The organism is Hydrogenophaga pseudoflava NBRC 102511, assembly GCF_001592285.1.
In the GTDB taxonomy this organism is placed as follows: Bacteria; Pseudomonadota; Gammaproteobacteria; order Burkholderiales; family Burkholderiaceae_C; genus Hydrogenophaga; species Hydrogenophaga pseudoflava.
The window spans coordinates 496,786-595,552 of the sequence record NZ_BCWQ01000001.1 but is presented as its reverse complement, the minus strand read 5'-3'; the positions used below and the strand labels follow the sequence as shown (position 1 = coordinate 595,552).

The window sequence follows — 98,767 nt, the reverse complement described above, 5'->3', positions numbered from 1 at the left end:
CCGTCACTTCCGGGCCTCGGCGATCTTGGACACCCAGATCGCAAACCTCTCGGCAACGCTCGACTCAGTCTTCAATTGCGAAATGTCAATCGGATGGTTTGTCTTCTCTTCCTCCGAGCTACGATCCCAAAGCTTCGTGCCGGCGTCTTCCGAAAGATGCGTCTCGCTGCCCCCTGATAAAAGCACGTAGTTCAGGTTCTCCTGCTTTAGTGCATCGCTGTAGGTCATACGCAGAAGCGTCACCGGCTGGAGTATTTCGGTATCGCTTCCTAGCGCGGGTTGTGCCCAGCGCAAGAAGTCGAAGAAGGCTTCGTTGTTTCGGAAGCCCTTCAGGGTGGTGAGTGGGCCCTTGGTGTGACCGGTTGGGTATTCGGCGAAGTAGTAGCCGACGAGCGGTTGACGGTATGCGATGGTTCTCCCAACTTTGAACTCGATCCAACTGCGGCGGGACAGATTGAAGTTGTAGATCGGACCTCCATCGGACGTAACTTCAACCCGGCTGTCCGTGTACTTGTCGCTGTCAATCTTCTCGAGTAACTCCCGAACCTCAATGTGGGGCATCAGAGCGATGACCGCAGCCTTTGCCTGAAGATCAGCGGCCCGGTACTGAGCGACGCTTGCAACGACGCTCGCCGCAGTCAGCACAACGCCGAGGATGGAGATCACGGTAGCGAGACGCTCTGGTTTCATTGTGACGGCTAACGTAATGTATCCCGCAGGCCCTGCGGGATATTCTGGACGGTGCGGGATATTCTGGTCACGTCATTCCTCCGAAAGTGCAATCAGATCAACCATTTGCGCGTGAACGCCTGACATTTATACAGGTATATGTAACCCGCGAAACCCGGCAGCGTCGGTCATAGGTGGTGTTTCGCGCTTTCAGTGTTCTGAAGGGCTGCTTCGGGTCGAAACGAGACCCTGCCCCCGCCATTCCGAGAAGACTCGACAAGCACGCGATCCCCGATGGGTGCACCAACGCGAATCCAGGTCTGAGATGGGGTGGAGGGCGAAGCGAAGTAAAGGAGGAGGATCGGGCAAAGCCCGGTCCGGGGGACATGAGCGCAGCCCTCCGCGCCAGCTCAGACCCGCCACAGAAGCAGCCAATGAAAAAAGCCCCGCCACGCCAAAGCGCAACGAGGCCATCCAGACAGTCAAAAAAGATTACTTGGCCGTCGGCATCACGAACTCGGCGCCCTTGCCAATCGATTCCGGCCAGCGCTGCATGATCGACTTCTGCTTGGTGTAGAAGCGCACGCCCTCTTCGCCATAGGCGTGCATGTCGCCAAACAGGCTCTTCTTCCAGCCGCCGAAACCTTGCCAGGCCATGGGCACCGGGATCGGCACGTTGATGCCGACCATGCCCACCTGGATGCGGCGGGCGAACTCGCGCGCCACGTTGCCGTCGCGGGTGAAGCAGCTGGTGCCGTTGCCGAACTCGTGGTCGTTGATCAGTTGCACCGCTTCGCCGAAGTCGGCCACGCGCACGCAGCTGAGCACCGGGCCAAAGATCTCTTCCTTGTAGATCTTCATGTCGGTCGTCACGTTGTCGAACAGCGTGCCGCCCATCCAGAAACCGCCCTCGCAGCCCTCACCGGCCTGCTTCGCATCGAAGCCGCGGCCATCGACCAGCAGCTGCGCGCCTTCGGCTTGGCCGGCCTCAATGTAGCCGCTGATGCGGGCGTGGGCGGCGGCGGTGACGATGGGGCCCATCTCGGCGGCCAGGTTGGTGCCGTTGAGCACCTTCAGCGTCTTCGTGCGCTCGATCAGCTTGGGCATGATCTTCTCGGCCACGTCGCCCACCAGCACCGCCACGCTGATGGCCATGCAGCGCTCGCCGGCCGAGCCGTAGGCCGCGCCGACCAGCGCGTCCACCGCCTGGTCCAGGTCGGCATCGGGCATCACCACCATGTGGTTCTTGGCGCCGCCCAGGGCCTGCACGCGCTTGCCGTGGTGGGCGCCGGTTTCGTAGATGTAGTTGGCGATGGGGGTGGAGCCGACGAAGCTGATGGCCTTCACGTCCGGGTGCACCAGCAGCGCGTCCACGGCCTCCTTGTCACCGTGCACGACGTTGAACACACCATCGGGCAGACCGGCCTGCTTGAGCAGGTCGGCGATCATCAGCGACGGGGTCGGATCGGTCGGGCTGGGCTTGAGCACGAAGGTGTTGCCAGCGGCAATCGCCACCGGGAACATCCACATGGGCACCATGACCGGGAAGTTGAACGGCGTGATGCCGGCCACCACGCCCAGGGGCTGGCGGATGGTCCAGTTGTCCATGCCGGTGGAGACCTGGTCGGTGAAGTCGCCCTTGAGCAGCTGCGGGATGCCACAGGCGAACTCGATGATGTCGATGCCGCGGGCCACTTCGCCCTGCGCGTCGGTGAAGACCTTGCCGTGTTCGGCGGTGATGGCGTGGGCCAGCTCGTCCTTGTGCTGGTTGACCAGCTCCAGGAACTTGAACATCACGCGGGCGCGGCGGATCGGCGGCGTGTCGGACCAGGCGGGGAACGCGGCCTGCGCGGCGGCCACCGCGGCGTCCACGTCCGCGGCGTTGGCCAGCGGCACCTGGCCGGTGACGGCGCCGGTGGCGGGGTTGGTCACGGTCTGGCTGCGCGTGGCGCTGCCGGCGAAGCGGGCGCCCGCGACGTAGTGCGGAATGTCGGTGACGGCGGGGTGGCGTGCGTTCATGAATGTGTCTCCGGTGGATGAATGCCCGCAGTCTAGGAACCGGACCTCGTCGATACAAGACCGAAACCTTGAATTGATTGTTCACATTGGTGAACAATCGGACCATGAACGAACAGAAGATCCATGAGCTGTGGGGCCACGTGCACTGGCTCACCGTGCTGGACCAGCAGGGCAGCTACACGGCCGCTGCCGCGCGGCTGGGTGTGAGCAAGGCGGCCATGAGCCAGCGCATCGCCGAGCTGGAGCGGTTGGCCGGCGTGGCCCTGGTGCAGCGCACCACGCGCAGCGTGCGCCTGACCGAGGCCGGCCAGCGGCTGGCCGACCAGGCCCGCCCGGCTTTCGACCAGATCGCGCAGAGCGTGGCCCAGGTGCGCGATCTGGCCGGTGCGCCGCGCGGCCTGATCCGGCTGACCGCGCCGGTGGCGCTGGCGCGGCAGCAGCTGGTGCCGCGGCTGGCCGAGTTCCTGCGCCAGCACCCGGAGGTGCGCATCGAGCTGAACCTGTCGGACCGGCTGTCCTCGCTGGCCACCGAGGGCTTCGACCTCGCGATCCGCCACACCGCCCACCCGCCGGACACGCACGTGGCCTGGACGCTGTGCGCCACGCGCTCGGTGCTGGTGGCCAGCCGCGCCTACCTGCGCCGCCACGGCACGCCCCGGCACCCCTCGGACCTGGTGGAACACAACTGCCTGCACTACCCGCGCTCGCAGGACAACCCGGCCTGGACGCTGGAGCCGCGCGATGCTCGCCTGGGCGAGCGCGTGACGGTCCAGGTGCGCGGCTCGCTGGCCGCCAACAACAGCGAGGCGCTGCGCGACGCGGCCCTGGACGGGCTGGGCATCGCGCTGCTGCCGGACTTCAGCGCGCAGGCGGCCCTGAAAGCCGGCAAGCTGGTGGAGGTGCTGCCCGGCTGGACGCCGGTGGGCTCGTTCGCCGACCGGCTCTACGCGATCCGCCCATATTCGGTCCACGTGCCGCTGGCGGTGTCGGCGCTGGTGAACTTCCTGCGCGAGGCGCTGGCGGACGGGTTCGGCGATCTGGAGAGCGCTCCCCAAAACACCGGACATACATCACGACACAAAACCTAGGGTTTACCCTATACTGCAGTGCAGCAAATCCGCTGTTGTCATCAGGAGCGTGTCATGAGCACTGCAACCTTTTCCCATTCCGCCCACTTTCTGAGCACCGTCCGCGAAATGTTCGCCGGCTGGTTCGACTCGCGCACGGCCAAGACGGCCCGCCCCCTGACCCGCTTCGAAGAAGCCGAGCAGCTGCGCGCCATGGCCGACGACGTGGCCCAGAGCGACCCGGCGTTCGCGCAAGACCTCTATGCCGCCGCCGACCGCCACGAGTTGGGGTAACCCCCCCTGCGCCGCTGATGCGGCTTCCCCCTACTTCAACATCCACTCATGTTGGGGGTCGTTCTTGAACACCCAGAAGCGGTTCGGCCCCGCCATCACGTTGAGGTAGTACAGGTCGTAGCCGTGGGGTGCCACCACCGGGTGGTAGCCGCGCGGCACCATCACCACGTCGTGGTCTTCCACCGCGCAGGCCTCGTCCAGGCTGCGGTCGTCGGTGTAGACGCGCTGGAAGGCAAAGCCCTGCGGCGGGTTGAGGCGGTGGTAATACGTCTCTTCCAGCTGGGTTTCGGTGGGTGGCGTTTCCTGGTCGTGCTTGTGCGGCGGGTAGCTGCTCGAATGGCTGGCCGGCGTCATCACCTCCACCACCAGCAGGTGCGCCGCGGTCGGGTCGTCGTGCGGCAGGATGTCGCAGACATAGCGCGTGTTCGTGCCCTTGCCGCGCACGCTGCGCTTCATGTTCTTGGGGTCGAGCACCTGCACCTTGCGGTTGCGCGCATCGGCCGGCGCGCTGCACAGCGCCACCTCGGCCGCGCGCACCGCGCGGGTGTGCACCACCTTGCCCGCCGGCACATAGACCGCGGCCGGCGACACCTCTTCGAAGACGCTGTTGCGCGTGCCCAGGTGGCTGTAGGTCTCGCCGTCGATGGTGACGTCCACCGTGCCGGTGAGCACCACCAGGCACAGCTCGCGCTCCCCGGTTTCCACCGCTTCCGACTCACCCGCCGCCAGGCGCAGCGCCCGGAACCCCACGTGGGTCCAGCCGGCGCGCTCGGGCGTGACGTTGACGATCTCGCGCCCGCTGGGCGCGGCCTTGGCAAGCAATGGGCTGACCATGGTGTGTCTCCTGCTGATCAGCTCAGGCTGTCCACGAGGCCGCGCAGGGTCTCGTACCCCTTCTGCGCGTACTGGTAGCTCGGCGCCACGGCCGGGTCCTGCTCGGCCTCGACGACCAGCCAGCCTTCGTAGCCGCTGTCCTTCAGGGTCTTGAGCACGCCGGCGTAGTCGATGCTGCCGTCGCCGGGCACGGTGAAGGTGCCGTTGATCACGCCGTGCAGGAAGCTCCAGCCGTCGTTGCGGGCCTGGGCGATGACGGGGGTGCGCACGTCCTTGCAGTGCACGTGCACCACGCGCTTGACGTGTTTCTTGAGCAGGTCGACCGGCGTGGCGGCGCCGCCGAAATAGGCGTGGCCGGTATCGAACAGCAGAAAGACCTTGGCCGGGTCGGTCAGCGCCATCAGCTTGTCCACATCGGCGGGCGACTCGACGTAGGCGCCCATGTGGTGGTGGTAGGCGAGCTTGATGCCGTAGGTCTTGAGCAGGTGCTCGCCGAAGGCGTTGAGGCGCTGGGCGTAGGCCTGCCACAGGGATTCGTTGGCGAACTGCGGTCGCCTGGACACTGGGGTGTCCATCTGGCCCTGCACCGTGCCGGCGCATTCGCCGTAGACCACCACCTTCACGCCGTTGTACTGCAGCTTGCTCATGTGGGCCTTGCAGCGCTCGATCTCGGCGGCGACGGCGGTTTCATTGGTCTGGCCCGGCGCCAGCTCGGCCAGGAACCCCGAGTACCAGCCCGACACGCAGGCCAGACCGAACTCGTCGAGCTTGGCCTTGAGGCCCGGGCCGTCCTTGGGGAACTTGTTGCCCAGCTCGAAGCCTTCGTAGCCGATTTCCTTGCCTTCCTTCAGCGCGGTTTCCAGCGGGGTCTCGCCGCCCAGGGACGGCAGGTCGTCGTTCATCCACGACAGGGGGTTGATGCCAATGCGGACGTTCCAGCTCATGGGTGTGCTCTTGAAAACGGGATGGAGGGAAAAAAGAATCAGAGCCGCTGCTGCGACTGGCCTTGCAGATAGGCGGCGTGGGCTGCGCGCACCTCGGCGCGCGCCGACACCTCGGGCACCGCCACCTCCCACCAGCAGCCGCCGTCGGTGGTGCGGGTGTGGGTGGTGTCGATCACGATCACCTGGGTGCGCTTGGCCTGGCGCGCCTTCACCATGGCGGCCTTGAGTTCGGCGATGTCCTTCACATGCACCGCGTCGGCACCCATGGCGCGCGCGTGCATGGCGAAGTCGATGCTGCTGCGCTCGCCGCCTTCGGGCACGCAGTCGTCCAGCAGGTTGTTGAACGCGGGGCTGCCCACCGCCGTCTGCAGGCGCTGAATGCAGCCAAAGCCCCGGTTGTCCAGGATCACGACGATGATCTTCTGGCCCAGCAAGACCGAGGTCGCCAGCTCGGAGTTGGCCATCATGTAGGAGCCGTCGCCCACCAGCACGATGCTTTCCTGCTCGGGTCGGGCCATCTTCACGCCCAGACCACCGGCCACTTCGTAGCCCATGCACGAGTAGCCGTACTCCATGTGGTAGTTGCCCGGCAGGCTGGCGCGCCAGAGCTTGTGCAGCTCGGCCGGCAGCGTCCCAGCGGCGCACAGGGCCACGTCTTGGGTGCCGCTGTCCAGGCCGAGTTCCAGCGCCGAGTCGCGCACCGCGCCGATGACCTCGGCGTCGTAGGGCAGCATGTCTTTCGGCACGTTGGTGGTCAGCTCAGTGATGCGCGCGTTCGCGGCTGCGGCCTGCTGCTTCGCATGCGCCGTCCAGTCCACGTCGGCGGCCCAGCCGGCCAGACCGGCTTCGAGCTGCTGCAGCCCCACCCTGGCGTCGGCCACCAGGGCCGCGCCGCTCCACTTGCCGGCGTCGTAGGGCTGCACGTTCAGGCTCAGCAGCTTGGCCTGCGGGAACAGGGCGTGCGAGCCGGTGGTGAAGTCCTGCAGGCGGGTGCCGACGGCGAACACCACATCGGCCTCGCGCGCCATCTCGTTGGCCCAGGACACGCCGTCCACACCGATGGCGCCGAGGTTGAGCGGGTGGTCCCAGGGCAGGCTGCTCTTGCCGCCGTGCGACTCGACCACGGGCACGCAGTGCGCGTCGACGAAGGCGCGCAGCGCGGCCCAGGCCTGGCTGTAGAGCACGCCGCCACCGGCCACGATGAGCGGGCGTTTGGCGCTGCGCAGCAGCGCGATGGCGTTGGCCAGCTCGCGGTCATCGGCCGGCGGGCGACGGAAGCGCAGCACGCCGGGGTTGAGGAAGTCCTCGGGGCAGTCGAAGGCCATGGCCTGCACGTCCTGCGGCAGCGAGAGGCAGGCCGGGCCGCAGTTGGCCGGGTCGGTCATCGTCTGGATGGCGCGCGGCAGCGCGGTCAGGATGTGCTCGGGCCGCGTCAGTCGGTCGAAGTAGCGCGTGACCGGGCGGAAGCAGTCGCTGGCGCTGACGTCGCCCTGGCCGAAGCTCTCGATCTGCTGCAGCACCGGGTCGGGGCGGCGGTTGGCGAACACGTCGCCGGGCAGCAGCAGCACCGGCAGGCGGTTGACGTGGGCCACCGCGGCGGCCGTGACCATGTTGGTCGCGCCCGGGCCGATGCTGGTGGACACGGCCATGATGCGCTGGCGGAACTGGGCCTTGCTGTAGGCGATGGCCGCGTGCGCCATGGTCTGCTCGTTGTGGGCACGCAAGGTGGGCAGGCGGTGGCGCTCGGCCGCCAGTGCCTCGCCCAGCCCGGCCACGTTGCCGTGGCCGAAAATGGTGAACACGCCTCCGCAGTAGGGGTCGATGGAGGTGCGGCCGTCAAGGTTCTCCACCTCCACGCGCAAGGCGGCCAGGTGCTTGACCAGCGCCTGCGCCATCGTGAGTCGTTGGGTTTTCATGTCGTTTTTCAGGGTGTTCAGGCCACAGCGCGAACGGCTGCGTGGCGGCTTCTCCACGCGTCCACCAGCACCGCGAAATTGCGGGCGACCTCATCGATCAGGGCCGCATCGTCGATCTCGCCCTTGAACCATTTCAGGGACGCATCGGCCCAGAGGGTACGCCCGACCATGAAGCCTTTGACAATGGGGTTGGTGGCGTTGGCGAAGCTGGCCGCCAGGAAGTCCAGCGGCTGGTTCAGGCCCAGGATCACGGCGCCGCGGCAGTGGCGGTCGCGCTCGCCGATCAGCGCCTCCAGATCGCGCCAGCCCTGCTCCTGCATGGGTGCCAGCTTCCACCACTCGGGCTTGACGCCCAGGTTGTAGAAGCGCTTGACCGCGCGCAGCACGGCGGCGTCGGCGGTGCCGTCGGGCGTCATGTTTTTGGGCGGAATGATCTCCAGCAGCAGCTCGTTGCCGCTCTCGCGCGTGGCTTCCCACAGCTCCAGCACCTTTTGCTCCTGCTCCAGGCGCAGCTCGAAATGATCGTCCGGGTGGTAGTGCACCAGGCACTTGACGACCTGCTCGGTCGGCCAGTGGATGAGCGCACTGCCAATCGAGCGCGTGCCGTCGAAGCGCAGCGGGCGCGAGCCCGGCAGCTCGACCGGGCGGCCGACCCACCAGCCACGGCCGGTGGCGCTGGCCAGCGCGTCGCGGCCGTAGTCGCCGCCGTCGATCAGCACGCCGGTGTGGCCCTGCAGCTGGCGGCTGCGCTCCACCTGTTCGGCCGCCTGCACCAGCAGCTTCTTGAGCGCGGGCACTTTCGCATCGCTGGCACCGGCGGCGCGAGCGATGTCGTAGAACTGGCTGCGGTGGTCGAAGGCCATCACGCACAGGTCGTCCCAGCTGGGGCGCGCGGCGGTGACGCGGTGCAGGTGGGCCAGCTGTTCGTCGGCATCCACCTTGGGGTTGCGGTTGCCGCCGAACCAGTGCGCCAGCTCGGCCGGTGTGGGCATGGCGGCGGAACAGGCGTGGCGCGAGACCACGATGGCGCCGCAGGCGTTGGCCACTTTCGTGGACTCGGCCCAGTCCTTGCCCTGCAGCAGGCTGGTCATCAGGCCGGAGAGGAAGGCGTCGCCCGCGCCCAGCACGTTGAGCACTTCCACGCGCTCGCCGCGGTAAGTCGGCGCGGCGTCGATGTCGTCGGGCACATCGCCCTCGATCACGCAGCAGCCCAGCGCGCCGCGCTTGACCACCAGCGTGGCCTTCGGGCACAGCGCACGCACCGCGCGCAGGCTGGCGATGAGGTTGTCGGCCACGCCACCGGCGATGAAGAACTCTTCTTCGGTGCCCACCAGCAGGTCGAACAGCGGCAGGCTCTGCTGCAGCTGGCGCGTGACGCCCGCGTCGTCGACGAAGCGGTTCTCGCCGGCGCCGCGGCCGGTCAGGCCCCACAGCACCGGGCGGTAGTCGATGTCGAGCACGGTGACGGTGCCGTGGCGGCGCGCGGCCTCCAGCGCCTTGTGAGCGGCGGCGCGGGTGCCGTCGGTCGACAGGTGGGTGCCAGTGATGGCCAGCGCGCGGCACTGGGCGATGAAGTCTTCGCTGATGGCGGCCGCGTCGATCGCCATGTCGGCGCAGTTCTCGCGCATGAACAGCAGTGGGAAGGTGTCGCGGTCCTTCAGGCCCAGCAGCACCTGGGCCGTGAGGCGGTCCTTGTCGATCTGCACCTGGCTGGTGTCGCAGCCCTCGGCCTGCAGGCGCTCCAGCAGGAAACGCCCCATTTGCTCGTCCCCCACGCGGGAGATCATGGCGCTGCGACACCCCAGGCGCGCCACGCCGAAGGCCAGGTTGGCCGAGCTGCCGCCCAGGTACATGGCCAGGCTGCGCGCGTCTTCCAGGCGGCTGCCGAACTGCTGGGCGTAGAGGTCGACGGCCAGCCGGCCCAGGCAGGCCAGGTCGTGGCGGCGACCGGAGGGGAACGGGAGCGTGGGCATCAGATGGTCACTCCTTCCAGGTCTTCCATCAGCGTCTTCATCTCGGCCCCGCCGGCCATCATGTCCAGCAGGGCTTCCTTGGAGATGTCGGCCTTGGCGTAGGTGCCCAGCGACTTGCCCCGGTTGAGCAAAGTGAAGCTGTCGCCCACCGGGTAGGCGTGGTTGGCGTTGTGGGTGATGAAGATGACCGAGATGCCGCGCTGGCGCGCCTTGAGGATGAGCTTGAGCACGTTGGCGCTCTGCTTGACCCCCAGCGCCGCCGTGGGCTCGTCCAGGATCAGCACCTGCGCGCCGAAATGGATGGCGCGCGCGATGGCCAGGCACTGCTTCTCGCCGCCGGACATGGTGCCGATCATCTGGCCCGCGTTGCGCACGCGGATGCCCATCTCGCCCAGCTTCTCGGTGGCGATGGCCTCGGCGGATGCGTGGTCCATCACCGGCAGCACGCCGAACAGCTTGCGCACCGGCTCGCGGCCCATGAAGAAGTTGCGCGCCACGCTCATCAGTGGCACCAGGGCCAGGTCCTGGTAGACGGTGGCGATGCCGGCGTCCAGCGCGTCGCGCGGGGAGCGGAAGCGCACCGGCGCGCCGTTGACCAGGTACTGACCCTTGTCGGCCAGGTGCACGCCGGCCAGGGTCTTGATCAGCGTGGACTTGCCGGCGCCGTTGTCGCCCAGCAGGCAGTGCACCTCGCCGCGCTTGAGCCGCAGCGTCACGCCATTGAGGGCGATGACCGGGCCGAAGAACTTGGAGATGTCTTCGAGTTGCAGGATGTAGTCGCTCATGGCCATCTCCCCGTTCACAGCCTGCCCATCGCGAAGCGGCGGCGGATGTAGTTGTTGAACAGCACGGCGGCCAGCAGCATCACGCCCAGGAACACCCGGTACCAGTTGTTGTCGATGCTGGTGTAGCCGATGCCGATCTGCACCATGCCGAAGATCAGGGCGCCAAAGGCCGCGCCGATCACCGAACCGTAGCCGCCGGTGAGCAGGCAGCCGCCGATGACCGCCGCGATGATGGCTTCGAACTCCTTCTGCAGGCCGCGGTCGGCGGCGGCGGAACCGGCGTCGGCCACCTGCAGCACGGCGAACAGCGTGGCGCAGAAGGCGGTGAACATGAACAGGCCGATCTTGACCCGCGCCACCGGAATGCCCACGTTCTTGGCCGCATTTGCGTCGCCCCCCACGGCGAGGATCCAGTTGCCGGCCCGGGTACGGGCGAGCACGAAGGCGCCGGCCGCCGTCAGCAGGAACCACCACACCACCACCTTGGGCACGCCGATGGCCAGGGCCGTGCCGTCGTCGCGCGCCGCCATCCAGCCGGCCGCGGCCAGGCTGTCGAACAGGCCGGTCAGCACATGGCCGTGGAACAGGGCCGACACCACCGGGTCGGCCAGCATGGCCTCCTGCAGCACGATGTCGCCGCTGCTCGACAGGATGGTCTTGCCCGTCAGCAGCACCGCCACCGCCAGCGACAGGCCGCGCAGGATGAAGAAGAACGCAAGCGTGACGATGAAACTGGGCAGACCGGTCTTGATCACCAACCAGCCGTTGAGCCAGCCCAGCGCCAGGGCGCAGGCGAATGCGAACACCACCGCGGCGCTGGGCGCCCAGCCCCATTCCAGGATGGGGATGGCCACCATCATCCCGGCGAAACCGATCATGGAGCCGACCGAGAGGTCGAACTCGCCGGCGATCATCAGCAGGGCCGCCCCCACGGCGATGATGCCCAGGAAGCCCGCCACGGTGCCCCAGTTGACCGTGCCTTCGGCGCTGAACAAGCCGGAATCGCCGGCCGCCAAAACGAAGATCGCCACCACGAGCAAGGTGCCCGCAATGGCACCGAACTCGGGGCGGGCAAGCAGCTTGCGCACCGAGCCCACGTTGCGCACGCGCTCGTCGCCCGACAGGTTCGCGGGCGCGCCGCTCAGGTTTGCACTGGCCATGTCATGTCCTCAAAAAGATGTCTCTGTCAGCGGGCCGGCACCCCAGAGCGGCGCCGGCCCTGCACTCACTCAGCGGTACTGGCCCGCGTACTTCTCCACCTTGGGCAGCGTGTCCTTGGTCACGAAGCCGGGGCCCGAACCGATGTGGCGTGCGCCGAAGGCCGGTGCCAGGCCGTACTCGGCAAAGCGGGCCTTGGTCTTGGCGTTGGCCTGGATGGCCTCGGACACCTTCTTGATGTCGGTGGTCTTCTGGGCCTTCATGGTGGCCATCACCGCCACCGGGATGTAGCCCTGCAGGTAGGGCTGCTGGTCGATGCCGAACTGGATGGTGCCGGCCTTGATGGCCTTGCCGATCTCGTCGGACAGGTCGAAGGTGGCGAACCAGAGCTTGCCGGCCTGGCCGCCCTTTTCCAGCGCCTTGAGCGTGGGGTGGGCGGAGGTCGGGCCCAGGGTCAGCACGGCGCCGGTGCCGGCGTTCTGGCGCAGGTAGGCGCTGACCTTGGACTCGATGGTGGTCGGGTCGTCACCCGAGTCGATGGTGCTCTTCTTGAAGTCGGCGCCGATGGCTTCGGCAAAGCCGCGGCAGCGCTCGAACGAGGCCGGGTTGGTGGCGTAGTGGTTCACGCACAGGAAGCTCTTGACGCCCGCGGCCTTGGCGCGCTCGCCAGCACCCTTGCCGGCCTCGTACTCGGGCTGGCCCACGTGCATGATCGCGCCCAGCTTTTCGCTCTGCTCGGTGGTGCCGGAGTTGATGGTGATCAACGGGATCTTCTTGTCGGTCACCTTCTTGAGCGCGCCCTGCAGCACGTTGAAGTCGGCGATGGTGGTGATCACGCCATCCACGTTCTGTGCCGCGGCCTGCTCGATCAGGCGGGCCATGTCGGCCAGGTCGCCGTTGGCCGGGTTGCGGTAGTCGACCGTCACGCCGTAGTCCTCGCCCGCCTGCTTGACCGAGTTCTTGATGGTGTTCCACCACGAGTCCGAATCGGGCGCGTGGCTGATGAGCACGTAGCGTCCCTCGGCATGGGCGGCACCGGTGGCCAGCAGGGCGGCCAGGGCCAGTGTCTTGAGCACAGGGCGCACGGAAGAAGTGTTCATGAATGTCTCCAGTCGTTGGTTGAAGCGGAATGCCTGCGTGCCGTCAGGAGCGGACAGACCGGCCCAGCGGTGGCACGGGACGGATGGTAGGACGTGGAGAGAATTTTTCTTCTAGATATTTTCCCTAATGAAAGATTTTTTCTATTTTTCCATTTCTCAGCTACAGTGCGCCCCATGACCTCTTCCAAGCCCGCCACCCCTGTGGACGCGTTCCTGCAGCGCCTGGTGCAGGAGCACGGACAGCTCAGCCGGCAGCTCAAGCTCATCGGCACCTACATCGAACAGCACCGCGACCACGTGGGCCTGGAGCGCATCCAGGACATCGCCGACCACTGCGGCGTGCAGCCCTCGGCCGTGGTGCGGTTTGCCAAACACTTCGGCTTCTCCGGCTTCTCGGAAATGCAGGCCCTGTTCCGCGCCGGCATCGCCACCCAGATCGCCCCCAGTCGCAGCTACCAGAACCGCATCCGCGAGGCCGTGGCGCGCAGCGACCACCCGCTGGACAGCACCAGCATCGCGCAGGAATTCGTGGGCGGCGCCGTCGCCGGTCTCGAAGAGCTGGGCCGCCATCTGCACGAGCTGCCCATCGACCGCGCGGTGGACCTGCTGGCCCACGCGCCGTCGCTGTGGGTGGCCGGCGCGCGCCGTGCCTTCCCGGTCGCGACCTACCTGGCCTACGCGCTGCAGCACACCGACAAGCCGGTGCAGCTGGTGGACTTTGCGGGCGCCATGCACACCGGCCAGGTGCGCGGGCTGCGGCGCGGCGACGTGATGGTCGCCATCAGCTTCGCGCCCTACGCCGAAGAGACCATGGACGTGGTGCGGCAGGCCACCCAGGCTGGCGCGACCGTGATCGCCATCACCGACAGCCGCGTCGGCGCCCTGGCCCAGCTGGCCGACGTGGCGCTGGTGGTGCAGGAGAGCGCGGTGTTCGGCTTCCGCGCGCTCTCCAGCACCATGGCCCTGGCGCAGTGCCTGTTCATTGCCCTCGCCTACCGGCTGGAACTCGAATACAAGCCCAGCGGCGCCGCGGCGCGCTGACCCGTTTCCCCTCCCAACCCAACCCTTCGAACCCATGAAACACGTTGCCGTTCTGGGTGCGGGCCGCATTGGCCGCATCCACGCCACCAACCTCGCCGCCCAGCCGGGCGTGAAGCTCAAATACGTCTGCGACGCCGTGCCGGCCGCCGCGGCCGACCTGGCCCAGGCCCTGGGCGCACAGGCCACCGATGTGGACACCGTGTTCGCCGACCAGAGCATCGACGCGGTCGCCATCTGCTCGCCCACCAGCACGCACAGCGACCTGATCGCGCGCGCCGCCGCCGCGGGCAAACACATCTTCTGCGAGAAGCCGGTCGACCTGTCGGTGCCGCGCGCCGAGGCCGTGGCCCAGGCCGTGGCCGCGGCCGGTGTGGGCTGCATGATCGGTTTCCAGCGCCGCTTCGACCCCACCTTCAACGAAGCCCGCCGCCGCATGGACGCGGGCGAGATCGGCACGCCCGAGATGCTGGTCATCACCAGCCGCGACCCCGGTGCGCCGCCGGTGGAGTACATCAAGCAGTCCGGCGGCATCTTCCGCGACATGCTGATCCACGACTTCGACGTGTTCCGCTGGATCCTCTGCGCCGATGGGGACGAGGCCGCCTGGCTCAGCGCCACCGGTTCGGTGCTGACCGACCCGGCCGTGGGCGCCGCGGGCGACTTCGACTGCACCGCCGTCACCATCCGCACGCACAAGGGCCGCCTCTGCCAGATCAACACCACGCGCCGCGCCGCCTACGGCTACGACCAGCGCTTCGAGGTGCTGGGCTCGGCCGGCTTGCTGCAGTGTGGCAACCACACGCCCACCGAAGTGAAGCACTGGGGCGCCAGCGGCATCCAGGCCGACAAGCCCGAGGCCTTCTTCCTGCAGCGCTACGCCGCCGCCTACCGCATCGAGATCGAGCACTTCTTCAGCTGCCTGCAGTCGGGCCAGCCGTTCAAGACCACGGTGCAGGACGGCGTGATGGCGCAGAAGCTGGCCGACGCGGCTACGCAGAGCGCCACGTCCGGCCAGCCCGTCACGTTCTGAGGCTGCCTGCATGAGCACCAAGATCCTCAACGTCGGCATCGCCGGCCTGGGCCGCCTGGGCAAGCGCCACGCGCAGCAGCTGGCCCGCAACACGCCGGGCGCGCGCCTGGTCGCGGCCTGCAGCCCGGTCGCGTCCGAACTCGACTGGGCCCGAGACGAGCTGGGCATCACCCGCTGCCACGAGACGCTGGAGGCGATGTTGGCCGACGCGGATATCGACGCCATCGTGCTGGTCACGCCGACCACGCTGCACGCCGACCAGACCAGCGCCTGCCTGCGCGCGGGCAAACACGTCTTTGTGGAGAAGCCTCTCTCGCTGGATGTGGCCACCTGCGAGGCGGTGGAAGCCGTGGCCAAGGACCATCCGAACCTGGTCGCCATGGTCGGCTTCGTGCGCCGCTTCGACCCCAGCTACGCCGAGGCCAAGGCCGCCATCGACCAGGGCGATCTCGGCAAGCCCTTCCTGGTGCGCTCGCAGACCTGCGACCAGAACGACGAGTCGGGCTTCTTCGTGCGCTTTGCCGAGTCGTCGGGCGGCATCTTCATGGACTGCAGCGTGCACGACATCGACCTCGCACGCTGGATGCTGGGCAACCCCAAGGCCACGCGCGTGTTCGCCAGCGGCACCGTGGCCATTCACGAAGGCCTCAAGCCCTTTGGCGACGTGGACAACGGCCTGGCGATTGTCGAGTTCGAGGGCGGCCAGCGCGCGGTGTTCTACGCCAGCCGCACCATGCCGCACGGCCACGAGACCACCACCGAGGTGATCGGCACCGCCGGCACGCTGCAGGTGGGCATGGGCGCGCACCTGAGCCGCGTGCAGTACCGCGACGCGGACGGCGTGGGCCACCGCGCCCTGCCCGACTTCTTTGCCCGCTTCGGCGACGCCTTCCGGCTGGAGATGGAGGCCTTCGTGGCGGCCTGCCGCGGCGAGCGCCCGGCACCGCTGACGCTCAACGACGCGACCGAGGCCACGCGCATCGGCCAGGCGATCACGCAGTCGCTGCGGACCGGTCTGCCGGTGAGCTGCTGAAGCGCCACGCCACCACCAGTGCCATGGACTGGCCTGGCGCCACCTCGGTCCAGCCGGGCTGGCCGGGCAAATGCGCGGCGTCGATGGGGTGGCTGATGGGCTCGAAGCAGAACACCGGCGGTTCGGCCGGCGCGTAGAGCAGGCAGTCCGGGCGCGCCTGCGAACCGTCGGGCAGCGTCAGCGTGCTGTGCATGCGCAGCGCCAGGTCGCGCTCGGGCCATTCGATCAGCGCCTCGCCGTCCCAGCCACCGAACCCGTTGTCGATCACGAGGCGGTCCACCCGCGCGCCCTGGCCCAGGTTCCAGCCTTCGGGGAAGTCGGTGGTGTAGCCGGTCGGGATCTTGTCGGGCCGGGCCAGCCACACGCCATCGACGCGGGCGCTCAGGCGGCACGCGGGCGTGCGCGTGAACCAGGGGTGCTGGGCCAGGCCGAAGGGCAGCGGATGTTCGCCCCGGTTGGTCACGCTCAGCGACTGCACCATGCCCCCGTCGACCAGGGTGAAGGACTGGCTGGCCTCGTAGTGGTACGGGCTGCCGCCGTAGCCCGCGCTGCGCAGCTGCATCTGCACACCGTCGTCTTCGCTGGAACGGGTCAGCTGCCAGGGCTGCAGCCAGCCGTCGCCGTGGATCGGGTACGGGTCGTCGGGCGTGTTGGGGGCCAGCGCATGGAAGCGCCCGGCGTGCTCGAAGCCGCCGCCGCTGATGCGGTTGGACCAGGGCAGCAGCGGGTAGCTGGCCAGCGCCTGCATGCGCGGGGTGCGGCCATCCCACGCCCGCCAGAGGTCGACCGGCTCGCCACCGCGCACCCACTGCCAGGCCACGACTCCGCCGCCGGCCCCGGGCATCACGGCCAGCCGCTGCGCGTGCTGTTCGATCCAGTGCACGCCGCCAAAACTCTGTTCGCCCATGGTCTGCTCCTGTGGTGGGTGCGATGAAGATCAGCCCGCGAAGGGCGATGCGGGAAGGCCCGCCACACCCGGTCGCACGGCGAACAGGCCGCCGGCCAGCGGCTCGCGGGCCAGCGCCGCCTCGTCCAGGCTGAAGCGCGCGGAGGTGATGAACAGGGTCGAGAGGTCCGGCCCGCCGAAGGTGCACGAGGTCACCTGGCTCACCGGCAGGCGCACCCGCGCCAGCTCCTGCGCGGTGTCGGGGTCGTGGCAGGAGACGCAGCCGCCGCCCCAGTGGCAGATCCACACCCGCCCCAGCGCATCGGTGGTCATGCCATCGGGCACGCCGTCCTCCGGCGCGAACTGCAGCCAGAGGCGGCGCCCGCCGATCTCGCCGGTGTCGGGATCGCTGTCGTAGGCCAGCACCTGGCCGTTGACGGTGTCGTTGAACAGCATGGTCCGGCCCTGGGCGATCCAGGTCGGGCCATTGGTGACGGCGAAGCCTTCGTCCATGCGCGCCCAGGCGCCGTCGGCCCCGACGCGGTAGAGCGAGCCGGTGGGCAGCGCGCAGCCGAAGTCCATGCTGCCCATCCACCAGCGCCCTGCGGCGTCGCAGCGGGCGTCGTTGAAGCGGTTGTCGCTGCGTTCGGGTTCGGGCTTGCACAGGTAGCGCGGCGGCTGGCCCGGCTGGTCGGGGTTCCAGAACGCCGGCCCCCGGCGCAGCGCGATCGCCAGGCCCTCGCCGGTGCGACGCTCGGCCAGCGCCGACACCTCCTCGTCAAAGGTCCAGCTCTGCCGCGCGCCGGTGGCGGGATCGAGCCGGTGGATGTGGCGCGAGAGGATGTCTACCCAGAACAGGCACCGCCGCGACACCGACCAGAGCCCGCCCTCGCCCAGCACCGCCGCCGCCGGCCAGAGGCAGCGCACCTCGTCGGTCACCTGGAAGGGCTCGCGGTGGGCGGGTACGGAAGGCAGGCGCGGCATGGTGTCTCCAAGGGCGGGGCTTGACGTTCGGCGCATTATGCGTTCAGATTGATATCTGTTTGATTGCAATTTTGATTTTTCAGATATCTATTTATATATGTCACTCCACAACAACCCCGACGTCCCCGCCGCCAGCGCGCAGGCCGCCCGCTACCCCAGCCTGCAGGGCCGCCGGGTGTTCGTCACCGGCGGCGCCACCGGCATCGGTGCGGCGGTCGTGGCGGCCCTGGCCCGCCAGGGCGCCCAGGTCGCCTTTGTCGATGTGGCGGCGTCCGCCGCCGAAGCACTCTCGCAGCAACTGGCCGACGAGGGTCATGCCCGCCCCTGGTGGCGCGCGGTCGACGTCAAGGACATCGCCGCGCTGCAGGCCGCCATCGCGGACGCGGCGGCCGCACTGGGCGACTTCGGCGTGCTGGTCAACAACGTGGCCAGCGACGACCGCCATCGCCTGGAAGACCTCACGCCCGCCTACTTCGACGAGCGCATGGCCGTGAACCAGCGCCCCGCCCTGTTCGCGGTGCAGTCGGTGGTGCCCGGCATGCGCCGCCTGGGTGGCGGCTCGGTGATCAACTTCGGCTCCATCGGCTGGCAGACCAAGAACCCGGACTACCCCTGCTATGCCATCGCCAAGTCGTCGGTCAACGGGCTCACCCGCGGGCTGGCCGCCTCGCTGGGCAAGGACCACATCCGCGTCAACACCATCACGCCGGGCTGGGTGATGACCGAGCGGCAGGTGCGGCTGTGGCTGGACGCCGCGGGCGAACAGGAGATCGCGCGCAACCAGTGCCTGCCCGACCAGCTGCGGCCGGACCACGTGGCCAGCATGGTGCTGTTCCTGGCGGCCGACGATTCGGCGATGTGCACCGCGCAGGAGTTTGTCGTGGACGGCGGCTGGACCTGAAGCGATGCCCCCTTCCAGGGGCACCGAGGAACCGGCTCCGCCGGGCCTCTGGTGCCGTCCCCCTCCCGCCGAAGGCGAGAGAGGGGGAAGACGCGAAGCGGCGCAGGGGGTGCATCAGGCGGACAGCCTGATGCCATACTGCGTCAGACAGGTCTGCTTGAGCGCCTTCATCATCACCTTGGCGCCGGGCGAGAGCAGGCGGTCGGTGCGGGTGATGAGGCCGAAGGCGTCCATGTGGCAGGGCATGTCCATCGGCAGCACGCTCAGCAGCCCGTGCGAGGCGTAGTAGTTCGCCACCTCGCTCGCCACCACGCCCACCATGTCGCTCTGCTGCAGCATGCGCGTCATGAACAGCAGGGCCGAGGTCTCGATGGTGTTGATCGGCGGGCTCAGCCCCTCCTGCTGGAACATCAGGTCGAAGCGGTGGCGCAGCACGCTGCCGGCCGGCGGCACGATCCAGCCCGCGCCGTGCACGTCGCGCAGGCTCAGGTTGCTCACCCCCATCAGCGGATGCCCCGGGCGCGTCACGGCAGACACCAGCTCCCCGGTCAGCGGCTCGTAGGCCAGGTTGCCCTTGTCGTGTTCGGCGAACAGGCGCCCCACCACGATGTCCAGCTTGCCCTGCTCCAGCCGGTCCAGCAGCACCGGGCTGGTCTCGATCTCCAGCGAGATGCGCAGGTTGGGGTGCTCCTGCTTGACCAGGGCCACCGCCGGCGGCAGCAGGCTCAGGCCGGGCGAGGTGATGGCGCCGATGCCGACCTGGCCGAAGTGGCCGGTCTTCAGCGCCACCAGCTCGTCGTGCGCCTGGTTCAGGCTGGCCAGCGCCATGCGCGCGTGGCGGATCATGGTCTCGCCGTACCAGGTCGGGCTCATGCCCCGGGGCAGGCGCTCGAACAGCGGCACGCCCAGCACCTCCTCCAGGTCCTTGAGCAGCTTGGACGCGGCCGGCTGGGTCATGCTCAGCACCTGGGCCGCGCGGTGGATGTTGCCCTCCTCGGCCAGGGCCACCAGCAGCAGCAGCTGGCGGGTCTTGAGCCGGGCACGGATGAACCAGTGGTTGTAGTTGCTCATCAGGGGTTTTCGAGAATGCCAAGAAAGATATCAATTTTGTCTGAAAAACGATTGGATTGATATTAAAAACGCTTCTAGACTGCCGGCCAACGTCACCACTGGGCATCAGCAAGCACATGAAACTCGGCGAGATCCGGCACCAGCCGCGGCACCTGATCAATGGCCGCTGGGTCAGCGGTGCCACCACCGGCATCAGCGTCAACCCCTCGGACACGCGGGAGGTGGTGGCCGAGTTCGCCCGCGCCGACCGCAACCAGACCGAACTGGCGATCGCCGCCGCGGCCGACGCCCTGCCGCAGTGGAGCCTGAGCACCCCGCAGCGCCGCGCCGACGCGCTGGACCTGGCCGGCAGCGAGCTGCTGGCGCGCAAGGAGGAACTGGGCGAGCTGCTGGCGCGCGAAGAAGGCAAGACCCTGCCCGAGGCCATCGCCGAGGTCGCGCGGGCCGGCAACATCTTCAAGTTCTTCGCCGGCGAGGCGCTGCGCATCGGCGGCGAGACCCTGGCCTCGGTGCGCCCCGGGGTGCAGGTCGACATCACCCGCGAGCCGGTCGGCGTGGTCGCGGTGATCGCGCCCTGGAACTTCCCCTTCGCCATTCCCGCCTGGAAGATCGCGCCCGCCCTGGCCTACGGCAACACCGTGGTGTTCAAGCCGGCCGAGCTGGTGCCCACCTGCGGCTGGGCGCTGGCCGAGATCCTCAGCCGCTGCGGCCTGCCCGCCGGCACCTTCAACCTCATCATGGGCAGCGGCCGCGAGGTCGGCCAGACCCTGGTGGAGCACCCGCGGGTCAACGCCATCAGCTTCACGGGCTCGGTGTCCACCGGGCGCCGCATCCTCACCGCCACCGCCGCGCGGCAGGCCAAGGTGCAGCTGGAGATGGGCGGCAAGAACCCGCTGGTGGTGCTGGCCGACGCTGACCTGGACCAGGCGGTGGACTGCGCGCTGCAGGGCTCGTACTTCTCCACCGGCCAGCGCTGCACCGCGTCCAGCCGCCTGATCGTGGAGGCGCCGGTGCATGACGCCTTCGTCGCCCGGCTGACCCAGCGCCTGGCCGCGCTGAAGGTGGGCCACGCCCTCACCCGCGGCACCGAGATGGGCCCGGTGGTCGACGGCGCCCAGCTGGAGCAGAACCTGTCCTACATGGCCATCGGCGCGGACGAAGGCGCCGAGCACGTCTTTGGCGGCGAGCGCCTGGAGCGCGAGACCCCCGGCCACTACATGAGCCCTGCGCTGTGGCTGGCCGAGCCCGGGCACCGCATCGCCCGCGAAGAGATCTTCGGTCCCATCGCCTGCGTGCTGCGGGCCGACGACTACGGGCACGCGCTCGAACTGGCGAACGACACGCCGTTCGGTCTGTGTGCCGGCCTCTGCACCACCTCGCTCAAGCACGCGACGCACTTCCGTCGCCACGCGCAGGTGGGCATGACCATGGTGAACCTGCCGACCGCCGGCGTGGATTTCCATGTTCCGTTCGGCGGACGCAAGGACTCCAGCCACGGATCCCGGGAACAAGGCCGCTACGCGGCGGAGTTCTATACCACCGTCAAGACCAGTTACATGCTGGCCTGACCTTTAGCTTCAACCAACCAGAGACAGGAGACAGACAACATGAAACAACTGCAACGCCGCACCCTGGTGACCGCGCTGGCCGCCGCCCCCGTGGCCCTGATGCTGCCGGGTGGTGCCTTCGCGCAGAAGCCCATCGTGCTGGGCTTCAGCCAGATCGGGGCCGAGTCGGAGTGGCGCACCGCCAACTCCGAGTCGATCAAGTCCTCGGCCAAGGAGGCCGGCATCGAGCTGAAGTTCGCCGACGCCCAGCAGAAGCAGGAGAACCAGATCAAGGCCATCCGCTCCTTCATCGCCCAGAAGGTCGACGTGATCGCCTTCTCGCCGGTGGTGGAAAGCGGCTGGGGCGCCGTGCTGCGCGAGGCCAAGGCCGCCAAGATCCCGGTGATCCTGACCGACCGCGCCGTCAACGAAAAGGACGAGTCGCTGTGGGTGAGCTTCATGGGCTCGGACTTCGTGGAAGAAGGCCGCAAGGCCGGCCGCTGGCTGGTCGAGAAGATGAAGGACCAGAAGGGCGAGGTCAACATCGTCGAGCTGCAGGGCACCGTGGGCTCGGCACCGGCCATCGACCGCAAGAAGGGCTTCGAGGAAATCATCAAGGCCGATCCGAAGTTCAAGATCATCCGCAGCCAGACCGGCGACTTCACCCGCGCCAAGGGCAAGGAAGTGATGGAAGCCTTCCTGAAGGCCGAGGGCAAGAAGATCAACGTGCTCTACGCGCACAACGACGACATGGCCATCGGCGCGATCCAGGCCATCGAAGAGGCCGGCATGAAGCCCGCCAAGGACATCGTGATCATCTCCATCGATGCCGTGAAGGGCGCCTTCGAAGCCATGATCGCCGGCAAGCTCAACGTCAGCGTCGAATGCAGCCCGCTGCTGGGCCCGCAGCTGATGCAGGCCGTCAAGGACCTCAAGGCCGGCAAGACGCTGCCGCGCCGCATCGTGACCGAAGAAGGCATCTTCCCGATGGAGACCGCCGCCGCCGAGTTCCCCAAGCGCAAGTACTGATCCCCCACAACAACCAGACTGCCGCGCGGACCACCGCGCGGCACCACCCCCGAGGAGACCCACTTGAACACCCCCAACCGCCGCCACGTGCTTTGCGCCGTCGCGCTGGCCGCCGCGGCCTTCACCACCGGCGCCTTCGCGCAGGACAAAGGCACCATCGGCATCTCCATGCCCACCAAGTCGTCCGCGCGCTGGATTGCCGACGGCGACAACATGGTCAAGGTCCTCAAGGACCGCGGCTACAAGACCGACCTGCAGTACGCCGAGGACGACATCCCGAACCAGCTGGCGCAGATCGAGAACATGATCACCAAGGGCGTGAAGGTGCTGGTGATCGCCTCCATCGACGGCACCACGCTGTCCAAGGCGCTGCAGAACGCGGCCGACAAGGGCGTCAAGGTCATCGCCTACGACCGCCTGATCAAGGGCAGCAAGAACGTCGACTACTACGCCACCTTCGACAACTTCCAGGTCGGCGTGCAGCAGGCCACCTCCATCGTCGACAAGCTCGGCCTCAAGCAGGGCAAGGGCCCGTTCAACATCGAGCTGTTCGGCGGCTCGCCCGACGACAACAACGCCTTCTTCTTCTACGACGGCGCCATGAGCGTGCTCAAACCCTACATCGACAGCGGCAAGCTGGTGGTGCGCAGCAAGCAAATGGGCATGGACAAGGTCGGCACGCTGCGCTGGGACGGCGCCGTGGCCCAGGCCCGCATGGACAACCTGCTCTCGGCCTTCTACGGCAAGGACAAGGTGCACGCGGTGCTGAGCCCGTACGACGGCCTGTCCATCGGCATCCTGTCCTCGCTCAAGGGCGTGGGCTACTGCACGGCGCAACAGCCCTGCCCCGTCGTCAGCGGCCAGGACGCCGAGATCCCCTCGGTCAAGTCCATCCTGAAGGGCGAGCAGTACTCGACCATCTTCAAGGACACGCGCGAGCTGGCCAAGGTCACGGCCAACATGGTGGACGCGACGCTCACGGGCAAGCAGCCCGAGATCAACGACACCAAGACCTACAACAACGGCGTGAAGGTGGTGCCCAGCTACCTGCTCAAGCCGGTGCCGGTCGACGCGAGCAACTGGAAGAAGGTGCTGGTGGACAGCGGCTACTACAAGGAATCGCAGCTCAAGTGAGTGGTCTGCTGCCGGGAGCCTGACCGACAGGGCTCCCGGCCCCCTGTGTACCGAGGAATCCGCCTTGCAAACCCTTCTGGAAATGCGGTCCATCCGCAAGACCTTCCCCGGCGTGGTCGCGCTCAACCAGGTCAACCTGCGCGTGCGCGCCGGCGAGATCCATGCCCTGGTGGGTGAAAACGGCGCCGGCAAGTCCACGCTCATGAAAGTGCTCTCGGGGGTCTACCCCTCGGGCAGCTACACCGGCCAGATCCTGTTCGACGGCCAGGAGCGCCACTTCGGCGGCATCCACGACAGCGAACAGCTGGGCATCATCATCATTCACCAGGAGCTGGCCCTGGTGCCGCTGCTGTCGATCACCGAGAACGTGTTCCTCGGCAACGAGATCGCGCACCGCGGCGTGATCGACTGGATGGCCGCGCACCGCCAGACACAGGAGCTGCTGCGCAAGGTGGGCCTGAAAGAGTCGCCCTCGACCCGCATCACCGATCTGGGCGTGGGCAAGCAGCAGCTGGTGGAGATCGCCAAGGCGCTGTCCAAGCAGGTCAGGCTGCTGATCCTGGACGAGCCCACCGCCAGCCTGAACGAAAACGACAGCCAGGCCCTGCTGGACCTGCTGCTCGAACTCAAGGCCCAGGGCATCACCTGCATCCTGATTTCACACAAGCTCAACGAGATCGCCCGCGTGGCCGACTCGGTGACCATCCTGCGCGACGGCAGCACGGTGGAGACCATCGACTGCCAGGGCGCGCCCGTCAGCGAAGACCGCGTGATCCGCGGCATGGTGGGCCGCGAGATGGCCGACCGCTACCCGCGCCGCACGCCCGACATCGGCGAGACCGTGTTCGAGGTGTGCGACTGGCGCGTGCACCACCCGCAGCACGCCGACCGCGAAGTCATCAAGGGCGTGAACCTGCAGGTGCGGCGCGGCGAGATCGTCGGCATCGCCGGCCTCATGGGCGCCGGCCGCACCGAGTTCGCCATGAGCGTGTTCGGCCGCGCCTGGGGCCAGCGCATCAGCGGCGAGGTGCGGCTGCACGGCAAACCCATCGACGTGAGCACCGTCGGCAAGGCGGTCGCGCACGGCCTGGCCTACGTGACCGAGGACCGCAAGGGCAACGGCCTGGTGCTGGCCGAGGACATCCAGTTCAACACCTCGCTCGCCCGCCTGGAGGCCGTCTCGCGCGCCGGCGTCATCGACGACGGCCGCGAATACAGCGTGGCCCAGGGCTACCGCGAGAAGCTGCGCATCCGCTGCTCGGGCGTGGGCCAGAAGACGGTCAACCTCTCCGGCGGCAACCAGCAGAAGGTGGTGCTGAGCAAATGGCTCTTCACCGAACCCGAGGTGCTCATCCTCGACGAGCCCACGCGCGGCATCGACGTGGGCGCCAAGTACGAGATCTACACCCTCATCGCCCAGCTGGCGGCCGAGGGCAAGTGCGTGATCGTGATCTCTTCCGAAATGCCCGAGCTGCTGGGCCTGTCCGACCGCATCTATGTGATGAACGAAGGCCGCTTCGTCGCCGAGATGCCGGTCGCCGAGGCCTCCCAGGAAAAGATCATGCGCGCCATCGTGACCAGCCACTGAACCCCATGGAACAACAACACTCCCCCGCGGCCCTTGCGGCGCCGTCCGACAGCCGCCCCGTGCTGGACTTCCTCAAGCACAACTTCCGCGAGTACGGCATGCTGATCTCGCTGGTCGCGATCATGGCCTTCTTCCAGGTCATGACCGACGGCACGCTGATGCAGCCGCTGAACCTGACCAACCTGGTGCTGCAGAACAGCTACATCGTCATCATGGCGCTGGGCATGCTGCTGGTCATCGTGGCCGGCCACATCGACCTCTCGGTGGGCTCGGTCTGCGGCTTCATCGGCGCGCTGGCCGCCGTGCTGATGGTCAGCTACGAGTGGCACTTCGTGCCCGCCTCGCTGGTGTGCCTGCTGGTCGGTGGCGTGATCGGCGGTGCGCAGGGCTGGTTCGTGGCCTTCTTCCGCATCCCCTCCTTCATCGTCACCCTGGCCGGCATGCTGGTGTTCAAGGGCCTGGCGCTGGCGCTGCTGCAGGGCCAGTCCATCGGACCCTTCCCCGAGGAGTTCCAGATGCTCAGCTCCGGCTTCATCCCGGACCTGTTCAGCGGCGAAAACCTGCGCCTGACCTCGCTGCTGATCGGCGTCGCCGCCGCCGCGCTGCTGGCCCTGTCCAGCCTGCGCGCGCGCAACAACCAACTGCGGCACGGCATCGAGACCGAACCCTTCGGCCTGTTCGCGCTCAAGCTGGCCGTGTTCGCGGGTCTGCTGGTGTTCTTCAGCTACATGCTGGCCTCGTACAAGGGCCTGCCCAATGTGCTGGTGGTGATGGCGCTGCTGATCGTGGCCTTCGACTTCCTCACGGCGCGCACCATCGTGGGCCGCCGCATCTACGCCCTGGGGGGCAACGAGAAGGCGGCCAAGCTCTCGGGCATCAAGACCGAGCGGCTGACGTTCGCCACCTTCGTCACCATGGGCGTGCTGGCCGCGCTGGCCGGCCTGGTGTTCGCCGCGCGCCTGAACACCGCCACACCCAAGGCCGGCCTGGGTTTCGAGCTGGACGTGATCGCGGCCTGCTTCATCGGCGGTGCCTCCGCCTCGGGCGGCGTGGGCAAGGTGATGGGCGCGGTGATCGGCGCCTTCATCATGGGCGTGATGAACAACGGCATGTCCATCATGGGCATCGGCATCGACTACCAGCAGGTCATCAAGGGCCTGGTGCTGCTGGCCGCCGTGTTTGTCGACGTCTACAACAAGAACAAGTCATGAGCGGCGCCACCACTTCTCCTGTGCTGCAGCTCTCGGGCGTGGGCATGCGCTTCGGGCGCGTCCACGTGCTGCAGGACGCCCAGCTGCGCCTGTTCCCCGGCGAGGTCCATGCGCTGATGGGCCAGAACGGCGCCGGCAAGTCGACCCTGATCAAGGTGCTGACCGGCGTGGTCACGCCCGTGGCCGGCCAGATGCGCCTGGGCGACGACACGGGCTGGCCCGCGTCGCCGCTGCACGCGCAGCAGCAGGGCATCAGCACGGTCTACCAGGAGGTCAACCTCTGCCCCAACCTCACGGTGGCCGAGAACATCTTCGCCGGCCGCTACCCGCGCCACCCGGCGTGGCAGGGCCGACGCATCGACTGGGCCGCCACGCGCGAAGGTGCCCGCCGCCTGCTGGCGCGTGTGGGCCTGGACATCGACGTCACCCGGCGGCTCTCGGACTACCCGGTGGCCATCCAGCAGCTGGTGGCGATTGCGCGCGCCCTGGGCATCGACGCCCGCGTGCTGATCCTGGACGAACCCACCTCCAGCCTGGACGACGACGAGGTCAAGGGCCTGTTCCAGGTGCTGCGGCGCCTGCGCGAGGAAGGCCTGGCCATCCTGTTCGTCACCCACTTCCTGGACCAGGTCTACGCCATCTCCGACCGCATCACCGTGCTGCGCAACGGCCGCTGGATCGGCGAATGGACAACCCGCGAACTGCCGGCTCAGGCCCTGATCGAGGCCATGGTGGGCCGCGAGATGGGCCCGGCCACGGCGCCCGCCGCCGCCAGCGAAGCATCGGCCAGCGACACCCCGGCCCTGCTGCAGACCGAGGGCCTGGCGCGCGCGGGCAGCATCCAGCCGACCGACCTGGTCATCCGACCCGGCGAGGTGCTGGGCATCGCCGGCCTGCTGGGCGCGGGCCGCACCGAGCTGGCGCGCCTGCTGTTCGGCCTGGACAGCCCCGACGCCGGGATGCTGCGCATCGACGGCGAGGTGGTGCGCTTTTCCAACCCGGTCGACGCCATCGCGCGCGGCCTGGCCATGTGCCCCGAAGAGCGCAAGACCGAAGGCATCTTTGCCGACCTCTCGGTGCGCGAGAACATCGCCATCGCGCTGCAGGCCATGCGCGGCCTGCGCCGCCCGCTGCCACTGTCCGAGCAGCGCGAGATGGCCGATCGCTACATCGCGCTGCTGGGCATCCGCACCCCGGGCGCCGAGACGCCGGTGGGCCAGCTCTCGGGCGGCAACCAGCAGAAGGTGGTGATCGCCCGCTGGCTGGCCACCGCGCCGCGCCTGCTGATCCTGGACGAGCCCACACGCGGCATCGACGTGGCGGCCAAGCAGGAAATCATGGACCAGATCCTGCGCCTGGCCGCGCAGGGCATGGCGGTGGTCTTCATCTCGTCCGAGATGAGCGAGGTGGTCCGGGTGTCGCAGCGCATCCTGGTCCTTCGCGACCGCCGCCCCATCGGCGAGCTGCCTGCGGGCAGCAGCGAAGACGCCGTGTACGAACTGATTGCCGACGAACATGTCTGAAACCCCCTCTCGTGTAAATGCCCTGCTGGGCCACCGCCTCACCTGGCCGCTGGTCACGCTGGCCCTGCTGCTGCTGGTCAACGTGGTCGCCAACGAGCGCTTCCTGCACATCGAGTGGCGCGACGGCCACCTCTACGGCAGCCTCATCGACATCCTCAACCGCGCGGCGCCGCTGATCCTGGTCTCGCTGGGCATGACCCTGGTGATCGCGATGCGCGGCATCGACATCTCGGTCGGCGCCGTGGTCGCGATCTCGGCCGCCGTGGCCGCCTGGATGATCGGCGGCTCGGTCGACGGCGCCACCACGCGGCTGCCGCTGGGCGTGGCCATCACCGGCGCGCTGGCCGTGGCCATGCTGTGCGGGCTGTGGAACGGCGCGCTGGTGGCCGGCATCGGCATGCAGCCCATCATCGCCACGCTGATCCTGATGGTGGCGGGCCGCGGCATCGCCCAGCTCATCACCGACGGCCAGATCATCACCATCTACTACCAGCCTTTCTTCTTCATCGGGGGTGGCTACCTGCTGGGCCTGCCCTTCTCGCTCTACGTCTGGCTCGGGGTGCTGGCCCTGCTGGGCGGGCTGCTCTACAAGACGCCGCTGGGCGTGTTCGTGCAGGCGGTGGGCGTCAACCCGGCGGCAGCGCGCGTGGCCGGCATCCGCGCGCGGCAGCTGACCCTGGCGGCCTATGTGTTCTGCGGCTTCTGCGCCGGCGTGGCCGGCCTGCTGATCAGCTCCAACGTCAAGAGCGCCGACGGCAACAACGCCGGCCAGCTGATGGAGCTGGACGCCATCTTGGCCGTCACCCTGGGCGGCACCTCGCTGGCCGGTGGCCGCTTCAGCCTGCTGGGCACGCTGATCGGCGCCCTCATCATCCAGACCCTCACCTACGCCATCTACTCGCTGGGCGTGCCGCCCGAGATCAACCTGGTGGTCAAGGCCGCGGTGGTGTTCGTGGTGATGCTGCTGCAGTCGCCCGAGTTCCGCGCCCAGGTGTGGGCGCTGGCCCGCCGCCCCTCGCTGCCTGGAGGTGCCGCATGAGCGCCACGCCGAGCACCCTGGACCGCCTGGACCTGCGCTTCCTGCCGCTGGCCGCGACGGTGGGCCTGTTCCTGCTGATGGGGCTGGCCGGTTCGCTGAGCTACACCGGCTTCTTCTCGGCGCAGGTGTTCCTGAACCTGCTGATCGACAACGCCTTCCTGCTCATCGTGGCCGTGGGCATGACCTTCGTCATCCTCAGCGGCGGCATCGACCTCTCGGTGGGTTCGGTGGTCGCGCTCTCGACCATGGTGCTCGCCACCCTGATCGAGCACCATGGCTGGTCGCCGCTGCCGGCCATCGGCGTGGTGCTGGTGATGGGCGTCTCCTTCGGCGCCTTCATGGGCTTCCTGATCGAGCGCTTCCGGCTGCAGCCCTTCATCGTCACGCTGGCGGGCATGTTCCTGGCGCGCGGCCTGTGCTACCTGATCAGCATCGACTCGATCAGCATCGGCAACGAGGCCTATTCGAACCTCGCCTACTGGCGGCTGGAACTGGCCGAGGGCGCCTCGATCAGCCTGGGCGCGCTGATCGCGATTGCCTGCCTGGCGCTGGCCCTGTTCGCGGCCCACAGCAGCACCTTCGGCCGCACGGTCTACGCCATCGGCGGCAGCGAACACTCGGCCATCCTCATGGGCCTGCCGGTGCGGCGCACCCTGGTCGGCGTCTACGCGGTCTCGGGCCTGTGCGCGGCTCTCGGCGGCGTGGTCTTCACCTTCTACACGCTGTCGGGCTACGGCCTGCACGCCGTCGGCATGGAGCTGGACGCGATCGCCGCCGTGGTCATCGGCGGCACGCTGCTGACCGGCGGCGTGGGCTACGTCTTCGGCACGCTGTTCGGCGTGCTCACCCTGGGCCTGATCCAGACCCTCATCACCTTCGACGGCACGCTCAGCTCCTGGTGGACGCGCATCGTCGTCGGCCTGCTGCTGTTCCTGTTCTGCCTGCTGCAGCGCCTCATGGTGCGCCGCCCCGGCGCAGGCTCCCACTAAACCCCCACCCCACCGCACACCACCATGTCCGACAAACCACGCAAGCTGCGCTCCACCGAATGGTTCGGCAGCGCCGACAAGAACGGCTTCATGTACCGCAGCTGGATGAAGAACCAGGGCATCCCCGACCACGCGTTCGACGGCCGCCCCATCATCGGCATCTGCAACACCTGGTCCGAGCTGACGCCCTGCAACGCGCACTTCCGCAAGCTGGCCGAACACGTCAAGAAGGGCGTGCTGGAAGCCGGCGGCTACCCGGTCGAGTTCCCGGTGTTCTCCAACGGCGAGTCCAACCTGCGCCCCACCGCCATGCTCACGCGCAACCTGGCGTCGATGGACGTGGAGGAAGCGATCCGCGGCAACCCCATCGACGCGGTGGTGCTGCTGGTGGGCTGCGACAAGACCACGCCCGCGCTGCTGATGGGCGCGGCCAGCTGCGACGTGCCGGCCATCGTGGTCACCGGCGGCCCCATGCTCAACGGCAAGCTCGAAGGCAAGAACATCGGCTCGGGCACGGCCGTGTGGCAGCTGCACGAATCGCTCAAGGCCGGCGAGATCAACATGCACCAGTTCCTCGCGGCCGAAGGCGGCATGTCGCGTTCGGCCGGCACCTGCAACACCATGGGCACGGCCTCCACCATGGCCTGCATGGCCGAGGCGCTGGGCACCTCGCTGCCGCACAACGCGGCCATCCCCGCCGTGGACGCGCGCCGCTACGTGCTGGCCCACATGTCGGGCCGGCGCATCGTCCAGATGGCGCACGAAGACCTGCGCCTGTCCAAGATCCTCACGCGCGAGGCCTTCGAGAACGCGATCCGCACCAACGCCGCCATCGGCGGCTCGACCAACGCGGTGATCCACCTCAAGGCGATCGCCGGGCGCATCGGCGTGGAGCTGGAGCTGGACGACTGGACGCGCCTCGGCAAGGGCACGCCCACCGTGGTCGACCTGCAGCCCTCGGGCCGCTTCCTGATGGAGGAGTTCTACTACGCCGGTGGCCTGCCTGCCGTGCTGCGGCGCCTGGGCGAGAACAACCTGCTGCCCCACCCGAACGCGCTCACCGTCAACGGCAAGAGCCTGTGGGAGAACGTGGCCGACGCGCCGCAGTACAACGACGAGGTGATCCGCCCGCTGGACAACCCGCTGGTGCCCGACGGCGGCATCTGCGTGCTGCGCGGCAACCTGGCGCCGCGCGGGGCGGTGCTCAAGCCCTCGGCCGCCTCGCCACACCTGCTGCAGCACCGCGGCCGCGCCGTGGTGTTCGAGAACCTGGAGCACTACAAGGAACGCATCGTCGACGAAAACCTGGACATCGACGAGACCTGCGTGATGGTGCTCAAGAACTGCGGCCCCATGGGCTACCCCGGCATGGCCGAGGTGGGCAACATGGGCCTGCCGCCCAAGCTGCTGCGCCGGGGCATCAAGGACATGGTGCGCATCTCCGACGCCCGCATGAGCGGCACCGCCTACGGCACCGTGGTGCTGCACGTGGCGCCCGAGGCCGCGGCCGGCGGCCCGCTGGCGGCCGTGCGCGACGGCGACTTCATCGAGCTCGACTGCAGCACCGGCCGCCTGCACCTGGACATCAGCGACGAAGAACTGGCCACCCGCCTGGCCCAGGTCACGCCGCCGGAACACGCGATGAAGGGCGGCTACCAGCGCCTCTACGTCAACCACGTGCTGCAGGCCGACCAGGGCTGCGACTTCGAATTCCTCGTCGGCTGCCGCGGCTCCGCGGTGCCCCGCCATTCGCATTGAGAGAGACCATGACCGCTTCCGCCCGCACGCCGCGCTACCGCGGCATCTTCCCGGTGGTGCCCACCACCTTCACCGAATCCGGCGAACTCGACCTGACCAGCCAGAAGCGCTGCCTCGATTTCATGATCGACGCCGGCGTCGACGGCCTGTGCATCCTGGCCAACTTCTCCGAGCAGTTTTCCCTCTCGGACGACGAGCGCGAAGTGCTCACCCGCACCTGTCTGGAACACGTGGCCGGCCGCGTGCCGGTGATCGTGACCACCACGCACTACGGCACCAGCGTCTGCGCCGCGCGCAGCAAGCGCGCGCAGGACATGGGCGCGGCCATGGTGATGATCATGCCGCCCTACCACGGCGCCACCTTCCGCGTGCCCGAGGCGCAGATCTTCGAGTTCTACGACCGCGTGTCCGACGCCATCGGCATCCCGATCATGGTGCAGGACGCGCCGGCCAGCGGCACGGTGCTCTCCGCCCCGTTCCTCGCGCGCATGGCGGAACAGATCGAGCACCTGGCCTACTTCAAGATCGAGGTGCCGGGTGCGGCCAGCAAGCTGCGCGAGCTGATCCGCCTGGGCGGCGACGCCATCGAAGGACCGTGGGACGGCGAGGAAGCCATCACCCTGCTGGCCGACCTGGACGCGGGTGCCACCGGCGCCATGACCGGCGGCGCCTTTCCCGACGGCATCCGCCCCATCATCGAGGCGCACCGCAGCGGCGACATGGACCAGGCCTTCGCGCTCTACCAGCGCTGGCTGCCGCTGATCAACCACGAGAACCGCCAGGGCGGCATCCTGACCGCCAAGGCGCTGATGAAGGAAGGCGGCGTGATCGCCTGCGAGGCCGGGCGCCACCCCTTCCCGCCCATGCACCCCGAGGTGCGGCGCGGCCTGATCGACATCGCGCGCCGCCTTGATCCCCTCGTGCTCCGCTGGGGACGGTGAGATGCACGCCGCCCTGGCCAGCCCTCCTGCGCTGTTCGCTCTCGACTGGGGCACCAGCTCGCTGCGCGCCTACGCCCTGGGCCCAGGCGGCCAGGTGCTGGCCACCCGCCGCAGCGAACACGGTGTGATGAACCTGCCGGCCGGTGCCGGCATCGCCACGCCCGCGGAGGCCTTCGAGGCGGCGCTGCAGGGGTTGTGCGGCGACTGGCTGGCGGCCCATGCGGACACCCCGCTGATCGCCTGCGGCATGGTGGGCAGCGCCCAGGGCTGGCGCGAGGCGCGCTACCAACCCCTGCCGGCCCGCGCCAGCGAACTGGCCACGGCCATGACCGTCATCGCGCGCCCGGGCGGCGAGCCCCTGCACGTGGTGCCCGGCCTGCTGCAGGCCGGCGAACTGCCCAATGTGATGCGCGGCGAAGAGACCCAGATCGCGGGCGTGCTGCAGAGCCTGGCCGACGAAGGCCGCACGCCGCCGCGCCTGCTGATCGGGCTGCCGGGCACCCACACCAAGTGGGCCTGGGTCGAGGACGGCGCCGTCGTGCGCTTCGAGACTTTCATGACCGGCGAGGTGTACGCCGCGCTGTCGCAGCACACCATCCTGGGCCGCACCATGGTGATGGGCGCGCCGCACGACGAACCCGCCTTCGCGCGCGGCCTGCGCGTGGCGCGCTCGCCGCAGGGCGCGCTGGGCGTGCTGTCCACCGTGTTCAGCGTGCGCACCCTGGGCCTCACCGGCCAGCTGACCGGCAGCGCCCAGCCCGACTACCTCTCGGGCCTGCTGATCGGGCACGAGGTGGCGGCGCTGGCGCCCGCGCTGCAGCACGGCAGCCCGGTGGTGCTGTGCGGCGAGCCGATGCTGTGCGTGCGCTACGCGACGGCCCTGGAGGCGCAAGGCCTGGCCGAACCCGAGATCCGTTCCGGCGTCACCCCGCTGGGCCTGTGGCGCATCGCCCAGGCCGCCGGCCTGGCCGTCCCGTCCCCTGTCCGCCGTTGCGCATGAACCCCTCGTCCCTGTTCCGCCAGACCCTGTCCACCCACGGGCTGATCGCCATCCTGCGCGGGCTGCGGCCCGACGAGGCGCGCGACATCGGCCTGGCCCTGCACGGCGCCGGCATCCGCCTGATCGAGGTGCCGTTGAACTCGCCCGATCCGCTGCAGAGCATCCGCATCCTGCGCGAGGCCCTCCCCGACGACACCCTGGTGGGCGCCGGCACCGTGCTGCAGCCCGAGGCCTGCGCGCAGATCGCCGCGGCCGGCGGCCAGCTGGTCGTCATGCCGCACAGCGACCCGGCAGTGATCCGAGCCGCCAAGTCGCTGGGCCTGGCCTGCGCACCTGGCGTGGCCACGCCCACCGAAGCCTTTGCCGCGCTCGCCGCGGGCGCCGACGTGCTCAAGATGTTCCCGGCCGAGACCCTCGGCCCCATGGGCCTGAAGGCCTGGCGCGCGGTGCTCACGCCGCCGGTGGCCATCGTGCCGGTCGGCGGCATCACGCCGGACGCGCTCGCGCCCTACCTTGCGGCCGGTGCGTCCGGGTTCGGCCTGGGCAGCGCGCTGTACCGGGCCGGCGACGACGCCGCCACCGTGGCGCAGCGGGCCACCGCCTTCGTCCGCGCCTGGCAGCAGGCCACCGCCGCCGTCTGATCCACCGACCTTCATGAAAATCACCCGCCTCACCACCTTCATCGTTCCGCCGCGCTGGTGCTTCCTCAAGATCGAGACCGACGAAGGCATCGTCGGCTGGGGCGAGCCGGTGCTCGAAGGCCGCGCCCACACCGTCGCCGCCATGGTCGACGAGCTCTCGGATTACCTCATCGGCAAGGACCCGCGCCAGATCGAAGACCACTGGACCGTGATGTACCGCGCCGGCTTCTACCGCGGTGGCGGAGTGCACATGAGCGCGCTGGCCGGCATCGACCAGGCGCTGTGGGACATCAAGGGCAAGGCCCTGGGCGTCAGCGTCTCCGACCTGCTGGGCGGCCAGGTGCGCGACCGCATCCGCGTCTACAGCTGGATCGGCGGCGACCGCCCGGCCGACACCGCCGCCGCCGCGCAAGCCGCCGTGGCGCGCGGCTTCACCGCCGTCAAGATGAACGGCACCGAAGAGCTGCAGTTCATCGACAGCCACGACAAGGTCGAGCGCTGCCTGGCCAACGTGGCCGCGGTGCGCGAGGCCGTGGGGCCGAACGTGGGCATCGGCGTGGACTTCCACGGCCGGGTACACAAGCCCATGGCCAAGGTGCTGCTGCGCGAACTGGCGCCCTACAACCTCATGTTCGTCGAGGAGCCGGTGCTCAGCGAACAACACGAGGCGCTCAAGGAACTGGCCCATGTGGCCACCATGCCCATCGCGCTGGGCGAGCGGCTGTACTCGCGCTGGGACTTCAAGCGCATCCTGTCCGAAGGCTATGTGGACATCGTCCAGCCCGACCCTTCACATGCCGGCGGCATCACCGAAACGCGCAAGATCGCGGCCATGGCCGAGGCCTACGACGTCGCGCTGGCACTGCACTGCCCGCTCGGCCCCATCGCCCTGGCGGCCAACCTGCAGATCGACGCGGGCTGCTACAACGCCTTCATCCAGGAGCAGAGCCTGGGCATTCACTACAACCAGGCCAACGACCTGCTGGACTACGTGAACAACCGCGAGGTGTTCGCCTACGAGGACGGCATGGTGAAGATTCCCACCGGCCCGGGCCTGGGCATCGAGGTCAACGAGGCCTATGTGCGCGAACGCGCGGCCGAGGGCCACCGCTGGCGCAACCCGGTCTGGCGCCACAAGGACGGCAGCTTCGCGGAGTGGTGAGACCGCGGCGCTGACAGGCGTTCAGGGCGCCAGCAGCTGGATGCGCCGCTGGATGCGCGCCGCCTCGTCCGCAGCGCCCGCGGCCTGGGCCTGTCGCAGCTGCACGCCCAGCCAGGCCAGCACCGGCCGGCGCCAGCCGCGTTGCGAAGCGGTTTCCACCGCGTCCGCTACCACCGCCGGTGACGCGGCCCCGCGCTGCAGCAGCACACCGGCCGCGATCAGGCGCGACAGCGGGTCCTCAATGTCGCCCAGGCTGGCCGGCGCGGTGCCCACCAGGCCTCGGTGCGCCGGCGGCAGCAGGGCCGCGTCGGCCGCCGTCGCCTGGCCGGCCAGGTAGCGCGCATAGGCCTGCTCGGCGGGTGCGGCGTCGGCAACCAGCGCCTCGTAACCCGCGCAGGGCTCGAACACCAGCGCCGCCACGCGGGTGGCGCAGCGCGTCAGCTCCAGCCGCGCCAGCAGCGCCGGTTGCGCGGTGCGCGCCACCTCGCCGCGCGCGCGCAGGAACTCCACCTCTTCCACCTTGCTGTTGCCACTGAGCCAGGCCTCCGCCGCGCGCTCGGCGCTGCTCCTGGCGTTCATCTGCCAGTCGGGCGGCGGGGGCGTGCTGCTGCAGGCCACCAGGAGCGAGGCACAGCAGAGCCAGAGGGCGCTTCGAAGTGTCATGTTCATTTGAGCTGGATTTCGGCGTCGCGCTTGAGCGGCCACAGGCGGTTGACCTCGTTGATCAGCGACTCCACCTTGCGCAGGCTGGCGTCGACCTCGGCGCGCAGCAGGTGCAGGTCGGTGGTGGCCTCGCGGGTGTTGGCGGTGATGGCCTGCGCGTCCACCAGCAGCTTGTCCACCTTCTGCAGGCTCACGCGCGCGTCCGCCAGCAGGCCGTCGAGCTGCTTCACCGTGCCGCGCGCGTCCTGCACCAGGCCACCCTGCGCCGTGCCGCCGGGGCCGGCACCCTGGCCGAACACCTGTTTGTCGGCGTTGGCCACCAGGCTGTCGAGCCGGCCGGTGAGCTGGTCCACCCGCGCCAGCAGCGTGTTGGCCCGGTCGATGGCCTCGACCACCTTCTTCGCATCCGCCTCGTTGCCGAACAGCGCGCCCATCGCCCCCTGCGGCCCGTTGAGCTTCGCCGCCGTGCCCTGCAGGTGCACCAGGCTCTGTGGCAGCGGCGCGTCGGCGTTGGTCAGGGCATTGAGGTTGCCAATCAACTCCTTGATGGACGCCACGATGCCCGGGATCTCGGCCGCCGCGTCGCCGCTGAGCACCTGGCGCACCGCGCCGTCTTCCAGCGGTGGATCGGTCAGCACGCCGCTGAAGGCCTTGATCTTGGTGCCGCCAACCAGGGCCTTCTCCATGGTGAAGATGCTGGAGCTGCGCAGCCACTTCGCATCCTTCACCGGCACGTCCACCAGGATCTGCACATTGCCGTCCTCGGCCAGTTCGATGCGCCCCACGCGGCCGATGGGAAAACCGGCGAAGGTGAGGTTCATGCCCACCGACACCCCTTCCGAGTCGGGCGCCACCAGCACCAGCCGCTGGGTGCGCTCGAAGGCGCCGCGCGCGTAGGCCACGTACAGCGCCGAGCCCACCACCAGCAACAGCAGGAAAGCGAGCAGCAGCGCCGCCTTGAACTCCAGGTTCTTCACCGGAGGCGGCGTGGGCTCCGGCGGCGGGACATGGTCGGCAGGGTTCATCGTTGAACGGTCCATGGATCAGTAGTAGTTGCCCAGCAGCGAGGTCACCTCCACCAGCAGCAGCACCGAGAGCAGGCGCGCGAATTCGGAGATGTCGCTCAGGCGGCCGAAACCGCCGGCCTCGTCGCGCCGCGCGCTGGCGGCCAGCGGCACGATGGCCACCGACAGGCTGAAGAACAGGGTCTTGAGGCTGAAGATGAGCACCACGGCCGGCTTGAACACCTGCCCGACCGCGAGTGTGTAGGCCGGCAGCGCCCAGTGCGAGAAGCCGTAGACATTGAAATAGGTGAGCACCAGGGCGATCACGCAGCTCACCGCCGCCAGCAGCAGCACCGAGAAGATGCCCCCCAGCGCGCGCGGCAGCAGCTCGGTGCGCAGCAGGGTCTGCTCCTCGTGCTGCACGCCGCTGCGGTGCTGTTGCGACAGCCGCCTGCGGATGCGCTGGGCCTCGGGCATGGTGTGGCGCAGCGCCACGAACATCGCGGCGTACAACGGAATGATCTCCAGCACCAGGGTGCGCACCAGCACCTCCAGCGCGTACTGCGACAGCCCATAGCTGTAGGCGGTCGCGACCACGATACGGATCAGCACCAGGCTCAGCAGCGCCGACAGCGTGAGGAAGCCGGGCATCAGCGGTGTGGAGGCGCGGTAGATCTGCTGCAGCACCGCGCTGCGCTGCGCGCCCTGCGCGTAGCTCGACGGCGCCAGGGCCAGCACCATCACCTGCGCGCCCAGCAGCAGCACATGCCACCACGAAGCCCAGGAGGCCCGGACACGACGGCCCCAGCCGCCGAGCGAGCGGTCGAGGGCAGTGGAAACGAGCGGTGGACCGGACATTCGGGCGATGATAAAACGGGCCGCTGTAACTGGAGACAACAGGAGATTTCGCCCATGTCCGCCAAGCCCCTGCCCCCGCTCGCCCCCGCCATCCGCCGCCAGACCATAGCCGACGCGCTGCACCGCACCGCCCGGCGCCTGCCGGCCAAGACCGCGATCACCTGCGGCGCCACCAGCTGGACCTACGCCGAATTCGACGCCCTGGTCACGCGGCTGGCGGCAGGTCTGCACCGGATCGGCGTGGGCGAAGGCGACAAGGTGGCGGTGCTGGCGCGCAACTCGCACGGCTTCGCGGCGCTGCGCTTCGCCCTGGCCCGCCGCGGCGCGGTGCTGGTGCCGATCAACTTCATGCTCAAGGCGGAAGAAGTCGCCTACATCCTGCGCCACGCCGGCGCCCGCACCCTGGCCACCGACAGCGGCCTGGCCGGCCTGGCGCGCGAAGCCTCGGCGCTGGAGACCCAGGTGCAGCAGTTCATCTGGCTGCCCAGCGAAGACCCCACCTTGCCGGCGCCGGGCATGCACCGCTTCGACGAGCTGACCGCCTGCACCGACCCGCTGCCGGCCGTGGGCACCCAGAGCCACGACCTGGCGCAGATCGTCTACACCAGCGGCACCGAGTCCATGCCCAAAGGCGCCATGCTCACGCACGACGCGGTGCTCTGGCAGTACGTCAGCTGCGTCATCAACGCCGAGGTGGCCGAAGCCGACCGCACGCTGCACGCCCTGCCCCTGTACCACTGCGCGCAGCTGGACGTGTTCTTCGGCCCCGCCATCTACATCGGCAGCCGCAACGTCATCACCGGCAAGCCCACGCCCGACCACCTGCTGGCGCTGCTGGAACAGCACCAGATCACCAGCTTCTTCGCACCGCCCACGGTCTGGATCGCGCTGCTGCGCTCACCGCTGTTCGACGCAGACAAGCTCAGGCACCTGGCCAAGGGCTACTACGGCGCGTCGATCATGCCGGTGGAAGTCTTGAAGGAACTGGCGGCGCGGCTGCCGAATGTTCGCCTGTGGAACCTCTACGGCCAGACCGAGATTGCGCCGCTGGCGACCATGCTGGCGCCCGAGGACCAGCTGCGCAAACCGGGCTCGTGCGGCAAGGCCGTCATCAACGTCGAGACCCGCGTGGTGAACGACGACATGCAGGACGTGGCCGTGGGCGAAGTCGGCGAGATCGTGCACCGCTCGCCGCACCTGATGCTCGGCTACTTCAACGACCCCGAAAAGACCGCCGCCAGCTTCAGCGGCGACTGGTTCCACAGCGGCGACCTGGCCACCATCGACGCCGAGGGCTACATCACCGTCGTCGACCGCAAGAAGGACATGATCAAGACCGGCGGCGAAAACGTCGCCAGCCGCGAGGTGGAAGAAATGATCTACCGCCTGCCCGCCGTCAGCGAGGTGGCGGTGATCGGCCTGCCCGACCCGAAATGGGTGGAAGCGGTCACCGCCGTGATCGTGGTCAAGGCCGGACAGTCATTGACCGAGGACGAGGTGATGGCGCATTGCAGCGAACACATGGCGCATTTCAAATGCCCCAAGCGCGTGGTGTTCGCTGAGGCGCTGCCGAAGAATCCGAGCGGGAAGCTGTTGAAGCGGGAATTGCGATCGCGGTATCAGCCATGACAGGTCGATACCGTGCCGCTTGCCCTGTTCACAAGGTGAGCCTCACAGAGGCCAGACGTAAAACCCAATGCCTTCGTATTGGTAGAGATGAGACAACGAGGACTGGATATAGGCCACTTCAGCGGAAGAGTAGGAATAAAAATGCGAGCCGGTCGGCTTGTACATGAATCGATGCAATGGAATGGTTCCTGCAGCAGGAGCAGCAGAGGCATACCATGCAACGCCTTCGAGCACGAAATATGGAATACCGTCTACGATATTCTTTTCTGCCTGATTGATGGTGTAGAAATAGGCCCCATTCCTCGTGTTCCGAAACCGATAGACCGGCAACATTCCGGCCTCAGCCGCCGGCTTAACTTTGAATGCAGCACGCTCGTATTGGTACGATGGAATGGCACCCAAAACAATGTCACGCTCAGCGGTATTGCCAGTGAACAGATGGATGCCGTTGAACAGGTTGTAAAACCTGAAAACAGTTCCAGCCTCAAAGGAAGGCGGCACCAGAGCGGTGTATGCATTGAGCAAACCCGCACCGCACTGCGGGCATGACGCAGGAAACGGTTTTGAACCCAGTTTGAGCCGCGCAGCAACCTGGTTGGGCGTCAACGCAGGGTTTTGAGCGAGCAGCAGGGCAGCGACACCCGCAACGTGAGGCGCCGCCATGGATGTGCCATAGTAGTTGGCATACGCAGGTCCTACAGGTGAAGTGGTTCCACTGTTGACCGTGGAATAAACAAGGCTGCCTGGGGCCGCCAACCCGACGTGAGGGCCAAAATTGGAATAGCTGGCAATGCCTCCCGAAGAAGTCGTCGCAGAGACAGCAATGACACCCTCACAATTGGCAGGCTGCGCATTCACGGTGCTGACGCTGTCATTGCCCGCTGACACCACGACCGTAGCCCCCCGGCTGCGCGCGCTGTTGATCGCCGCCTGGAATGTATTGGAACAGACACCCTCGCCACCCAGTGACATATTGATCACTGACGCCGCATGGGTATTGACAGGAACACCCGCCACGCTGCCGCCGGCCGCCCAGACAATGCCATCAGCGATGTCCGAAGCATATCCCCCGCACTTCCCCAACACACGTACGGGAACCACTTTGGCACCAAAAGCAACGCCAGCACCGCCTGTGGAGTTGTTGGTCACCGCCGCAATGGTCCCTGCAACGTGGGAGCCATGCCAGCTGGAATCCTCTTCAGGGCAACCTTCAAAAAATCCGCCGAACGTTAACCCCACAGAATCCGCGTAGGCCACCCAGTCACCAGGATCCGACGGATCGCTGTCGCGCCCCGTTCCATCATTTCCCACCCATGCATGAGAAACAAAATCGTAGCCACCGACCCTGTTGGCATCAAGATCAGGATGGCTGGTGATGCCGGTGTCCAGCACCGCGACCCGCACACCAGTCCCCTGGCTGATATCCCAGGCAGCGGGCAGATTGACCCCTCCAACCCCGGCCCCGTAGTGCCATTGGAAAGATGAATAACCAGGGTCGTTCGGCACAAACTGACGGCGCATCCAGGCATCGGGCTCGACATACTCCACCGCCGGATCTTTGGCGATTTCCTGAATCAACTCTTTGAGCCGATTTTGGGAAAGAGGAGCACTCTGCTTCAGCAGATAGGCACCCGTGGCCAACGGCTTGTCAAAGTACAGGGTAATGCCAAACTTGTTGGCCGACGCGCTGGCGTTGCCAAACCCCAAGCCTGCGGCATTTTGACCTGCATGTTGCAGAGTCAGTTTTTGACCACTCAACTGTCCCGTTTTGTACTTGATGATGATGCCACCCTGATTGAGTGGTCTGGATTGGACAGAACGGTCAACCTGGGGTTGCGCCTCCTTGCCACCTGCATAAGCCCCATGAGCAAAAAAAACCGCAGATGTCAATACAAGAATATGCGACAGGATTTGTTTCTTCTTCATAAATTCCCTACTCCCTACACCCAATATCAGAGATATGGCCTATGGTTAGACAATGCGCAAACGACTTGAAAAGTCATTTGCATGATCGAAAAATGCAGCATCATGCGATGCATGTACGGACATCATTCACCAACTTTAGTTTACTTTTTGTTTCATAACCGGTCAAGGCGTGCGTTGCAGAAAACCCTCGCCTGTGTTCCTCCAAATGTCGGGGGCTATACACACTGAGGCAGGAAACAATCTGAGAGGCACTCAGTGCTCGGGCTGCCCAGGGATGGTCTGCAAAACCCCGCGCCAGGGGCGCCGATGGACGCGCAAGCGAGAGTTCCTGGACGAGATGAACCTGGTGGTGCCGTGGGCCGGGCCGGTGTCGCTGATCGCGCCGCACGCGCCCAAACCCAGCGCCAAAGGCGGACGCCCGCCGTTTGCCGTTGAGACCATGTTGCGCATTCACTTCCTGCAGCAGTGGTCCAACCTCTCCGACCCCGCAATGGAAGAGGCGCTGTACGACATGGCGCTGTTCCGCGAGTTCGTGGGACTCGATGCCGGTGAAGACAACCTGCCCGACGAGAGCTCCATTCTTCGGTTTCGCCACCTCAGTGGCACTTCGGAATGAAGGCCCACATGGATGTGGATGCGGAATCGGGACTGGTGCACAAGGTGGTGGGCACGGCGGCCAATGTCAACTGGCACGTGGCCATGCGGCCGGGCAAGCGCAAGGTGCTGTACAAGAGCACGCCGATGGGCGCGATCAAGGATCCGCTGGGGCAGGTCAAGGCGCACATCCGGGCCAAGGTCGAACACACGTTCACGCTGTTTGCACTGTCTAACCTGTAAATGAGCCCTGCGAGGCGCAAACCGCCGTCATCTGAAATCACGGACATCAACTCACGCTGCGGCGGGTGTTGCGCAGACCTTCCCTAAGCTGCCGGGCATCAGCAAGCGCGGAGACACGTATCTTCGAACGCTTTGTCAGGCACTGCTTGAACGCGACGAACGTTGACAAACACTCCCGTTCCTTCGGTGGCACCTTGAACGAGGCCGTCAGCCCTTTGACGCCGCCAGCACCCCACGCAGAAACGAGCTGAGCTCGGCTTCAGTCCCCAGCTCGTCCAGCAGCCGCACGGCCTGTCTCAGATCCCGCTCGGCCCCCAGCCGGGTCTGGACTTCGGTGGCCGCCTTGGCGAGGCCCTTGGTGCGCCGGGCGGGCAGCAGGTCGCGCAGTATCTCGGCCACGTAGCGCACCCGTTTGGCCTGGATGCGGACGCGGTGGTCTTTTTCCAGGTCCGCAGGCGCCCGCCGGCTGGCTTTCAGTGCAGCGTCCAGGCGGCGGCGCAGCTTGCGGATGCGCTTGCGCGCCCAGGGGGTGTCGTATGCACCCGCTGCGGTCTGCGCTGTGGCCAACTGGAAGAGCCCCTGCGCCAGTGCCAGGAGGGTCTGGCCGGTTCCCGGCGCGGCCAGGGCATCCCGCAGCCGCCTGCGCTGCGCCCGGCGCGCCTCGTCGATGCGTTCGAGTGCGACATCGGCGATTCGCTGGCGCTGAGCATCTTCGTCAACAAAGGCGGGCAACCAGCGCCCCAGGGTGTCGACGCGCAGCACGTCCAGGTCGCGCATCCGGCCCAATTCGGCCAGCAGGGGCCGCAGGCCGTCGGCATCGGGCCGGCCGGGCAGCCAGGGCGCGAACAGCCGGACCGCGCTGCGCCAGCGCCGCCAGCCGACGCGCGCCTGGTGCACCACCTCGGGGTCGTCCGACACCAGCACAGTCGCAAGGTTGCGGCTGAAGTGGTCGAAGCAGGCCGACAGCGCCTGGGCCCCCGCCTGCTGCGGCCCGGTGCCCGGCGAAAGATGCAAAGCCTGGGCCGGCGAGGCTTCGCGGGGCAGGCCCTGCGCCAGCCGGTAGCCGCGCTCGGCCTTGCTCTGGTCAAAGGGCAGGACCGCCACCTCGGACGCGACCTGCTGCGCCAGATGGAACAGGGCCTCGGACGGCCCCTGCAGCAGCTCGAACTCCAGCTCCAGGATCGGCTCCGACCGGCCGCAGGCGGCGATCTCGCCGATGTCCAGCGCGACCTCGATGGTTGCGCCCTGGTAGCGGTGCAGGGTCCAGACGGTGCGGCGGCAGCGGGTCTCGAAGCACGGGGCCAGCTGGCCGAACAGGCGGCCGTCGGGATCCAGATCGGTCCAGGGCGTCTCGCGCAGCGCCTCCGCGTCGAGCCGGCCGGAGGGCTGGCGGCTCTCCCACTCGCCGCGGCGGCTCAGTCCGCCCCGCGAAATGCCCGCCGACTTGAAGGTCTGCACCCATTCGCCACGCACCGTCGCCGCGTTGGCGTTGGCGCGCCAAGGGGAGTCCGAGATGCAGCGCAGGCGCAGCGCGTGCCGTTGCTGATGCAGTTGCTGGTCCGGCGTGTCGAAGTAGATGTTCCACAGCCAGTGGGTGGTCTGCCGGCGCCGCGCCAGCGCGCCGAGCCGGCGCAGCCGCTCCTCGATGACCGTGGGCTGTGCCCCTGGCAGCAGCAGCTTGAGTTCGGTTTCGGCGTGGGCCATGCGGCTGTTTCCTTGAGAGAGGGAGAAAGCGCTGAGCAGCCTACGCCGACAAGGCCCAGGCCACAGCCTCCCGCACCACCGGGTCGGGGTGCGCGGTGTGCGCGGCCAGCGCAGCGCGGGTGACCGGCTCGTCGGCCTGCCGCAGCGCATTGCCCATCGCCACCGCGATGTTCCGCAGCCAGCGCGCGTGGCCGATGCGGCGGATCGGGCTGCCTTCGGTGCGGCGCAGGAACTCTTCTTCGCTCCAGCCGAACAGCTCGACAAGGGTTGCGCCGGTCAGGCCCTCGCGCGGGTCGAAGTCGGGCAGCGGGCTGCGCTGCGCGAACTTGTTCCAGGGACAGACGAGCTGGCAGTCGTCGCAGCCGTAGATGCGGTTGCCGATCAGCGGGCGCAGGCTCTCGGGAATCGGGCCGTCGTGTTCGATGGTGAGGTAAGAGATGCAACGCCGCGCGTCGAGACGGTACGGCGCGACGATGGCCTGCGTGGGGCAGACGGCCATGCAGGCGCTGCAGGAGCCGCAGTGGTCGCTGACCGCTGCGGTTGGTGGCAGGGCGAGGTCGAGGTAGATCTCGCCGAGAAAAGCCATCGAGCCACCCTCTCGGCTGAGGATCAGTGTGTGCTTGCCGCGCCAGCCCTGGCCGCTGCGGCGTGCAAGCTCGGCTTCGAGCACGGGCGCCGAGTCGGTGAACACACGGTGACCGAGCGGGCCAACGGCGGCCCCGATGCGCTCGGCCAGTTGCTGCAGGCGGCTGCGCAGCACCTTGTGGTAATCGCGCCCCCGGGCATAGACCGAGACGATGGCTTCTCCGGGCCGCTGCAGGCGGGCCAGCTCCTGTTCCGTCCAGTCCTCGGGCGTGTACCGTGGCAGGTAGTCCATGCGCGCGGTGATCACGCTCACCGTGCCGGGCACCAGCTCGGCCGGCCGCGCGCGCTTCATGCCATGGCGCGCCATGTAGTCCATGCCACCGTGAAATCCGGCCGACAACCAGGCCGAAAGGCCCGGTTCGGCGCTTGAGAGGTCGACGCCGGCCACCCCGATTTGGGAGAATCCCAGTTCCCGGCCCCAGGCCTGAACCTGAGTGATCAGTTGAGCAGCATCGAATCCGGATCGCATCGTCCGCTCATTGTAGGAACGCCCTCCCCCGACGGCGCGCGCTGGGACGGGCGCTGGCTGGACGAGACGGGCACCGCCCACTTTGCGCAGCGACTGGCCGCCAGCCCGGCGATCACCAACGCCACGCTGACGCTGGCCGGCGACCTGGGCGCGGGCAAGACCACCTTCGTGCGGCACCTGCTGCGCGCGCTGGGCGTGCAGGGGCGCATCAAGAGCCCGACCTACGCCGTGGTCGAGCCGCACCGCGCCGAGGCCGGGCCGCACGGCGCGCTGTCGGCCTGGCACTTCGATTTCTACCGCTTCGGCGACCCGCGCGAGTGGGAAGACGCGGGTTTTCGGGAACTGTTTGCGAGCCCCGGCCTCAAGCTGGTGGAATGGCCCGAGCGCGCCGCCGGCCTCATGGGCGCGGTGGACGCGGCACTGACCATCGGGCCGGAGGAAACGCCCAGTGACGACACCGACCTCACCGACGGCCCGCGCCAGGTGACGATGCAGGCCTTCACCGACACCGGCCGGCGCCTGCTGGCAGCCCTGAACACATGACCCGACCGACGCCCCACCCCGACCGCCGCCGCCTGCTGCAGGCCGGCGCGCTGGTGCTGCTGATCGGCGCGCCGCACCTGGCGCACGCGGGGCGTGTGGTGGCGGTGCGCATCTGGCCGGCGCAGGACTACACGCGCGTGACCATCGAGTCCGACGGCGAGCTCAAGGCACAGAAAACCACGGTCGACCAGGCGTCGCGCCTGGTGGTCGACATCGAGGGCATCGACCTCATTGAAGGCATGCGCGATCTGGTGGGCAAGCTGCAGAGCGACGACCCGAACATCGCGGCCATCCGCGTCGCCCCGGTCAGTGCCAACGTCGCGCGGCTGACTGTGGACCTGAAAAAACCAATCAAGCCGCAGGTGTTCAACCTGGAACCGGTCGCCGCCTACGGCCACCGGCTGGTCCTCGACCTCTACCCGGTGCAGACGGTCGACCCCTTCGAGGAACTGATCCGCCAGCACACGGCCGCGGTCGACGAATCGGCCCGGCGCGCCGCCGAGCTGCTGGGTGCCGAGCTGCGGGACATGCCAGCCACGCCAGCGGACGACCCGCTGGCCGACCTCATTGCCCGCCACGACAAACCGGCACCTCCCAAGGCACCCGGCGCCACCGCCGGCAAACCCGCCCCGGCCGGTGAGCCGAAGGCATCACCCGGCAAAAAAACCGAGCGACTCATCATCGTGGCGCTCGACCCCGGCCACGGCGGCGAAGACCCGGGCGCCATCGGCCCTGGCGGCACGCAGGAGAAAGACGTGGTGCTGCAGGTGGCCCACCGCCTGCGCGAGCGCATCAACGCGACCACGGTCAACGGCAACCCGATGCGCGCCTACATGACACGCGACGCCGATTTCTTCGTGCCCCTGGGCACGCGGGTGAAGAAGGCGCAGCGGGTGCGCGCCGACCTGTTCATCAGCATCCATGCCGACGCCTTCATGACGCCACGCCCGCAGGGCGCAAGCATCTTTGCGCTCAGCACCAAGGGCGCCAGCAGCGCGGCCGCGCGCTGGATGGCGAACAAGGAAAACGCCGCCGACCTGGTGGGCGGCATCAACGTCAAGTCCAAGGACGCGACCGTAGCCCGCACGCTGCTGGACATGAGCACCACGGCCCAGATCAAGGACAGCCTCAAACTGGGCGGCGCGATGCTGGTCGAGGTAGGCCGCGTGGGCAAGCTGCACAAACCGCGGGTGGAACAGGCCGGCTTCGCGGTGCTCAAGGCGCCGGATATTCCCAGCGTGCTGGTGGAAACGGCCTTCATCAGCAACCCCGACGAAGAGGCCCGGCTGCGCAGCGAGGCCTACCAGAACCAGCTGGCCGACGCCCTGCTCAAGGGCATTGTCAAGTACTTCGCGGCGAATCCGCCGCTGGCGCGCGTGCGCAGCGTCTAGGCCCGGGGCCTTGGCTACACTGCCTCGTTTTTCAAAGGGAGTGTCCATGCGCCGCCGCTTGTTCTGGTCTTTTCTCGGTATCACCCTGCTGCTGGGAGGTTGTGCCACGGTCGATACCGCCGCTGTCAAATCGAGAACCGATGGCAAGAAGCTGGTCGTCGCCTCGACCGTAGACAGCAAGCTGACGCTGCTCTGGGTCGGCACCACTGCTTTCAATATTGAGCAGCAGGTGCTGGACAAGCCGGAGTGGGCGTTACCAGAGACCTTGGTCCAGCACGTGGTGAAGAAACTGCAGGCGTCTGGCCGACTCTCCGAAGTGACTCGTTCGACACCCGCGGGGAGCGAACGAAGCGAAGTCCTCAAGTCCATTGGCAATGGACCTGACCTGGCGCTGCTGCTGACCAACGGTGTGGCGCCAGATCCGCTGTATCAGACCAATCAGGTGATGCGCGGTTTTGGTGTGTTTCAGCGCTCCGCACTGGGCATGAAGCTCAACTCCTTGCCACACGCTGCCATCAAGGCCGAACTGGTCGACCTGAAATCTGGCGAAACCATTGCCACCTACACCACATCAAGCTTCGAACTGCAGAAGTACTCGCTGGGCGCGGGCGCGGCGATCGACACCGACAAGGTAGAGATGGTCCAGCAATCTCTGACCCGACTCACCGATCAGGCCAGCAACGAGCTGCTCAAGACGTTCGGGTTCCAGTGACGCCCTGATTCAACATGGGCAGGCCTGATCAGGCCTGCCCCGCCGCAGCCCGGGCTTTCTCCGCCTTCGCGGCGCGCCAGCCGCCGAAGATGGCGATCAGGCCCGGCACGAAGATCAGCGCCCAGATGATCTTGGACAGGTTGGCCTGCACCCAGGGCAGGTTGCCGAAGAAGTAGCCCGCGGCCGTCAGGCCGATCACCCAGATGACGGCGCCCACCACGTTGTAGGCGGTGAACTTGCTGCGCGTCATCTCGGCCACGCCCGCCACGAAGGGCGCGAAGGTGCGGATGAAGGGCATGAAGCGCGCCAGGATGATGGTCACGCCGCCGTAGCGCTCGTAGAAGTTGTGGGCCTGGTTGAAGGCGTTCTTGTTGAAGAAGCGCGAGTTCTCCCACTGGAACACTTTCGGCCCGAAGTAGCGCCCGATGCTGTAGTTGGTCTGGTCACCCAGGATGGCGGCGGCCAGCATCAGTCCCGCCGCGATCGACCAGTCCATCAGCCCGGCGCCGCACAGCGCACCCACGATGAACAGCAGCGAGTCGCCCGGCAGGAAGGGCATGACCACCAGGCCGGTCTCGACAAAGATGATGAGGAACAGCAGGGCATACACCCAGGCGCCGTAGGCTTGTACGAAGGCCTGCAGGTGCTTGTCCACGTGCAGGATGAAGTCGATCAGGTAGAGGGCGAAATCCATAGCCCGCGATTATCCCCGGGCGGTGCCCCACGCCTAGAATGCCCCGGGTGAACGCCCCCCTGCCCGCCCACCGCCGCCCCATCCGTGAACTTCCCGACGAGCTGATCAGCCAGATCGCGGCCGGCGAAGTGGTCGAACGCCCCGCGTCCGTGGTGCGCGAGCTGGTGGACAACGCGCTGGACGCCGGAGCCACGCAGATCACCGTGCGGCTGCAGGCCGGCGGCATCCGGCTCATCAGCGTGGAGGACGACGGCATCGGCATCCTGCGCGAGGAACTGCCCACCGCGCTCAAGCGCCACGCCACCAGCAAGATCGCCAGCCTGAACGACCTCGAAGCCGTGGACACCATGGGTTTCCGCGGCGAGGCACTGGCCGCCATCTGTTCCATCGCCGAGGTCTCGGTGCTGACCCGCACCGACGAAGGGGCCGCCCACGGCTGGCTGCTGGACGGCCGCAGCGGCGAGCTGCAACCCACCGCCCGCGCGCGCGGCACCACGGTCGAAGTGCGCGAGCTGTTCTTCGCCACGCCCGCGCGGCGCAAGTTCCTCAAGTCCGAAAGCACCGAGCTGGCCCACTGCATCGAGGCCGTTCGCCGCCACGCGCTGGCGCGGCCCGAAGTGGGCTTTGCCATCTGGCACGACGGCAAGCTGGTCGCACAGTGGCGCGCCGTGGCGCCCGACCTGGCCGGTGGCGAACATCTGCTGGACGCGCTGCGCCGCCGCCTGGCCGACGTGCTGGGTGAGGAGTTCATCGAAAACGCCGTGGCGGTGAACTGGCCGGCCAGCGATGTGCCGGGCGAAGAAGCTACCGCCGGCGGCCAGCAGCGCCTGCGCGTCTGGGGTTTTGCCGGCGTGCCCGACGCGGCCCGCTCGCGCGCCGACTGGCAGTTCGCCTACGTCAACGGCCGCTTCGTGCGCGACAAGGTCATCACCCACGCCGCCCGCAGCGCGTATGAAGACGTGCTGCACGGCCACCGCCAGCCGGTGTATGCGCTGTACGTGAGCATCGACCCGACGCGCGTGGACGTGAACGTGCACCCGACCAAGATCGAGGTGCGCTTCCGCGACAGCCGCGAGGTGCACCAGGCGGTGCGACACGCGGTGGAAGGGGCGCTGGCCGCGCCTCGCTCGGCGCAGACGCTGCCCGTCACTGGCCCACTTTCAGCGACGCCGACCGAAACGCCCGCTTCCACCTTCCTCGCCCCGGTGCCGCGCCAGCAGCCCCTGCCCTGGCGGCCCGAGGCGCCGCAGGCGGGCCAGCGTGTGAGCGACCTCGAAGCGCTCTGGCGCCCAGCCGAACGGATTGCGGCGCCGCTGGACGCGCCCGACATCCGCCGCGCCGAACCGGTGTTCGCACCTACCCCGGCCACGCAGGAAGCGCCCGCCCCCCTGCCCGATGGCGAATGGCCGCTGGGCCGCGCGGTCGCCCAGCTGCACGGCGTCTACATCCTGGCCGAGAACGCCCAGGGCCTGGTGGTGGTGGACATGCATGCGGCGCACGAGCGCATCGTCTACGAGCGCCTCAAGCAGCAGCTGGACGCGCACCAGATCGCCAGCCAGCCGCAGCTGATCCCGGCCACCTTCGCGGCCACGCCTGAAGAAGTCGCCACCGCCGAAACTGCAGCCGAGGTGCTGGCCCAGCTGGGGCTGGAGATCGTGCCGTTCTCGCCCAGGACCCTGGCCGTGCGCGCCGTGCCCACCACCCTGGCCGCCGGCGACCCGGTGGAGCTCGCCCGCAGCGTGCTCGCCGAACTCAGCCAGCACGACGCCAGCACGGTGGTGCAGCGCGCCCGCAACGAGCTGCTGGCCACCATGGCCTGCCACGGCGCGGTGCGCGCCAACCGCCGCCTGACCCTGGACGAGATGAACGCCCTGCTGCGCCAGATGGAAGTGACCGAGCGCAGCGACCAGTGCAACCACGGCCGGCCCACCTGGCGCCAGCTGGGCATGAAAGACCTGGACGCGCTGTTCCTGCGCGGCCGCTGACACACCGCACCAAACGCGAGCACAACCGAGGGAAAGCCCTCGGTTGTGCGGCTTTCGCTTGCACCATTAGTGGGCCTCACGCCGCATTCATGTGCCTTTTGGATCATGAAATGCGGGTTTTGCATACTCTCATGCACTTTTCTGGAGCATCACACGCATGAAATACGCCTCGGTCCACGACTTTCTTTCCCACGTTGAAGCCCGCAACCCGGGTCAGCCCGAGTTCCTGCAGGCGGTCACCGAGGTGATGGAAAGCCTCTGGCCCTTCATCGCCGCCCACCCCAAGTACGCCGAGCAAGGACTGCTCGACCGCCTGGTCGAGCCCGAGCGCGTGGTCATGTTCCGCGTCTCCTGGGTGGACGACCACGGCCAGGTGCAGGTCAACCGCGGCTACCGCATCCAGCACAGCATGGCGATCGGCCCCTACAAGGGCGGCATCCGCTTCCACCCCTCGGTGACGCTGTCGGTGCTCAAGTTCCTGGCCTTCGAGCAGACCTTCAAGAACGCGCTGACCACCCTTCCCATGGGCGGCGGCAAGGGCGGCTCGGACTTCGACCCCAAGGGCAAGAGCCCGGCCGAAGTCATGCGCTTCTGCCAGGCCTTCGTGATGGAGCTGTTCCGCCATGTGGGCCCGGACACCGACGTGCCGGCCGGCGACATCGGCGTGGGCGGCCGCGAGGTCGGCTACATGGCCGGCATGTACAAGAAGCTGGCCAACAGCGCGGCCAGCGTGTTCACCGGCAAGGGCCTGTCCTTCGGCGGCTCACTGGTCCGCCCCGAGGCCACCGGCTACGGCACGGTGTATTTCGCGGAAGAGATGCTCAAGACCCGCGGCAAGTCCTTCCAGGGCATGCGCGTCTCGGTGTCCGGCTCGGGCAACGTGGCGCAGTACGCCGTCGAGAAGGCCATGGCCCTGGGCGCCAAGGTGGTCACCGTCTCCGACTCCAGTGGCACCATCGTCGACGAAGACGGCTTCTCGCCCGAGAAGCTGGCCATCCTGATGGACGTGAAAAACCACCACTACGGCCGTGTGAGCGACTACGCAGAGCGCACCGGCGTGAAGTTCGAGGCCGGCAAACGCCCCTGGCACGTGCCGGTGGACGTGGCCCTGCCCTGCGCCACGCAGAACGAGCTGGACGAAGCCGATGCACGCACCCTGATCGCCAATGGTGTGCTCTGCGTGGCCGAAGGCGCCAACATGCCCTCCACCATCGAGGCCGCCAAGGCATTCGAAGCGGCCGGCGTGCTGTACGCACCGGGCAAGGCGTCGAACGCCGGCGGCGTGGCCACCTCGGGCCTGGAGATGAGCCAGAACGCCATGCGCCTGTCCTGGACGCGCGAAGAGGTGGACGCCCGCCTGCTGCAGATCATGCAGGGCATCCACGCCGCCTGCGTCAAGCACGGCCAGCGCGCCGATGGCAGCGTGAGCTACATCGACGGCGCCAACATCGCCGGCTTCGTCAAGGTGGCCGACGCCATGCTGGCGCAGGGTGTGGTCTGACGCATCAGGTGGTGTAGTCGCCGCTCGCCTCGGGCTGGAACAGGACGGCCGTCACCCGGGCCGAGCGGGGCTCGCCCTGCGGCGTGTGCCAGTGCGCGCGCCCACCGACGCGCAGCCCCAGCAGGCTGGCGCCCACCGGAGACAGCACCGAGATGAAGCCTTGGGCCGGCTCGGCGTCTTCGGGATAACACAGGGTGAGCTTGCGCGGCGCCGTTTCGCCCGCTTCGAGGATTTCGATCTGCGAATACATGGTCACCACGTCGGCAGGCACCTCGGGTGAGGGCACCTGCTCGGCCAGATCAAGCGCGTCGGGCAGACCGGCGGGCATGCGGTGGACGCCCAGCTTGTGCAGGCGGACGAGATCAAGCTCGGTGACGATGCGGTCACCACGGGAAAACAGGGACATGTCGGCTCCAGAAAAGGCCCGTCCCGGCCGAGCAGGCGGGGGAACGGCTATGCGCTCTGGTCGAGGGGCCCGGCGATCGCGCGTGGCGCGGATGAGTGGGAGAGGAAGGGGATCGCCGGGCTCAGGAATGTGCGGCCGTCGCGCCACCACCTGAGGTGTGGACGGGCACGCGCACACCCGGTTCCGTCGCAAGAGGCGACAGAACGCGACACAGGGTCGTCGGGTGGTGGATGCGCAGCATGGGCGGCAATGTAGGCAGGACGGGCGCCCGTGTCAACCGGTGAGTGCCCGGCGGCGACCGGCCGGCGCGCCGGCAGTGAACTTTCCACCGGCCCGGAGGATCGTGTAAGCCCATGAAACGCCTGATCGCCCTCGTCCTGCTCTCGGCCGCCGTGCTGGCCGGTTGCGCCACCCTCGACGAACGCCAGCGCGGCTGGATCTTCCAGCCCTCGGACCGCAGCTGGTGGCGCGGCGAAGAGGCGGCACAGGGCATGCAGGACGTGTGGATCGAATTCCAGTCGCAGGAAACCGGCCAGCCGGTGAAGCTGCATGGCCTGTGGAGCGCGCACGAGCGCTTCGCGAGCGACCCCAAGGTCCCCGTGCTGCTCTACCTGCACGGCGCGCGCTTCAACGTGGTCGGCTCGGCGTTCCGCGCGCGGCGCATGCAGGAGCTGGGCTTCTCGGTGCTGGCGGTGGACTACCGGGGCTTCGGCAAGAGCACCAACACCCTGCCCTCGGAAACCATGGCCTACGAGGATGCGCGCGCCGCCTGGGACTGGCTGGCCCGGCAGCACCCCGACCGGCCGCGCTACATCTTCGGCCACTCGCTGGGCGGCGCGATTGCCATCGACCTGGCGGCCCAGGTTCAGGACGAGGCGGGCACCCTGGTCGAGGGCACCTTCACTTCGATTCCCGACGTAGTCAGTTCCTACAAGTGGGGCTGGTTGCCGGTCGGCCCGCTGATCACCCAGCGCTTCGAGACCGTGGAGCGGGTCAAGAGGATCGGCTCGCCGCTGCTGGTGGTGCACGGCAGCGAGGACCGCACCATCGCGCCGGAACTGGGCCGCCAGTTGTTCGAGGCCGCCACGGGCCCGAAACGCTTCGAGCTGGTGGAGGGCGGGTCGCACCACAACACCAACGCGGTGGGGCAGCCGCAGTACCGCACCGCCTTGGCCGAGCTGTTCGGAATGAAGTGATCCCCCCGCGCCGCCTTCGGCGTAGTTCCGGTTGAACATGAGGGCATCTGCTAACCTCAATCGGATGTCCGCTCCCCGTTCCGCCATGTCGCCCGGCCTGATCGTGCTGGTGCTTTCGCTGCTGCTGGGCCTGCAGCCGGTCACCACCGACCTCTACCTGCCCGCCCTGCCCTCGATCACCCAGGGCTTCGGCGCCAGCATGCCGCAGGCGCAGCTGACGCTCACCGCCCTGCTGCTGGCCTTCGGTCTGTCCCAGCTGGTCTGGGGGCCGCTGTCCGACCGCTTCGGCCGCCGCCCGGTCCTGTTGGTCGGAACCGCCCTGTATGTGCTGGCCGCGGTGGGCAGCACGTTTTCAGCGTCGATGGAGCAGCTCATCGTCTGGCGCATCCTGCAGGGCATGGCCATGGGCGCGGGCGTGATGTGTGCGCGCGCCGTGGTGCGCGACCTGTATGCGCCGGTGGATGGCGCTCGGGTGATGTCCAAGGGTCTCACCGGCCTGGGCGTGATCGCCTGCGCAAGCGCGCCGATCGGCGGTCTGCTGGCCGACCTCGCCGGCTGGCGTGTGGCCCTGTTGGCACTGGCGGTGTTCGGCGCCGGCACGCTGGCGCTGCTGGTCTGGCGCTTTGATGAAACCCTGCCCCAGAAGAACCCGCGCGCACTGGAGCCGCTGACCCTGCTGCGCACCTGGGCCGGCATCCTGCGCCATCCGACCTTCTGGGCCTTCACCCTGCTCTCGGCCACCTCCTACGGCGGCCTGTTCACCTTCCTGGCCGCCTCGTCGTTTGTGTTCATTGGCGTGCTGGGCCTGAGCAAGACCGCCTACGGCCTGCTGATGCTGGTGATGTCGCTGTCCTACATCGTGGGCACCTTCATCTGCCGCCGCCTGCTGCAGGGCCTGGGCGTGCGGCTCACCGTCGCCATCGCCGGCGGCTGCACCCTGCTCGCCGGCAGCACCATGGGGCTGCTGGCGCTGGCGGGCATCCAGCACCCGGCCGCCATCCTCGGCCCCTTCGTCCTGTTCATGCTCGGCCACGGCGTGCACCAGCCCTGCGGCCAGAGCGGCGCCGTCGGCCCGTTCCCGCAGGCGGCGGGTGCGGCCTCGGCCATGAGCGGCTGCCTGATGATGCTGACCGCCTTCTTCATGGGCGGCTGGCTCGGCAAAAGCCTGGCCGAAAACCCGGGCAGCGTGCGGCCGCTGACCGACGGCCTGTGGTTCTGGAGCGTGCTGATCGCGCTGACCGCCTGGACCCTGGTGCAGCGCCATGGCGAGGTGAAAACGCCGCCGGTGCGTGTCACCACCGGAGCGAGCGATGCCCGCTGAGCCCGCGCACTGCATTGCGCTCGCCGGCCCCACCGCCAGCGGAAAAAGTGCCGCCGCACTGGCCATCGCCCAGCGCTGGCCGGTCGAAATCATCAGCGTCGATTCGGCCCTGGTCTACCGGGGCATGGACATCGGCACCGCCAAGCCCACCGCGGTCGAGCGCGCCGTTGCGCCACACCACCTGATCGACATCACCGACCCGCTGAACGCCTACAGCGCGGCCGAATTCGTTCGCGACGCGCAGCGGCTGATCGGCGAGATCCGGTCGCGCGGCCGCACGCCGCTGCTCGTGGGCGGCACCATGCTGTATTTCAAGGCGCTGATGCAGGGCCTGGACGACATGCCCCGCGCCGACGCCGATGTGCGCGCGCGCATCGAAGCAGCGGCCGCCGCCCACGGCTGGCCCGTGATGCACGCCGAACTCGCGAAAGTTGACCCGGTCACCGCCGCCCGGCTGGCCCCCAACGACGCGCAGCGCATCCAGCGCGCGCTCGAAGTGTTCGAGGTCTCGGGCCGGCCGATCTCGTCGTTCCAGACCGGCGACCGCCGGACGGCGGACAACCCCGTGCCGGAAGGCGCCTTCCTCAGCCTGGAACCCGCCGACCGCGCCTGGCTGCACGGGCGCATCGCCCAGCGTTTCGACGCCATGCTGGCCGACGGCTTTGTGGACGAGGTGCGGCGCCTGCGAGCGCGCGGTGACCTGCACCCGGACCTGCCCTCGATGCGCTGCGTCGGCTACCGCCAGGCCTGGGAAGCGCTGGACGCCGCTGCCGACGCGCCGCTGAATGCTGCCCAGCAAGCCGAACTGCGCGACCGCGGCATCTTCGCCACGCGCCAGCTCGCCAAGCGCCAGATCACCTGGCTGCGCTCGATGCCGCAGCGGCGCGTGATCGCCTGCGATGCGCCCGATGCGCTGGCGCGGGTGCTGGCGGAGGTCGCGCCCCTGATGGAAGGCCGGTCATGAGTCTGGTGATCCAGGATCTGGGCAAGCGCTACGGCGACACACCCGTGTTCTCCAACGTCTCCCTCACCGTCGCCCCCGGTGAGTTCGTCGCCATCGTCGGCGAGTCGGGCGTGGGCAAGTCCAGCCTGCTCAACTGCATGGCGGCGCTGGACGACTGGCAGGACGGGTCGATCTCCCTCGACGGCACCGACCTCGGGCGGCTCAACGAAACCCAGCGGGCCCACTGGCGTCGCGAGGCGCTGGGATTCGTGTTCCAGGCCTTCCACGTGCTGCCCCACCTGGACGTGGCACAGAACGTCGGCCTGCCCTTGCTGCTGCTCCAGCGGCCCGATCCGGCGCGGGTGGCGCAGGTGCTGGAGGCGGTCGGGCTGGCGGGCCTGGGCGAACGGCTGCCGGCCCAGCTCTCGGGCGGTCAGCTGCAACGCGTGGCGATTGCGCGTGCGCTCGTACACAAGCCCCGCCTGATCCTGGCCGACGAGCCCACCGGCAACCTCGACCCGTCCACCGCGGCGCAGGTGATGGACCTGCTGCAGGCGCAGACGCGGGAGAACGGCGCCTCGCTGATCCTGGTCACCCATTCAGAACACGCCGCGGCGCGCGCGGACCGCACACTGCACCTGACCGCGCAGGGCCTGGCGCCCGGCGTCTAGACCTTCAGGAACAGATCCCGATCCGGCGCAAAGCTCGCGTGCAGCGGCAGCAGCGCCCCGCCGAGCGCACGCGCGTCGGAGCCGATGGTGCCGAGTTCGAGCCGGGGCATCGCGAGCAGACCTTCGGGGTTGTAGGCCTTGAGCGCCTCACCGGTGCGTTGCCAGAGTTCGCGCAGCAGGTCGGGCACCACCACGCCATCGATCACCACCGCCTCCACGTCGAGGAAAGCAGTGCCCGCCACCACGCAGTGCGCCAGCGCCAGCGCCGCACGATCGATCCACTCGCGGGTGTAGGGCAGCCAGTGGCCGGCCAGGGCGCGCGCATCGTAGGCGGCCATCGGGTCCAGCCCGTGTTCGCGGAAGCGCTGCTCCAGGTCCCACAGCGAGGCCTGGCTGATCAGCTGCGGCGGCAGTTCGCGCGGGTTCGCCGACGCGGCCACCTGCAGCGGCAGCGAGGCCACCGCGCCCGCGTTGCCGTTCACCCCGCGGTGCAGGTGCGAATCGATCACCAGCCCGCCGCCGACGAAGGTGTCCATGAAGAGGTACAGGAAGCTGTGCAGGTCGCGCCCGCGCCCCTGCAGCAGCTCGGCCACGCAGGCGGCCGAGGTGTCCTTGGCAAAGCTGACCGGCAGCTCGGTCATGGCCTGCACCTCGGCGGCGAGGTCGAGGTGGGTCCAGGCGTCGGACTGCGCCTCGGTCAGGCCCAGCATGCGGTGCCAGCCGCCCAGCTGGAACGGCGCCGCCACGCCCACGCCGACCACCCGGCTGCGCAGACCGCCCAGGTCGTCGAGCAGGCGGTTGAGGTTCTTCTCGATTTCCGGCAGCAGCGACGCCGCGTCCGGGAACGGATAGGCAATCGACAGGCGCTGGCGCACCCGGCCGAGAAAGTCGACCAGCAGCCAGTCGGCGCTGCGGCGGCCGATCTTGATGCCCACGGCAAACGCGCCGTCGGGGTTCAGGCCCAGCGGCACCGAGGGCTGGCCGACCCGGCCACGCACCGGCGCTTCGCGCACCAGCAGCTGGTCTTCGTCCAGCCGCGCGGTGATCAGGCCGATGGTCTGTGCCGTGAGGCCAGTCAGCCGCGCCAGCTCGGCCTTGGGCATGCTGCCATGCACCCGCAGCGCCTGCAGCACGACGCGGTCGTTGAACTGACGCATGCCAATCTGGTTCGATCCGCGCTGGCGCAGGCGCGGGGCGTCGCCCGCGTCGGCGCCGCTGTCCGGCGCCGACGGATCGGCCTGCCCTGGGGGGTGCTTGTCTTCGCTCACAGCCGCCGAGTGTGACACGCCTCAGGGCCGCAGGGCCTGTCCCAGCACACCCTTGCGCAGCAGGAAGTTGCCCCAGGGCTCCAGCTCGCCGGTGACGACGATGGCGTAGGCCTTCTTCACACGCTCGTAGAACGCGTAGCGCTCCACCGCCTGCACGCGTTCGGGCGGCAGACCGGCCGATGCCAGCAGGGCCACAGCCTCTCGTTGCAGGGCCGACCGGTAGCCTTCCGGCGTGTCACCCACCTGCATGTACGCCACGGGATGGGTCACATCCTCGGCCAGGGGAAACACGCTCACCACCGCCTCCAATGTTCGAATCATGCCGACGCCCGGCAGGCGCAGCACCGGCTTGCCGGCGCCCAGGCTCATGGCGGTGAAGTTGGCATCCGCCAGCACCACCGCGTCGTCGTGCCCCATCTCGGCCAGCAGCTTGAGCAGCTCCGGGCTGAGCAGGGGATCAATTCCTTTGAGCATGGTGCGTCCTCAGGCCAGACATTCCGCGGGCAGCGTCGCGGGATCGCGCGCGCCCGTCATCACCGCCACCGTGTCGCTCATGCTGATCGTCTTGGGGTTGACCACGCAGGCGCGCTTGCCCAGGCGGGCGATGTGGATGCGGTCGGCGATCTCGAACACGTGCGGCATGTTGTGGCTGATCAGGATGACCGGCAGGCCCTTGTCGCGCACGCGGCGGATCAGTTCCAGCACCATGTTGCCTTCCTTCACGCCCAGCGCGGCGGTCGGCTCGTCCAGGATGACCACGTGCTGCGCAAAGGCCGCGGCGCGGGCCACCGCCACGCACTGGCGCTGGCCGCCCGAGAGGGTCTCCACCGCCTGCGTCATCGAGCGGATGCCCACCTTGAGGTCGGCCATGCGCTGCACGGCGATCTCCAGCATCTTCTTCTTGTCGAGCATGCGCAGGGTGCTGCCCAGGAAACCCTCGCGGCGCATCTCGCGGCCCAGGAACAGGTTCTCGGTGATGGTCATGGCGGGGGCCACGGCCAGGTCCTGGTAGCAGCACTCGATGCCGGCGCGGCGCGCGTCGATCGGGGTGTTGAAGTGGATCTTCTGACCGTCCAGGTAGATCTCGCCCTCGTCGGGAATGGTGGCGCCCGAGAGCGCCTTGATCAGGCTGGACTTGCCGGCACCGTTGTCGCCGATCACGGCCAGGATTTCACCGGCGCGCAGCTCGAAGTCGGCACCGTCGAGGGCGGTGACCTGGCCGTAGCGCTTGACCAGGCCCTTGGCCTGCATCACGAGTTTGTGGGAAGTGCTCATTACCGGGCTCCTTTGCGGGAGAGTTGGTCCACAGTCACGGCGATGATCACCAGGATGCCGGTGATCAGCACCTGGTACACCGACGAAACACCCATTAGCGTCAATCCGTTGCGCAGCACACCGACCACGATGGCACCGACCAGCGAGCCGAGGATCATGCCGCGGCCGCCGAACAGGCTGGTGCCGCCCAGCACCACGGCGGTGATGGCGTCCAGGTTCTCGGTCTGGCCGGCGTTGGGGTCGCCGACTTCGGTGCGAGCCACCAGCAGCAGCGAGGCGATGCCGTAGAACACGCCGGCCAGCACATACACCCACAGCAGCACGCGGTCGGTCGGGATGCCGACCAGGCGCGTGGCCTCGGGGCTGTTGCCCACGGCGTAGACATGGCGGCCCGAGGCGGTCTCGCGCAGCCAGAACCAGGCGCCCAGGTACAGCAACACCATCACCACGGTGCCGTAGGCGACCGGCGCGCCGGCGATGTCGAAGGTGCCGCCCAGCGCGGTCATGAAGGGCGGCAGGTCGGAAACGGTCTGCGCACCGGAATACAGCTGGGTGATCGCGAAGGCGATGTTCATCGTGCCCAGGGTCACGATGAAGGGCGGCAGCTTGATGCGCGTGACCAGCAGGCCGTTCATGAGGCCGAAAGCAGCCGTCACGCCGATGCCACAGAGGATGGCCAGCGGCGCGGGCACGCCCAGCTCGACCGCGAACTTGGTCATCACGATGCTGCCCAGGGCCATCACCATGCCGCACGAGAGGTCGATGCCGGCGGTCAGGATGACCAGGGTCTGGCCGATGGCGATCACGCCCACCACCATGACCTGCTGGAGGATCAGCGCGAAGTTCGCGCCGGTGAAGAAGTTGTCGGTCGTCATGCCGAAGATGGCACAGGCGATCGCGAGGGCAATGAAAGGCCCCATCTGGCTGATGGGAGGCAGCCGGTCCTTGAAAGAGCTCATGACGAGATCTCCGGTAGAGAGCAAACAGAGAAAAGAAAAGGGCGCCCTTGCTTCGCCGGGACTCCTGGGTCCCGGTTCAAAGGGGCGCCCCCGGCGCCTTGGTGGCGAAGATGAAGACCCGGCGCCGGGCCGCGCCAAGCCGGGTCAGCCCCCCTGGGGGGCAGCGACCCGCGAAGCGGCGGAGCGTGGGGGCTCAGATCACTTTTTGTCGCCCCAGCACAGCTCGGTACCGACCTTCACGTCCTTGCTTTCCACGCCCGGCACAGCCTTGGCGGCGATCAGGGTCACGCCGGTGTCGACGTAGCCGAACGCCTTCTTGCCGCCCTTGGCGTACTCGACGCCCGCGGCCACGCCCATGGCGGCCATCTTCAGCGGGTACTGCTGGCTGGTGGCGGCGATCACGCCCTTGCCCACATCGGCCACACCGGCGCAGCCGCCGTCGACGGACACGATGATCACGTCCTTTTCCTTGCCGGCCTTCTTCAGCGCGTTGTAGGCGCCGGCTGCGGCGGGTTCGTTGATGGTGTAGACCACGTTGATGGCCGGGTCCTTCTGCAGGCAGTTTTCCATCGCGGTCTGGCCCTTGGCCTGGTTGCCGTCGGTGTCAGCGGCGCAGACGGTCTCCGGTGTGGACGACAGTTCGTTGGACTTGGCGTCGTTGGCCTTCAGGCCGAAACCGGTCATGAAGCCGTTGTGGCGCTGGGCACCGACGGGGTGGCCGGGGAACAGGTCGAGCATGGCGATCTTGGCGGGCTTGCCACCCAGCGCGGCCTTGGCGTACTGGCCGATCAGGATGCCGGCCTTGTAGTTGTCGGTGGCGAACAGGGCGTCGGCGCCGTCAAACGGGCTGTCCAGCGCGATCACCTGCACGCCCTTGGCCTGGGCCTTCTTGACAGCGGGAATGATGGCGTCGCCGCTGGCCGTGATCAGAATGGTCTTGGCACCGGCGGTGACCATGTTCTCGATGGCGGTGATCTGGGCGGCGGTGTCGCCATCCTTCTTGCCGGCGGCGGTCATCAGCTTGGCACCCAGCTTCTTGGCTTCCGCCTGCGCACCTTCCTTCATCTTCACGAAGAAGGGGTTGGTTTCGGTCTTGGTGATCAGGCCGATCACGGGCTCGGCGGCGAAGGTGGAACCAGCGGCCAGGGCCAGGGCGGTGAAGGCGAAAGCGACTTTTTTCACAGATGTCTCCTGAGGAGGATGGATGGGATCAGACGTTGTTGAACCAGGTTTTCTCAGCCGCCGGACCTTCGGGTTAGCCCGAGTCCGGCTGCGGAGTGACTGAACTATAGTTGCTGGGCGTTAAATAAATCAATTGGATTTAGTTATGGTTTTCCCTACTTCCGACCAAATGCAGCCCAACACCCCGATCACCGTCGCCACCGCCGGCGAGGCCCTGATGGACATGATCCAGGAGGCCGACGGCCGGCTGCGCCCTTGCGACGGTGGCGCGGTCTACAACCTCACCCGCGCGCTCGGCCTGCAGGGCGTGGGCACGCTCTACCTGAACCCGCTCTCGCAGGACCGCTTCGGCCGCGGCCTGGCCCACGCCATCGCGCGGGCCCGCGTGACGCTGGCCCACCCCGAGCCGGCGCACGAGCCCACCTCGCTGGCCGTCGTCAGCCTGGACGAGGCCGGCAAGGCCAGCTACAGCTTCTACCGCGAGGGCGTGGCCGACCGCCGCGTCGACGCCGCCACCATGAATGCGCAGTGCGCGGCGCAGCCGGCGCTGAAGATGGTGGTCACCGGCTGCCTGGCCCTGGTGGCCGACGACACGCACAAGTACCTGCCCTGGCTGCAGGCGCAGCGGGCGGCCGGCAGGCTGGTCGTGGTGGACGCCAACCTGCGCCCGGCCATCGTGCCGGACATGGCGGCCTACCGGGCCAGCGTGATGGCGGCGCTGGGCGAGGCCGACATCGTCAAGGTGAGCGACGACGACCTGGGCATCCTCGGCTTCATCCACCCCAACCCGCTGGTCGCCGCGCGCGAGCTGCTCGCGAAAACACCTGCGCGCTGGCTGGCCTTGACGCTGGGCGCCAAGGGCGCGGTCATCCTGGCGCGCGACGGCGGGGCCTGGCAGGCGGCCGAATCACAGCCCGTGCAGGTGGCCGACACCGTGGGCGCGGGCGACAGCTTCCTGGCCGGCATGCTGGTCGCGCTGCTGGACCGCCCCGCCATGCGCGCCGCGAAGACCGCCGCCGAGCTGACGCTGACTGCCGACGATGTGGAAGACCTGCTGGCCAACGCCGTCGCCTGCGCCAGCCTGTGCGTGATGGAAACCGGCTGCGTGCCGCCGACGCGGGAACAGGTCTTGCAGCGCCTGGCCCAGGGCCGACCACACTTCAAGGTCCTGGCCTGACCGGCTCGCGGCCATGCGCGCAGCCCTTGCAGGGGCTGCTGCAAAAAAGAACCCTGCATGTAACTTAATTACCATAAACTCCACCCATCAAAGGTAACCCGGTAAAGCCATGGCCACTTCCCCGTCCCCCTCCTCCGCCCCGCTGGACCTCGTCATCTTCGGTGGCGTGGGCGACCTCTCGGTGCGCAAGCTGCTGCCCGCGCTGTACATGGCGCACCTGCACAACAACCTGCCGGCCGCCACCCGCATCCACGCCCTGGGCCGCCAGACCTGGGACCGCGCCGGCTTCCTCGCCTTCATCGGCGAGAAGGTGCCCGGCTTCATCGAGGCCAAACACTTCGACGACGGCGTCTGGGCCGGCTTCCTCGACCGTCTGCAGTTCACCAGCGTCGACGCCACCAGGGCCGAAGACTTCGCCGCGCTGGCCGCGGCCATGCAGCCGGGGTCCGACCGCGTGTACTACCTGGCCACCGCGCCGTCCCTGTTCGTGGGCATCTGCGCCCACCTGCACGGCGCCGGCCTGATCGACGAGCGCGCACGCGTGGTGCTGGAAAAGCCCCTGGGCCACGACCTGGCCTCGGCGCGCCAGATCAACGACGACGTGGGCCGCTACTTCCAGGAACAGCAGATCTTCCGCATCGACCACTACCTGGGCAAGGAAACGGTGCAGAACCTGATGGTGCTGCGCTTTGGCAACAGCATCTTCGAACCGCTCTGGCGCAGCCCCTACATCAAGAGCGTGCAGATTACCGTGGCCGAGAGCGTGGGCGTGGGCAGCCGCGCCGGTTTTTACGACGGCACCGGCGCCATGCGCGACATGATCCAGAACCACCTGCTGCAGCTGCTGTGCATCGTGGCCATGGAGCCGCCGGTCTCGCTAGACCCCGACGCGGTGCGCGACGAGAAGCTCAAGGTGCTGCGCTCGCTGCGCCCGATGACCGTGGCCGATGTGGCCAAGGACACGGTGCGCGGCCAGTACACCGCCGGCGCCTCCAACGGCGAGGCCGCGGTGGGCTACCTGCAGGAAGCCAACATCCCCGAAGGCAGCACCACCGAAACCTTCGTCGCGCTCAAGGCCCACATCAACAACTGGCGCTGGGCCAACGTCCCGATCTTCCTGCGCACCGGCAAGCGCATGGCCGCACGCCAGTCGGAGATCGTGATCGAGTTCGCCGACCTGCCCTTCACCATCTTCAGCGACTCGGCCCACCGGTCGGTCAACCGCCTGATGATCCGCCTGCAGCCGGAGGAACACATCCAGCTGCAGATGATGGCCAAGGAGCCCGGCAGCGGCATGAAGCTGCGCCCGGTGAGCCTGAACCTGGACCTCGAGTCGGCCTTCACCGAGCGCCGCGCCGAGGCCTACGAACGCCTGCTGATCGACGTCACCAAGGGCCGCCTGACGCACTTCATGCGCCGCGACGAACTGGAAGCCGCCTGGGCCTGGGTCGAACCCATCATCGACGGCTGGCAGCAGCTGGGCGAGAAACCCAAGGCCTACACCGCCGGCAGCTGGGGCCCGGCCGCCTCGTCGGCGCTGATGGCGCGCGAGGGTTCGGCCTGGGTGGAGGAGGCCTGATGGCCGTGACCGAACACCCTGGCGCGACGCCGGCCGCCATCGCGGCCCACATCGCCGACGCGCTGCGCACCGCCATCGCCGCGCGCGGCCAGGCCAGCCTCGCGGTCTCGGGCGGCAAGTCGCCGATCCCCATGTTCGAAGCCCTGCGCGAGCAGGACCTGGACTGGGCCAAGGTCACCGTGGTGCTGGTGGACGAGCGCATCGTTCCGCGCGACCACGAGGCCAGCAACACCGCGCTCGTGGCTAAGTACCTGCTGCAGGGCCAAGCCGCCGCGGCCCGCTTCCTGCCGTTCTTCCGCGAACTGGCGCCGCAGTTCAACGCCGCGGTGCTGGACGCGCTGGTCGAGGACGCGACCGCGCGCATCGCCCCCCTGCCCTGGCCGCTGGACCTGGCCGTGCTCGGCATGGGCGAGGACGCGCACACCGCCTCGCTCTTCCCCGGCGCACCCGGCTACGCCCGCGCCATCGCCACCGACGAGCGCCTGGCCTGGGTCGTGCCCGAGCAGGCCCCCATTCCCGCGCCGCACGCACGCCTCACGTTCACGCTGCACGCCCTGCTGGCATCGCGGGAACTGTTGCTCTCCATCGCCGGCGCGTCCAAGCTCGCCGTGTATGACCGCGCCTCGCAAAAGGCCGACGGGGCCCTGCCCGTCTCGCTGATCCTGAACCAAACACAGACGCCCGTGAGCGTCTGGAAGGGATGACCACCATGAACGCCCCCCTGCACACCACCCTCGCCCGCGTCACCCAGCGCATCATCGACCGCTCGTCCGACCTGCGCGGCCAGTACCTGCACACGGTCGAGACCTCGGCCAAGGCCGGCACCCAGCGCGCCGGCATGGGCTGCGCCAACATGGCCCACACCACGGCCGCCCTGCCTGCCAGCGACAAGCTCAAGATCCACGCCGAGAAGGCGCCGCACCTGGGTGTGGTCACCGCCTACAACGACATGCTCTCGGCCCACCAGCCGTATGAGCACTACCCCGAGCTGCTGCGCGCGCACGCCCGCTCGCTCGGCTTCTCGGCCCAGGTGGCCGGCGGCGTGCCCGCCATGTGCGACGGCGTCACGCAGGGCGCGGCCGGCATGGAGCTCTCGCTGTTCTCGCGCGACGTGATCGCGCTCTCCACCGCCGTCGCGCTCTCGCACAACGTGTTCGATGCCGCGCTGATGCTCGGCGTCTGCGACAAGATCGTGCCCGGCCTGTTCATGGGTGCGCTGCAGTTCGGCCACCTGTCCACCGTGTTCGTGCCCGCCGGCCCCATGACCAGCGGCCTGTCCAACGACGCCAAGGCCAAGGTGCGCCAGCAGTACGCGCAGGGTCTGGTCGGCCGCGACGCGCTGCTGGAGAGCGAGGCCGCCGCCTACCACTCGCCCGGCACCTGCACCTTCTACGGCACCGCCAACAGCAACCAGATGCTGATGGAAATCATGGGCCTGCACCTGCCGGGGTCGTCCTTCGTCAACCCGGGCACGGAACTGCGCGAGGCTCTGACCAAGGCCGCCGTGGACCGCGCCTTCGCCAACACCGGCCGCACCGGCGCGCCGCGCATCCGCCTGGCGGACATCGTGACCGAGAAAACCATCGTCAACGGCATCGTCGGCCTGCTGGCCACGGGCGGTTCGACCAACCACACCATCCACCTGATCGCGATGGCGCGCGCCGCCGGCATCCTGATCGACTGGGACGACTTCGCCGAACTCTCGGGCGTGATACCGCTGCTGGCCCGCGTCTACCCCAACGGCAAGGCCGACGTGAACCACTTCCACGCCGCAGGCGGCATGGGCTTCCTGATGCAGGAGCTGCTGGCCCACGGGCTGCTGCACAGCGACGTGAAGACCGTCATGGGCGACGGCCTGGCCGCGTACACGCAAGAACCCTGGCTGAACGATGGCACGCTGGCCTGGCGCCCGGTGCCCTCGGCCAGCGCCGACACCGCCGTGCTGCGCCCGGTCAGCGAGCCCTTCAGCGCCGACGGCGGCCTGCGCCTGCTGCAGGGCAACCTGGGCCGTAGCGTGGTCAAGGTCTCGGCCGTGGCACCCGAACACCGCGTGGTGCGCGCCCCCGCCGTGGTGGTAAGCGACCAGCAGGACCTGCTGGCCCTGTTCAACGCCGGCAAGCTGGAGAAGGACCTGATCGCCGTGGTGCGCTACCAGGGCCCGCGTGCCAACGGCATGCCCGAGCTGCACAAGCTCACGCCGCCGCTGGCCGTGCTGCAGGACAAGGGCTTCAAGGTCGCCCTCGTCACCGACGGCCGCATGAGCGGCGCGTCCGGCAAGGTACCGGCCGCCATCCACCTGAGCCCCGAGGCGCTGGCCGATGGCCCCATCGCGCGGGTGCAGGACGGCGACATGATCACGCTCGACTGCGAGCGCGGCGTGCTGGAGGTCGAGGTCGATGCCGCCACCTTCGCCGCGCGCCCGGTGAACCACCCCGACCTGGGCCACAACGGCCACGGCACCGGCCGCGAACTTTTCGGCCTGTTCCGCCAACACGCTTCCACCCCCGAGAACGGCGCTTCGCCGCTGTTCGGCTGAACTTGGACACACCATGACCAACTGCTTCACCCGCCCCGCCTTCACCTCCCGCGTCGTCCCCGTCATCGTGCTGCAGGACCCGGCGCACGCCGTGCCGCTGGCACACGCCCTGCTCGAAGGCGGTATCGACGTGATGGAGATCACCCTGCGCTCCGACGCCGCGCTGAAGTCCATCGAAGCGGTCGCCAAAGCGGTGCCGCAAATGCACACCGGCGCCGGCACCGTGACCCGCGTGGCCGAAGTGCAGCAGGTGATCGACGCGGGCGCGAGCTTTGCGCTCTCGCCCGGTGCCACCGACGCCCTGGTCAGCGCCGTCAAGGCCGCCAGCCTGCCCTTCATCCCCGGCGTGATGACGCCCGGCGAGGTCATGCACCGCCGCGAACAGGGCTTCACGCTGATGAAGCTCTTCCCCGCGCAGCAGGCCGGCGGCCTGGGCATGCTCAAGGCGCTGGGCGCGCCGATCCCCGACGTGATGTTCTGCCCCACGGGCGGCGTGAGCCCCGAGAATCTGAAGGACTTCCTCAAGCTGCCCAACGTGGCCATGGCCGGCGGCAGCTGGCTGACCCCGGCCGACGCGCTGGCCGCTGGCGACTGGGCGCGCATCACGCGCCTCGCCCGCGAAGCGAGCGCGCTCGCGGCGCAGGTATAAACAGGCGCATCTGAAGGGAAGAGGAACCTCCACCATGACCAGCCCCACCACCCTGCCCGCCTGGCAGACGCTCACCCAGTTCGCCGCCCTGCCGCAACCGCACCTGCGCGAGCGCCTGGCCCAGCCCGGTCGCGAGGCCATGCAGGCCGCCGCCGCCGGCACCGGCATCCGGCTCGACTTCACCCGCCAAGCCTTCGACGGCGCCATTCTGGCGGCCCTGCTGCAGCTGGCCCGCGAAGCCCAGGTCGAAGCCCAGCGCGACGCCATGTTCCGCGGCGACACCATCAACACCAGCGAACAGCGCGCGGTGCTGCACGTGGCCCTGCGCGGCACGCCCGGCGCCACCGGTGACGCGGCGCCCTGGGGCGCCGAGATCCAGCAACTGGTGCAGAACGAACTCGACCGTGTCTGCGCCTTCGCCGACCGCGTGCGCGCCGGCGAGGTCAAGAGCAGCACCGGCGCCGCCTTCACCGACGTGGTGAACATCGGCATCGGCGGCTCGGACCTCGGCCCGCGCATGGCGGCCGATGCACTTGCCCCGCTGTGCAGCGACGGCAAGACCGGCCTGCGGGTGCACTTCGTCAGCAACCCCGACGCCTGGGCGCTGCACAGCACGCTGCGCGGGCTGGACCCGAAGACCACCATGGTCATCGTGGCCAGCAAGACCTTCACCACGCAGGAAACCATGACCAACGCCGCCAGCGCCCGCCGCTGGCTGGAAGACGGCGGCATCACCGGCGCGGCGCAGAGCGCGCACCTGGTCGCCATCACCGCTGCGCCGCAGAAGTCCGGCGCCGCCGGCTACCCGGCCGAACACACCTTCACCTTCTGGGACTGGGTCGGTGGCCGCTACTCCGTCTGGTCCGCACTGGGCATGCCGCTGGCCATGGCCATCGGCTCCAAAGCCTTCCGCGAGTTCCTGGCCGGCGGCCAGGCCATGGACGCGCACTTCCGCTCGGCCCCGCTGGAGCAGAACCTGCCCGTCATCCTGGCCATGAGCGGCGTGTGGAACCGCAACTTCCTCAACTGCCCGACCCAGCTGCTGAGCTGCTACCCCAGCCGCCTGGTGCGCTTCGCGCCCTTCGTGCAGCAGATGGACATGGAAAGCAACGGCAAGCGCACCCGCAAGGATGGTCAGCCCGCCGACACCGGCACCGGCCCCATCCTGTGGGGCGGCCTGGGCATCGACGGGCAGCACGCCTACTTCCAGCTGCTGCACCAGGGCACGCACCGCGTGCCGGTGGAATTCATCGGCGTGGAGACCGAAGACACGCCGCTGCCGCTGGCCGCTGAACACCACCGCGTGGTCAACCTCAACCTGCGTGCGCAGTCGCAGGCCCTGGCTGTGGGCCGCAACGCAGCCGACACGCTCAAGGCCCTGATGGCCGAGGGCCAGACCCTGGAGCAGGCCGAGCCCTTCGTGACCCAGCGCAGCTTTGCCGGCGACGTGCCCAACAGCGTGCTCTGGATCGACCAGCTCAGCCCGCACCGCCTGGGCGCACTGATCGCGCTGTACGAACACAAGGTGTTCGTGCAGGCCGCCGTCTGGGGCATCAACGCCTACGACCAGTGGGGTGTGGAGCTGGGCAAGACGATGGCCAAGGCCATGGAAAAGCAGTAAATGCGCATCGCCCTCGTCGCCCACGACCGCAAGAAGGACGACATGGTGGCCCTGGCCACCGAGTTCGCGCCGCTGCTGCGGCAACACACCCTCATGGCCACCGGCACCACCGGCGGCCGGCTGCAGAACGAGGTGGGCCTGACGGTGGAACGCCTGCTCAGCGGGCCGCTGGGCGGCGACCTGCAGATCGGGGCGCGGCTGTCGGTTGGCGAGATCGACGCGGTGATCTTCCTGCGCGACCCGATGACGGCCCAGCCGCACGAGCCGGACATCAACGCCCTGGTGCGGGCGTGCGACGTGCACAACGTGCCGTGTGCGACGAATGTGGCGACGGCGCGGGTGCTGCTGGGCGGTATGTTGCGCTGACAAGCGGCCGGTACGACACACGTACCTTTGAAACGCGCGCAACGCTCATTTTTGGCGAAGACAGCCTCCTTCGAGAGCTTCAGTACAAACGCATCTCCAGCCGCTTCGGCATCCACCAGCGCCGGCCGCTCAAGGAACATCACCGGCTCGCCGACATGCATCCGGATCACGGCGCACGACGATCCGGCACTGCGGCCGAGAACTCGCCGAGCAGCGTGTGCAGTTCGTCACGGTGCAGGCTCGCCACCCTGGCCAGCAGTCGCTCGCCCTTTGGCAGCAGGTGTATCTCGACCACACGGCCATCCTCCCGACCGGGGCGGCGCGCCAGCCAACCCAGGGCCGCACAGCGATCCACCAGCGCCACGACGCCATGGTGCTGGGCCTGCAAGCGCTCGGCGAGTTCCCCGATCGTGGCCCACGACCGGCCCGGGAAGCCGGCCACGTGCAGCAACAACTGGTACTGCAGCGCCGTGAGCCCATGCGTGCGGCAGGTGAGCTCGCTGGCGCGCAGGAACTGACGAAGCCGGTGCCGGAAGTCCGACAGGCGCTCGAAGTCGCTCTTGTCCAGCGCTCTCGACGAGCTGGCCGGCGGTGTCTTGGGCGGTCTTGAAGGCATGCGCTTTTGTATCATGTCGTGATATTATTGTAAGAATAGTCAAGCGATTTTCACAGTCGGCGCGATGAATCTCTACACCCTGGCGGCCCTGCCGCTTTCCGCAGAGCGCGGCTGGCCCGAACTGCTGCGCACCCGCCCCGCCGGGTGGCGCCTGTTCCTGCAGATCGTGCTGCCCGTCGCGTTGCTGCCACCTGTGGTCCTCTATCTGGCCGGCACGGTCGGCCCTTCCGACATCAGGGATGGCAGCCATCCCTGGGGTGAACTGTCGCTGCTGGTCCTGCTGGCGGAGTTCGCCTCGGTGGCGGTGGCCGGCCAGCTGTTCCGTCACATCGCAGGCGCGTACGCAATGGTTCTCGGGCCGCACGAGGCGCGCCTGCTCGCCGCGCTGGCGCCGCTGCCGCTGTGGGGTTCTGCGGCGGGCTTTGCGCTGCCCGGCATGGCAGCGCCTGCGGCGGTGTTGCTGACCGGTCTCGGGTTGAGCTGCGGCATCGCGTACCACGGGCTCGTGGCCATGTGCCGCCCCCGCGAGGCCTTCGTGGCTGCGGCCGTCGTGCAGGTCGCGGCCGGCGCGGGGCTCGCCGCCTGGGGGTGTCTGGCCGTCGCGCTGACCATGCTGAGCTGACCCACGTCGAATCGATGCAAAAGGCCCTGCACCAGCCCTGCCCTCACGGCTTCGTCAGCCTGACCGGCGTGCGCCGCTGCCTCAGCCGCATCAAGTGCGCGGCGCTCCAGGGCGATGGCTCCGATCAGCGCACCCGTCACACGCCGCCGTTCCCCCGCCAGGCACAACGCATAGCCAGGAGGCGATGCCCATGTCGATGACGATCTCCGGCCATGCGGCGGCCTCAGGATTCGAGGCGCCGCTGGAGGTGCTTTCGGGCTGCCATCGCCGCGTCGAGCGGCAGTGCGCCACGTTGCGGCGACTGGTGGCGCATCTGCTCGACCGCGATCCGGACGAAGACGCACGTGCTGCCGCAGCAGCGGTGATGCGCTGCTTCGATACCGCAACCAGGGACCACCACGCCGACGAGGAGACGGACCTGTTTCCGGCCCTGATCGAGTCGATGGCCGGCTCGGATGCGATCTGCATCCGTGAGCTGATCGATTCGTTGACGCTCGAACATCGAGCGCTGGATTTCCGGTGGCAGCGCCTGCGTGAGGTGCTGCACGCCATCGCGGCGGGCGACTCGGTGAGTTTGGACCCCACGGACGTCGAGCCGTTCATCTGCATGTACGAGCGGCACATCGCGCGTGAGGAGGCCGAACTGCTTCCGATGGCCTCGCGGCTCCTCGGGGACGATGCACTGGCCGAGATCGGCAAGGCGATGCGCCAGCGGCGCGACGGGCCTCATGTTGGGCGTGCTCCGGATGGGTCGAGTGAGCTGGCCACGGGTCTTCATTGCCTTGTCGTTCGAGGACCGATAACATAGATGCATAACAAATGCATCTTAAACACGATACACCGACCTCCCCACCTTCTCCCGACCCCAGGATCCCGCGATGTCGCAACCCCATCTTCACCTGTCACCGTCAGCCATCTCCCCCTTCGACGCCCGAGGCGTCGCCAAGCGCTTTCGCCATGAACCGGCGCGTTGATGATCCGCAAGCCGCGATCCCGGCCTGGGAGCCTTTGTCACCCGAGGTGCTTGCCGACCAGCTGGGCACCTACGACCGCCAGCGCATCGCCTGTGCGCTGGCCCGGTCGCCCCGCGGCGTCACGCTGTTCCGGCATGCCGACGTCGTCGCGGCGGCACACGACCCGCAGACCTTCTCGTCGGCCGTGTCGGCGCGGCGCGCAGTCCCGAACGGCATGGATCCGCCCGAACACGCCCCCTGGCGGGCACTGGTCGACAGCTTCTTCGCCCCTGCGCAGATCGCCGCGCTGGAGCCCCGCGTGCGCGCGATTGCCGATGCCCTCGTGGCAGCGCTGCCGCGCGGCACCGTGGTCGACGCGGTCGCCGAGATCGGCCGACCGTTCGCCGTTCGGGCGCAGACGGCCTGGCTGGGGTGGCAGGGAATCGAGGACGAACTGCTTGCCTGGATGGCCGAGAACCACGCCGCCACGCGCAGCGGCGACACCGCGCGCAGCGCCGCCGTTGCCGCGGCGTTCGACGAGATCATCCGCAGGCAACTGCGCAGGCGCCGCACGCCGGACCAGGCCACCTCCGACGATCCGACCACCGCACTGCTGACCGCAACGCTCGACGGGCAGCCCTTGAGCGAAGCGGACATCGTCTCCATCCTGCGCAACTGGACGGCGGGTGATCTCGCGTCGATGGCGGCGGCCCTGGGTGTCGTCGTCTGGTTCCTCGCCACCCACCAGGACGTGCAGCAGGCGTTGCGGGACCGCCCCCAGGACCTTGCGCTGGCGATCGACGAGATGCTGCGCATCGACGACCCCTTCCTCGTCAACCGGCGCGTGACGACGCGTGCCGTGCGCATCGGGGAACATGAACTCGCCGCCGGCGACCGCGTGTACCTCAACTGGACCTCGGCCAACCGGGACGAGGCCGTCTTCGGCGATCCCGGCGCCTACCGGCCCGAGCAGAACGCGCCACACAACCTCGTCTATGGCACCGGCATCCACGCGTGCCCAGGGCGACCGCTGGCGACGATGGAACTGGTCGTCGCCGTGGAGGCACTGTTGAAGGCCACGGCGCTCATCGATCCCGCGCCCGGTGCCTCGCCCGAGCGCGAGACCTATCCCCTGGGCGGCTGGCGCCGGGTGCCGGTCCGGCTGCGCTGAAGCGCACGTCATCGCGCGTCGCCGGGGCCACCTGACCATGACGGACACCAGCCACCCGGTCGCTGCGCCCTCGACGACCGGTCTGGCCGGCCTGTCGCCCGCTTACTGGAGTTTCCGGGCTGCTGGGCCGGGCGCGGCGCGGGCAGGGCAATGAACCGGCGAACGGCACCGACACAGCGACCGTCCACTGAGACCTCGGTCCGTCCGCGTTTCGATGAGCGAATGACTCACGTCGTGAACGGCTATCTGGCAGAAAAGGGGCGCAACCGGCCAGCCGCCCTACCCCGAACCCCTCATATTCTCCCGTGCCCGCCCCTCGAAGCGTTCCCGAAACCGCTCGGTGCCGTAGATCGCCGGCCGCGCCAGAAACCCCGCCAGCACCTCCCTGCGCTTGCGCCGGTACAGCCAGCCCGGCACCCAGCGGTACTCGGCGCGCACCTGCGCGTCGTACTCGGCAAACCGCGCCGGGTCGGCGCCCAGGATCGCGAGGTCGATGTCGACCAGCAGCCGCGCGTCGTCGCCCACGGGCTCGGCATCGTGGCAGGTGGCCATGATCAGCGCGTGCACCCGCTGCTGCACCTCGTGGCTTGCACCGGCCTGTGCGAGCGCTTCGCAAGCCCAGTCGGCGCTGCGGGCTTCGTTGCCCTTTCCCTGCGGGTCGTAGACCGCGTCGTGGAACCAGAGGGCCAGCTCGACCTCGCCGGGGTGTTGCGCCAGGTCCAGCGCCGGTTCCAGCAGGGCCAGGCATTCGTGCAGGTGCTGCTGCGAGTGGTAGTGGCGCTGCGGCTCGGCCCAGGCACCCAGCAGACGCGGCATCAGGCCCTCGGGCGCGCTCAGGCCCAGGACCGCCCAGGCGCGTTGCCAGGAGCGTACGGGCAGGTGTTCGTCGATCAGCGACACGCGCCATGCACCCAGGGCGGTGGAGGCCAGGTCCAGCGTGTGGGTGTGCCGCCCTTGTGCATCGGCCAGCGCGAGCCGCAGGTGGTGGCGGTCGTCGCGGCGCGCCACCACGCTCGTGGGCGGATGAGCGCCGTCCAGGGCGCGCAGCAGCGGCGCTGACGCCGCGTGCGCGGGAACACCGAATTCAACCGACAGCACGTTGCCAAACCCGGCGGCCCTTTGCAGTTGACCCCGCTGCACCTCCGGCCAATTGGCGGGGTTCTGGTGTCCTGGCGAGACGAACACCATCGGCAACGCCGGGTCGTCGCTGGCGCAGGCCACCGCAATGCCCATGCCCTCGGGCAGGTAGGGCGGGCGGTAGTCCCAGGTCGAAACGCCCGCGCCCGCCAGGTCGCCACGCACCGCGATGCCGAACGGGCAGACGCGTTCCTGTTTCCAGCGGCTGCGCTCCCACAGGCGCGTGCGAGCGACGGGCGCGCTGCGCGCCTCGGGTTCGCTGGTGAGCCAGAGCAGTTCGAGGTAGAGGTTGTCGAAGGCGAAACAGGCGTTGGCTGTGCCCTGCCCGGGGTGCGCACGGCGGTAGGTCTCGGTCAGGCCGAGATGCCGGAGGGCCTCGATCTCGGGGCCGTCGGGTTCGATGAGCAGGAAGAGGTGGTCAACAGCCAGCGTCATCGCGGGCACTTCACAGCAGCGCCTTCGCCGCCTTGATGCGCAGCTCCATGGCCACCGACGGGTCGTTCATCACGTCCAGCAGGAACTGGCGCGGGTCGTCGTGGCGGCGGATCGTGCTGGCCGCCGCCGGGGTCACGACCGTGGGCACAGGCGGCTGCACCGCCGGCAGGAACGGCGAGGGCTCGGGTGTCAGCCGGGCCAGGGCGATCTGGAACTCGGCGCGGGTGACGGACTTCAGGCGCGAGAGCAGATCGGCCTGGGCCTCGTCGCCCGGCGGGATGTCGAGCGAGGGGTCGTCGCCGAACACGGCGGCCAGGTCGGGTGCGACGAAGGCCGACCAGCGGCCGGTCTCCGCCTGCAGCTGCGGCACACGCGCCGGTTCGACCTGCAGTCCGGGGTCGGACGACGGCCAGCAGCGCCGGCGCGCGGGTGCCACTTCGCCCAGGTAGCGGTCGCACAGGCCGTCGAGGAAGGCGGCCGCCGTGTGGGCTGGCACCGGGTCGGCGAGCGAAAACCAGAGTTCAAAGGCGTCCACGCCGTTAACCGCGATGGCGGGTGCGGGCAGGTCCAGGTCGGCCTGCACGCCGCGCCAGACGGCCGACAGCGGCGCCCAGTCGACCGGCCCGCTGAGGGCGAGCACCAGGTGGCGCAGCCGGCCTTCGGCAGTGGCATCGGGGTCGGAGGCGAAGAGTCGCTGGTGTTCGGTGTCGAGTCGGTTCATGCGGGCAATGGTAGCCGCGGGCATAATTCACTCCGACGTTCTCAGGGCGGGGTGAAACTCCCCACCGGCGGTGTCCGAGGCTTCGGCCGAGGGAGCCCGCGAGCGCCTGCTGGCTCATGCTGGCAGGGTCAGCAGACATGGAAGGCGATGCCCGCGCAAAGCCGAAGCCATGGCCGACGGTCACAGTCCGGATGAAAGAGACACGCAACCAATCCCAGCCACGCGCTCGTGCAGCGCCGTGGCTGCCTTGGCTTTGTCGCGCCCTGCGAACGGTGTTTGTTCAACCCGTTCAACCCCGACGACCGAAGCCATGTCCGAATTCCAGCTCGCCCCCATCCCCGAACTCGTGGCCGACATCGCGGCCGGCCGCATGGTCGTGCTCGTCGACGACGAGAACCGCGAAAACGAAGGCGATGTGATCATCGCCGCCGACAAGATCACGCCCGAGGCCATCAACTTCATGGCCCGCTTCTGCCGCGGCCTGATCTGCCTGACCCTGACCGCCGAGCGCTGCGACTTCCTGCAGCTGCCGCCCATGGCCTCGCGCAACGGCACCAAGCACAGCACCGCGTTCACCGTGTCGATTGAAGCCGCCACCGGCGTCGACACCGGCATCTCGGCCGCCGACCGCGCGCGCACCATCCAGGTGGCCGTGGCGAAGGAAAGCGCGCCCACCGACCTGGTGCAGCCGGGCCATGTGTTCCCGCTGCGCGCCGCCGCCGGTGGCGTGCTGATGCGCGCCGGGCACACCGAGGCGGGCTGCGACCTCGCTGCGCTCGCCGGCCTGCAGCCGGCGGCCGTGATCTGCGAAATCATGAAGGACGACGGCACCATGGCCCGTCTGCCCGACCTGGTGGAGTTCGCCAAGCAGCACGGCATCAAGCTCGGCTCGATTGCCGACCTGATCCGCTACCGCAGCCAGAACGAGCGCCTGGTCCGCCAGGTGGCGGTGCGCCCGGTGGCCACGCCCTACGGCGAGTTCGACCTGCACACCTACCAGGACGAGTTCGGCGGCGCCCACCTGGCGCTGACTTACGGCCAGTGGACCGCCGACGAGCAGGTGATGGTGCGCGTGCACGAGCCGCTGTCGCTGATGGACTGGCTCGACACCGCCAGCAGCCCGCACTCCTGGCCGCTGCAGGCCGCGCTGGGCGCGATCAAGGCCGAGGGCAGGGGCGTGGCCCTGCTGCTCAACCCCACGGAGTCGTCCGAGGACCTGATCGCCGCGGCCAGCCAGCCGCGCGCCGCCAAGCAGCGCAGCGAACCCGGCAACGACGCCGACCTGCGCACCTACGGCCTGGGCGCCCAGATCCTGCGCGACCTGGGCATCTCGCGCATGAAGGTGCTGGGCAACCCGCGCCGCTTCCCGAGCATGGGCGCCTACGGTCTGGTGGCCGAAGCCTTCGTGTCCCCGGCCTGATCAGCCCGTGACCGTGTTCCGCGCGCGGTGGTAGCTGCCATCGCCGCGCTGGAACAGCACGTCGTCCGGCAGCAGATCGCCGGGCTGCAGTTCGCGGGCGTTCAGGGCGCGCTGGTACAGCGGCGCGAAGTCGACGCGGGTGAAGTCCAGCAACTCGTCGAGATCGCGGATCACGAAGTAGCTCTCCTGGAAATCGTCGATGCGGTAGTGCGTTCGCATCACGCGCTCCAGATCGAACCGCACGCGGTTGGGCGAGGGGCTGTCGAGGCAGAACACCGATTCGGTGAACGACGAGGCGATGCCCGCGCCGTAGATGCGCAGGCCATCGCGCTGCTGCACCAGCCCGAACTCGATGGTGTACCAGTAGACCCGCGCCAACTGCGGCAGGCAGCCCAGCTGCTGCGCGCGCAGGCCACCCTGCCCGTAGGCCTGGATGAAGTCGGCGATGGCCGGGTTCATGAGCATGGGCACATGACCGAACACGTCGTGGAACACGTCGGGCTCTTCGAGGTAGTCCAGCTCGTGCGGCTTGCGGATGAAGTGGCCCGCCGGAAAACGGCGGTTGGCCAGGTGCTCGAAGAACACGTCGTCGGGCACCAGGCCCGGCACCGCCACCACCTGCCAGCCGGTGCGTTTCATCAGCACGTCCGACAGGCGCCGGAAATCGGGGATCTGGTCCGCGCCGATGGGCAGGTCCTTCATGCCCTGCACGAATTCGTCGCAGGCCCGGCCAGGCAACAGCTTCGTCTGCCGTTCGAACAGCGTCTTCCAGGTCGCGTGTTCGGCGGCGCTGTAGTGCTCCCAGCCCTGGTCGATGGTCCAGTCGGCGTTGGCGGGGCGGCCGGCCTCGCCGGCGGCCAGGCCGTGTTTGGCGGCAACGGGTTCGGCCAGCATCTCAGCCTCCGTTGCGCTGGAATGCGGCGTAGGCGCCGTCGGCGGCCTTGGCCCAGGTGATGTCGCGCTCGGACAGGCCATCGGCGTCGTGCGTGGTGAGCGTGATGTCGACGCGGTTGTAGACGTTGAACCACTCGGGGTGGTGGTCCAGCCGCTCCGACACCGCCGCCATCTGGGCCATGAAGCCGAAGGCCTCGGCGAAGTTGGCGAAGCGGAAGCTGCGCGAGATCGCGCCGCGCTCGGGGTGGTGGGTCCAGCCGGGCAGGCCGGCAAGGTGGTGCTTCAGGGACTCGGCGTCCAGCGGTGTCATGGTGTCTCCTTGTGATGGGGCTCTGCAGGGCCCATGGGCTGTGCAGTTTGCGCCGTCTGTCGGACAATTTGCTCTCGTTTGTGCCCACGATCACCCGCTTTCACGAGAGACCCTTTCATGAACGAAGACATCGCCAAGGATTCCTTGCACGCCGCCACCCTCGACCGTCTGGACCGGCGCATCCTGGCCGCGCTGCAGGCCAACGGCCGCATCAGCAACCAGGAACTGGCCGGCCTGGTGCACCTGTCACCGGCGCAGTGCAACCGGCGCCACCGCCGGCTGGAGGCCATGGGCGTGATCCGCCGCTACGAAGCGCGTCTGGACGCCGACCGCCTGGGCCTGGGCGTGACCGCCTTCGTGCACATCTCGATGGAGCGCGGACAGCACAAGGAGGTGCTGAAGTTCCAGCGCACCGTCGGCAAGATGCCGCAGGTGCTGGAGTGCTACGCGGTGACCGGCGACTTCGACTACGTCTGCAAGGTGGTCGCACACGATCTCAAGGGCCTGTCCGACTTCCTGCTCGGCACGCTGGCGCAGCAGCCTGGCGTCAGCGGCGTGCGCTCGAGCATCTGCCTGAACGAGCTCAAGTGCACGGGCGCGCTGCCGCTGGAGTGAGGCCAGGCGGCGCCCGAGCCAGGCGCCGGCCAGCAGCACCATCGCGGCCCGTCGCCGGACCCTGCCGGTGTCGTCACGCATGGGTGGCCTGCTCGCGGCTGCCCATCACGTTGTACCAGTCGATCCTGCGGGTGGCGACCATGACCGCGGCCAGCACGCCGAACAGCAGCAGCGAGCCCATCATCAGCGCGTTGTCCTCCGACTGCAGGATGCCGTAGAGCACGCCGTAGAGCGCCACCAGCAGGCCGCTGATGCCCAGCGCCGGGCGCCAGCCGCCCAGCACGTGGCGCAGGTAGTGGGTCAGCAGCGCGATGCAGCCGGCGCTGGCGGCCAGGTAGGCGACGAAGAAACCCAGCTGTTCAGACAGCGAGAGCAGCAGCAGGAAGAACAGCACCAGGGCCGCGCCGATCATCAGGTACTGCATGGGGTGGATGCGCCAGCGCTTGACCATCTCCAGCACGAAGAAGGCGGCGAAGGTGAGCACGATGAACATCAGGCCGTACTTGGTGGCGCGCTCGGTCAGGCGGTAGACGTCGACCGGGTTGCCCAGCGAGACCGAGAAGCTGTCCAGCGCCACGCGCTCCTTGCCCTGCGACAGGAACTGCTGCTGCGCCTGGGTGGAGAGCGCGGGCACGCTCCATTGCGCCTCGAAGCCGTCGACGTTCACCGTGCGCTGGCGCGGCAGGAAGTCGCCGCCGAAGGTGGGGTGCGGCCAGGCCGAGACCAGGCTGAGTTTGTTGTCATCCGCCAGCGGCACGAAGCCGATCTGCCCCGTGCCGGCCAGGTCCATGCCCAGGGTGAAGTCCAGCGCGGCGCCGGGCTGCAGCAGGTCGGCCCCAAGAGCGGCGGCCAGGGGCAGCGGCAGGTCCGCATCGGCCGGCGCTGCGCTGATGGTCAGGGTCTGGCCTGCGAGCTTCAGTTCGGGCTGGCCTTGCAGGCCGCGCAGGTCGCTCACGCCGAAGTTCAGCCAGGGCCGGCCCAGCGCGATCTGGCCGCCCTTCTCTCGCGGTGCCACGCCGTCCCAGACGAAACGCCCGGCGCTGTCGTGGCGGCTGTTGTAGACCGTGACCGGAAACACGCCGCGCCAGCGCACCTCGGTGGTGAGGCGGCTGCGTGTGTCCATGGTTTGAGGAAACACCGTCGCCACGCGGTGTTCCTTGACCGTCTCTTCGCGCTCGATGTTGCGCGCCACGTCGACCACCACCTTGCGGGTGAATGTCTCGGTGTAGGGCACGTGCAGCACGGGGCCGGTGAGGGTCTGTGTGCCGGCGTGGGCTCGGGCCACCTCGCGCGTGGCCTGTTCGCGGTTCTGGGTGCGCTCGGTGACCAGGTCGCTCACCATGGCCAGGGGAATCAGCAGCAGGACCATCAGAAAGCCGATGACGGCGGTCTTGCTCAGCAGGGGAAACCGGTTCACTTCTCGCTCCTTGTGTTGGGATGGAGCGATTCTTGAAATCTGCTGTGCGGCGCCCACGCAGCCTGTGTGAAGCGAATGTGAAACGGATCAGGATCTCTCGACGCCCCAAGGGGTGAGACGCACGAACAGCACGGAGCTGAGGCCGTACGCCGCCATGCCCGCCGACAGCAGCGCGAAGATGGTCCAGGTGGGCGTCTGCCACAGTGCCAGCAGCAGGCCGCCGCCGGCCACCATCACCAGCCGCAGCGTGCCCGCCAGCACCGGGCCAACGGCCTTGCCCGCACCCAGCGACGAGAAGTACAGCGACAGGCCCAGGCCGAACAGGCCGTAGACCGGGCCGGCCCAGCGGAAGTAGCCCGCCGCGGCGTCCAGCACCGCCGGGTCCTGCGAGAACAGGCCGGTCCAGAGGTCGGGCGCCAGCGTCACGATCAGGCCCAGCCCGCCCAGGATCACCGTCGCCAGAGCGGCCGCCGTCCAGGCCGCGCGCCGCGCCCGGGCCACCTGGCCGGCGCCGATCGCCATGCCCACCAGCGGCACCGATGCCACGCCCACGGCGAACGCGACCGGCACCAGCAGGAATTCGAGCCGCGTGCCGATGCCGTAGCCGGCCAGCGCGTCGGTGCCGAACTGCGCCACCAGCCGCGTGAGGATGAGGATGGTCAGCACGGTCTGCAGCGGCGAGATGCAGGCCACCGCGCCGACGCGCAGGATGTCGGCGAACAGCGCGCGCTCGAAACGCGTGCCGCGCATGTTCAGCGATATGCGCGCCCGGCCCGAAGCGAGAGTCCACCACAACCAGGCCGCGCCCGCCCCGTAGGCGACCACACCACCCGCCGCGACGCCCGCCATGCCCAGCGGCGGGAACGGCCCCCAGCCCAGCCCGAGCACTCCACCCAGCACCACCTGCAACAGCGCCACGGCAAACAGCGTGACCGAGGGCGCGGCCATGTTGCCCGCGCCGCGGATCACCGACGCCAGGGTGTTCACCAGCCAGACGAACACCGAGCCCAGGAAGGCCACGTTGCCATAGGCCATGGCCTGCGCCAGCGCCTCGCCCTGCCCTCCCAGCGCCGACAGCAGGGCTTCGCCGAGCGTGAGCATGGCCACCGTGTACACGACACCGGCGGCCAGCGCGATCCACACCGCGTGCACCGCCAGCGCGTTGGCCCGCCCGGCATCGCCCGCGCCGAGCGCGCGGCTCACCGCCGAGGACACGCCACCGCCCATGGCCCCGGCCGACAGCATCATCTGGAACATCACGAAGGGAAACACCAGCGCCATGCCGGCCAAGGCGGGTGAACCGAAGCGGCCGACGTAGGCGGTTTCGGCGATCGCTGCCAGCGCGGTCGCCAGCATCGCCACCATGTTGGGCAGCGCGAACCTCAGCAGCGTCGGCAGGATGGGCGCGGTCAGCAAGGGGTTGGGCGCGGCCGCGCCGGGCTCACTCATCACCTTCGCCCCCGGCCGCTTCGGGCGCAAGCTTGTCCATCGACGCGTCGATCAGCGCGTGCAGCGCGACCACCTGGTCCTCGCCGAGCAGGCGGTTGATGCCCGTCTGGGCCACCTTCCAGCGCCGCTTGGCCTCGGCCCGCTTCTCGCGGCCGGCGGGGGTGAGGCTCACCCGTCGGCTGCGCGCGTCCTCGCCGGCCTCCACCACCACCCAGCCTGCATCCACGAGCGGCTTGAGGTTGCGCGTGAGCGTGGAGGCGTCCATCTTCAGGCCCTCCGCCAGTTCGCCGGGGCGCACCGGCCCGAGCTTGTCGACGTAGGACAGCAGCGAGTACTGCGTGGTCTTGAGCCCCACCTGCGCCATCTCGGCGTCGTAGAACTGGCTCACGCGGCGCATGAACTGGCGCAGCTTGAGGTTGGTGCAGCCCTGCGGCAGGGTTTTGGGGGAGGTGCTTGCGGCCATGGAATGATTGTATCTACAATGATTGTATATGCAACTATTTTGAGGACACACCATGGACACCGAGAACATCCGTCTGCGCTGGGAGCAGGAAGAAGCCGCCGTTCGTCAGCGCATTGAAGCCGGTGGCGGCCGGGCCGGCGTGGCCCGGCCCGAACAGATCGCGGGCAAGACGGGGCTGGAAATCATGCAGGCGCTGCTGCGCGGCGAGCTGCCCTACCCGCCCATCAGCGAGACCCTGGGCTTCTTCCTGATCGAGGTCGGCGACGGCCACGCGGTGTTCCAAGGCGAACCGCAGTTCAAACACTACAACCCGCTGGGCACCGTGCACGGCGGCTGGTACGCGACCCTGCTCGACTCGGCGCTGGGTTGCGCGGTGCAAACCAAACTGCCCGCCGGCACTGGCTACACCACGGCCGAACTCGGCCTGAACATCGTGCGCGCCGCCAGCGACAAAACCGGCCCGCTGCGCGCCATCGGCAAAGTCATCCACAGCGGCCGGCAGATGGCGACCGCCGAGGCGCGCATCGTCGGCCCCGACGGCAAGCTCTACGCCCACGCCACCACCACCTGCTTCATCTTCGACGCCGCGGCACGCGCCAGCCGGTGAGCCGCGGGCCGGCGGCGCGTCAGACCGGCAGCGTCCAGCTCGCGCGGCAGCCGCGCGGGTGGTCCACGTTCTCGATGCGCAGGATGCCTCCGTGCAGCTCGCTGACCTCCTTCACCAGGCACAGCCCCAGGCCCGAACTCTTTTCCTGCGTGTCCGCGCGCGGCAGCGAGTAGAAGCGTTCGAAGATGCGGTCGGCCGCGTAGTCGGGCACACCCGGCCCCTCGTCGCGCACCGACCACTCCACCTGCCCATCCACACGCCGCGCGGACACCGCCAGCGCGCCACCCTGCGGTGAAAAGTCGATGGCGTTGTCCAGCAGGTTCTGCAGCGCCTGCGCGATCAGGAAGCGGTCGCCGTGCACCGTGGCGCCCTCGTCCAGCGTGGTCTGCAGCCGCAAGTCCTTGCGCCGCAGCGTCGGTTCGGCGGTGTGCAACAGCTCGCGCGTGAGCGCCGCCAGGTCCACCGGCTCCACCGTGCGCAGCTGCCGCAGCTGCTCCACGTCGGCCAGCGCCAGCAGCCGGTCGATCAGCTGCTGCAGGCGCTCGGTCTGGCGCTGGATGTTGCCCGCGAAGCGCTCGCGGTCGGCCTCGGGCATGGGCTCCTGCAGCAGCTCGGCTGCACCGCGGATCGCCGCCAGCGGGCTCTTGAGCTCGTGCGTCAGCGTGTGCACATAGTTCTCGACGTAGGCCTTGTCTTCGAGCTTCAGGCGCATGCGCTCGACCGCCTGCGCGAGGTCGGCGAACTCGGTGTTGCCCGAGAGCCGGCCCATGCGCGGCAGCTCGGCCCGCTCGCCGCGCGCCACGGCGTTGGCGTAGCCGCGCAGGCGCGAGAGCGAGCTCGCGATCCACCAGGTGAACAGCAGGCCGATCGCCAGCGACAAGCCCAGCAGCACCCAGGACCAGTTGAGGATGCGGTCGCGGCTGCGCTGGATGTAGGGCTCCAGCGTCTGGTTTGGCCGCGAGACGGTGAGCACGCCGATGATGCGTTCGCCGTCTTTCACCGGCGCCGCCACGTGCATCACCGTGCGGTCGGCGTCGTAGGCGCTTTCGCCGCTGGAGCGCGCGCCGTACTCGCCGCGCAGCGTGCGCAGCACGTCGTTCCACTGCGAATGGTCCTTGCCCAGATCCTGCCCGCGGCTGTCGAACACCACGATGCCGCGCGCGTCGGTAACGGTGATGCGGTAGTCGATGTGCGATTTGCGAAAGCCCCAGATGGTCGCGCCCGGGTCCACCGTCGGCAGCTTCGACAGAGCCTGCGCGAAGGGACCGCTGGCGATGGCGCCGGCCTTCAGATCCGGCGCCGCCACCAGCGCCAGCGCGTTCGCAGCGTCCACCAGGCTGTCCTCCATCGCCAGCCGCGTGCCGGGCTTGACCTCCTCGATGAAGACGCGCAGCACCACGAACAGCGCCAGGCCGAGCACCAGGAAGAAGGCGAGCAGGAGGCGGAGGCCGATGCGCATCGGATCAGATCGAAATGCTCAGCGAATAGCCCATGTTCCGGTGCGTCTGGATCAGCTCGGGCGACAGGCCGCGTTCGCGCAGCTTGGCGCGCAGCAGCTTGATGTGGGCGTCGACCGTGCGGTCCAGCGTGTCGGGCGCGTCGGCCCAGACCAGGTCCATGAGTTCAGCACGTGAGTAGATGCGGCCGGGCCGCCGCAGCAGCGTCGCCAGCAGCAGGTACTCGTAGCGCGTGAGCGCGAGGTAGCCGCCGCCGCAGGCGATGCGCTGCGCGGGTTCGTCCAGCCGCAACGCGGCCGCCCCGGCCAGCGGCAGCGCAGCGCCCTGCTCCGCCGCCTTGCCGTTGGCCGTGCGCCGCAAGATCGCCTTGACCCGCGCGCAGACCTCGCGCGGCGAGAACGGCTTGCTCACGTAGTCGTCCGCGCCCAGCTCCAGACCGAGCACACGGTCGATCTCCTCGCTGCGCGCGGTGAGGAAGACGATGGGCAGTTCGCTGGTCTTGCGGATCGCGCGGCACACGTCAAAGCCGTTGCCGTCGGGCACGCCGACATCGAGGATGGCGAGGTCGGGAGGCTGCTGCGCGAATGCCGCCAGCGCGTCGCGCGCCAGGGTGACATGGGTGACCTCGAAGCCCTCGCTGCGCAGCGCGTAGAGCAGCGTGTCGGCGATGGCGAGCTCGTCTTCGAGGAGCAGGATGTGGGGCATTGCGTGCGGGGGCGTTGAAGCAGGCGGCTACTCTGCCACACCCAGCACCCTCCCCAGCGCACGCCGCATCGCCCCCCGGTCCACATCCACCCCGCTCCACAGCCGGATCGCCACCGCGCCCTGGTTCACCAGCATGCCCAGGCCATCAAGCACAGTGCAGCCGGCGGCTTCGGCGGTGCGGATGAGGTGGGAGCGCGGCGGGTTGGGGATGGCGTCGGCCACCACCATGCCGGGGCGCAGGGTGCTCCAGTCGATGTCGAGCTGGTCGTCCACGGCCGGGAACAGGCCGATGGAGGTGGCGTTGACCACGATGCCGGTGCCCGTGGGAATCTGCATGGTCGGCTGCCAGTGCAGGTATTCGGCGGTGGCGCCGGTCCTGGCCGCGATCAGGTCGGCCAGCTCCTGGCCGCGCAGCCGGCCCCGGTTGACCACGGTGATGTGGGCGGCGCCGGCCAGCGCCAGTTCCACCGCCACCGCGCGCGCCGCGCCACCGGCGCCGAACAGCAGCACGCGCTGGCCTTCGATGGTGCAGACCGGGCGCAGCGCCTCGACGAAGCCCTGGCCGTCGGTGTTCTCGCCCACCAGCAAGCCGTCCCGCAGCACCACGGTGTTGACCGCGCCAATGATCTGCGCCGAGGGCGCCAGGCCGTCCAGGTGCTCGATCACGGTCACCTTGTGCGGCAGCGAGCAGTTGAAACCCACCCAGCCCATGGCGCGGGCGCCGCGCACCGCGTCGGCCAGCTTCTCGGGCGGCACTTCGCAGTTGACATAGCGCCATTCCATGCCGTGGTGGCGGTAGGCGGCCTCGATCATGGCGACCGTCGGGTTCTCGGCGGCGGGCTGGGCGAAGGAGCCGGTGAGCGTGTGGAGGAAGTTCATGGCGTGTCCCTGCGGAGCCTGGGCTCGTGAAAAGAGGCCCATGAAAACAAAAAAGCCGGTCTGGGGCAAGACCGGCTTCCGGGTGCGGGCCTGCAGCAGGCCGCGGATTCAGATCACTTGCGCGCCGCCGCGACGGCGGCCTGGGTGTCCTTCCACAGCGCTTCGCCCACGTTGGCGGCGATGCTGGCGTTGACGGCGCCCAGCTTCTCGCGCATGCGGTTGGCTTCGGCTGGGCTGAGTTCGTTGACCTGCATGCCCTTGGCCTTGAGGTCGCCCAGGGCCTTGGCGGCTTCGGCGCGGGTGTCCTGGCGCTCGAAGTCGCGGCTCTTCTTCGCGGCGTCGGCCAGCACCTTCTGCTCGTCCTTGGAGAGGCCGTCCCACCACTTCTTGCTCACGGTGACGATCCAGGGGCTGTAGACGTGGTTGGTCACGGTCAGGTACTTCTGCACCTCGTAGAACTTGCTCGACAGGATGGTGTTGTAGGGGTTCTCCTGGCCGTCGACGGTCTTGGTCTCCAGCGCGGTGAACAGCTCGGAGAACGGCAGCGGGATGGCGTTGGCGCCCAGGGTCTTGAAGCTGTTGAGGAAGACGTCGTTCTGCATCACGCGCAGCTTGATGCCGTTCAGGTCTTCCAGCTTGGCCACGGGCTGCTTGTTGTTGGTCAGGTTGCGGAAGCCGTTCTCCCAGTACACCAGCCCGACCAGGCCTTTCTCCTGCAGCTTGTCCATCACCTTCTGGCCCACCGGGCCGTCGAGCACGGTGTCGGCTTCCTTGGCGTTGTTGAACAGGAAGGGCGTGTCCCAGATCGCCATTTCCTTGGTGATGCCCACCAGGGTGGCGGTGGAGCCGACCATCATTTCCTGCGCGCCGCCGATCAGGGCCTGCTGCATCTGCACGTCGGAGCCGAGCGCGGCGGCGCCGATGGCGCGCACCTTCATCTTGCCGCCCGAGGCCTTCTCGACTTCCTGAGCGAACAGCTTGACGGCGCGGCCCTGGTTGGAGTCTTCGTTGAGGCCGTAGCCGAAGCGGATCAGGCGCGGCTTGATGTCCTGCGCGAAGCTGGCAAACGGGGCGGCGAAGGCGGCCACGGCGGTGGCGGCGATCAGGGTGCGGCGGAACATGGACATGACAGTCTCCTTGGGTGAAAAAGCGGACGAACGGATCAGCGCATCCACGCCACGGGGGCGGTGACGATCTGCGGGAACAACACGAACAGGGCCAGCACCAGCGTGTAGCTGAGCAGGAAGGGGTTCACGCCCTTGATGACCTGGTGCATGGGCAGGCGGCCCACGCCGGCCACCACGTTGAGCACGGTGCCCACGGGCGGCGTGATGAGGCCGATGGCGCCGTTGAGCACGAACATCAGGCCGAAGTACACCGGGTCGATGCCGGCCTTGACGGCGATCGGCAGCATCACCGGCGCAAAGATCAGGATGGTGGGCGTGAGGTCCAGTGCGGTGCCGATCAGCACCAGCACGATCATCATCACGGCCATCAGCAGGCGCGGGTTCTCCACCAGCGGGCCCAACCAGCCGCCCAGCACACCGGGCAGGTCGGCCAGGGTGATCATGTAGCTGGCCACCTGGGCACCGGCGCAGAGGAACATCACCACCGCGGTGGTGCGCGCGGCGCGCACCAGCACACCGTGCAGGGCGCCGATCTTCATCTCGCGGTGGATGAACAGCGACACCACCAGCGCGTAGAACGCGGCCACCACGGCGGCCTCGGTGGGCGTGAACACACCGCTCTTCATGCCGCCGATGATGATCAGCGGCATCAGCAGCGCCCAGAAGGCCCGGGCCGTGGCGCGCAGCCGGCCGGCCATGGGCACGGGCGGGTTGTCCTGCAGGTTCATGCCCTTGAGCACGATCTTCCAGGTGACGATGAGCGCGGCGCCCATCATCAGACCCGGCACGATGCCCGAGAGGAACAGCGCCGAGATGGAGGTGTTGGTGGTGACGCCGTAGATGATGAACGGCATGGACGGCGGGATGATGGGCGCGATGATGCCGCCCGAGGCGATCAGCCCGGCCGAGCGGTGCATGGGGTAGCCGTGCTCGCGCATCATGGGCAGCAGGATGGTGGCCAGCGCCGCGGTGTCGGCCAGGGCCGAGCCGCTCATGGACGCCATCAGCACCGCCGCGCCGATGGCCACGAAGCCCAGGCCGCCGCGGATGTGGCCGACCCAGGTCTGCGCCATTTCGATGATGCGCCGGCTGATGCCGCCACTGTTCATCAGCTCACCGGCCAGGATGAAGAAGGGCACGGCCAGCAGCGGGAAGCTGTCCACACCGGCCACCATGTTCTGCGCCAGCAGCTGGGTGTCGAAGAAGTCCATCACCCAGGCCATGGCGGCGCCGGTGAGCAGCAGGGCGAACGCCATGTTCATGCCGATGCCCATGAGCACCAGCATGCCGAGGACGAAGACGATGAAGGCTTGTGCTTCGAGGCTCATCGCGTCACTCCACGTCCACGCCGTGGCCGAGGTCCAGCGGCTTGGCCTTGATGATTTCCCACACCACCATCGCGCCGATGGCAATGGCGCACAGCAACGCCGGCAGCGGCAGCAGCGCGGCCGGCGCCTTGAGCACCACCGAGTGGCTGTCCATGCCCACCACCACCTGCTGCCAGGCGCCCCGGCCCAGCAGCACGCAGGCCAGCAGCACCAGCAGGCGGATCAGCAGCGTGGCGGCCTTGAAAGCCAGCGGACGGCGGCGCAGCAGACCCACCAGGCTGGTGAAGGCCATGTGCTCGCCGGCCGGGTAGGCCGCGGCGGCGCCGAGGAACACCATCCAGACGAACAGCAGGCGCGAGAGTTCCTCGCTGGCGGCCACGCCGCTGCCGAAGCCGTAGCGCAGCACCACGTTGAGGAAGACGGAACAGGCCATGACGGCCAGGCAAACGGCCATCAGGGTCTGGGCCGCGCGCTGCAGGGGATGCGCCTTGGGTTGGTCGGGCGTGTTCATGCGGCCTCCTGGCTGGGGGACGGGGCGGCGGCCCAGGCGGCGGCCTGGTCCAGCAGTTGCGGCAGGGGCTCGGCCGCGTCGACGCGCAGCACGCCGGGCTCGCCCACCGGCGATTCCAGCGTGGCGAACTGGCTGTCCACCAGTGCGGTGTTGAAGAAGTGCGCCGAGCGCGCGGCCACGCGTTCGCTGGCCAGCGCCGGGGTGATGTCGATGAAGACGAAGCGCAGTCCCGGGGCCGCGGCGCGCAGCTGGTCGCGGTAGGCGCGCCGCAGGGCCGAGCAGGTCAGCACCACGCCACCGGGCGAACGGGCCAGCAGGCCGGCTAGGGTCGCCAGCCAGCCGGCGCGGTCGGCGTCGGTCAGGGCGATGCCTTCGCGCATCTTCTGCCGGCTCGCAGGGCTGTGGTGGTCGTCGCCTTCGATCAGCGGCAGCCCGAGGCGTTGGGCCAGACCGGCGCCCAGGCTGGACTTGCCGCAACCGGCCACGCCCATGATCACCAGCGACGCATTTTGAACCGTGTTCATGCTTGAGATAGCGCTATCTTTTGTCGGTAGAAAAAACGGCCTGTGGGCAGGCCGGGCTTGGGGCAGATCGGGTTTTCGAGGGGGTCTGCCGTCTTGAGATAGCGCTATCTTAAGGCTATGATTCCTGGCCGACACCCGTAAAAACCCTGATGCCCCCCCCACTCCCTTCCCGCCCCCGCGCCACCGGCCGGGTGACCCTGGCCGACGTCGCGGCGCTGGCGGGCGTGAGCCCGATCACCGTCTCGCGCGCCCTGCGCGGCGAGCGCACCGTGGACCCGGTGCTGGCCGGGCGCGTCCGGGAGGCGGCGCAGCAGCTGCGCTACGTGCCCGACCCGGCGGCGCGCGCCCTCGCCTCGCGCCACGGCTCGCATGTGGCGGTGCTGATACCGATGCTGTCCAACGCCCTGTTCGTGGACCTGCTGGAGGCGGTGCAGCGCACCCTGCGCCCGGCCGGCTACCAGACGCTGATCGGCATCACCCACTACAGCCCCGACGAGGAAGAACAGCTGCTGCGCGAGCAGCTGCAGCACCGGCCCGCCGGCCTGCTGGTGACCGGCATCGACCAGAACGCCGCCACGCGCGAGCTGATGGCGCACAGCGCCGTGCCCTGCGTGCACCTGATGGAGCTGTCCACCGACCCGGCGCTGTACTGCGTGGGCTTCTCGCAGCGCGACGCGGGCGAGGCGATCACCCGCCACCTGCTGGAGCGCGGCCGGCGCCGCATCGCCTTCGTCGCCGCGCAGCTGGACCCGCGCACCCTGCAGCGCGCCGAGGGCTACCGCCGCGCGCTGCAGGCCGCGGGCCTGTACGACCCGGCGCTGGAGTGGCTCGATCCCCGCCCCTCGTCGATGGCGCTGGGCGGCGAGCTGCTGGATCAGCTGCTGCGCGAGCAACCCGGCTGCGACGCCATCTTCTTCTGCAACGACGACCTGGCCCAGGGCGGGCTGCTGGCCGCCCTGCGCCTGGGCGTGGCGGTGCCGCAGCGGCTGGCGGTGGCGGGTTTCAACGACCTCTCCGGCAGCGACCAGATGCTGCCGCCGCTGACCACGGTGGCCACACCGCGTGGCGCCATCGGCGAGGCCAGCGCGCAGATGCTGCTGACCCTGATGCGCGGCGACACGCCCGCCCGGCACTCGGTGGACCTGGGTTTCGAGTTGCGGCTGCGCGCCTCCACCTGAGCCGTTTCGATACCTTGCTGCACCCGCGAAGTACCGCTTTGCAGGTCGCACATACTTTTTGCCGGCACCTAGGGTTAATCCCAGCCTGATAACGCAAGCAAGTACATATCTGGCCGATTTGCGTACAAACCGCGGGTCAGAAGGTGCCCAGAATCCGGTCCACGGTTTCAGACACCGTTGAACCTGGACGAACGCCACCACCCACCTCAGGAGACACCCTGTGAAATTCCGCCTTGCCACCGTGTTCGCCGCCGGCCTGCTGGCCGCCGCGGGCGCCAACGCCGCCACCGAACTCGTGATCGCGACCGTGAACAACGGCCACATGATCGAGATGCAGAAGCTCTCGAAGAACTTCGAGGCCGCCAACCCCGACATCAAGCTCAAGTGGGTCACGCTGGAAGAAGGCGTGCTGCGCCAGCGCGTGACGACCGACATCGCCACCAAGGGCGGCCAGTTCGACATCATGACCATCGGCATGTACGAAGCGCCGATCTGGGGCAAGAAGGGCTGGCTCACCGAGCTCAAGACCGACGCCGCCTACGACGTGAACGACCTGCTGCCCGCGGTGCGCGGCGGCCTGACGGTGGACGGCAAGCTGTTCGCCGCCCCGTTCTACGGCGAATCGTCCATGCTGATGTACCGCAAGGACCTGGCCGACAAGGCCGGCATCAAGGTCGCCGACAACCCGACCTGGACCGACATCAAGGCGCTGGCCGCCAAGATCCACAACCCGCCCAACACCTACGGCATCTGCCTGCGCGGCAAGCCGGGCTGGGGCGACAACATGGCCTTCCTGTCCACCCTGGTCAACACCCACGGCGGCCAGTGGTTCGACATGAGCTGGAAGCCCCAGCTGGAGAGCAAGCCCTGGAAGGACGCCATCACCTTCTACGTCGACCTGCTGAAGAACTACGGCCCGCCCGGCTCGTCGAACAACAGCTTCAACGAAATCCTGGCGCTGACCAACTCGGGCAAGTGCGGCATGTGGATCGACGCCACCATCGCCGCCTCCTTCGTGAGCGACCCCAAGCAGTCGAAGGTGGCCGACCAGATGGCCTTCGCCCAGGCCCCCACCGCCGTGACGCCCAAGGGTGCGAACTGGCTGTGGTCCTGGAACCTGGCCATCCCGGCCGGCTCGAAGAAGGTCGACGCCGCCCAGAAGTTCGTGACCTGGGCCACCAGCAAGGAATACATCCAGCTGGTCGCCAAGACCAACGGCTGGGCCAACGTGCCCACCGGCACCCGCAAGAGCACCTACGCCTCGCCGGAATTCCAGAAGGCGGCCCGCTTCGCCGCGGCCGAGCTCAAGGCCATCGAATCGGCCAACCCGACCGACTCGACCCTGCCCAAGAGCCCGTACGTCGGCGTGCAGTTCGCCGCCATTCCGGAGTTCCAGTCCATCGGCATCGCCGTGGGCCAGCAGATGAGCGCTGCTTTGGCTGGCAAGACCAGCGTGGACGACGCGCTCAAAGCCTCGCAGGTCGCCGCCGAACGCGAGATGAAGAAGGCCGGCTACTACAAGTAAGCCACCACAGACCCCACACGGTCTGACCGCCCCCTCTCCCGCCCGCGGGGGAGGGGCTTTCCCCTCTCACGTCCATGGCCATGAACCGCCCCACATCGCGCACCCTGCCGCGTCTGCTGCTGACGCCCGCAGTGGCCACGCTCTTCCTGTGGATGATCGTGCCGCTGGTGATGACGATCTATTTCTCCGTCATCCGCTACAACCTGATGCAGCCCGACCAGAGCGGCTTCGTCGGGCTGGAGAACTTCGAATACTTCGTGACCGATCCGTCGTTCACGACCTCGGTGATCAACACCATCCTGCTGCTGGGCAGCGTGATCCTGATCACCGTGATCCTGGGCGTGGCCATCGCCCTGCTGATCAACGAGCCCTTCGCCGGCCGCGGCCTGGTGCGCGTGCTGCTGATCTCGCCCTTCTTCGTCATGCCCACGGTCAACGCGCTGATGTGGAAGAACATGATGATGAACCCGATCTACGGCGTGCTGGCCCAGGTCTGGGCCTTCTTCGGCGCCGCGCCGGTGGACTGGCTCACCGACCACCCGCTGTTCTCGGTGATCGTGATGGTGAGCTGGCAGTGGCTGCCGTTTGCCACGCTGATCTTCATGACCGCGCTGCAGAGCATGGACCGCGAGCAGCTGGAAGCCGCGCGCATGGACGGCGCCACCTACGGCCAGCAGCTGCGCTACCTCTACATCCCGCACCTGGGCCGCTCGGTGGCCGTGGTCGTGATGATCGAGCTGATCTTCCTGCTCAGCGTCTTCGCCGAGATCTACACCACCACCGGTGGCGGCCCGGGCGACGCCAGCACCAACGTGGCCTTCCTGATCTTCAAGCAGGCGCTGCTGAACTTCGACGCCGGTGTGGCCTCGGCCGGTGCCCTGTTCGCCGTCGTGCTGGCCAACATCGCCGCGATCTTCCTGATCCGCATGGTCGGCAAGAACCTCGACAAATAAGGCCCATCCCATGGCACGTCAATCCACCTTCACCCCCGCCTACGCGGTGCGCACCGTGGCCGCCTGGGCCGTGGCCCTGCTGCTGTTCTTCCCGCTGGGCTGGCTGCTGCTGACAGCGTTCAAGACCGAGCTGCAGGCCATCGCGGTGCCGCCCGAGCTGTTCTTCTCGCCCACACTGGAAAACTTCCACGAGGTGCAGGAACGCAGCGACTACCTGCACTACGCCTGGAACTCGGTGGTCACCAGCGTGGTATCCACCCTGCTGGGCCTGGCGATTGCCGCGCCCGCGGCCTACGCGATGGCCTTCCACAAGGGCAAGCGCGACAAGGACATCCTGATGTGGATGCTCTCCACCAAGATGATGCCGGCGGTGGGCGCCCTGGTGCCGATCTACGTGATGGCGCAGAAGAGCCAGCTGCTGGACACGCAGCTGGGCCTGATCATCGTGTTCACGCTGTCCAACCTGCCGATCATGGTCTGGATGCTGTACTCCTCGTTCAAGGAGATCCCGCACGAGATCCTGGAGGCCGCGCGCATGGACGGCGCCACCCTCTGGCAGGAGGCCACCAAGGTGCTGCTGCCGCTGGGCATGGGCGGCCTGGCCTCCACCGGCCTGCTGTGCCTGGTGCTGAGCTGGAACGAGGCCTTCTGGTCGCTCAACCTCAGCTCGGCCAAGGCCGGCACGCTGGCCACGCTGATCGCCAGCTACTCCAGCCCCGAAGGCCTGTTCTGGGCCAAGCTGTCCGCCGCCTCGCTCATGGCGATTGCCCCCATCGTGGTCTTCGGCTGGTTCAGCCAGAAGCAGCTCGTCCAGGGCCTCACGTTCGGCGCTGTGAAGTAACCCCATTCAAGAGAGACAAGAGACCACCATGGCCTACCTGCAACTCCAAGGCATTGAAAAGTTCTTCGGCGAGAACCGCGCCATCAAGGGCATCGACCTGTCCATCGAAAAGGGCGAGTTCATCGTTTTCGTCGGGCCGTCCGGCTGCGGCAAGTCCACCCTGCTGCGCCTGATCGCCGGGCTCGAACACATCGACGGCGGTTCGCTGGTACTCGACGGCAAGGACATCACCCACGCGCCGTCGTCCAAGCGCGATCTGGCCATGGTGTTCCAGAGCTACGCGCTGTACCCGCACATGAGCGTCTACGAGAACATGTGCTTCGCGCTCAAGCTGGCCAAGGTCGATCCGAAGGTGATCGACGAGAAGGTGCAGAACGCGGCGCGCATCCTCAACCTCACGCAGTACCTGCAGCGCACGCCCAAGGAGCTCTCGGGCGGCCAGCGCCAGCGCGTGGCCATCGGCCGCGCCATCGTGCGCTCGCCCAAGGTCTTTCTGTTCGACGAACCGCTGTCCAACCTGGACGCGGCCCTGCGCGGCCAGACCCGGGTGGAGATCGCCAAGCTGCACCGCGACCTGGGCGCCACCACCATTTACGTGACGCACGACCAGGTCGAAGCCATGACCCTGGCCGACAAGGTCGTCGTGCTGCGCGATGGCGTCATCGAGCAGGTGGGCACGCCGCTGGAGCTGTACGACCGGCCGGCCAACCAGTTCGTGGCCCAGTTCATCGGCACACCGCAGATGAACGTGGTGCCGCTGCAGCAGGTGCCCGCCGTGGTGGCCCAGCAGGCGCCGGCTGGCGCCGTGGGCGGCGCCATCGGCCTGCGGCCGGAGAACGTGAGCGTGCGCAGCACGGGCAGCACACCGGTGAGCGGCCAGGTGGACCTGGTCGAGGCGCTGGGCGCCGAGACCCTGATCTACGTGAGCACGCCCAACGGCGCGCAGTTCGTGGCGCGCCAGAACGAACGCACCGGCCTGCATGCGGGCGATGCGGTGAGCCTGGACATCGACGCCTCCCAGGCCCACTGGTTCGACACCGCCGGCCGCGTGGTCGCCGCACGCGCCGCCTGACGCCATGAGCCCATCGTTTCCCCTGCAACACAAAACCGCGGCCATCACCGGCGCTGCCTCCGGCATCGGCTTCGCCAGCGCGAAGGCCATGGCCGACGCCGGCGCCCGCGTGCTGCTGATCGACCGCGACGCCGCCGCGCTGGACAAGGCCTGCGCCGCCATCGGCGACCACGCCCTGCCCCTGGTGCTGGACCTGCTGGACCCGGCGCAGTGCAACAGTCTGCTGGAGCGCACGCTGGCGCTGACCGGCCAGCTGGACATTTTCCATGCGAACGCCGGCCTCTACGTCGGCGGCGACCTGCTGGACACCACGCCCGAGGCCATCGACCGCATGCTGAACCTGAACGTGAACGTGGTGATGAAGAACGTGCACAACGTGCTGCCGCACATGATCGGCCGCGGCACGGGCGACATCCTCGTCACCAGTTCGCTGGCCGCGCACTTCCCCACGCCCTGGGAGCCGGTCTACGCCTCGTCCAAGTGGGCCATCGACTGCTTCGTGCAGACCGTGCGGCGGCAGATGTTCAAACACGGCATCCGCCTCGGCTCGGTCTCGCCGGGACCGGTCATCACCTCGCTGCTGTCCGACTGGCCGGCAGAAAAACTCGCCGAGGCCAAGGCCAGCGGCAGCCTGATCGAAGCCGCCGAGGTGGCCGAGGTGCTGCTGTTCATGCTCACCCGCCCGCGCGGCATGACCATCCGCGACGTCGTGCTCATGCCCACGAACTTCGACCTCTGACACGTCCCCCTTTTCACCGACGCACCATGAACTTCATCCTGCACCTGGGCCTGGGCTCGTTCCACCGCGCCCACCAGGCCGTCTACATCCACCAGCTGCGCCAGCAAGGCGATCTGCGCTGGGCCATCGCCGGCGGCAATCTGCGCCCCGACATGGCCGAGACCATCGCCGCCCTGCAGGCCCAGGGCGGCCGCTACACGCTGGAGACCGTCACGCCCCAGGGGCAACGCAGCTACACGGTCATCGAATCGATCCAGCGCGTGATCCCCTACCAGGACGACCTGGCCCCGCTGATCGCCACCGGCGCCGACCCGGCCACCCGCATCATCAGCTTCACCGTCACCGAAGCCGGTTACTACCTCGACGCAAACAACCAGTTGGACTGGGCCACCTTCCCCGACCTGCGCGCCGACCTGGAGGCCGTGAAGGCGGGCCAGGCCGGCCACACCATCTACGGCGGCCTGGTCAGCATCCTGCGCGCGCGCATGAAGGCGGGCGGTGGCGCCGTCACGCTGATGAACTGCGACAACCTGCGCCACAACGGCGAACGCTCGCGCGGCGGCCTGCTGCAGTTCATCGACGCGCTGGGGGACACGGCCCTCAAGGCCTGGGTGCAGGAACACACCCGCAGCCCCAACGCCATGGTCGACCGCATCACGCCCCGCCCCACGCCCGACGTGGCCGAACGCGTCAAGGCCGCCACCGGCTGGGACGACAAGGCCGCCCTCATGGGCGAGAGCTTCATCCAGTGGGTGATCGAGGACAACTTCATCGCCGGTCGCCCCGAGTGGGAAAAGGTCGGGGTCGAGATGGTGAACTCGGTGCAGGCCCACGAGGAGGCCAAGATCCGCCTGCTGAATGCCACGCACAGCTGCATCGCCTGGGCCGGCACGCTGGCGGGCTACCTCTACATCCACGAAGGCACGCACGACGCCGCCATCCGGAAGATGGCCTACGACTACGTGACCGACGACGCCATCCCGGTTCTGCTGCCCTGCCCAATCAACCTGGAGCAGTACCGCGACGTGGTGCTCGACCGCTTCGGCAACCCCGCCATCGCCGACACCAACCAGCGCGTGGCCATGGACGCCTTTTCCAAGATCCCCGGCATGATCGCGCCCACCATCCGCGACCAGCTGGCCCGCGGCGGCAGCTTCGACAGCGTGGCCCTGCTGCCCGCACTGTTCCTGGCCTACCTGCAGCGCTGGCACGCCGGGCAGATCCCCTACACCTACCAGGACCAGGCCATGGACCCGGCCGTGGCGCACGCCATCTGCGACGCGGCCGACCCGGTGGCCGCCTACGCCGCCGACACCACGCTCTGGGGCGAAATGGCCGGCCACCCGCAACTGGTCGAGACCCTGCGCAAGGCCTTTGCCCGCGTGCAGGCCTTCGTGGCGGAACGCGCCAGGGCCTGAACCGGTGTAACTTAGGTGCCACCGCCGCCGGAGCCCGCCATGACCGTGAAAGTGCCCACCGCCCCGCGCCAGCTCAAGCCCGAGCTGGAACACGAGTTCGTGCGCTCGCCCGACCTGGGCTACGAGCTGTCGTCGGATGTCGGCTTCGTGCGCTGTCTCTCCCACGGCTTCCCGACGCCGCTGGCGCGCTGGCACTACCACGACGAGTACGAGCTGCACCTGATCACAAGCACCAGCGGCAAGGTGTTCGTGGGCGACTGGATCGGCCCCTTCCAGGCCGGCCAGCTGGTGCTCACCGGCCCGCGCCTGCCGCACAACTGGGTCACCATGGACATGCCCGAAGGCGGCGTGGCCCAGCGCGACCTGGTGATCCAGTTCACCCACGAGCCCCTGACCCGCGCCGCAGAAACCATCCCCGAGCTGCGCGAGGTGCTGCCCCTGCTGGAGCGCGCCAAACACGGCATCGAGTTCTTCGGCCTGTCCGAGGCGGCCGAGCGGCACTGGCACCGCGTCAAGAACGCGCGCGGCCTGCGGCGGCTCACCGCCTTCTGCGACTACCTGGCCGACCTCACGGCCTGCACCGACTACCGGCTGCTCTCCAGCGTGCAGCTGCAGAGCGACGACGACGATGCCTCCATCGACCAGATCCACGCCGTGGTCAGCCGCATCACCGACCACCTGGCCGACGACCACTCGGCCGGCGCACTGGCGGCCGAGCTGGGCATGAGCGAGAGCCGCTTCAGCCGCTTCTTCCGCAAGGCCACCGGCAACACCTTCACCGACTTCGTCAACCGCGTGCGCATCAGCCGCGCCTGCCAGCTGCTGATGGACACCGACCAGCAGGTCACCCACATCTGCTACGAGGTCGGCTTCAACAACGTGGCCAACTTCAACCGGCGCTTTCTGGAAATCAAGGGCATGACGCCCACCGAGTTCCGGCGCCAGAGCCTCACGCGCTTCAAGGGCGCGGCGTGACCGGGCAGGCCCGGCCCTGGGTGCCATCCAGATAGGGCATGAGGCCCGGCCCCATCGACGTCAGGATCTGCACCGGCAGCCCCGAGGTGAAGCGGTACTTCGCGGCATCCGGCCCCACCACATAGGCGGTGAGGCTGCCGAAGTAGCGCGGTCCGAGGTGGAAGACGAAGGTGGCGGTGCGGTTGAGCGCCAGCGTGGCGCGCCCGCGCACCACCACACGGTTGTCGCCAGTGCCGGTCTTGCCGCCCGGCGACAGGTCCTCGCCACCCTCGGTCCTGAAGCTGCCGGACAGGCGCCGCGCGGTGCCCCGCTCCACCACCTCGGACAGGGCCTTGCGCAGCGCCCGCGCCACCTCCGGCGCCATCACGCGCTCGCCCTGCGTCGCCGTGCGGCCCAGCGACGTCTCCCAGGGCGTGTCAGCGGCCAGGTGCAGGCCGGAGATGTGGCGGGTGGGCAGGCGCACCCCGTCGTTGACGATGATGCCCATCAGCTCGGCCAGGGCCGCCGGCCGGTCGCCCGAGCTGCCCAGCGCGGTCGCCAGCGAGGGCACCAGGTGGCCGAAGGGGTAGCCCAGCCGCGCCCAGCGGCTGTGGATGTCGAGGAAGGCTTCCACTTCCAGCAGCGTGTAGATGCGGGTGTCCTGCGCACTCTTGACCCGGGTGCGGAACAGCCAGCCGTAGACCGCCTGCCGCTCGTCGGCACTCGCCTCCAGCGCCTGCGCCAGGCTGGCGCCGGGGTGCTGCAGCCGGTAGGCCACCAGCCAGAGTTCGAGCGGGTGCACGCCGGCCACGTAGCCGCGGTCGGGCAGGTCCAGCGCGCCGGGCGCGAAACGCTCGTGCAGGCGCGCCACCCGCGCCGCGTCGGGTGCCTTCTCGCCCAGGCGCTCGCGCAGGAAGGTCCCGAGCGCATCCGCCGGTGCCTCTGGCTCCAGATAGCGGAACACCGCGGCCAGCCGCTCGGGCGTGGGGCGCAGGCCGTCCAGCAGCAGGGCGCGCAGCTCGGCCGGGTTGCGCTGGTCGGTCTTGCGCCAGAAGCGGCGCAGGAAAGTCTGGCCCTCGCGGTCGGCAAAGCGCGCCAGGTAGGCGCTGCGCCGCGGGTCCTGGTCGTCTTCGAGCAGGCGTGCGGTGCTGCCCGGCACCTGGTACATGGTGTGGCGCACCACCTCGCGCATCACCCGCACGAACGGCAGGTTGATCGAGGCCTGCATGGCCTCGCGCACCGTCGGCGAGCGGGTGTTGTCGTCGGCGCTGAAGTTGCTGAAGCTGTGCAGGCCGCCACCGGTGAAGAAGCGCTCGCCCGGATCGGCCGAGAACCGGCGCTCCAGCGCCGCCTCCAGCATGGCGTCCAGACTGCGGTCGGGGCTGGTGGTGAGGTGCTGCACGGCCCAGCGGGTGAGCGTGTCCTGCCGGTCGAAGGCGATGCTGCCCAGGGTCCTGGGCTCCTGCGGCGCCAGGCGGGCGTGCAGTTCGGCAACAAGTTCCAGGTAGATCGCCAGCACCCGCAGCTTGGCGGTGGAGCCCAGTTCGAGCTTGCTGCCTTCGTTGATGTCCAGCGGCTGGTTGGTGGTGTCGGTCTGCACGCGCACCTGGTTGCCCTCGGGTGTGCGTTCGAGCAGGGTGAAGCTGTAGCGCACCGCGCCCAGCGTGCCGGGCTGCAGCAGGCGCTCGCCGATCAGGCCCTGGCTGCGCGCGAACTCGGGGTCGCCCAGGCGCCCGAGGTAGCCGCTCA

Annotated in this window: 92 protein-coding genes, 3 pseudogenes and 1 riboswitch (1 of these 96 cut by a window edge); of the genes and pseudogenes, 52 read left to right on the top strand and 43 right to left on the bottom strand. The window is 68.6% G+C overall.

Annotated elements, in window-relative coordinates; translation table 11 throughout:
* Positions 1 to 3: 3 nt before the first annotated feature.
* Together HPS01S_RS02865 and HPS01S_RS02860 are read right to left on the bottom strand one after the other, a co-directional pair.
* Complete coding sequence (locus HPS01S_RS02865) at positions 4 to 666, bottom strand: hypothetical protein (RefSeq protein WP_066150836.1); 663 nt, start codon at positions 664 to 666, stop codon at positions 4 to 6.
* Positions 667 to 1,161: 495 nt separating this feature from the next.
* A complete protein-coding gene (locus HPS01S_RS02860; protein ID WP_066150834.1) occupies positions 1,162 to 2,688 on the bottom strand; it encodes a CoA-acylating methylmalonate-semialdehyde dehydrogenase in 1,527 nt (508 codons plus the stop codon).
* Positions 2,689 to 2,792: 104 nt separating this feature from the next.
* On the opposite strand from HPS01S_RS02860, the gene HPS01S_RS02855 reads away from it, so the two are divergent.
* The gene (locus tag HPS01S_RS02855; RefSeq protein WP_066150831.1) at positions 2,793 to 3,776 is read left to right on the top strand and encodes a LysR family transcriptional regulator; all 984 of its coding nucleotides are present in this window, start codon (positions 2,793 to 2,795) and stop codon (positions 3,774 to 3,776) included.
* A 54-nt stretch (positions 3,777 to 3,830) separates the two neighbouring features.
* Positions 3,831 to 4,049 carry a hypothetical protein gene (locus tag HPS01S_RS02850; protein WP_066150828.1) on the top strand — a complete coding sequence of 73 codons (219 nt, stop codon included), beginning with the start codon at positions 3,831 to 3,833 and terminating at the stop codon, positions 4,047 to 4,049.
* Positions 4,050 to 4,079: 30 nt separating this feature from the next.
* On the opposite strand, the gene iolB is transcribed toward HPS01S_RS02850, so the two are convergent.
* From iolB to HPS01S_RS02815, 7 genes are all read right to left on the bottom strand, one after another.
* Positions 4,080 to 4,883, bottom strand: coding sequence for a 5-deoxy-glucuronate isomerase (iolB, locus tag HPS01S_RS02845; RefSeq protein ID WP_066150825.1), 804 nt, complete (start codon positions 4,881 to 4,883; stop codon positions 4,080 to 4,082).
* A gap of 17 nt (positions 4,884 to 4,900) precedes the next feature.
* The gene (gene iolE, locus HPS01S_RS02840) at positions 4,901 to 5,827 is read right to left on the bottom strand and encodes a myo-inosose-2 dehydratase (RefSeq protein WP_066150823.1); all 927 of its coding nucleotides are present in this window, start codon (positions 5,825 to 5,827) and stop codon (positions 4,901 to 4,903) included.
* A gap of 38 nt (positions 5,828 to 5,865) precedes the next feature.
* Positions 5,866 to 7,743: a 3D-(3,5/4)-trihydroxycyclohexane-1,2-dione acylhydrolase (decyclizing) gene (gene iolD / locus HPS01S_RS02835; protein WP_066150983.1), complete on the bottom strand. Its 1,878-nt coding sequence runs from the start codon at positions 7,741 to 7,743 to the stop codon at positions 5,866 to 5,868.
* Positions 7,744 to 7,760: 17 nt separating this feature from the next.
* Positions 7,761 to 9,716, bottom strand: coding sequence for a bifunctional 5-dehydro-2-deoxygluconokinase/5-dehydro-2-deoxyphosphogluconate aldolase (locus HPS01S_RS02830; protein WP_066150820.1), 1,956 nt, complete (start codon positions 9,714 to 9,716; stop codon positions 7,761 to 7,763).
* Complete coding sequence (locus HPS01S_RS02825; protein ID WP_084396998.1) at positions 9,716 to 10,501, bottom strand: ATP-binding cassette domain-containing protein; 786 nt, start codon at positions 10,499 to 10,501, stop codon at positions 9,716 to 9,718. The genes HPS01S_RS02830 and HPS01S_RS02825 overlap by 1 nt, the downstream gene beginning before the upstream one ends.
* 14 nt (positions 10,502 to 10,515) lie before the next feature.
* Entirely contained in the window at positions 10,516 to 11,661 is a 1,146-nt protein-coding gene (locus HPS01S_RS02820) for an ABC transporter permease (protein ID WP_066150814.1), read from the bottom strand.
* Between the two features lie 69 nt (positions 11,662 to 11,730).
* On the bottom strand, positions 11,731 to 12,759 hold the full coding sequence (locus HPS01S_RS02815; RefSeq protein WP_066150811.1) for a sugar ABC transporter substrate-binding protein: 1,029 nt from the start codon (positions 12,757 to 12,759) through the stop codon (positions 11,731 to 11,733).
* 174 nt (positions 12,760 to 12,933) lie between these two features.
* On the opposite strand from HPS01S_RS02815, the gene HPS01S_RS02810 reads away from it, so the two are divergent.
* The 3 genes from HPS01S_RS02810 to HPS01S_RS02800 are packed head-to-tail and all read left to right on the top strand — an operon-like array spanning position 12,934 to position 15,863.
* Positions 12,934 to 13,800, top strand: coding sequence for a MurR/RpiR family transcriptional regulator (locus HPS01S_RS02810; RefSeq protein ID WP_066150980.1), 867 nt, complete (start codon positions 12,934 to 12,936; stop codon positions 13,798 to 13,800).
* A 34-nt stretch (positions 13,801 to 13,834) separates the two neighbouring features.
* On the top strand, positions 13,835 to 14,830 hold the full coding sequence (gene iolG / locus HPS01S_RS02805) for an inositol 2-dehydrogenase (RefSeq protein ID WP_066150807.1): 996 nt from the start codon (positions 13,835 to 13,837) through the stop codon (positions 14,828 to 14,830).
* 10 nt (positions 14,831 to 14,840) lie between these two features.
* Positions 14,841 to 15,863, top strand: coding sequence for a Gfo/Idh/MocA family protein (locus tag HPS01S_RS02800; RefSeq protein WP_066150804.1), 1,023 nt, complete (start codon positions 14,841 to 14,843; stop codon positions 15,861 to 15,863).
* Here the strand turns inward: HPS01S_RS02800 and HPS01S_RS02795 are convergent.
* Together HPS01S_RS02795 and HPS01S_RS02790 are read right to left on the bottom strand one after the other, a co-directional pair.
* The gene (locus tag HPS01S_RS02795) at positions 15,823 to 16,770 is read right to left on the bottom strand and encodes an aldose 1-epimerase (RefSeq protein ID WP_066150802.1); all 948 of its coding nucleotides are present in this window, start codon (positions 16,768 to 16,770) and stop codon (positions 15,823 to 15,825) included. The genes HPS01S_RS02800 and HPS01S_RS02795 overlap by 41 nt on opposite strands.
* A 30-nt stretch (positions 16,771 to 16,800) precedes the next feature.
* On the bottom strand, positions 16,801 to 17,733 hold the full coding sequence (locus tag HPS01S_RS02790; protein ID WP_066150799.1) for an SMP-30/gluconolactonase/LRE family protein: 933 nt from the start codon (positions 17,731 to 17,733) through the stop codon (positions 16,801 to 16,803).
* A 97-nt stretch (positions 17,734 to 17,830) separates the two neighbouring features.
* Here HPS01S_RS02790 and HPS01S_RS02785 point away from each other — a divergent pair, with 97 nt between their 5' ends.
* The gene (locus HPS01S_RS02785) at positions 17,831 to 18,634 is read left to right on the top strand and encodes an SDR family NAD(P)-dependent oxidoreductase (RefSeq protein ID WP_066150796.1); all 804 of its coding nucleotides are present in this window, start codon (positions 17,831 to 17,833) and stop codon (positions 18,632 to 18,634) included.
* 114 nt (positions 18,635 to 18,748) lie between these two features.
* Here HPS01S_RS02785 and HPS01S_RS02780 read toward each other — a convergent pair whose 3' ends face one another.
* On the bottom strand, positions 18,749 to 19,705 hold the full coding sequence (locus HPS01S_RS02780) for a LysR substrate-binding domain-containing protein (protein WP_066150793.1): 957 nt from the start codon (positions 19,703 to 19,705) through the stop codon (positions 18,749 to 18,751).
* A 116-nt stretch (positions 19,706 to 19,821) separates the two neighbouring features.
* Here HPS01S_RS02780 and HPS01S_RS02775 point away from each other — a divergent pair, with 116 nt between their 5' ends.
* The 13 genes from HPS01S_RS02775 to dgoD all read left to right on the top strand — a co-directional run bounded on the left by HPS01S_RS02775 (position 19,822) and on the right by dgoD (position 35,267).
* A complete protein-coding gene (locus tag HPS01S_RS02775) occupies positions 19,822 to 21,273 on the top strand; it encodes an aldehyde dehydrogenase family protein (RefSeq protein ID WP_066150790.1) in 1,452 nt (483 codons plus the stop codon).
* 39 nt (positions 21,274 to 21,312) lie between these two features.
* Positions 21,313 to 22,281 (top strand): ABC transporter substrate-binding protein, encoded by a 969-nt coding sequence (locus HPS01S_RS02770; protein ID WP_066150787.1) that lies wholly within the window; start codon positions 21,313 to 21,315, stop codon positions 22,279 to 22,281.
* A gap of 87 nt (positions 22,282 to 22,368) precedes the next feature.
* The gene (chvE, locus tag HPS01S_RS02765) at positions 22,369 to 23,415 is read left to right on the top strand and encodes a multiple monosaccharide ABC transporter substrate-binding protein (RefSeq protein WP_241559767.1); all 1,047 of its coding nucleotides are present in this window, start codon (positions 22,369 to 22,371) and stop codon (positions 23,413 to 23,415) included.
* 82 nt (positions 23,416 to 23,497) lie between these two features.
* Positions 23,498 to 25,003 carry a multiple monosaccharide ABC transporter ATP-binding protein gene (mmsA, locus tag HPS01S_RS02760; RefSeq protein WP_066150781.1) on the top strand — a complete coding sequence of 502 codons (1,506 nt, stop codon included), beginning with the start codon at positions 23,498 to 23,500 and terminating at the stop codon, positions 25,001 to 25,003.
* A gap of 5 nt (positions 25,004 to 25,008) precedes the next feature.
* Entirely contained in the window at positions 25,009 to 26,214 is a 1,206-nt protein-coding gene (mmsB, locus tag HPS01S_RS02755) for a multiple monosaccharide ABC transporter permease (protein WP_066150778.1), read from the top strand.
* Positions 26,211 to 27,737 (top strand): sugar ABC transporter ATP-binding protein, encoded by a 1,527-nt coding sequence (locus HPS01S_RS02750; protein WP_066150774.1) that lies wholly within the window; start codon positions 26,211 to 26,213, stop codon positions 27,735 to 27,737. Before mmsB ends, HPS01S_RS02750 begins: the two co-directional genes overlap by 4 nt.
* Positions 27,730 to 28,776, top strand: coding sequence for an ABC transporter permease (locus HPS01S_RS02745; RefSeq protein WP_066150772.1), 1,047 nt, complete (start codon positions 27,730 to 27,732; stop codon positions 28,774 to 28,776). Before HPS01S_RS02750 ends, HPS01S_RS02745 begins: the two co-directional genes overlap by 8 nt.
* Complete coding sequence (gene yjfF / locus HPS01S_RS02740; protein ID WP_066150770.1) at positions 28,773 to 29,765, top strand: galactofuranose ABC transporter, permease protein YjfF; 993 nt, start codon at positions 28,773 to 28,775, stop codon at positions 29,763 to 29,765. Before HPS01S_RS02745 ends, yjfF begins: the two co-directional genes overlap by 4 nt.
* A 24-nt stretch (positions 29,766 to 29,789) precedes the next feature.
* Positions 29,790 to 31,523 carry an IlvD/Edd family dehydratase gene (locus HPS01S_RS02735; RefSeq protein ID WP_066150767.1) on the top strand — a complete coding sequence of 578 codons (1,734 nt, stop codon included), beginning with the start codon at positions 29,790 to 29,792 and terminating at the stop codon, positions 31,521 to 31,523.
* Between the two features lie 8 nt (positions 31,524 to 31,531).
* Positions 31,532 to 32,464, top strand: a complete 933-nt coding sequence (locus HPS01S_RS02730; protein ID WP_066150764.1) for a dihydrodipicolinate synthase family protein — start codon at positions 31,532 to 31,534, stop codon at positions 32,462 to 32,464.
* A gap of 1 nt (position 32,465) precedes the next feature.
* On the top strand, positions 32,466 to 33,464 hold the full coding sequence (locus HPS01S_RS02725; RefSeq protein WP_066150761.1) for a 2-dehydro-3-deoxygalactonokinase: 999 nt from the start codon (positions 32,466 to 32,468) through the stop codon (positions 33,462 to 33,464).
* On the top strand, positions 33,461 to 34,105 hold the full coding sequence (locus HPS01S_RS02720) for a 2-dehydro-3-deoxy-6-phosphogalactonate aldolase (protein ID WP_066150758.1): 645 nt from the start codon (positions 33,461 to 33,463) through the stop codon (positions 34,103 to 34,105). Before HPS01S_RS02725 ends, HPS01S_RS02720 begins: the two co-directional genes overlap by 4 nt.
* Positions 34,106 to 34,118: 13 nt before the next feature.
* On the top strand, positions 34,119 to 35,267 hold the full coding sequence (dgoD, locus tag HPS01S_RS02715; protein ID WP_066150757.1) for a galactonate dehydratase: 1,149 nt from the start codon (positions 34,119 to 34,121) through the stop codon (positions 35,265 to 35,267).
* 21 nt (positions 35,268 to 35,288) lie between these two features.
* On the opposite strand, the gene HPS01S_RS02710 is transcribed toward dgoD, so the two are convergent.
* From HPS01S_RS02710 to HPS01S_RS02700, 3 genes are read right to left on the bottom strand one after another with little or no spacing between them, the layout of a single operon-like run.
* Positions 35,289 to 35,930: a hypothetical protein gene (locus HPS01S_RS02710; RefSeq protein WP_066150754.1), complete on the bottom strand. Its 642-nt coding sequence runs from the start codon at positions 35,928 to 35,930 to the stop codon at positions 35,289 to 35,291.
* Positions 35,931 to 35,932: 2 nt separating this feature from the next.
* The gene (locus HPS01S_RS02705; protein WP_255284136.1) at positions 35,933 to 36,970 is read right to left on the bottom strand and encodes an MlaD family protein; all 1,038 of its coding nucleotides are present in this window, start codon (positions 36,968 to 36,970) and stop codon (positions 35,933 to 35,935) included.
* Positions 36,971 to 36,973: 3 nt separating this feature from the next.
* Positions 36,974 to 37,792 carry an MlaE family ABC transporter permease gene (locus HPS01S_RS02700; RefSeq protein ID WP_084396967.1) on the bottom strand — a complete coding sequence of 273 codons (819 nt, stop codon included), beginning with the start codon at positions 37,790 to 37,792 and terminating at the stop codon, positions 36,974 to 36,976.
* A 54-nt stretch (positions 37,793 to 37,846) separates the two neighbouring features.
* Here HPS01S_RS02700 and HPS01S_RS02695 point away from each other — a divergent pair, with 54 nt between their 5' ends.
* Positions 37,847 to 39,421 (top strand): acyl-CoA synthetase, encoded by a 1,575-nt coding sequence (locus HPS01S_RS02695; RefSeq protein ID WP_066150749.1) that lies wholly within the window; start codon positions 37,847 to 37,849, stop codon positions 39,419 to 39,421.
* A 42-nt stretch (positions 39,422 to 39,463) separates the two neighbouring features.
* Here the strand turns inward: HPS01S_RS02695 and HPS01S_RS21410 are convergent, their stop codons facing one another.
* A complete protein-coding gene (locus HPS01S_RS21410; RefSeq protein ID WP_084396965.1) occupies positions 39,464 to 41,347 on the bottom strand; it encodes a S8 family peptidase in 1,884 nt (627 codons plus the stop codon).
* A gap of 274 nt (positions 41,348 to 41,621) precedes the next feature.
* Between HPS01S_RS21410 and HPS01S_RS21405 the strand changes: the two are divergent.
* A pseudogene (locus HPS01S_RS21405) lies at positions 41,622 to 42,184 on the top strand (transposase).
* Positions 42,185 to 42,391: 207 nt separating this feature from the next.
* Here HPS01S_RS21405 and HPS01S_RS02680 read toward each other — a convergent pair.
* Together HPS01S_RS02680 and queG are read right to left on the bottom strand one after the other, a co-directional pair.
* Positions 42,392 to 43,888 carry a CYTH and CHAD domain-containing protein gene (locus HPS01S_RS02680; RefSeq protein ID WP_066150740.1) on the bottom strand — a complete coding sequence of 499 codons (1,497 nt, stop codon included), beginning with the start codon at positions 43,886 to 43,888 and terminating at the stop codon, positions 42,392 to 42,394.
* A 40-nt stretch (positions 43,889 to 43,928) separates the two neighbouring features.
* Complete coding sequence (gene queG / locus HPS01S_RS02675) at positions 43,929 to 45,002, bottom strand: tRNA epoxyqueuosine(34) reductase QueG (protein WP_066150977.1); 1,074 nt, start codon at positions 45,000 to 45,002, stop codon at positions 43,929 to 43,931.
* Here queG and tsaE point away from each other — a divergent pair.
* The 3 genes from tsaE to HPS01S_RS02660 are packed head-to-tail and all read left to right on the top strand — an operon-like array spanning position 44,985 to position 47,648.
* The gene (gene tsaE, locus HPS01S_RS02670; RefSeq protein WP_066150974.1) at positions 44,985 to 45,545 is read left to right on the top strand and encodes a tRNA (adenosine(37)-N6)-threonylcarbamoyltransferase complex ATPase subunit type 1 TsaE; all 561 of its coding nucleotides are present in this window, start codon (positions 44,985 to 44,987) and stop codon (positions 45,543 to 45,545) included. The two genes, queG and tsaE, sit on opposite strands and share 18 nt — an antisense overlap.
* Positions 45,542 to 46,936: an N-acetylmuramoyl-L-alanine amidase gene (locus HPS01S_RS02665; RefSeq protein ID WP_066150737.1), complete on the top strand. Its 1,395-nt coding sequence runs from the start codon at positions 45,542 to 45,544 to the stop codon at positions 46,934 to 46,936. Before tsaE ends, HPS01S_RS02665 begins: the two co-directional genes overlap by 4 nt.
* A 46-nt stretch (positions 46,937 to 46,982) precedes the next feature.
* Positions 46,983 to 47,648 carry a hypothetical protein gene (locus HPS01S_RS02660; RefSeq protein ID WP_066150734.1) on the top strand — a complete coding sequence of 222 codons (666 nt, stop codon included), beginning with the start codon at positions 46,983 to 46,985 and terminating at the stop codon, positions 47,646 to 47,648.
* A gap of 28 nt (positions 47,649 to 47,676) precedes the next feature.
* Here HPS01S_RS02660 and HPS01S_RS02655 read toward each other — a convergent pair whose 3' ends face one another.
* Positions 47,677 to 48,342, bottom strand: a complete 666-nt coding sequence (locus tag HPS01S_RS02655; protein WP_066150731.1) for a DedA family protein — start codon at positions 48,340 to 48,342, stop codon at positions 47,677 to 47,679.
* 38 nt (positions 48,343 to 48,380) lie between these two features.
* Here HPS01S_RS02655 and mutL point away from each other — a divergent pair, with 38 nt between their 5' ends.
* A complete protein-coding gene (gene mutL, locus HPS01S_RS02650) occupies positions 48,381 to 50,327 on the top strand; it encodes a DNA mismatch repair endonuclease MutL (protein WP_066150728.1) in 1,947 nt (648 codons plus the stop codon).
* Between the two features lie 157 nt (positions 50,328 to 50,484).
* Complete coding sequence (gene gdhA, locus HPS01S_RS02645) at positions 50,485 to 51,828, top strand: NADP-specific glutamate dehydrogenase (protein WP_066150724.1); 1,344 nt, start codon at positions 50,485 to 50,487, stop codon at positions 51,826 to 51,828.
* Positions 51,829 to 51,832: 4 nt separating this feature from the next.
* Here the strand turns inward: gdhA and HPS01S_RS02640 are convergent, their stop codons facing one another.
* On the bottom strand, positions 51,833 to 52,234 hold the full coding sequence (locus tag HPS01S_RS02640; RefSeq protein WP_066150721.1) for a GreA/GreB family elongation factor: 402 nt from the start codon (positions 52,232 to 52,234) through the stop codon (positions 51,833 to 51,835).
* A 353-nt stretch (positions 52,235 to 52,587) separates the two neighbouring features.
* Here HPS01S_RS02640 and HPS01S_RS02635 point away from each other — a divergent pair, with 353 nt between their 5' ends.
* The 4 genes from HPS01S_RS02635 to HPS01S_RS02620 all read left to right on the top strand — a co-directional run bounded on the left by HPS01S_RS02635 (position 52,588) and on the right by HPS01S_RS02620 (position 56,365).
* On the top strand, positions 52,588 to 53,430 hold the full coding sequence (locus HPS01S_RS02635; protein WP_066150718.1) for an alpha/beta hydrolase: 843 nt from the start codon (positions 52,588 to 52,590) through the stop codon (positions 53,428 to 53,430).
* A 64-nt stretch (positions 53,431 to 53,494) separates the two neighbouring features.
* Positions 53,495 to 54,751 (top strand): Bcr/CflA family efflux MFS transporter, encoded by a 1,257-nt coding sequence (locus HPS01S_RS02630; RefSeq protein WP_218016579.1) that lies wholly within the window; start codon positions 53,495 to 53,497, stop codon positions 54,749 to 54,751.
* Entirely contained in the window at positions 54,741 to 55,715 is a 975-nt protein-coding gene (gene miaA, locus HPS01S_RS02625; RefSeq protein WP_066150712.1) for a tRNA (adenosine(37)-N6)-dimethylallyltransferase MiaA, read from the top strand. Before HPS01S_RS02630 ends, miaA begins: the two co-directional genes overlap by 11 nt.
* Complete coding sequence (locus HPS01S_RS02620) at positions 55,712 to 56,365, top strand: ABC transporter ATP-binding protein (protein ID WP_066150709.1); 654 nt, start codon at positions 55,712 to 55,714, stop codon at positions 56,363 to 56,365. Before miaA ends, HPS01S_RS02620 begins: the two co-directional genes overlap by 4 nt.
* On the opposite strand, the gene HPS01S_RS02615 is transcribed toward HPS01S_RS02620, so the two are convergent.
* The 5 genes from HPS01S_RS02615 to HPS01S_RS02595 all read right to left on the bottom strand — a co-directional run bounded on the left by HPS01S_RS02615 (position 56,362) and on the right by HPS01S_RS02595 (position 61,049).
* Positions 56,362 to 57,633, bottom strand: coding sequence for an ROK family transcriptional regulator (locus tag HPS01S_RS02615; protein ID WP_371836588.1), 1,272 nt, complete (start codon positions 57,631 to 57,633; stop codon positions 56,362 to 56,364). The genes HPS01S_RS02620 and HPS01S_RS02615 overlap by 4 nt on opposite strands.
* A 21-nt stretch (positions 57,634 to 57,654) precedes the next feature.
* Complete coding sequence (locus HPS01S_RS02610; protein ID WP_066150706.1) at positions 57,655 to 58,107, bottom strand: RbsD/FucU family protein; 453 nt, start codon at positions 58,105 to 58,107, stop codon at positions 57,655 to 57,657.
* A 9-nt stretch (positions 58,108 to 58,116) separates the two neighbouring features.
* The gene (locus HPS01S_RS02605; RefSeq protein WP_066150703.1) at positions 58,117 to 58,908 is read right to left on the bottom strand and encodes an ATP-binding cassette domain-containing protein; all 792 of its coding nucleotides are present in this window, start codon (positions 58,906 to 58,908) and stop codon (positions 58,117 to 58,119) included.
* Positions 58,908 to 59,867: an ABC transporter permease gene (locus tag HPS01S_RS02600; RefSeq protein ID WP_066150700.1), complete on the bottom strand. Its 960-nt coding sequence runs from the start codon at positions 59,865 to 59,867 to the stop codon at positions 58,908 to 58,910. The genes HPS01S_RS02605 and HPS01S_RS02600 overlap by 1 nt, the downstream gene beginning before the upstream one ends.
* Before the next feature lie 198 nt (positions 59,868 to 60,065).
* The gene (locus HPS01S_RS02595; RefSeq protein ID WP_066150697.1) at positions 60,066 to 61,049 is read right to left on the bottom strand and encodes a sugar ABC transporter substrate-binding protein; all 984 of its coding nucleotides are present in this window, start codon (positions 61,047 to 61,049) and stop codon (positions 60,066 to 60,068) included.
* A 169-nt stretch (positions 61,050 to 61,218) separates the two neighbouring features.
* Here HPS01S_RS02595 and HPS01S_RS02590 point away from each other — a divergent pair, with 169 nt between their 5' ends.
* The 7 genes from HPS01S_RS02590 to HPS01S_RS22005 all read left to right on the top strand — a co-directional run bounded on the left by HPS01S_RS02590 (position 61,219) and on the right by HPS01S_RS22005 (position 68,977).
* Positions 61,219 to 62,226: a PfkB family carbohydrate kinase gene (locus HPS01S_RS02590; RefSeq protein ID WP_255284134.1), complete on the top strand. Its 1,008-nt coding sequence runs from the start codon at positions 61,219 to 61,221 to the stop codon at positions 62,224 to 62,226.
* 109 nt (positions 62,227 to 62,335) lie between these two features.
* The gene (gene zwf / locus HPS01S_RS02585) at positions 62,336 to 63,805 is read left to right on the top strand and encodes a glucose-6-phosphate dehydrogenase (protein ID WP_066150691.1); all 1,470 of its coding nucleotides are present in this window, start codon (positions 62,336 to 62,338) and stop codon (positions 63,803 to 63,805) included.
* The gene (gene pgl, locus HPS01S_RS02580; RefSeq protein WP_066150688.1) at positions 63,805 to 64,509 is read left to right on the top strand and encodes a 6-phosphogluconolactonase; all 705 of its coding nucleotides are present in this window, start codon (positions 63,805 to 63,807) and stop codon (positions 64,507 to 64,509) included. Before zwf ends, pgl begins: the two co-directional genes overlap by 1 nt.
* Before the next feature lie 5 nt (positions 64,510 to 64,514).
* On the top strand, positions 64,515 to 66,341 hold the full coding sequence (gene edd / locus HPS01S_RS02575) for a phosphogluconate dehydratase (RefSeq protein ID WP_066150968.1): 1,827 nt from the start codon (positions 64,515 to 64,517) through the stop codon (positions 66,339 to 66,341).
* 13 nt (positions 66,342 to 66,354) lie between these two features.
* Positions 66,355 to 66,990, top strand: a complete 636-nt coding sequence (gene eda, locus HPS01S_RS02570) for a bifunctional 4-hydroxy-2-oxoglutarate aldolase/2-dehydro-3-deoxy-phosphogluconate aldolase (RefSeq protein WP_066150684.1) — start codon at positions 66,355 to 66,357, stop codon at positions 66,988 to 66,990.
* Between the two features lie 34 nt (positions 66,991 to 67,024).
* Complete coding sequence (gene pgi / locus HPS01S_RS02565; RefSeq protein ID WP_174545225.1) at positions 67,025 to 68,611, top strand: glucose-6-phosphate isomerase; 1,587 nt, start codon at positions 67,025 to 67,027, stop codon at positions 68,609 to 68,611.
* Positions 68,612 to 68,977 (top strand): methylglyoxal synthase, encoded by a 366-nt coding sequence (locus HPS01S_RS22005; protein WP_066150681.1) that lies wholly within the window; start codon positions 68,612 to 68,614, stop codon positions 68,975 to 68,977.
* 166 nt (positions 68,978 to 69,143) lie between these two features.
* Here the strand turns inward: HPS01S_RS22005 and HPS01S_RS02555 are convergent, their stop codons facing one another.
* Complete coding sequence (locus HPS01S_RS02555) at positions 69,144 to 69,593, bottom strand: MarR family winged helix-turn-helix transcriptional regulator (protein ID WP_066150679.1); 450 nt, start codon at positions 69,591 to 69,593, stop codon at positions 69,144 to 69,146.
* 64 nt (positions 69,594 to 69,657) lie between these two features.
* On the opposite strand from HPS01S_RS02555, the gene HPS01S_RS02550 reads away from it, so the two are divergent.
* The 4 genes and pseudogenes from HPS01S_RS02550 (at position 69,658) to HPS01S_RS22400 (ending at position 72,339) form a co-directional block, all read left to right on the top strand.
* A complete protein-coding gene (locus HPS01S_RS02550; RefSeq protein ID WP_066150677.1) occupies positions 69,658 to 70,215 on the top strand; it encodes a hypothetical protein in 558 nt (185 codons plus the stop codon).
* Between the two features lie 190 nt (positions 70,216 to 70,405).
* A complete protein-coding gene (locus HPS01S_RS02545) occupies positions 70,406 to 71,023 on the top strand; it encodes a hemerythrin domain-containing protein (protein ID WP_306292798.1) in 618 nt (205 codons plus the stop codon).
* Between the two features lie 70 nt (positions 71,024 to 71,093).
* Positions 71,094 to 71,174: pseudogene (locus HPS01S_RS22480) on the top strand (DUF2249 domain-containing protein); the annotation flags it as partial.
* Positions 71,173 to 72,339 carry a cytochrome P450 gene (locus HPS01S_RS22400; RefSeq protein WP_084396963.1) on the top strand — a complete coding sequence of 389 codons (1,167 nt, stop codon included), beginning with the start codon at positions 71,173 to 71,175 and terminating at the stop codon, positions 72,337 to 72,339. The pseudogene HPS01S_RS22480 and the gene HPS01S_RS22400, both read left to right, overlap by 2 nt.
* A 279-nt stretch (positions 72,340 to 72,618) precedes the next feature.
* Here the strand turns inward: HPS01S_RS22400 and HPS01S_RS22095 are convergent, their stop codons facing one another.
* From HPS01S_RS22095 to HPS01S_RS22085, 4 genes and pseudogenes are all read right to left on the bottom strand, one after another.
* Entirely contained in the window at positions 72,619 to 73,230 is a 612-nt protein-coding gene (locus HPS01S_RS22095) for an HD domain-containing protein (protein WP_255284140.1), read from the bottom strand.
* Between the two features lie 411 nt (positions 73,231 to 73,641).
* A pseudogene (locus HPS01S_RS22090) lies at positions 73,642 to 73,911 on the bottom strand (VOC family protein); the annotation flags it as partial.
* A 10-nt stretch (positions 73,912 to 73,921) separates the two neighbouring features.
* The gene (locus tag HPS01S_RS02530; protein WP_066150675.1) at positions 73,922 to 74,632 is read right to left on the bottom strand and encodes a hypothetical protein; all 711 of its coding nucleotides are present in this window, start codon (positions 74,630 to 74,632) and stop codon (positions 73,922 to 73,924) included.
* Between the two features lie 33 nt (positions 74,633 to 74,665).
* A riboswitch (FMN riboswitch) is annotated at positions 74,666 to 74,840 on the top strand.
* Complete coding sequence (locus HPS01S_RS22085; RefSeq protein ID WP_255284133.1) at positions 74,813 to 74,944, bottom strand: hypothetical protein; 132 nt, start codon at positions 74,942 to 74,944, stop codon at positions 74,813 to 74,815. (Overlaps the previous riboswitch by 28 nt.)
* Between HPS01S_RS22085 and ribBA the strand changes: the two genes are divergently transcribed.
* Positions 74,943 to 76,052 (top strand): bifunctional 3,4-dihydroxy-2-butanone-4-phosphate synthase/GTP cyclohydrolase II, encoded by a 1,110-nt coding sequence (gene ribBA / locus HPS01S_RS02525; RefSeq protein WP_066150673.1) that lies wholly within the window; start codon positions 74,943 to 74,945, stop codon positions 76,050 to 76,052. The two genes, HPS01S_RS22085 and ribBA, sit on opposite strands and share 2 nt — an antisense overlap.
* Here ribBA and phhA read toward each other — a convergent pair whose 3' ends face one another.
* Both phhA and HPS01S_RS02515 read right to left on the bottom strand, forming a co-directional pair.
* On the bottom strand, positions 76,053 to 77,027 hold the full coding sequence (phhA, locus tag HPS01S_RS02520; RefSeq protein WP_371836587.1) for a phenylalanine 4-monooxygenase: 975 nt from the start codon (positions 77,025 to 77,027) through the stop codon (positions 76,053 to 76,055). It lies immediately after the preceding gene.
* Positions 76,948 to 77,256 carry a 4a-hydroxytetrahydrobiopterin dehydratase gene (locus HPS01S_RS02515; RefSeq protein WP_066150670.1) on the bottom strand — a complete coding sequence of 103 codons (309 nt, stop codon included), beginning with the start codon at positions 77,254 to 77,256 and terminating at the stop codon, positions 76,948 to 76,950. The genes phhA and HPS01S_RS02515 overlap by 80 nt, the downstream gene beginning before the upstream one ends.
* Positions 77,257 to 77,400: 144 nt before the next feature.
* Here HPS01S_RS02515 and HPS01S_RS02510 point away from each other — a divergent pair, with 144 nt between their 5' ends.
* On the top strand, positions 77,401 to 77,871 hold the full coding sequence (locus HPS01S_RS02510; RefSeq protein WP_371836589.1) for an Lrp/AsnC family transcriptional regulator: 471 nt from the start codon (positions 77,401 to 77,403) through the stop codon (positions 77,869 to 77,871).
* A 73-nt stretch (positions 77,872 to 77,944) separates the two neighbouring features.
* On the opposite strand, the gene creD is transcribed toward HPS01S_RS02510, so the two are convergent.
* The 3 genes from creD to HPS01S_RS02495 form a co-directional block, all read right to left on the bottom strand.
* Complete coding sequence (gene creD, locus HPS01S_RS02505) at positions 77,945 to 79,288, bottom strand: cell envelope integrity protein CreD (protein WP_066150666.1); 1,344 nt, start codon at positions 79,286 to 79,288, stop codon at positions 77,945 to 77,947.
* A gap of 87 nt (positions 79,289 to 79,375) precedes the next feature.
* Positions 79,376 to 80,737 (bottom strand): MATE family efflux transporter, encoded by a 1,362-nt coding sequence (locus HPS01S_RS02500; RefSeq protein ID WP_066150664.1) that lies wholly within the window; start codon positions 80,735 to 80,737, stop codon positions 79,376 to 79,378.
* Positions 80,730 to 81,200: a MarR family winged helix-turn-helix transcriptional regulator gene (locus HPS01S_RS02495; RefSeq protein WP_066150662.1), complete on the bottom strand. Its 471-nt coding sequence runs from the start codon at positions 81,198 to 81,200 to the stop codon at positions 80,730 to 80,732. Before HPS01S_RS02495 ends, HPS01S_RS02500 begins: the two co-directional genes overlap by 8 nt.
* Before the next feature lie 52 nt (positions 81,201 to 81,252).
* On the opposite strand from HPS01S_RS02495, the gene HPS01S_RS02490 reads away from it, so the two are divergent.
* Complete coding sequence (locus HPS01S_RS02490) at positions 81,253 to 81,807, top strand: PaaI family thioesterase (protein WP_066150660.1); 555 nt, start codon at positions 81,253 to 81,255, stop codon at positions 81,805 to 81,807.
* Between the two features lie 19 nt (positions 81,808 to 81,826).
* Here the strand turns inward: HPS01S_RS02490 and creC are convergent, their stop codons facing one another.
* The 7 genes from creC to HPS01S_RS02455 form a co-directional block, all read right to left on the bottom strand.
* Positions 81,827 to 83,266, bottom strand: a complete 1,440-nt coding sequence (gene creC / locus HPS01S_RS02485; RefSeq protein ID WP_066150658.1) for a two-component system sensor histidine kinase CreC — start codon at positions 83,264 to 83,266, stop codon at positions 81,827 to 81,829.
* 4 nt (positions 83,267 to 83,270) lie between these two features.
* Positions 83,271 to 83,969, bottom strand: a complete 699-nt coding sequence (gene creB / locus HPS01S_RS02480; RefSeq protein WP_066150656.1) for a two-component system response regulator CreB — start codon at positions 83,967 to 83,969, stop codon at positions 83,271 to 83,273.
* Between the two features lie 27 nt (positions 83,970 to 83,996).
* Complete coding sequence (aroE, locus tag HPS01S_RS02475) at positions 83,997 to 84,848, bottom strand: shikimate dehydrogenase (protein WP_066150654.1); 852 nt, start codon at positions 84,846 to 84,848, stop codon at positions 83,997 to 83,999.
* Between the two features lie 113 nt (positions 84,849 to 84,961).
* Complete coding sequence (locus tag HPS01S_RS02470; protein WP_066150652.1) at positions 84,962 to 85,975, bottom strand: TRAP transporter substrate-binding protein; 1,014 nt, start codon at positions 85,973 to 85,975, stop codon at positions 84,962 to 84,964.
* A 35-nt stretch (positions 85,976 to 86,010) separates the two neighbouring features.
* Positions 86,011 to 87,303, bottom strand: coding sequence for a TRAP transporter large permease (locus HPS01S_RS02465; RefSeq protein ID WP_066150650.1), 1,293 nt, complete (start codon positions 87,301 to 87,303; stop codon positions 86,011 to 86,013).
* Positions 87,304 to 87,307: 4 nt separating this feature from the next.
* On the bottom strand, positions 87,308 to 87,814 hold the full coding sequence (locus tag HPS01S_RS02460) for a TRAP transporter small permease (RefSeq protein WP_066150648.1): 507 nt from the start codon (positions 87,812 to 87,814) through the stop codon (positions 87,308 to 87,310).
* Positions 87,811 to 88,338 carry a gluconokinase gene (locus HPS01S_RS02455; protein WP_255284132.1) on the bottom strand — a complete coding sequence of 176 codons (528 nt, stop codon included), beginning with the start codon at positions 88,336 to 88,338 and terminating at the stop codon, positions 87,811 to 87,813. The genes HPS01S_RS02460 and HPS01S_RS02455 overlap by 4 nt, the downstream gene beginning before the upstream one ends.
* 149 nt (positions 88,339 to 88,487) lie before the next feature.
* Here HPS01S_RS02455 and gntR point away from each other — a divergent pair, with 149 nt between their 5' ends.
* From gntR to HPS01S_RS02415, 8 genes are all read left to right on the top strand, one after another.
* A complete protein-coding gene (gene gntR, locus HPS01S_RS02450; RefSeq protein ID WP_066150646.1) occupies positions 88,488 to 89,516 on the top strand; it encodes an HTH-type transcriptional regulator GntR in 1,029 nt (342 codons plus the stop codon).
* A 322-nt stretch (positions 89,517 to 89,838) separates the two neighbouring features.
* Positions 89,839 to 91,041 carry an ABC transporter substrate-binding protein gene (locus HPS01S_RS02445; RefSeq protein WP_241559763.1) on the top strand — a complete coding sequence of 401 codons (1,203 nt, stop codon included), beginning with the start codon at positions 89,839 to 89,841 and terminating at the stop codon, positions 91,039 to 91,041.
* 80 nt (positions 91,042 to 91,121) lie between these two features.
* A complete protein-coding gene (locus HPS01S_RS02440; protein ID WP_079366209.1) occupies positions 91,122 to 91,994 on the top strand; it encodes a carbohydrate ABC transporter permease in 873 nt (290 codons plus the stop codon).
* 10 nt (positions 91,995 to 92,004) lie between these two features.
* On the top strand, positions 92,005 to 92,835 hold the full coding sequence (locus HPS01S_RS02435; protein ID WP_066150640.1) for a carbohydrate ABC transporter permease: 831 nt from the start codon (positions 92,005 to 92,007) through the stop codon (positions 92,833 to 92,835).
* 28 nt (positions 92,836 to 92,863) lie between these two features.
* Positions 92,864 to 93,907, top strand: coding sequence for an ABC transporter ATP-binding protein (locus HPS01S_RS02430; RefSeq protein ID WP_066150639.1), 1,044 nt, complete (start codon positions 92,864 to 92,866; stop codon positions 93,905 to 93,907).
* 4 nt (positions 93,908 to 93,911) lie between these two features.
* Positions 93,912 to 94,646 carry an SDR family oxidoreductase gene (locus HPS01S_RS02425; protein ID WP_066150637.1) on the top strand — a complete coding sequence of 245 codons (735 nt, stop codon included), beginning with the start codon at positions 93,912 to 93,914 and terminating at the stop codon, positions 94,644 to 94,646.
* 26 nt (positions 94,647 to 94,672) lie between these two features.
* The gene (dalD, locus tag HPS01S_RS02420) at positions 94,673 to 96,064 is read left to right on the top strand and encodes a D-arabinitol 4-dehydrogenase (RefSeq protein WP_066150636.1); all 1,392 of its coding nucleotides are present in this window, start codon (positions 94,673 to 94,675) and stop codon (positions 96,062 to 96,064) included.
* A gap of 39 nt (positions 96,065 to 96,103) precedes the next feature.
* Positions 96,104 to 97,039: an AraC family transcriptional regulator gene (locus HPS01S_RS02415; RefSeq protein WP_066150634.1), complete on the top strand. Its 936-nt coding sequence runs from the start codon at positions 96,104 to 96,106 to the stop codon at positions 97,037 to 97,039.
* On the opposite strand, the gene HPS01S_RS02410 is transcribed toward HPS01S_RS02415, so the two are convergent.
* Positions 97,023 to 98,767: the 3' portion of a transglycosylase domain-containing protein gene (locus tag HPS01S_RS02410; protein ID WP_255284131.1), read on the bottom strand. It continues 1,294 nt past the right edge of the window; the window shows 1,745 of its 3,039 coding nt (coding positions 1,295-3,039); its start codon lies off the right edge, out of view — the gene reads right to left on this strand; its stop codon occupies positions 97,023 to 97,025. The genes HPS01S_RS02415 and HPS01S_RS02410 overlap by 17 nt on opposite strands.

Coding starts and splice junctions, on each gene's coding strand:
- HPS01S_RS02855 (WP_066150831.1), top strand. CDS start 2,793: ATGAACGAACAGAAGATCCATGAGCTGTGGGGCCACGTGCACTGGCTC.
- HPS01S_RS02790 (WP_066150799.1), bottom strand. CDS start 17,733: ATGCCGCGCCTGCCTTCCGTACCCGCCCACCGCGAGCCCTTCCAGGTG.
- aroE (WP_066150654.1), bottom strand. CDS start 84,848: ATGAACTTCCTCCACACGCTCACCGGCTCCTTCGCCCAGCCCGCCGCC.
- HPS01S_RS02460 (WP_066150648.1), bottom strand. CDS start 87,814: ATGAACACGCCCGACCAACCCAAGGCGCATCCCCTGCAGCGCGCGGCC.
- dalD (WP_066150636.1), top strand. CDS start 94,673: ATGAACTTCATCCTGCACCTGGGCCTGGGCTCGTTCCACCGCGCCCAC.
- gntR (WP_066150646.1), top strand. CDS start 88,488: ATGCCCCCCCCACTCCCTTCCCGCCCCCGCGCCACCGGCCGGGTGACC.
- HPS01S_RS02500 (WP_066150664.1), bottom strand. CDS start 80,737: ATGAGTGAGCCCGGCGCGGCCGCGCCCAACCCCTTGCTGACCGCGCCC.
- HPS01S_RS02590 (WP_255284134.1), top strand. CDS start 61,219: ATGCAGCCCAACACCCCGATCACCGTCGCCACCGCCGGCGAGGCCCTG.
- mmsB (WP_066150778.1), top strand. CDS start 25,009: ATGGAACAACAACACTCCCCCGCGGCCCTTGCGGCGCCGTCCGACAGC.
- HPS01S_RS02445 (WP_241559763.1), top strand. CDS start 89,839: ATGATCGAGATGCAGAAGCTCTCGAAGAACTTCGAGGCCGCCAACCCC.
- HPS01S_RS02825 (WP_084396998.1), bottom strand. CDS start 10,501: ATGAGCGACTACATCCTGCAACTCGAAGACATCTCCAAGTTCTTCGGC.
- HPS01S_RS02640 (WP_066150721.1), bottom strand. CDS start 52,234: ATGTCCCTGTTTTCCCGTGGTGACCGCATCGTCACCGAGCTTGATCTC.
- HPS01S_RS02465 (WP_066150650.1), bottom strand. CDS start 87,303: ATGAGCCTCGAAGCACAAGCCTTCATCGTCTTCGTCCTCGGCATGCTG.
- zwf (WP_066150691.1), top strand. CDS start 62,336: ATGGCCACTTCCCCGTCCCCCTCCTCCGCCCCGCTGGACCTCGTCATC.
- HPS01S_RS02750 (WP_066150774.1), top strand. CDS start 26,211: ATGAGCGGCGCCACCACTTCTCCTGTGCTGCAGCTCTCGGGCGTGGGC.
- HPS01S_RS02720 (WP_066150758.1), top strand. CDS start 33,461: ATGAACCCCTCGTCCCTGTTCCGCCAGACCCTGTCCACCCACGGGCTG.
- HPS01S_RS02415 (WP_066150634.1), top strand. CDS start 96,104: ATGACCGTGAAAGTGCCCACCGCCCCGCGCCAGCTCAAGCCCGAGCTG.
- HPS01S_RS02735 (WP_066150767.1), top strand. CDS start 29,790: ATGTCCGACAAACCACGCAAGCTGCGCTCCACCGAATGGTTCGGCAGC.
- HPS01S_RS02785 (WP_066150796.1), top strand. CDS start 17,831: ATGTCACTCCACAACAACCCCGACGTCCCCGCCGCCAGCGCGCAGGCC.
- HPS01S_RS02435 (WP_066150640.1), top strand. CDS start 92,005: ATGGCACGTCAATCCACCTTCACCCCCGCCTACGCGGTGCGCACCGTG.
- HPS01S_RS02810 (WP_066150980.1), top strand. CDS start 12,934: ATGACCTCTTCCAAGCCCGCCACCCCTGTGGACGCGTTCCTGCAGCGC.
- HPS01S_RS22085 (WP_255284133.1), bottom strand. CDS start 74,944: ATGGCTTCGGTCGTCGGGGTTGAACGGGTTGAACAAACACCGTTCGCA.
- HPS01S_RS02630 (WP_218016579.1), top strand. CDS start 53,495: ATGTCCGCTCCCCGTTCCGCCATGTCGCCCGGCCTGATCGTGCTGGTG.
- HPS01S_RS02470 (WP_066150652.1), bottom strand. CDS start 85,975: ATGTCCATGTTCCGCCGCACCCTGATCGCCGCCACCGCCGTGGCCGCC.
- HPS01S_RS02705 (WP_255284136.1), bottom strand. CDS start 36,970: ATGGACCGTTCAACGATGAACCCTGCCGACCATGTCCCGCCGCCGGAG.
- phhA (WP_371836587.1), bottom strand. CDS start 77,027: ATGGCCTGTCCGAGCGCGACATCACCTGGGCCAAGGCCGCCGACGGCG.
- HPS01S_RS02730 (WP_066150764.1), top strand. CDS start 31,532: ATGACCGCTTCCGCCCGCACGCCGCGCTACCGCGGCATCTTCCCGGTG.
- iolB (WP_066150825.1), bottom strand. CDS start 4,883: ATGGTCAGCCCATTGCTTGCCAAGGCCGCGCCCAGCGGGCGCGAGATC.
- miaA (WP_066150712.1), top strand. CDS start 54,741: ATGCCCGCTGAGCCCGCGCACTGCATTGCGCTCGCCGGCCCCACCGCC.
- HPS01S_RS02700 (WP_084396967.1), bottom strand. CDS start 37,792: ATGTCCGGTCCACCGCTCGTTTCCACTGCCCTCGACCGCTCGCTCGGC.
- yjfF (WP_066150770.1), top strand. CDS start 28,773: ATGAGCGCCACGCCGAGCACCCTGGACCGCCTGGACCTGCGCTTCCTG.
- HPS01S_RS02800 (WP_066150804.1), top strand. CDS start 14,841: ATGAGCACCAAGATCCTCAACGTCGGCATCGCCGGCCTGGGCCGCCTG.
- HPS01S_RS22005 (WP_066150681.1), top strand. CDS start 68,612: ATGCGCATCGCCCTCGTCGCCCACGACCGCAAGAAGGACGACATGGTG.
- mmsA (WP_066150781.1), top strand. CDS start 23,498: ATGCGGTCCATCCGCAAGACCTTCCCCGGCGTGGTCGCGCTCAACCAG.
- HPS01S_RS02530 (WP_066150675.1), bottom strand. CDS start 74,632: ATGAACCGACTCGACACCGAACACCAGCGACTCTTCGCCTCCGACCCC.
- HPS01S_RS02620 (WP_066150709.1), top strand. CDS start 55,712: ATGAGTCTGGTGATCCAGGATCTGGGCAAGCGCTACGGCGACACACCC.
- ribBA (WP_066150673.1), top strand. CDS start 74,943: ATGTCCGAATTCCAGCTCGCCCCCATCCCCGAACTCGTGGCCGACATC.
- pgi (WP_174545225.1), top strand. CDS start 67,025: ATGACCAGCCCCACCACCCTGCCCGCCTGGCAGACGCTCACCCAGTTC.
- queG (WP_066150977.1), bottom strand. CDS start 45,002: ATGCGATCCGGATTCGATGCTGCTCAACTGATCACTCAGGTTCAGGCC.
- eda (WP_066150684.1), top strand. CDS start 66,355: ATGACCAACTGCTTCACCCGCCCCGCCTTCACCTCCCGCGTCGTCCCC.
- edd (WP_066150968.1), top strand. CDS start 64,515: ATGAACGCCCCCCTGCACACCACCCTCGCCCGCGTCACCCAGCGCATC.
- HPS01S_RS02430 (WP_066150639.1), top strand. CDS start 92,864: ATGGCCTACCTGCAACTCCAAGGCATTGAAAAGTTCTTCGGCGAGAAC.
- HPS01S_RS02745 (WP_066150772.1), top strand. CDS start 27,730: ATGTCTGAAACCCCCTCTCGTGTAAATGCCCTGCTGGGCCACCGCCTC.
- HPS01S_RS02665 (WP_066150737.1), top strand. CDS start 45,542: ATGACCCGACCGACGCCCCACCCCGACCGCCGCCGCCTGCTGCAGGCC.
- HPS01S_RS02515 (WP_066150670.1), bottom strand. CDS start 77,256: ATGACACCGCTGGACGCCGAGTCCCTGAAGCACCACCTTGCCGGCCTG.
- HPS01S_RS02605 (WP_066150703.1), bottom strand. CDS start 58,908: ATGAGCACTTCCCACAAACTCGTGATGCAGGCCAAGGGCCTGGTCAAG.
- HPS01S_RS02550 (WP_066150677.1), top strand. CDS start 69,658: ATGAATCTCTACACCCTGGCGGCCCTGCCGCTTTCCGCAGAGCGCGGC.
- HPS01S_RS02725 (WP_066150761.1), top strand. CDS start 32,466: ATGCACGCCGCCCTGGCCAGCCCTCCTGCGCTGTTCGCTCTCGACTGG.
- HPS01S_RS02490 (WP_066150660.1), top strand. CDS start 81,253: ATGGACACCGAGAACATCCGTCTGCGCTGGGAGCAGGAAGAAGCCGCC.
- HPS01S_RS02775 (WP_066150790.1), top strand. CDS start 19,822: ATGAAACTCGGCGAGATCCGGCACCAGCCGCGGCACCTGATCAATGGC.
- HPS01S_RS22400 (WP_084396963.1), top strand. CDS start 71,173: ATGAACCGGCGCGTTGATGATCCGCAAGCCGCGATCCCGGCCTGGGAG.
- mutL (WP_066150728.1), top strand. CDS start 48,381: ATGCCCCGGGTGAACGCCCCCCTGCCCGCCCACCGCCGCCCCATCCGT.
- HPS01S_RS02610 (WP_066150706.1), bottom strand. CDS start 58,107: ATGCTCAAAGGAATTGATCCCCTGCTCAGCCCGGAGCTGCTCAAGCTG.
- HPS01S_RS02770 (WP_066150787.1), top strand. CDS start 21,313: ATGAAACAACTGCAACGCCGCACCCTGGTGACCGCGCTGGCCGCCGCC.
- pgl (WP_066150688.1), top strand. CDS start 63,805: ATGGCCGTGACCGAACACCCTGGCGCGACGCCGGCCGCCATCGCGGCC.
- HPS01S_RS02820 (WP_066150814.1), bottom strand. CDS start 11,661: ATGGCCAGTGCAAACCTGAGCGGCGCGCCCGCGAACCTGTCGGGCGAC.
- iolG (WP_066150807.1), top strand. CDS start 13,835: ATGAAACACGTTGCCGTTCTGGGTGCGGGCCGCATTGGCCGCATCCAC.
- HPS01S_RS02635 (WP_066150718.1), top strand. CDS start 52,588: ATGAAACGCCTGATCGCCCTCGTCCTGCTCTCGGCCGCCGTGCTGGCC.
- HPS01S_RS02830 (WP_066150820.1), bottom strand. CDS start 9,716: ATGCCCACGCTCCCGTTCCCCTCCGGTCGCCGCCACGACCTGGCCTGC.
- HPS01S_RS02710 (WP_066150754.1), bottom strand. CDS start 35,930: ATGACACTTCGAAGCGCCCTCTGGCTCTGCTGTGCCTCGCTCCTGGTG.
- HPS01S_RS02555 (WP_066150679.1), bottom strand. CDS start 69,593: ATGCCTTCAAGACCGCCCAAGACACCGCCGGCCAGCTCGTCGAGAGCG.
- iolD (WP_066150983.1), bottom strand. CDS start 7,743: ATGAAAACCCAACGACTCACGATGGCGCAGGCGCTGGTCAAGCACCTG.
- HPS01S_RS02425 (WP_066150637.1), top strand. CDS start 93,912: ATGAGCCCATCGTTTCCCCTGCAACACAAAACCGCGGCCATCACCGGC.
- HPS01S_RS02660 (WP_066150734.1), top strand. CDS start 46,983: ATGCGCCGCCGCTTGTTCTGGTCTTTTCTCGGTATCACCCTGCTGCTG.
- HPS01S_RS02795 (WP_066150802.1), bottom strand. CDS start 16,770: ATGGGCGAACAGAGTTTTGGCGGCGTGCACTGGATCGAACAGCACGCG.
- HPS01S_RS02815 (WP_066150811.1), bottom strand. CDS start 12,759: ATGAACACTTCTTCCGTGCGCCCTGTGCTCAAGACACTGGCCCTGGCC.
- gdhA (WP_066150724.1), top strand. CDS start 50,485: ATGAAATACGCCTCGGTCCACGACTTTCTTTCCCACGTTGAAGCCCGC.
- HPS01S_RS02850 (WP_066150828.1), top strand. CDS start 3,831: ATGAGCACTGCAACCTTTTCCCATTCCGCCCACTTTCTGAGCACCGTC.
- HPS01S_RS02440 (WP_079366209.1), top strand. CDS start 91,122: ATGAACCGCCCCACATCGCGCACCCTGCCGCGTCTGCTGCTGACGCCC.
- iolE (WP_066150823.1), bottom strand. CDS start 5,827: ATGAGCTGGAACGTCCGCATTGGCATCAACCCCCTGTCGTGGATGAAC.
- HPS01S_RS02655 (WP_066150731.1), bottom strand. CDS start 48,342: ATGGATTTCGCCCTCTACCTGATCGACTTCATCCTGCACGTGGACAAG.
- creB (WP_066150656.1), bottom strand. CDS start 83,969: ATGCCCCACATCCTGCTCCTCGAAGACGAGCTCGCCATCGCCGACACG.
- HPS01S_RS02680 (WP_066150740.1), bottom strand. CDS start 43,888: ATGGCCCACGCCGAAACCGAACTCAAGCTGCTGCTGCCAGGGGCACAG.
- HPS01S_RS02495 (WP_066150662.1), bottom strand. CDS start 81,200: ATGGCCGCAAGCACCTCCCCCAAAACCCTGCCGCAGGGCTGCACCAAC.
- creC (WP_066150658.1), bottom strand. CDS start 83,266: ATGCGCATCGGCCTCCGCCTCCTGCTCGCCTTCTTCCTGGTGCTCGGC.
- HPS01S_RS02455 (WP_255284132.1), bottom strand. CDS start 88,338: ATGAACACGGTTCAAAATGCGTCGCTGGTGATCATGGGCGTGGCCGGT.
- HPS01S_RS02545 (WP_306292798.1), top strand. CDS start 70,406: ATGTCGATGACGATCTCCGGCCATGCGGCGGCCTCAGGATTCGAGGCG.
- dgoD (WP_066150757.1), top strand. CDS start 34,119: ATGAAAATCACCCGCCTCACCACCTTCATCGTTCCGCCGCGCTGGTGC.
- HPS01S_RS02600 (WP_066150700.1), bottom strand. CDS start 59,867: ATGAGCTCTTTCAAGGACCGGCTGCCTCCCATCAGCCAGATGGGGCCT.
- HPS01S_RS02695 (WP_066150749.1), top strand. CDS start 37,847: ATGTCCGCCAAGCCCCTGCCCCCGCTCGCCCCCGCCATCCGCCGCCAG.
- HPS01S_RS02780 (WP_066150793.1), bottom strand. CDS start 19,705: ATGAGCAACTACAACCACTGGTTCATCCGTGCCCGGCTCAAGACCCGC.
- HPS01S_RS21410 (WP_084396965.1), bottom strand. CDS start 41,347: ATGAAGAAGAAACAAATCCTGTCGCATATTCTTGTATTGACATCTGCG.
- HPS01S_RS02860 (WP_066150834.1), bottom strand. CDS start 2,688: ATGAACGCACGCCACCCCGCCGTCACCGACATTCCGCACTACGTCGCG.